Annotated in this window: 96 protein-coding genes and 4 pseudogenes (2 of these 100 only partly in view); 55 read left to right on the top strand and 45 right to left on the bottom strand. The window is 62.0% G+C overall.

Going from position 1 to position 114,705, the window contains the following annotated elements:
• From PSH80_RS17390 to PSH80_RS17345, 10 genes are all read left to right on the top strand, one after another.
• A protein-coding gene (locus tag PSH80_RS17390) for an efflux transporter outer membrane subunit (protein WP_128593349.1) crosses the window boundary here: on the top strand, positions 1-1,232 show its 3' portion. It extends 220 nt beyond the left edge of the window; the window shows 1,232 of its 1,452 coding nt (coding positions 221-1,452); its start codon lies beyond the left edge, outside the window; its stop codon occupies positions 1,230-1,232.
• A gap of 107 nt (positions 1,233-1,339) precedes the next feature.
• Positions 1,340-2,170, top strand: coding sequence for a hypothetical protein (locus PSH80_RS17385; RefSeq protein ID WP_289142024.1), 831 nt, complete (start codon positions 1,340-1,342; stop codon positions 2,168-2,170).
• 188 nt (positions 2,171-2,358) lie between these two features.
• The gene (locus PSH80_RS17380) at positions 2,359-3,354 is read left to right on the top strand and encodes an HOASN domain-containing protein (protein ID WP_305417696.1); all 996 of its coding nucleotides are present in this window, start codon (positions 2,359-2,361) and stop codon (positions 3,352-3,354) included.
• A gap of 39 nt (positions 3,355-3,393) precedes the next feature.
• Complete coding sequence (locus PSH80_RS17375) at positions 3,394-4,380, top strand: HOASN domain-containing protein (protein WP_057441693.1); 987 nt, start codon at positions 3,394-3,396, stop codon at positions 4,378-4,380.
• 29 nt (positions 4,381-4,409) lie between these two features.
• Positions 4,410-5,843, top strand: coding sequence for an adenylosuccinate lyase (purB, locus tag PSH80_RS17370; RefSeq protein WP_057441691.1), 1,434 nt, complete (start codon positions 4,410-4,412; stop codon positions 5,841-5,843).
• Positions 5,843-7,291 carry an adenylosuccinate lyase family protein gene (locus PSH80_RS17365; protein ID WP_216312260.1) on the top strand — a complete coding sequence of 483 codons (1,449 nt, stop codon included), beginning with the start codon at positions 5,843-5,845 and terminating at the stop codon, positions 7,289-7,291. The genes purB and PSH80_RS17365 overlap by 1 nt, the downstream gene beginning before the upstream one ends.
• A 45-nt stretch (positions 7,292-7,336) precedes the next feature.
• Complete coding sequence (locus tag PSH80_RS17360; protein WP_057444279.1) at positions 7,337-8,410, top strand: methyltransferase domain-containing protein; 1,074 nt, start codon at positions 7,337-7,339, stop codon at positions 8,408-8,410.
• 118 nt (positions 8,411-8,528) lie between these two features.
• On the top strand, positions 8,529-8,867 hold the full coding sequence (locus PSH80_RS17355; protein ID WP_057960135.1) for a DUF2388 domain-containing protein: 339 nt from the start codon (positions 8,529-8,531) through the stop codon (positions 8,865-8,867).
• 95 nt (positions 8,868-8,962) lie between these two features.
• A complete protein-coding gene (locus tag PSH80_RS17350; RefSeq protein ID WP_162947739.1) occupies positions 8,963-9,124 on the top strand; it encodes a hypothetical protein in 162 nt (53 codons plus the stop codon).
• Positions 9,125-9,129: 5 nt separating this feature from the next.
• On the top strand, positions 9,130-9,447 hold the full coding sequence (locus tag PSH80_RS17345) for a hypothetical protein (RefSeq protein ID WP_057441684.1): 318 nt from the start codon (positions 9,130-9,132) through the stop codon (positions 9,445-9,447).
• A gap of 243 nt (positions 9,448-9,690) precedes the next feature.
• Here the strand turns inward: PSH80_RS17345 and PSH80_RS17340 are convergent, their stop codons facing one another.
• From PSH80_RS17340 to PSH80_RS17330, 3 genes are all read right to left on the bottom strand, one after another.
• On the bottom strand, positions 9,691-10,284 hold the full coding sequence (locus PSH80_RS17340) for a hypothetical protein (RefSeq protein ID WP_305417690.1): 594 nt from the start codon (positions 10,282-10,284) through the stop codon (positions 9,691-9,693).
• Positions 10,217-11,317, bottom strand: coding sequence for a hypothetical protein (locus PSH80_RS17335; RefSeq protein WP_305417688.1), 1,101 nt, complete (start codon positions 11,315-11,317; stop codon positions 10,217-10,219). Before PSH80_RS17335 ends, PSH80_RS17340 begins: the two co-directional genes overlap by 68 nt.
• A 344-nt stretch (positions 11,318-11,661) precedes the next feature.
• A complete protein-coding gene (locus PSH80_RS17330) occupies positions 11,662-12,735 on the bottom strand; it encodes an L-dopachrome tautomerase-related protein (RefSeq protein WP_200656525.1) in 1,074 nt (357 codons plus the stop codon).
• Positions 12,736-13,037: 302 nt separating this feature from the next.
• Here PSH80_RS17330 and PSH80_RS17325 point away from each other — a divergent pair, with 302 nt between their 5' ends.
• Positions 13,038-13,178, top strand: coding sequence for a hypothetical protein (locus PSH80_RS17325; RefSeq protein ID WP_164844833.1), 141 nt, complete (start codon positions 13,038-13,040; stop codon positions 13,176-13,178).
• On the opposite strand, the gene PSH80_RS17320 is transcribed toward PSH80_RS17325, so the two are convergent.
• Positions 13,175-14,410 carry a DUF1835 domain-containing protein gene (locus PSH80_RS17320; RefSeq protein WP_128593341.1) on the bottom strand — a complete coding sequence of 412 codons (1,236 nt, stop codon included), beginning with the start codon at positions 14,408-14,410 and terminating at the stop codon, positions 13,175-13,177. The two genes, PSH80_RS17325 and PSH80_RS17320, sit on opposite strands and share 4 nt — an antisense overlap.
• A gap of 244 nt (positions 14,411-14,654) precedes the next feature.
• Between PSH80_RS17320 and PSH80_RS17315 the strand changes: the two genes are divergently transcribed.
• Positions 14,655-15,056, top strand: a complete 402-nt coding sequence (locus PSH80_RS17315; protein WP_057441680.1) for a RidA family protein — start codon at positions 14,655-14,657, stop codon at positions 15,054-15,056.
• Here PSH80_RS17315 and PSH80_RS17310 read toward each other — a convergent pair whose 3' ends face one another.
• Both PSH80_RS17310 and PSH80_RS17305 read right to left on the bottom strand, forming a co-directional pair.
• Complete coding sequence (locus tag PSH80_RS17310; RefSeq protein ID WP_198799556.1) at positions 15,057-16,544, bottom strand: aldehyde dehydrogenase family protein; 1,488 nt, start codon at positions 16,542-16,544, stop codon at positions 15,057-15,059.
• 226 nt (positions 16,545-16,770) lie between these two features.
• Positions 16,771-18,099, bottom strand: a complete 1,329-nt coding sequence (locus PSH80_RS17305; RefSeq protein ID WP_057960129.1) for a hypothetical protein — start codon at positions 18,097-18,099, stop codon at positions 16,771-16,773.
• Positions 18,100-18,315: 216 nt separating this feature from the next.
• Between PSH80_RS17305 and PSH80_RS17300 the strand changes: the two genes are divergently transcribed.
• The 3 genes from PSH80_RS17300 (at position 18,316) to feaR (ending at position 21,442) form a co-directional block, all read left to right on the top strand.
• Complete coding sequence (locus PSH80_RS17300) at positions 18,316-19,815, top strand: APC family permease (protein WP_057441676.1); 1,500 nt, start codon at positions 18,316-18,318, stop codon at positions 19,813-19,815.
• Positions 19,760-20,380 (top strand): DUF3156 family protein, encoded by a 621-nt coding sequence (locus tag PSH80_RS17295; protein ID WP_057960127.1) that lies wholly within the window; start codon positions 19,760-19,762, stop codon positions 20,378-20,380. Before PSH80_RS17300 ends, PSH80_RS17295 begins: the two co-directional genes overlap by 56 nt.
• A 108-nt stretch (positions 20,381-20,488) precedes the next feature.
• Complete coding sequence (gene feaR / locus PSH80_RS17290; protein ID WP_169990037.1) at positions 20,489-21,442, top strand: transcriptional regulator FeaR; 954 nt, start codon at positions 20,489-20,491, stop codon at positions 21,440-21,442.
• A 148-nt stretch (positions 21,443-21,590) separates the two neighbouring features.
• Here feaR and PSH80_RS17285 read toward each other — a convergent pair whose 3' ends face one another.
• Complete coding sequence (locus PSH80_RS17285) at positions 21,591-21,956, bottom strand: cupin domain-containing protein (protein ID WP_057441665.1); 366 nt, start codon at positions 21,954-21,956, stop codon at positions 21,591-21,593.
• Positions 21,957-21,985: 29 nt separating this feature from the next.
• On the bottom strand, positions 21,986-23,284 hold the full coding sequence (locus tag PSH80_RS17280; protein WP_057441663.1) for an FAD-binding oxidoreductase: 1,299 nt from the start codon (positions 23,282-23,284) through the stop codon (positions 21,986-21,988).
• A gap of 206 nt (positions 23,285-23,490) precedes the next feature.
• Here PSH80_RS17280 and hpaR (PSH80_RS17275) point away from each other — a divergent pair, with 206 nt between their 5' ends.
• A complete protein-coding gene (gene hpaR, locus PSH80_RS17275; protein ID WP_305417674.1) occupies positions 23,491-23,913 on the top strand; it encodes a homoprotocatechuate degradation operon regulator HpaR in 423 nt (140 codons plus the stop codon).
• Between the two features lie 148 nt (positions 23,914-24,061).
• Here the strand turns inward: hpaR (PSH80_RS17275) and hpaI are convergent, their stop codons facing one another.
• The 8 genes from hpaI to PSH80_RS17235 all read right to left on the bottom strand — a co-directional run bounded on the left by hpaI (position 24,062) and on the right by PSH80_RS17235 (position 31,345).
• Entirely contained in the window at positions 24,062-24,862 is an 801-nt protein-coding gene (hpaI, locus tag PSH80_RS17270; RefSeq protein WP_057960124.1) for a 4-hydroxy-2-oxoheptanedioate aldolase, read from the bottom strand.
• An 18-nt stretch (positions 24,863-24,880) separates the two neighbouring features.
• On the bottom strand, positions 24,881-25,684 hold the full coding sequence (hpaH, locus tag PSH80_RS17265) for a 2-oxo-hept-4-ene-1,7-dioate hydratase (RefSeq protein WP_057441657.1): 804 nt from the start codon (positions 25,682-25,684) through the stop codon (positions 24,881-24,883).
• A gap of 12 nt (positions 25,685-25,696) precedes the next feature.
• Positions 25,697-27,001 carry an MFS transporter gene (locus PSH80_RS17260; protein WP_057960122.1) on the bottom strand — a complete coding sequence of 435 codons (1,305 nt, stop codon included), beginning with the start codon at positions 26,999-27,001 and terminating at the stop codon, positions 25,697-25,699.
• A gap of 45 nt (positions 27,002-27,046) precedes the next feature.
• A complete protein-coding gene (locus PSH80_RS17255) occupies positions 27,047-27,439 on the bottom strand; it encodes a 5-carboxymethyl-2-hydroxymuconate Delta-isomerase (protein ID WP_057960121.1) in 393 nt (130 codons plus the stop codon).
• A gap of 81 nt (positions 27,440-27,520) precedes the next feature.
• A complete protein-coding gene (hpaD, locus tag PSH80_RS17250; RefSeq protein ID WP_057441719.1) occupies positions 27,521-28,378 on the bottom strand; it encodes a 3,4-dihydroxyphenylacetate 2,3-dioxygenase in 858 nt (285 codons plus the stop codon).
• A 68-nt stretch (positions 28,379-28,446) separates the two neighbouring features.
• A complete protein-coding gene (gene hpaE / locus PSH80_RS17245) occupies positions 28,447-29,907 on the bottom strand; it encodes a 5-carboxymethyl-2-hydroxymuconate semialdehyde dehydrogenase (RefSeq protein WP_057441651.1) in 1,461 nt (486 codons plus the stop codon).
• Between the two features lie 5 nt (positions 29,908-29,912).
• Complete coding sequence (locus PSH80_RS17240) at positions 29,913-30,683, bottom strand: fumarylacetoacetate hydrolase family protein (protein ID WP_057441649.1); 771 nt, start codon at positions 30,681-30,683, stop codon at positions 29,913-29,915.
• On the bottom strand, positions 30,680-31,345 hold the full coding sequence (locus PSH80_RS17235; protein ID WP_057441647.1) for a fumarylacetoacetate hydrolase family protein: 666 nt from the start codon (positions 31,343-31,345) through the stop codon (positions 30,680-30,682). Before PSH80_RS17235 ends, PSH80_RS17240 begins: the two co-directional genes overlap by 4 nt.
• A gap of 127 nt (positions 31,346-31,472) precedes the next feature.
• Here PSH80_RS17235 and hpaA point away from each other — a divergent pair, with 127 nt between their 5' ends.
• Positions 31,473-32,366, top strand: coding sequence for a 4-hydroxyphenylacetate catabolism regulatory protein HpaA (hpaA, locus tag PSH80_RS17230; protein WP_057441645.1), 894 nt, complete (start codon positions 31,473-31,475; stop codon positions 32,364-32,366).
• Here the strand turns inward: hpaA and PSH80_RS17225 are convergent, their stop codons facing one another.
• A complete protein-coding gene (locus PSH80_RS17225; protein WP_305417667.1) occupies positions 32,367-33,623 on the bottom strand; it encodes an OprD family porin in 1,257 nt (418 codons plus the stop codon).
• Between the two features lie 213 nt (positions 33,624-33,836).
• On the opposite strand from PSH80_RS17225, the gene hpaR (PSH80_RS17220) reads away from it, so the two are divergent.
• Positions 33,837-34,259: a homoprotocatechuate degradation operon regulator HpaR gene (gene hpaR, locus PSH80_RS17220; protein WP_057441641.1), complete on the top strand. Its 423-nt coding sequence runs from the start codon at positions 33,837-33,839 to the stop codon at positions 34,257-34,259.
• Positions 34,260-34,311: 52 nt separating this feature from the next.
• Positions 34,312-35,322 (top strand): GlxA family transcriptional regulator, encoded by a 1,011-nt coding sequence (locus PSH80_RS17215; protein ID WP_081044276.1) that lies wholly within the window; start codon positions 34,312-34,314, stop codon positions 35,320-35,322.
• 10 nt (positions 35,323-35,332) lie between these two features.
• Here the strand turns inward: PSH80_RS17215 and PSH80_RS17210 are convergent, their stop codons facing one another.
• The gene (locus PSH80_RS17210) at positions 35,333-36,571 is read right to left on the bottom strand and encodes a methionine gamma-lyase (RefSeq protein WP_115128595.1); all 1,239 of its coding nucleotides are present in this window, start codon (positions 36,569-36,571) and stop codon (positions 35,333-35,335) included.
• Positions 36,572-36,694: 123 nt separating this feature from the next.
• On the opposite strand from PSH80_RS17210, the gene PSH80_RS17205 reads away from it, so the two are divergent.
• Together PSH80_RS17205 and PSH80_RS17200 are read left to right on the top strand one after the other, a co-directional pair.
• The gene (locus PSH80_RS17205) at positions 36,695-37,165 is read left to right on the top strand and encodes an Lrp/AsnC family transcriptional regulator (RefSeq protein WP_032863716.1); all 471 of its coding nucleotides are present in this window, start codon (positions 36,695-36,697) and stop codon (positions 37,163-37,165) included.
• 166 nt (positions 37,166-37,331) lie between these two features.
• The gene (locus PSH80_RS17200; RefSeq protein WP_305417663.1) at positions 37,332-38,168 is read left to right on the top strand and encodes a M10 family metallopeptidase C-terminal domain-containing protein; all 837 of its coding nucleotides are present in this window, start codon (positions 37,332-37,334) and stop codon (positions 38,166-38,168) included.
• Between the two features lie 3 nt (positions 38,169-38,171).
• On the opposite strand, the gene PSH80_RS17195 is transcribed toward PSH80_RS17200, so the two are convergent.
• Positions 38,172-38,831 carry a histidine phosphatase family protein gene (locus PSH80_RS17195; protein WP_239688434.1) on the bottom strand — a complete coding sequence of 220 codons (660 nt, stop codon included), beginning with the start codon at positions 38,829-38,831 and terminating at the stop codon, positions 38,172-38,174.
• A 283-nt stretch (positions 38,832-39,114) separates the two neighbouring features.
• Here PSH80_RS17195 and PSH80_RS17190 point away from each other — a divergent pair, with 283 nt between their 5' ends.
• Positions 39,115-40,578 carry a hypothetical protein gene (locus tag PSH80_RS17190; protein WP_120733579.1) on the top strand — a complete coding sequence of 488 codons (1,464 nt, stop codon included), beginning with the start codon at positions 39,115-39,117 and terminating at the stop codon, positions 40,576-40,578.
• 39 nt (positions 40,579-40,617) lie between these two features.
• On the opposite strand, the pseudogene PSH80_RS17185 reads toward PSH80_RS17190, so the two are convergent.
• Positions 40,618-41,701 (bottom strand): annotated as a pseudogene (locus PSH80_RS17185) (SMP-30/gluconolactonase/LRE family protein).
• Positions 41,698-42,385, bottom strand: a pseudogene (locus tag PSH80_RS17180) (sterol desaturase family protein). Before PSH80_RS17180 ends, PSH80_RS17185 begins: the two co-directional pseudogenes overlap by 4 nt.
• Before the next feature lie 286 nt (positions 42,386-42,671).
• Between PSH80_RS17180 and PSH80_RS17175 the strand changes: the two are divergent.
• The 6 genes from PSH80_RS17175 to PSH80_RS17150 all read left to right on the top strand — a co-directional run bounded on the left by PSH80_RS17175 (position 42,672) and on the right by PSH80_RS17150 (position 49,606).
• Positions 42,672-43,586: a substrate-binding domain-containing protein gene (locus PSH80_RS17175; protein WP_057444288.1), complete on the top strand. Its 915-nt coding sequence runs from the start codon at positions 42,672-42,674 to the stop codon at positions 43,584-43,586.
• A gap of 63 nt (positions 43,587-43,649) precedes the next feature.
• Complete coding sequence (locus PSH80_RS17170; RefSeq protein ID WP_057960112.1) at positions 43,650-45,158, top strand: sugar ABC transporter ATP-binding protein; 1,509 nt, start codon at positions 43,650-43,652, stop codon at positions 45,156-45,158.
• On the top strand, positions 45,124-46,116 hold the full coding sequence (locus tag PSH80_RS17165) for an ABC transporter permease (RefSeq protein ID WP_057960111.1): 993 nt from the start codon (positions 45,124-45,126) through the stop codon (positions 46,114-46,116). Before PSH80_RS17170 ends, PSH80_RS17165 begins: the two co-directional genes overlap by 35 nt.
• A gap of 72 nt (positions 46,117-46,188) precedes the next feature.
• Positions 46,189-47,268, top strand: coding sequence for an alcohol dehydrogenase catalytic domain-containing protein (locus tag PSH80_RS17160; protein ID WP_057441625.1), 1,080 nt, complete (start codon positions 46,189-46,191; stop codon positions 47,266-47,268).
• A gap of 2 nt (positions 47,269-47,270) precedes the next feature.
• Positions 47,271-48,803 (top strand): FGGY-family carbohydrate kinase, encoded by a 1,533-nt coding sequence (locus PSH80_RS17155; protein WP_057441624.1) that lies wholly within the window; start codon positions 47,271-47,273, stop codon positions 48,801-48,803.
• 77 nt (positions 48,804-48,880) lie between these two features.
• Positions 48,881-49,606, top strand: a complete 726-nt coding sequence (locus tag PSH80_RS17150) for an SDR family oxidoreductase (protein ID WP_305417656.1) — start codon at positions 48,881-48,883, stop codon at positions 49,604-49,606.
• On the opposite strand, the gene PSH80_RS17145 is transcribed toward PSH80_RS17150, so the two are convergent.
• Positions 49,603-50,607: a LacI family DNA-binding transcriptional regulator gene (locus tag PSH80_RS17145; protein WP_057441621.1), complete on the bottom strand. Its 1,005-nt coding sequence runs from the start codon at positions 50,605-50,607 to the stop codon at positions 49,603-49,605. The two genes, PSH80_RS17150 and PSH80_RS17145, sit on opposite strands and share 4 nt — an antisense overlap.
• 50 nt (positions 50,608-50,657) lie before the next feature.
• Positions 50,658-51,521: a LysR family transcriptional regulator gene (locus PSH80_RS17140; RefSeq protein WP_057960108.1), complete on the bottom strand. Its 864-nt coding sequence runs from the start codon at positions 51,519-51,521 to the stop codon at positions 50,658-50,660.
• A gap of 232 nt (positions 51,522-51,753) precedes the next feature.
• On the opposite strand from PSH80_RS17140, the gene PSH80_RS17135 reads away from it, so the two are divergent.
• Complete coding sequence (locus PSH80_RS17135; protein WP_057960107.1) at positions 51,754-53,262, top strand: M10 family metallopeptidase C-terminal domain-containing protein; 1,509 nt, start codon at positions 51,754-51,756, stop codon at positions 53,260-53,262.
• A 56-nt stretch (positions 53,263-53,318) separates the two neighbouring features.
• Here PSH80_RS17135 and PSH80_RS17130 read toward each other — a convergent pair whose 3' ends face one another.
• From PSH80_RS17130 to PSH80_RS17095, 8 genes and pseudogenes are all read right to left on the bottom strand, one after another.
• Positions 53,319-54,722, bottom strand: a complete 1,404-nt coding sequence (locus tag PSH80_RS17130) for an amidase (protein ID WP_305417652.1) — start codon at positions 54,720-54,722, stop codon at positions 53,319-53,321.
• On the bottom strand, positions 54,719-55,993 hold the full coding sequence (locus tag PSH80_RS17125; protein WP_305417650.1) for a Zn-dependent hydrolase: 1,275 nt from the start codon (positions 55,991-55,993) through the stop codon (positions 54,719-54,721). The genes PSH80_RS17130 and PSH80_RS17125 overlap by 4 nt, the downstream gene beginning before the upstream one ends.
• 13 nt (positions 55,994-56,006) lie before the next feature.
• A complete protein-coding gene (locus PSH80_RS17120; protein ID WP_029293283.1) occupies positions 56,007-56,702 on the bottom strand; it encodes an ABC transporter ATP-binding protein in 696 nt (231 codons plus the stop codon).
• Between the two features lie 12 nt (positions 56,703-56,714).
• A pseudogene (locus PSH80_RS17115) lies at positions 56,715-57,452 on the bottom strand (ABC transporter ATP-binding protein); the annotation flags it as partial.
• Positions 57,449-58,459 carry a branched-chain amino acid ABC transporter permease gene (locus tag PSH80_RS17110; RefSeq protein ID WP_120733573.1) on the bottom strand — a complete coding sequence of 337 codons (1,011 nt, stop codon included), beginning with the start codon at positions 58,457-58,459 and terminating at the stop codon, positions 57,449-57,451. The pseudogene PSH80_RS17115 and the gene PSH80_RS17110, both read right to left, overlap by 4 nt.
• Before the next feature lies 1 nt (position 58,460).
• Complete coding sequence (locus PSH80_RS17105; protein WP_057960104.1) at positions 58,461-59,321, bottom strand: branched-chain amino acid ABC transporter permease; 861 nt, start codon at positions 59,319-59,321, stop codon at positions 58,461-58,463.
• 68 nt (positions 59,322-59,389) lie between these two features.
• A complete protein-coding gene (locus tag PSH80_RS17100) occupies positions 59,390-60,592 on the bottom strand; it encodes an ABC transporter substrate-binding protein (protein ID WP_186625944.1) in 1,203 nt (400 codons plus the stop codon).
• Positions 60,593-60,741: 149 nt separating this feature from the next.
• Positions 60,742-61,509, bottom strand: a complete 768-nt coding sequence (locus tag PSH80_RS17095) for a FadR/GntR family transcriptional regulator (protein WP_057441603.1) — start codon at positions 61,507-61,509, stop codon at positions 60,742-60,744.
• A gap of 293 nt (positions 61,510-61,802) precedes the next feature.
• Here PSH80_RS17095 and PSH80_RS17090 point away from each other — a divergent pair, with 293 nt between their 5' ends.
• Positions 61,803-62,708, top strand: coding sequence for a LysR family transcriptional regulator (locus PSH80_RS17090; protein WP_057960102.1), 906 nt, complete (start codon positions 61,803-61,805; stop codon positions 62,706-62,708).
• A 4-nt stretch (positions 62,709-62,712) separates the two neighbouring features.
• Here the strand turns inward: PSH80_RS17090 and PSH80_RS17085 are convergent, their stop codons facing one another.
• From PSH80_RS17085 to PSH80_RS17065, 5 genes are all read right to left on the bottom strand, one after another.
• Positions 62,713-63,420: an alpha/beta hydrolase gene (locus tag PSH80_RS17085; RefSeq protein WP_120733572.1), complete on the bottom strand. Its 708-nt coding sequence runs from the start codon at positions 63,418-63,420 to the stop codon at positions 62,713-62,715.
• A 187-nt stretch (positions 63,421-63,607) separates the two neighbouring features.
• Positions 63,608-64,954: an OprD family outer membrane porin gene (locus tag PSH80_RS17080; RefSeq protein WP_305417646.1), complete on the bottom strand. Its 1,347-nt coding sequence runs from the start codon at positions 64,952-64,954 to the stop codon at positions 63,608-63,610.
• Positions 64,955-65,046: 92 nt separating this feature from the next.
• Positions 65,047-66,399, bottom strand: a complete 1,353-nt coding sequence (locus PSH80_RS17075; protein WP_057960099.1) for a citrate-proton symporter — start codon at positions 66,397-66,399, stop codon at positions 65,047-65,049.
• A gap of 95 nt (positions 66,400-66,494) precedes the next feature.
• On the bottom strand, positions 66,495-67,883 hold the full coding sequence (locus PSH80_RS17070; RefSeq protein WP_057444291.1) for an amidase: 1,389 nt from the start codon (positions 67,881-67,883) through the stop codon (positions 66,495-66,497).
• Between the two features lie 281 nt (positions 67,884-68,164).
• Positions 68,165-69,559 (bottom strand): PLP-dependent aminotransferase family protein, encoded by a 1,395-nt coding sequence (locus PSH80_RS17065; protein WP_169990069.1) that lies wholly within the window; start codon positions 69,557-69,559, stop codon positions 68,165-68,167.
• A 131-nt stretch (positions 69,560-69,690) separates the two neighbouring features.
• On the opposite strand from PSH80_RS17065, the gene PSH80_RS17060 reads away from it, so the two are divergent.
• Together PSH80_RS17060 and PSH80_RS17055 are read left to right on the top strand one after the other, a co-directional pair.
• Entirely contained in the window at positions 69,691-70,326 is a 636-nt protein-coding gene (locus PSH80_RS17060; protein WP_057441594.1) for a LysE family translocator, read from the top strand.
• A 118-nt stretch (positions 70,327-70,444) separates the two neighbouring features.
• Entirely contained in the window at positions 70,445-71,503 is a 1,059-nt protein-coding gene (locus tag PSH80_RS17055; protein WP_169990048.1) for a diguanylate cyclase, read from the top strand.
• Between the two features lie 196 nt (positions 71,504-71,699).
• On the opposite strand, the gene PSH80_RS17050 is transcribed toward PSH80_RS17055, so the two are convergent.
• Together PSH80_RS17050 and PSH80_RS17045 are read right to left on the bottom strand one after the other, a co-directional pair.
• A complete protein-coding gene (locus tag PSH80_RS17050; protein WP_305417638.1) occupies positions 71,700-72,083 on the bottom strand; it encodes a hypothetical protein in 384 nt (127 codons plus the stop codon).
• Between the two features lie 3 nt (positions 72,084-72,086).
• Entirely contained in the window at positions 72,087-76,808 is a 4,722-nt protein-coding gene (locus PSH80_RS17045) for an RHS repeat-associated core domain-containing protein (protein ID WP_305420617.1), read from the bottom strand.
• Between the two features lie 278 nt (positions 76,809-77,086).
• Between PSH80_RS17045 and PSH80_RS17040 the strand changes: the two genes are divergently transcribed.
• The gene (locus PSH80_RS17040; protein ID WP_220172395.1) at positions 77,087-78,322 is read left to right on the top strand and encodes a M20/M25/M40 family metallo-hydrolase; all 1,236 of its coding nucleotides are present in this window, start codon (positions 77,087-77,089) and stop codon (positions 78,320-78,322) included.
• 142 nt (positions 78,323-78,464) lie between these two features.
• Here the strand turns inward: PSH80_RS17040 and PSH80_RS17035 are convergent, their stop codons facing one another.
• Both PSH80_RS17035 and PSH80_RS17030 read right to left on the bottom strand, forming a co-directional pair.
• On the bottom strand, positions 78,465-81,530 hold the full coding sequence (locus PSH80_RS17035) for an efflux RND transporter permease subunit (RefSeq protein WP_305417636.1): 3,066 nt from the start codon (positions 81,528-81,530) through the stop codon (positions 78,465-78,467).
• 2 nt (positions 81,531-81,532) lie between these two features.
• Positions 81,533-82,645 carry an efflux RND transporter periplasmic adaptor subunit gene (locus PSH80_RS17030; protein WP_169961234.1) on the bottom strand — a complete coding sequence of 371 codons (1,113 nt, stop codon included), beginning with the start codon at positions 82,643-82,645 and terminating at the stop codon, positions 81,533-81,535.
• Positions 82,646-82,964: 319 nt separating this feature from the next.
• Between PSH80_RS17030 and PSH80_RS17025 the strand changes: the two genes are divergently transcribed.
• From PSH80_RS17025 to PSH80_RS17015, 3 genes are all read left to right on the top strand, one after another.
• Positions 82,965-83,840, top strand: coding sequence for a pirin family protein (locus tag PSH80_RS17025; RefSeq protein WP_115128575.1), 876 nt, complete (start codon positions 82,965-82,967; stop codon positions 83,838-83,840).
• Between the two features lie 70 nt (positions 83,841-83,910).
• A complete protein-coding gene (locus PSH80_RS17020; protein ID WP_305417632.1) occupies positions 83,911-85,353 on the top strand; it encodes a mechanosensitive ion channel domain-containing protein in 1,443 nt (480 codons plus the stop codon).
• Between the two features lie 104 nt (positions 85,354-85,457).
• On the top strand, positions 85,458-85,895 hold the full coding sequence (locus tag PSH80_RS17015) for a carboxymuconolactone decarboxylase family protein (protein ID WP_170060508.1): 438 nt from the start codon (positions 85,458-85,460) through the stop codon (positions 85,893-85,895).
• 91 nt (positions 85,896-85,986) lie between these two features.
• Here the strand turns inward: PSH80_RS17015 and PSH80_RS17010 are convergent, their stop codons facing one another.
• The gene (locus PSH80_RS17010; RefSeq protein ID WP_305417630.1) at positions 85,987-88,149 is read right to left on the bottom strand and encodes a TonB-dependent siderophore receptor; all 2,163 of its coding nucleotides are present in this window, start codon (positions 88,147-88,149) and stop codon (positions 85,987-85,989) included.
• 191 nt (positions 88,150-88,340) lie between these two features.
• Here PSH80_RS17010 and PSH80_RS17005 point away from each other — a divergent pair, with 191 nt between their 5' ends.
• Entirely contained in the window at positions 88,341-89,120 is a 780-nt protein-coding gene (locus tag PSH80_RS17005) for an acetoin reductase (protein ID WP_198830960.1), read from the top strand.
• Between the two features lie 129 nt (positions 89,121-89,249).
• Here PSH80_RS17005 and PSH80_RS17000 read toward each other — a convergent pair whose 3' ends face one another.
• Positions 89,250-91,112, bottom strand: a complete 1,863-nt coding sequence (locus tag PSH80_RS17000) for a sigma-54-dependent Fis family transcriptional regulator (protein ID WP_198830961.1) — start codon at positions 91,110-91,112, stop codon at positions 89,250-89,252.
• Positions 91,113-91,421: 309 nt separating this feature from the next.
• On the opposite strand from PSH80_RS17000, the gene PSH80_RS16995 reads away from it, so the two are divergent.
• From PSH80_RS16995 to PSH80_RS16985, 3 genes are read left to right on the top strand one after another with little or no spacing between them, the layout of a single operon-like run.
• The gene (locus tag PSH80_RS16995; protein WP_057445001.1) at positions 91,422-92,402 is read left to right on the top strand and encodes a thiamine pyrophosphate-dependent dehydrogenase E1 component subunit alpha; all 981 of its coding nucleotides are present in this window, start codon (positions 91,422-91,424) and stop codon (positions 92,400-92,402) included.
• Positions 92,403-92,425: 23 nt separating this feature from the next.
• Positions 92,426-93,445 (top strand): alpha-ketoacid dehydrogenase subunit beta, encoded by a 1,020-nt coding sequence (locus tag PSH80_RS16990; RefSeq protein WP_057959071.1) that lies wholly within the window; start codon positions 92,426-92,428, stop codon positions 93,443-93,445.
• Positions 93,442-94,545 (top strand): acetoin dehydrogenase dihydrolipoyllysine-residue acetyltransferase subunit, encoded by a 1,104-nt coding sequence (locus PSH80_RS16985; RefSeq protein ID WP_169961230.1) that lies wholly within the window; start codon positions 93,442-93,444, stop codon positions 94,543-94,545. Before PSH80_RS16990 ends, PSH80_RS16985 begins: the two co-directional genes overlap by 4 nt.
• 114 nt (positions 94,546-94,659) lie before the next feature.
• Here the strand turns inward: PSH80_RS16985 and PSH80_RS16980 are convergent, their stop codons facing one another.
• The gene (locus PSH80_RS16980) at positions 94,660-95,556 is read right to left on the bottom strand and encodes a helix-turn-helix domain-containing protein (RefSeq protein WP_128593789.1); all 897 of its coding nucleotides are present in this window, start codon (positions 95,554-95,556) and stop codon (positions 94,660-94,662) included.
• A 138-nt stretch (positions 95,557-95,694) separates the two neighbouring features.
• On the opposite strand from PSH80_RS16980, the pseudogene PSH80_RS16975 reads away from it, so the two are divergent.
• The 13 genes and pseudogenes from PSH80_RS16975 to PSH80_RS16915 all read left to right on the top strand — a co-directional run bounded on the left by PSH80_RS16975 (position 95,695) and on the right by PSH80_RS16915 (position 110,654).
• Positions 95,695-97,055: pseudogene (locus tag PSH80_RS16975) on the top strand (glutamine synthetase family protein).
• Between the two features lie 32 nt (positions 97,056-97,087).
• Positions 97,088-98,176: a polyamine ABC transporter substrate-binding protein gene (locus tag PSH80_RS16970; protein WP_057438494.1), complete on the top strand. Its 1,089-nt coding sequence runs from the start codon at positions 97,088-97,090 to the stop codon at positions 98,174-98,176.
• The gene (locus PSH80_RS16965; RefSeq protein WP_057959074.1) at positions 98,173-99,468 is read left to right on the top strand and encodes an FAD-binding oxidoreductase; all 1,296 of its coding nucleotides are present in this window, start codon (positions 98,173-98,175) and stop codon (positions 99,466-99,468) included. The genes PSH80_RS16970 and PSH80_RS16965 overlap by 4 nt, the downstream gene beginning before the upstream one ends.
• 86 nt (positions 99,469-99,554) lie before the next feature.
• Positions 99,555-100,910, top strand: coding sequence for an MATE family efflux transporter (locus PSH80_RS16960; RefSeq protein WP_057959075.1), 1,356 nt, complete (start codon positions 99,555-99,557; stop codon positions 100,908-100,910).
• Between the two features lie 51 nt (positions 100,911-100,961).
• Positions 100,962-102,674, top strand: a complete 1,713-nt coding sequence (locus PSH80_RS16955; RefSeq protein ID WP_305417623.1) for a caspase family protein — start codon at positions 100,962-100,964, stop codon at positions 102,672-102,674.
• Positions 102,671-103,537, top strand: a complete 867-nt coding sequence (locus PSH80_RS16950) for an alpha/beta hydrolase (RefSeq protein ID WP_057959077.1) — start codon at positions 102,671-102,673, stop codon at positions 103,535-103,537. The genes PSH80_RS16955 and PSH80_RS16950 overlap by 4 nt, the downstream gene beginning before the upstream one ends.
• Before the next feature lie 276 nt (positions 103,538-103,813).
• Positions 103,814-104,314, top strand: coding sequence for a sigma-70 family RNA polymerase sigma factor (locus tag PSH80_RS16945; protein ID WP_057438495.1), 501 nt, complete (start codon positions 103,814-103,816; stop codon positions 104,312-104,314).
• Between the two features lie 32 nt (positions 104,315-104,346).
• Entirely contained in the window at positions 104,347-105,315 is a 969-nt protein-coding gene (locus PSH80_RS16940; RefSeq protein ID WP_305420615.1) for a FecR family protein, read from the top strand.
• A gap of 84 nt (positions 105,316-105,399) precedes the next feature.
• Complete coding sequence (locus PSH80_RS16935; RefSeq protein ID WP_128593787.1) at positions 105,400-107,796, top strand: TonB-dependent receptor; 2,397 nt, start codon at positions 105,400-105,402, stop codon at positions 107,794-107,796.
• 307 nt (positions 107,797-108,103) lie between these two features.
• Complete coding sequence (locus PSH80_RS16930; RefSeq protein ID WP_233092104.1) at positions 108,104-108,946, top strand: hypothetical protein; 843 nt, start codon at positions 108,104-108,106, stop codon at positions 108,944-108,946.
• Positions 108,947-109,293: 347 nt separating this feature from the next.
• The gene (locus PSH80_RS16925; RefSeq protein WP_128593786.1) at positions 109,294-109,530 is read left to right on the top strand and encodes a hypothetical protein; all 237 of its coding nucleotides are present in this window, start codon (positions 109,294-109,296) and stop codon (positions 109,528-109,530) included.
• A 145-nt stretch (positions 109,531-109,675) separates the two neighbouring features.
• Complete coding sequence (locus tag PSH80_RS16920; RefSeq protein WP_152987925.1) at positions 109,676-110,050, top strand: hypothetical protein; 375 nt, start codon at positions 109,676-109,678, stop codon at positions 110,048-110,050.
• Positions 110,040-110,654 carry a type III secretion effector protein gene (locus PSH80_RS16915; protein WP_169990056.1) on the top strand — a complete coding sequence of 205 codons (615 nt, stop codon included), beginning with the start codon at positions 110,040-110,042 and terminating at the stop codon, positions 110,652-110,654. The genes PSH80_RS16920 and PSH80_RS16915 overlap by 11 nt, the downstream gene beginning before the upstream one ends.
• Before the next feature lie 12 nt (positions 110,655-110,666).
• Here the strand turns inward: PSH80_RS16915 and PSH80_RS16910 are convergent, their stop codons facing one another.
• Entirely contained in the window at positions 110,667-111,818 is a 1,152-nt protein-coding gene (locus PSH80_RS16910; protein ID WP_198799575.1) for an MFS transporter, read from the bottom strand.
• A 259-nt stretch (positions 111,819-112,077) separates the two neighbouring features.
• The gene (locus PSH80_RS16905; RefSeq protein ID WP_305417614.1) at positions 112,078-112,740 is read right to left on the bottom strand and encodes a carboxymuconolactone decarboxylase family protein; all 663 of its coding nucleotides are present in this window, start codon (positions 112,738-112,740) and stop codon (positions 112,078-112,080) included.
• 217 nt (positions 112,741-112,957) lie between these two features.
• Between PSH80_RS16905 and PSH80_RS16900 the strand changes: the two genes are divergently transcribed.
• Complete coding sequence (locus PSH80_RS16900) at positions 112,958-113,929, top strand: diaminopimelate epimerase (protein ID WP_305417613.1); 972 nt, start codon at positions 112,958-112,960, stop codon at positions 113,927-113,929.
• Between the two features lie 290 nt (positions 113,930-114,219).
• Positions 114,220-114,705 carry the 5' portion of a type VI secretion system tip protein VgrG gene (locus PSH80_RS16895; RefSeq protein WP_198799576.1) on the top strand. It continues 1,536 nt past the right edge of the window, so 486 of the gene's 2,022 nt are visible here — the first part of the coding sequence; it begins with the start codon at positions 114,220-114,222; its stop codon lies off the right edge, out of view.

The raw sequence follows: 114,705 nt of genomic DNA, 5'->3' as shown, positions 1-114,705 counted from the left end.
CCAACCACGATATCGGCATCGCGGCCGCGCGGCTCGACGAAGCCAAGGCGATGTTGCGCGAGAGCCGCCAGGGCTTCTTGCCCAGCGGCGGTACCGCGTTAGGGTATGAGCACCGACAGCGCAGCGAAGTCGAGACCCCCCTCGGCCAGCAGCGCTCCCTTGAAACCACGCGCGCGGCGCTGGATGCCGCCTGGGAAATCGACTTGTTCGGCCGCGTCCGGCGCTCGGTGGAGGCGGCGCAGGCTCAGGCGGGATCGCGCCAGGCGTTGCTGCGCAGTGTGCAGGCGAGCGTCGCCGCTACCGTCGCGGCAACCTGGTTCGAGCTGCAAGGGGTCGAAGCCGAGCAGGCGGTGGTGGCGGACATCAGTCAAAGCCAGCGCGACAGCCTGGGCCTGGTGGAGCACTTGGTCAGCGTAGGCGCCGCCACCGAATTCGATCGGCTGCGTGCCGAGGCCTTGCTGCGCAATGTCGAGGCGGTAGCGCCTGGCCTGGAGCGACGTCGGGCAACCACCACCAACGCGTTGGCGGTATTACTGGGGCAGGCGCCACAAGGGTTCAAGCCACCGCAGGCCCGGCCCGGCCGTGAGACCTTGAACCTGCGCACCCTGCAGGTGGGCGACCCGGCCGGCTTGCTGGCCCGGCGCGCCGATATCGCCGCAGCCGAACGGGTGCTGGCAGCCGAGACCGCGCAGATCGGCGTGGCAACAGCCGGTTTGTATCCGGATATCCAGGTGCAGGGTTCCATCGGTCTGCTGGCCGGAAGCCTCGGCGCCTTGGGCGACTCGGGCATGCAGTCGAACTTTATCGCACCGGTCATTCGCTGGTCGCTGCTGGACACTGGGCGCGTACGTGCGCGGATCGCCGCCAGCGAGGCGCGCACCCAGGCGGCATTGATCAGCTACGACCAGACCGTATTGCGCGCCCTGCAAGAAACCGATGACGCGTTCCAGGCCAACAGTGCTGCAGGCAGCACCTTGGGCTTGCGGCTGCTGGAAGCGGCGGCCAACCGTGAGGCGGCGAGGTTGGCCCGCACGCGTTTCACGGAAGGTGAGGGGGTGTATCTGGACGTCCTGGAGGCCGAGCGCGCGGACTTCAGCAGCCGCCGCGCACTGACTGTGGCGCGCACCGAGCAGCGCTTGGCGGTGGTCGGCATCTACAAGGCATTGGGCGGTGGCTGGCAGATCTGCGAGCAGGCGGGGCAGGTGTGCAGCGGTGCTGCGGCACTGCGTTAGACACCGTTGTTGTACGCAAGCGCGCTGCTTGCGGTGTTCGGCGAAGAACGGCCTGGCGGCAGATTTCCTGTCGCAAGCCACCATTTATCGAATGAGGAGTCACCCAGATGGATACCAAGCAGGTTCTAACCGTTGGCCTGGCAGTGCTAGGCGCGGCGACAATGCCGTCGATGGCAGCCCAGGAAAGCATCAAAGGCACGTTCGCGCTGCCCGGCGAGAGCGAAAAGGCTGTTGGCGCGCTGATCGTCAAAGAAACCGGCCCACTGACACGTGAGTTGTCGATTGCCTTTACCGACAAGGCCACCGGGCAACCGATCGTGCAGTTTGACGAAGAACTGACTCAACGCCTTCATGTGCTGGCGATCGACAGCCATTTCACCAGTTTTATCCATGAGCACGCGGCCAAGCTGGGCGCTGATGGTCGCTTCAAGGTCGCGATGAAGTTTCCCCGGTCGGGCACCTATTACGTCTATGCCGATGCCGTGCCGAGCGGGCTTGGCCAGCAGGTGGTGCGCTTCGAGGTGCCAGTACAGGGCGGCAGCGATGCGGTGGCCCAGGCGCCGTCTAAACCGGAGCAAGGTAGCGATGGCCCGTACACGGTCAAGTTGGACACGTCCGCCCTGCGTGCCGGCAGCGAAAGCATGATGTCGCTGACCGTGCTCAAGGATGGCAAGCCGGCCCAGGACCTGGACACCTACCTGGGTGTGGCGGCCCATGCGGTTTTCGTCAGTACCGATGAGCTGGACTATGTGCATGCGCACGCCATGGCGGCGCAGGCCGCCCACGGTGACCATGGCGACCCAGGCGCAGTCTCGGCGCAGTTGATGCTGCATGCCAAGCCCGCGCATGCGGGGCCTTATGCCTTGTGGATTCAATTCAAGGGTGGCGACAAAATTCGTACCGTGCCTTTCCTCGTGACAGTTCCCGCCGCGTCCTGAAGCCTCCCCCCCGGCATCCTCGCCTCGCCGTTGGTCAGCCATCGGCGGGGCGAACAGCCCTGGTTACGGGCTGTTTCAACTCAATGAAAAGAATTTTCCTACAGGTGTTGACCTTGCCACTGGAGGAACCTTTAGGATTTTTTTCGAGTACGCAACCATCATAAAAATAAGGATCAAAGGGGTTATCAATGGATACTGCTGCCCTGCAACAACGCCCGGACGCCCATCAGTGCACCATCGCTTCGGCGCTGATGGCTGATGCTTTGAAGCCCGGCGCGCCATACACCCAGGTCACCAGCGCGCTGGAAGCGCTGCTCGCGCTGACCCGGCAAGGCCTGTCGGGAGACGCCTACGCCTACGCCCACTACCAGTCAGCACTGCTGCAACTGCACATTCCCGGCGAGCCGCGCACCGAGCCGACCCGTCGCTGGATGGCCAGTGAGGTTTACCGCGTCGAAGATGAGTTCGCCGCCGACCTGCCGAGTTTCACCGCACTGCCGGCGGATGAGTTCCGCAAGCAGGTCGATGCTGAAATCGCCGCACGCAGCCGGGTCAATCATCCCATGTCGGTGCACCTGTTCCAGGGCACGCCGCCGGTGCAAGACGTGCGCTTCTTCCTGGAACACCACTGGACCCGCTCTTACAACTTCTACAGCCTGCTGGCCGAACTGGCCTTTCGCTTCGAAGCCATTGAGGACGCGTCGGTGTTCTACCGCAACCTTTACGGCGAGGCAGGGGCGGAGACACCGGAGCGTTCCCACCCGGCGATGCTGGCCCACCTCATGGAGTATTTCGATATTCCGCTGGCGATTGACTTCCCGGCACTGCATCCCCTGGAAAAGGCCTACCTGAACAATCGCATTCGTTGTGTGCGGCACACCGATGTGGCGTGGGGCCTGGCGTTGCTGTACGCCGTCGAGTCGGTCAGTTGCGTCAACCATCGGCGCATCTACGAGTTGTTGCAGCGCCTTGAGGTGCCAGAGGGGCCCAGTGAGTTCCACCGCCTGCATGGCACCCAGGATGAGATCGACACCGAGGAAATGTGGGCACTGATCGCCAAGTTCGCCAGTGATGAAGGCTTCCAGCGCATGTTCATGCGGGCGCTCAAGCGTCACTTCGAAATCAACAAGGCCTACTTCGACAGCCTGTGGCAGCAGATGCAGGAACAACGCCTGCCCGCCTGATCCTCCCAGCGACCCTAGAACAAAAAAATGGAGCACATGATGAGCCCACGTAATTTTTCGCTGCCGCAATTACAGAGCATTCACACCGCTGAAGCCCGCCTGCTGGCTGAGGCGCTCAAACCTGACACGACATTCAACCGTATCGAAATTGCCGCCAATATGCTGCGCGCCTTGTGCGAATCGGGCCACCGGGGCGATGCCGCGAACGCGGCGCAGTGTCAGCAATTGTTGTACATCCTGTCGCTGAGCGATGACGTCGCCACTGCCTCGACCCGGCGCTGGCTGGCCAATGCGATCTATGGCGTGCAAGAGCGTTTCATGCCGTCTGCGGACCTGGCATCGCCCTTGTCCGAAGCTGGCTTCCAACAGCGCCTGGAAGAGGAAATCGCCGCGCAGTCGCGCGAAAACCATCCGATGTCGCAGTACATATTTGAAGGCAAGGCCTCCCGTGAGCAACTGCAGGTGTTCCTGCATCACCAGTGGTTCCGCACCTTCCGCCTGTACCGCGACGCCGCGGACCTGCTGGTCAACCTCACCGACGTGGACGAGGCAGCCGCGCTTGGCCGTTACCTCTACGGCGAGCTGGGCGAAGAGGACGAGCAGCGCTCCCACCCACGGCTGTTGGCCAAGCTCCTCGGCGCCGTGGGCCTGCCTGCCGATTTCGACGCCATCTCGACCATGCCCGAAGAGATCGCCTACCTGAACAACCGGGCCCGGTGCTTTCGCAACCCGGATGTCGGCTGGGGCCTGGCGGTGTTCTACATCACCGAACTGGTGGTTCCCGGCAACCACGGCAAGTTGTACAACGCCTTGCGCAACGCTGGCCTGAGCCAGGACGACGCGGAGTACTACGAAGTGCATATCAGCCTTGTCCCGCCGCGGGCCAAGCGTGAATGGGCGCTGATCTCACGGCGTATTCCGGACCTCGCGTTCCAGAATTCATTCCTGACGTCCCTGGCCCAGCACTTCCGGCTGGAGAGGGCTTATTACGACGCTGTCTGGGAAGAAGTGCAGCGCGTGAAGTAGCCCTCCCTGGACAACGCGAGTAACCCGACATGCCGAGTCATATATCAGAATCCCGTATCCACGGGGGCGCTTACTCGTCCCCGGAATTTGCCGCGATCTTCTCTGATGCCAATCAGGTGCAGAAGTGGCTCGATGTTGAAACAGCGCTGGCGGCGACCCAGGCGCAGATGGGCATCATCCCCCATGAAGCTGCGCGGGAAATCGCCCGGGTGGCCAGTGTGGAGCTGCTCGACCTCGACGCACTGGGGCGCGAGAGCATGGAAACCGGGCACATCCTGGTGCCGACCATTCGCGCACTGGAGGCCTTGTGCGCCGATGGGTTGGGTGAATACGTGCATTACGGCGTGACCACCCAGGACATCCTCGACACCGGGCTCATCTTGCAGGTTCGCGATGCCTGGGGCCTGGTCTTGCAGCGTTTGCGGGGGATTCGTGGGCATTTGCTCACGCTCGCCCTGCAGCATAAGCACACGCCGATGGTCGCCAGGACCCACGGGCAGCAAGCGCTGCCCACCACGTTTGGCTACAAGGTCGCGGTGTGGGTCGATGAAATTGATCGACACCTTGAGCGCTTTGATGAGGCGTATGCCCGGGTAATGGTGGGCAACCTGACCGGCGCCGTGGGCACCTTGGCGGCCTTGGGCACACAGGGCCTGGAGGTACAGCGCCGGACCCTGGAAAGCCTTGGCCTGGCGGCACCGTTGAGCAGTTGGCACAGCGCCCGCGACCGGGTGCTGGAGGCGGCCTGGCTGCTGGTCCAGGCCTCGGCGACCTTGGGCCGGGTCGCCAATGAGATCTACCACCTGCAACGCACCGAGATAGATGAAGTGCGTGAAGGCCGCCGGGCAGGGCAGGTGGGGAGCAGCACCATGCCCCACAAGCAAAACCCGTCGACGGTGGATCTGATCAGCGCGCTTTCGCGGCTGGTACGCGCACAAATGCTCGCGCTGACCGATGCGGCGTTCCAGTTGCACGAGCGTGACGGCACCACCTGGCGCATCGAATGGGCGGCCTTGCCGGAGCTGTTCATCTACGCCGGTGCCTTGCTTGCACGGATGGAGGGTGTGCTGCTGGCCGGGTTGGACGTGCGCGAAGCGCGCATGCGCAGCAACCTGGATTTGCTGGACGGGCTGATCCTGTCGGAGCGGGTCATGCTCGCGCTGGCGCCTCGCCTGGGCAAGCAGACGGCCCATCAGTTGGTTCACGAAATAGCTCTGCAAGCCCAAGGCGCGGGTGTTTCTTTTCGCGAAGCCCTGCTCAACGATCAGCGTTTGCACGGCTGTTTCACCCGCCAAGCGCTCGACGACCTGCTTGACCCGACCACCTACACGGGGCTTGCGGCACAGATGGTCGAGTTGGTGGCGAACAAAGCGATACCCCGGTCTTCAAGCGATGGCCTTGAAGCGGTGATGGCAACCCCAGGAAATGTCGGTCAGTCCCAGTACGCGATGGAGGGTATGTGATGGATTCGCAAATGTTGGAAAAGGTAGCCCGTGCATCTTGCACAGCTCGTTCGGAACACCTCGGCCTGGGTCATGACGGCGAGCAGTGCCGGCACGAACACAGCCACATCCTCGACTCGAAAACCCACGGTTCAGGCTATGCCGGCCCGCAGAGCCGCAAGATCTTCTGCAGTCACTGCCGCCTGCAGCGCTGGCTGGATGTGGAAGCTGCGCTGGCCATGGCCCAGGCCGATGTCAATATCATCCCGCTCGAGGCCGCCCTGGAGATCGAAAAAGCCGCCTTGCTGTCGGGCATCAATGTGCGCCAGTTGGCCGAAGGCGTGGCTGCCACCGGTCATTCGCTGATGCCCTTGCTGAGCGCCCTGCAAAAAAACTGCAGCCCGAGTGCCCGTGAATTCGTGCACTACGGCGCCACCACCCAGGACATACAGGACACCGCCCAGTCCATGGAAATGCGCGACGTCCTCGACGCGATGGACCTGGCCCTGGAGACCTTGCTGGGCAAACTGTCGACGCTGGCCGATGCGCACCGTGATTCGCTGATGGTCGCCAGGACCCATTCGATCCCAGCCTTGCCAACCACCTTCGGGCTGAAGGTCGCCGGCTGGATTGATGAACTGCTGCGCCACCGCCAGCGCCTGGCTGAGGCCCGCCAGCGAGTGCTGGTGGTGCAGCTGTTTGGCGGGGTCGGCACGATGGCGGCGTTCGGTCCGGACGCGATGCCCATGCTGGAGCGTTTTGCGCAGCGCTTGTCGCTGCAAGTGCCCCTGACCGGATGGCACGTGTCCCGTGACCGTGTCGCAGAGTTCGTCAGTACCTTGGCCATGGTCACGGCATCGCTGGCCCGTGTGGCCGACGAAATCCGCACGCTCAATCGCTGGGAAATCGGCGAGGTGGAAGTGGGCTGGAGCGATCAACAGATCGGCAGCAGCACCATGCCCCACAAGCGCAACCCCGAGGGCTGCGAGCAGGTCGTGGTCCTGGCGCGGTTGGCCAAGGCCCAGGTCGTGCTCGCGCTGGACGCGATGATCCTCGAGCACGAGCGCGATTACCGTGGCACGCGCCTGGAGTGGTGTGCGGTGGCGGACGTTTCGCACTATGCGCTGATGGCGCTCTCGATCCTGACCGAGACCATCGACGGGCTGACCGTTAACGTCAAGAAGATGGAATGCACCGCCCAGGGCTATGGCGATGCGATCTGCACCGAAGCCGTGGTGTTCGAAATGGCACGCAAGCTCGGCAAGAGCAGCGCCTACCAAATCATCTTCGAAGTGTCCCAGGCGAGCCAGCGCGATCACGTGTCGATCCGCACGGCGATCGAGGCCGATACCCGGGTGGTCGCTGTCATGGATGCAGGCGTCCTGGCGCGGCTGTTCGAGCCCAGAAGCCATCTGGGCATGTCCGAACGCATTGTCGATAACGTGCTGTCCAAACTGACGGACCGCTGACCCTTGCTCAATGAGCAGGCTTGCAAACTTATCAAGGAGAGACAGATGTCTAAGGTTATGGAAGTTGATAAAACCAAGGTTCAGCAGTTTTCCGCGCGGATCATGGAGGATTACGGCAACACACTGCGCGGTGCGATGCTCTACATCGGTGACCAGCTTGGCCTGTTCAAGGCACTGGCCGACGGTGAGGCCGTGACCCTGGAACAGCTGGCGCAGAAGACCGGCTACAACGCACGCTATCTGCGCGAATGGCTGGGCAGCATGGTCACCGGCAGCTATGTGACCTATGACGCGCAAACCCGTAGCTACCAGATGCCCGCTGAATTTGTGCCGGTTCTCGCCGATGAAGACTCGCCCTATTTTGCCGGTGGGATCATTCAGCTGAGTGTGCCGTTCGTGAGCATGGCGCCCAAGGTCATCGAAGCTTTTCGCCACGGTGGTGGTTGCGCCGAAGAGGCGTTTCCGCTGGAAACCTGGAAAGGCATGGAGCGCATGACCATGCCTTGGTACAAGCACTACTTGGTCCAGCACTGGATTCCTTCCCTGGACGGCGTCGAAGAGAAGCTCAAGACCGGCGGCAGTGTCCTGGATTTCGGTTGCGGCGCCGGCCTTGCGGCGATCACCATGGCCAAGGCGTACCCTGAGGCCCGGATTGTCGGCTGCGACTTTCACCTGCCTTCCATCGAGCTGGCACGGGCCAATGCCGAGGCAGCCGGGGTCGGTGACCGGGTGCAATTCGAGGTGAACGATTCGGATGCCTTGCGAGGCCAGCAATTCGACTTCGTGACCACCTTCGTGGTGATCCACGATGCCACCGATCCTCAGCAGATGCTCAAGGACCTGCGCGCCGCGACGGCCGAAGACGGCACCTACCTGATGGTCGAGCTCAACCTGTCCGAAGAGCTTCACGAGAACATGAACCTGTTCGGTCGTGTGATGTATCCGCAGAGCACCCTGTATTGCATGACCTGCTCGCTGTCCCACGGTGGGGCAGGGCTGGGGGCGTTCATGGGCGAGAAGCGCGCACGGCAGATGGCGCAAGCCGCCGGGTTCAGCCACTTCCGCAAGGTACCTTCCGAATGGCCGCCAATGCCGGCCTTGTTTGAACTCAAGCCGTGACCTAGCGTGCCCGGGGCGTGTGCTACACGCTCCCGGGCACGCTCCTGCGACACCTGCGTGATGGACCGCCCAACTCTGTTATCGTGGCGCCCCTCTGAACGCACGGAAGCAATCACCCATGGATTTCTGCAAACCCCTGGCAATCGTCCTCCTGGTGTCGATTGGCAACCCCGCTGTGGCCGCCGAAAACAATAACCCGTTCCAGGGGGCGCTCATGCTCACCTCGGTAGCGCCCTTTGTGATTACCTCGGGAGCTACCGCCGGTACTTCCTACATTCCAGAGCTTTTCAAATCCTCCAAAAGTGACGCGCTGGCGTTCATTGGCTCCGATGGCGAGATCCGGGGTGCACAGTTCGAGCAGGCAAGCAGGTTTTATCGCTCGACCTACACGCCGCCGCTGATGTCTGACGCACAGCTGGCCCTGGCGATCGCGGCCTCATCTATACCGGCACTCTAGTGTTGGTTGTTCACGCTGCTCAACGGAACGTATGATCTGAGCCAGCCCTCCTTAGTTGGGGCTGCGCCGACTCACACCCGTTGAAGGACATGAGCATGCAAAAGCACTTCGGTAATTCAGGCCTGTTCAAGGCTGCTTCGTATCACTGCAACAACTCCCTGGTGAGCGGCATCGCGCGCTGGGAGCTGAAAAACATTGCGCTGAATACGAAGGAGTTTTTGATATGTCCAAAGAACTACTCGGAGTTTTTGCTCTAGGGTTGATGGTGATCGGTGAGTTTTGTGCAATCTACAGCGAGGTAGTCACCGCCAGGCTGGCCCATGCCGGCGACGGTTCATGGCAGGCATTCATCATGCCTGTAGTGCTGATGTGCTTTGCCGGGCTTTGCCTGCTGGGCGCCTATTGGCTGGGGTATGTGGCGGTCGGTGATATCTGGATCGTCACCGTGGTCTCGGTCACGTCCTTGCTGCTACTGGAGCCTGTGGTGGTCTGGGCGCTGTTCCATGAGGCACCTGGGCGCGGCGCATTGATCGGCTTTTGCCTGGGGGCGCTGGGGATGCTGGCTACGGTATTGCTGTAAGGCGTGATGGTCCACCTGTAGGAGCTGTCGAGCCCCAGCGAGGCTGCGATGGCGGCGGTACTGCCAGCATGATGTTGGCTGACCCGCCGCCATCGCAGGCTCGCTGGGGCTCGACAGCTCCTACCGTTGATTTTCGTCACCGCTTACGCCTCGACCCTTGCGCTTGGTAGTGTTCATCAACGGTCAGGCGCCCCAGTCGTACCTAGTGAATGGGGCTGGGATGTCCGGGGTCTTTTCGTGATGTTATATCTGCTCTATCACAACGAATTTAAATGGGAAGCCAACTTTTTTTGCTATCAGTATGTCGCCCTCCACAAATACATTTATTGTTTCATTGCTGGTCGAAATGTCGACAATTTTTCGTGTTGTTTTGTCTGGAAACTGAACAGTGCTTCCGATTTTGAATGACGCTAAGTTTTCTGGAGTGTTGTGCAGGTAAAATCCTGCCCACTTTCTTGCAATGCCTTTTATCCAGTTAGAGTCGGTGACATAAAATGAGATGTCTTCCGAGGCGCACTCAATTTTGTTGGTTGCGGCGGATACCTTGTCTTTAGGGATTGTCGCGAACCAGCCTGCTGGGTATAACGAAACAGATACGTTGCCCTCAGTATCTGCTGGCTGTCGTGAGGCCGAGCAGAGTTGATCTTGGAAAGTTAAAGTTCCAGCGAACTGCATCCTCGCGGCTTCCCCTTCAAACAACCAGGCGACATTGGCTGCATACAGCGCAGTGAAAGAGACCAGCGTTACTGTACCTGCAATGCGAGCCGTCCTACTTGCCCGCAAAGCTGAGCCAGCGAGCACCAGGAGCGAGAAGATAACAATAACGTTCAGCCCCATAAAGTACCGGTCGGGAAATGTACCGGCGTACCCACCTAGAACCTCTGTCAGGCTTTTTCGCATATATACCGTAAAGAATACGTATATGAAATAAGCTATTGCACACATTGATATAAGCGTTTTGACTTCTCTCGATTTTTCCTTTGCCAGTAGTGCCCCGAGTAAAGTGATGGAGCGCTAGGGAGAGGGTTACAACAATGGTGTCGGAGAGTTGGTTGTAAAAAGGAAAGGCCAGCGGGTAGATGAAGGCCCTCGCGAGGCTAACTTCGATTAGGCTTTCGAGTCTGAAACTACCAATAACGCCTTTGGCTGGGGAGGCAGTTATCCTGAAAAAAATCAGTGCGCCAATGACGAGGCAGCCAAATAAGACAGCTCCGTATTTTTTAACGAATTTTTTGAAATCGCGATCAAGCAAAGTGAAAGTGGAGAGCGCGAGAGTCAGTATCAAACACACTGGATTTGTAGCAGCACATAGCAGCAATATCGTATCGATGAGTGGCGTTGCAGCGGCCTTCCTGCTTTTTACGAATATCAGCAAGGTGGTAATGAGGACGAAGTAGTAGCCGATATTGGATATTTTTCCAAATATCTCGCCCGAAGAGTCCCCCAGTGGAATCAGCAGAGTGGCTAGAAAAACAATCCATCGAACGACTTCTGGAATTAGACCCTTGGTTACGTAATAGCAAAGGACACTTACTGACGAGTAAAAAAAATACGACCAAAAAGAAAGTGCTTCAGGGTAACAAACCAGCTTGTCGCCACAGAAAATATCAGAGGCTAATGTCGCCAAATAAATGAACAGTAGGTTTCCCCACACGAAGTAGTCTGTCTTGGCGTTAACTATGGCGTACCACCAGCCTTTACTCATTGCATGTCCCAACCAAACGCCGTCCTCGGTGTAGGTAAAGGAGTTGGTGAGGGGCTCGAGGTTCCTGAGCGTTAGAATCGCTCCTGCAAGAATGAGCATGGCAATCACCCCAAGGACCAACCCCGCCCGGGTGTTGGAAAAGAACTCTCTGTAGCGGACGTGCATTCGCGGCTCCATGTTATAAGCATTTTCCTGTGTTCATTTGAACAGGGTGTCAAAATGACATCGCGCGAGATTCTACTAGCGAATGCTGGTATGTGTCAGGGTGTAAATGGAGATTTGGCGGGGTATTTGTTCAGCTGGGCGCTGAAGCGAGGAACTTTTTGGAAGAAAGTCTGTCGCGGCTGTGCGAAGGGGGAGGCTTTGGAGGCGAGGGGGCAAATCCCAGACAAAGAAAAGCCCGCGATGGGGAGTGCGGGCTTAAAGGTTTTCACTAGGAGCTGGGATCACCTTAGGCGCCCGACTGTGAAAGGGATGTGAAAGCGTTAAGCAATCTGCAGTCGCGCTGATCAGCGCTGTATCGGTAAGCGATAAACCCCCACCGGCCACTGCACCAGGGATTTACCCTTGTTGAACAGGGCTACGCGGTCCATTTGTGGAGTGGGCAGCCACAACGTCCCGTCCTTGTCCAGGAAGGGCGCGTCAACCCAGTGCAGGCGCTTGTCCACGATCAGGGTTTCGATCTGTCCGTCAGGGCGGCGCACGCGCATGGCGTCGTGGGCCAGATCGGAAAAGTACAGGTTGCCCTGTGCATCCATGACCGAACCTCCCGTTGCCGGTATATCGGCAAAGAATTCTACCCGCGCGGCCAGTTGTTCCGGGGGCAGGGCCGGGTTCGCAAGGTCCTGGATCCGCACCTTGAACCACGGGCCTTGCAGCGCGCCATAGTACAGCCAGACGCCGTCAATGCTGACTTCCAGCGGGTCGGCGTTGACGCGCAGGGGTTGGCCGTTGGGGGCCTTGACCACCTGGTTGCTGAGGATCAAGTCCCGGTCGGGCCGGGCGACCACTGAGGCATGCTGGTTCAGCACGCGCCGGGCTTCGCCGGTCTCCAGGTCGACGACAATAATGCCGGCATTTCCCGCATCGGTGAGGAAGGCCTTGCCGGCGCTGAAGCGGACGTCGTCCACGTAGCTGCCGGCCATGGCGATATCCGGCCCGAAGAAGTAGGTGCGAACCACCTGGTTTGTAGGCAGGTCGATACACACCAGCTTTGCGCCTTGGCTGACAGGGTTGCCGCCGAATTCGGGCGATCCGGTATCCACCACCCACAGTTTGTCGCCCTCCAGGCGCAGGGCATTGATATTCACGAAGACGTTGGCAGCATCCCGCCCTGGTGCCCAGCTGTTCCAGGCACCGCTTGGATAGGCAGCGCGCTGGCCATTTTGGTCGATTGCCGTCAGTTGTGGCCCCTGGGTCCCGGTCCAGCGTGGCCCAGAGAGAAACGTGCGGCCGCTGTAGTGCGCTACGGCGTTCCAGATCTGCCCGGAGCTTTGGACCGCGACGTCCAGCTCGGGCTGTTTGACAGTGGCACACCCGGCAAGCAGTGCCAGCATGGCGGCGCCCAGCAGCAAACGGGTCATGAGCGTGCTCCCCCAGCGCGGGCACAGGTATCCCACAACTCGGTGAGGCGTTGATGGAGGGTGTGCATGAACTGGCTGACGGTGGCTTTCGACATGATGATTCTCCTGCATCTGGTGACGTGACCTAACGAGGAGATAGCTTGATTGCTGGCGTTTAACTGAAAAAGCCCAGGTTCGATGCAATCAGTTTCTTCAAAATATTGATAATCCGCGTTCACACAGCCCAATACGCCACGTTCGTTGCGCAATGTTTCCCCGGGTGAGAAGTTGGCCTAATTGTGACCGGTTATCATCTGCTGCCTATGTCATCTCCTTCCGCACGCATCCTGGTCATCGAGGATGACCTCGAGCTGTGCACCTTGCATAAACACGCCGGCAAGCCCTTGTCCAAGCGGCGCAAGCTCGTGGCGATGAACCTGCAGATGCTCAGCCAGGGGCGTTAGGTCCGCCAGGCTGGCACGCCCTTGTCGTCGATCGTCCAGTGCGGCTGCCCCGCTACGATCTGCACGCCACCGACCCAGCGCTCGTGGCTTGCATGATCGGGCCAGTACTCGCTGCCACTCAACACCTGGTGGCCCAGGGGCGTCAGCGCCAGTGTGCGGCCAGGCCAGGGTAGGTGGCTGTCGGACTCAGTCAGCAAAGGAGAGGCCCCGTCGATCAGCGGCCGCATCAGGGCATGGAACATCATGTCGCCGAGGTAGGGCAGGGGTTCACGCTTGGCCATCAGCTCGGCGAACACCCGGGCAAACGGCGTGGGGCCGACTTCTACCAGATACTGCAGGGCCAGGCGCTCGGTCAGCGACAAGCCATCGCGAGCGCCGGGCAACTCCTGCAACTGTCGGCGCAGTGCCGGGGCCAGCAAGGGCAAGGCGGGGAGGGGGTTGCGGGCCAACTGTGCCAGGGCCACGGGCGAGCTGTCGCAATAGGCCGCCCACGCCTGCCGCGCCAATTGGCGCATGGGCTCGTCAACTGGCCGGCGCTGGGGCCACAGCCAGGCCAACACCTGCGGGGCCAATTGCCCGATGCCGATAAAGCGCTGCACGCCGGGAATGCGGTCGACCGCGATCAACTCCAGCCTGGCCGGCGTGTGCTGAAGACCTGCCAGGGCACGGATCAGGAACAGTTGGTCATAGGCATCCGCTTCGCACCACAACACGCTGTGGTCGGCGCTGCCCAGCTCTTCAAGATGGCTGTACTCATCGTCCAGGCGGCGTGCGGCATCTGCCACATCCAGGGTAAACGCCTGGCCGATGAAGCGCGCCCGCATCGCCCGGTAGGCCTCGCCAGGCAAGGTCTGGACCGGGCCCATGCACAGCGGGTCGCTGAGCATCCGAAACCGCCCCTTGAACCCCGCCACGCCGAGGCTGTGGGCAATATCATTGCCGCAGCGCCAATGGGTGGTGCGCGCTTCATCGCTGGCTTCGAAACCGGGGTGGTTGGCGGCGAAATCCACTGCATCCACATGGGCCTTGAGCTTGGGCCAACTGCTGAAACCCAGTTGCCGGGCAATCAGCCATTGGGCATCGGAAAGCGTCGGGTGCGGGTTGGCAAGCAGCGCCAGTTCGGTTGGCGCGGTGCCATGTTTCAGGCGCTGCAACAGTTCCTTGGCGCGCTTGCGCTGCTGCTCAAGGTTGATACGGCCGTCAGTGGCTGATGAGGCGGGGCGTTGCGACATACGATCTCCTTGCACAAACCTTGTCCGCTTTAAGGTTGGGAGTCGTAGTGATGAGGTCTGCAGTCATGTCCTGGGCGCAGCCCTTTCCGCGGAAGGTGGCGTAGATGGCGCCTGGCGCGAATATAGGTAGGGGGAGGGTGGATTGCAAGGTGTTCTGTTTCTGGATGTTGAAATCGGCAACTTCTCCAAGAGCCGAAAAAACACTTGAGGTAGCCTTATTTCCTACAGACAACAAGGAGTCGTCATGCAACGAAAAACCATCAATCCCCCGACAGTCTTCAACTCCCTGCAATACGGTTTCAGCCAGGCCATGGAGGTGCGCGAGGGCCGGCGCATTCTCTTGTCCGGCCAGGTGGGGGTGGATGCAGACGAGCGCACCGTCGGCCCCGGCATCGCCGAGCAGACCGCCACCGCCCTGGACAATATTGAAAAGGTCCTGGCCGCGGCCGAGGGCGATCTGTCCCATGTGATCATGCTGCGCCTGTATATCGTCGAGTCCGCCCGCGATCAGCAGGAGCCTATCGCTGCCGCGCTGCGCGAGCGTTTCCCCGACAATCCGCCGCCGTCGTCATGGATCATCGTCAGCGGCCTGTCGCTGCCCGAGTGGTTGATCGAGATCGAGGCGGAGGCGCTGATCCCGGGGTGATCAATAGCGCATCATCACCGACTTGAGTTCGGTGTAGTCCTCGATAAACGCGCTGCCAAACTCCCGGCCAATCCCCGAGGATTTGTTGCCACCGAACGGCACGGCCGGGTCGAGCAGGGTGTGCATATTCACCCATACCGTGCCGGCGTTGATCGCCGGGACCATGCGCAGCGCCTTGCCCAGGTCGTTGGTCCACAGGCTGGCGCTGAGGCCGCCAGCGGTGTGGTTTATCAACGCCAGCAACTCATCCTCGTCGTCGTAGGGCAGGAACGTGGCGATGGGGCCGAAGGTCTCTTCGGTGAGCAGCGTGTCGTTGATGCTGTTGGCGAGAATGATCGTGGGCTCGACATAGCAACCCGGCCGATCCATTGGCTGGCCGCCATGGATGATTGTGTTGTTTTCGGCGCGGGCGGTGGCAAAAAAACCTTCCAGCTTCAGCTGGTGCTGACGGTGGGTGACCGGGCCGAACTCGGTGCGCTCATCCAGTGGCGAGCCGATATTCAGTCGGCTCAAACGCTGGGCCAGGGCTTGCATGACCGGGTTGATCTGCGAGCGGTGGACGAAGAACCGCTCGGCCGCCGCGCAGATTTGCCCGGAGTGCAGGAACCCGGCTTCGATAATGCCGTTGACGGCGGTTTCCAGCTTCACATCGGGCAGGAACGCCGCGGCGTTTTTGCCACCCAGTTCCAGGGTCGCGCGGGTCAGGCCGGCACCCATGGCCGCGCTGCCCACCGCAAGGCCGGTGGGCACCGAACCGGTGAATGACACCTTGTCGGTGCCGGGGTGTTCGATCAGCCCCTTACCCACCTGGCCGCCGCCGGTCAGCACATTCAGCACGCCAGCGGGCAGGCCGGCTTCCACCGCCAGTTCGGCAATGCGCAGCAGGGTCAGCGGCGTGAACTCGCTGGGCTTGATGATGATGCTGCACCCGGTCACCAGGGCCGAGGCGAGTTTCCAGATGGCGATCATGGTCGAGAAATTCCACGGCACGATGCCTACCACCACGCCCACCGGTTCGCGCAGGGTGAAGGCGGTGTAGCGCTCGCCGGCAAACGAAGGCAGTGACGGGGTGAGGGTCTGGCCGCTGATCTTGGTCGCCCAGCCTGCGTAATAACGCAGGAAATGCGCGGCCTGGTCCACCTCGAACGCCCGGGAAATCTGGATGATCTTGCCCGACTGACAGGTCTCGATCTGTGCCAGCTCCTCACGGTGGCGTTCCAGCAGGTCGGCGAGTTTGAGCAGCACGTTACCGCGCACCGCCGGGGCGGTCTGGGACCATTGTTTAAAGCCGTGCCTGGCGGAGGCCACGGCCAGCTCGATATCACTGGCTTGCGCGTCGGCGACCGTGGCGATGACCTGGCCGGTGGCGGGGTTGATCACTGCCAGGGTCTGGCTGGACTGGCTGGGGACATAGCCGCCGTCGATAAACAGGCCGTGGTCTCGACGCAAGAAGGCTTCGACGGTGGGCAGCAGCGCGATATCGCTCATGGGGAGGTTCCTGATCAAAAGGGAAACCCCGAGGCTAACCAACGCTGCAGGCGACAGCTTGACTGTGCCTGCCGGGGCGTATGTCTGTGGCTGCCATGCCCCTGTGGGAGCGGGCTTGCCCGCGATGGCTGAGTGTCAGTCGATACATTCGGCGGATGAACTACCGCTATCGCGGGCAAGCCCGTTCCTACAGGGGAAGTGCGGTGGCTCAGGCGCAACCCACGGCTTAGAACGGCACCGCCACCACCAACTGGCTATACACGTTGGTGCCGTTGCCACCGACCTGGTTGCCGCCCGTCTCCTGGTCCTTGTCCGGTTGGTACAGGCCAATCAACGGCGTGATGATCAGGTGTTCGTTCACCGCCCATTCGACATACAGGTCCAGCTCGCGGCCATCCAGGTCGAGCATGTTGCGCTTGCTGACAGTCTGGTAGTCGAAGAACAGTGCGCCGAGGGTCAGGTTGTCCAGCGGCTTGACCTTGAGTGCCACGTGCTGCACCGAGGTGTTGCTGTTGTAGGGCCCGGAGTAGTTGCCCGCCACTTCGCCCTGGACCCAGGTACCCAACCCTCGATTGAAGCCAGCGAATAGCGCATCCCAGTTTTTCGAGTAGCGCGCATAGCGGTAGGTCAGGTCCGGCGACCAGGGCAGGTCGGCGAAGGTGTAGCCGGCCTCGGCGTACCAGGCTTTTTCCGGGCCGGGGTCTTTGTCCTGCCAGGCGTATTCAAACGAGAAGTGCGCGTTGTCGATCCCGGCATTCCCGGTGCCGCGCAGGCTGTAGAGGTTCATGCCCTTGCGTTGACGTTGCAGGTCGTTGGCAAACCGCTCGTCCACGTCGATGCCATGCAGGTAGGTCAAGCCCAGGGTGCCTGGCGCTGCGCTGTATTCCAGGGTGCCGATGGCCATTTCGGTCAGGGCCTGGGCGCGGTTGTCGGACTCGATCCACATCAGGCTGCCATGCAGGCCGTCCTTGCCGCCCAGGCGCATCACTGCCGCCTTGTCGAACGCATGCCGCGCCGCGATGTAATAGGCGCCGCCGCGGTCGAACTCACCGTCGGCCACGCCATTGCCCAGGTTCGGGCCATCGTCGTTGATGATAAAGCCGTCGCCCACGGTGATGATCTGGCGCCCGTACGACAGGTCCAGGCCATCCTTGCCCAGGGCCGGCAACAGGTCCCCCGAGCGCCAGCCGGCAAAGGCTTCGTCGAACTTGGTGGTGCGCTCGCTGCCGTCAGTCACGCGGGAGGCATCGCCATCGCCCCAGGTGCCGGAACTCACCAGGTTGGCGGTGCCATACACACTGGCGTTGCTGCCCAGGGTCTGCTCGACGCTCAAGCCGTACTTGATAAAGCCTTCACGCCAGGTCGAACCGCCCTGGCTGCCCTCGTAGTTCTTGCGACTGTTGAACATGCCGTACACGGCCAGGAAGTTGCCGGTGACGGTGGTGTCGTCGTCGGCATACAGTTCGATTGCCTGGGCTGAAGGTTGGCCAATCAACAGCGCCAGACCCAGGCCGACAGCCGGGCGCAGGTGGCGGGTTTTGCGTGTGTGCTCCATTGTTATAGTCCCCCAAGGGTTAAGTTGAGGGCGCATTAGGGCGAGCGTCGGCGGCGCAAGTCTTTCACCTGCGTGCCAGGTAATTGATCCTGGCCGCCAGGCTGCAAACCCTGGCAGGGAGCAACAAAACCGGCGGCAGCCAGGGGCAAGACGATCAGGTTGGGCGGGGCGCACAGTGCAAACACTTCTAAAAAATCCCTTTCGAGGATCTGCACCATGTCGAGCAATGACAGACTTACTGCGCACCTGAACCGGGGCACGGTGGGTTTCCCCACCGCGTTGGCCAGCACCATTGGCCTGATCATGGCCAGCCCGGTGATTCTCACCGCGACCATGGGCTTTGGCATCGGCGGCAGCGCGTTTGCGCTGGCCATGCTGCTGGCCGTGGTGATGATGCTGGCCCAGGCCACGACCTTCGCCGAGGCCGCCTCGATACTGCCCACCACCGGCTCGGTGTACGACTACATCAATTGCGGCATGGGCCGTTTCTTTGCGATCACCGGCACCTTGTCGGCGTATTTGATCGTGCATGTGTTTGCCGGCACCGCCGAGACCATCCTCGCCGGGGTCATGGCGCTGGTGAACTTCGAACACCTCAACACCCTGGCCGAATCCGCCGGTGGCTCGTGGCTGCTGGGTGTCGGTTTTGTGCTGGTGTTCGGCGTGCTCAATGTGTTTGGCGTCAGTGCCTTTGGCCGCGCCGAGATCATCCTCACCTTCGGAATGTGGACCACCTTGATGGTGTTTGGCGTGCTGGGCCTGATCGCCGCGCCGGCAGTGCAGCTGGACGGCTGGTTTGGTGAGTCCCTGGTGGGCACCGACCTGGTGACAGTGCTGTCGTTGGTGGGCATGGCGATGTTTATGTTTGTCGGCTGTGAATTCGTCACCCCGCTGGCGCCGGACTTGCGCCAGTCGGCCAAGGTCATGCCCCGGGCAATGATGCTCGGCCTGATGGGCGTGGCAACGTGCATGTTCATCTATGGCGCAGCGATGAAGCGCCAGGTGGAAAACGTGGTGCTGGACGCGACCAGCGGCGTGCATCTGCTGGACACACCCATGGCCATTCCACGCTTTGCCGAACAGGTGATGGGGCAGATCGGGCCGCTGTGGCTGGGCATTGGCTTTCTGTTTGCCGGCGCCGCCACCATCAACACCCTGATGGCCGGTGTGCCACGCATTCTGTATGGCATGGCGGTGGATGGCGCGTTGCCCAAGGTCTTCACCTACCTGCACCCACGCTTCAAGACTCCGGTGCTGTGCATCCTGGTGGCGATGCTGATTCCGTGCCTGCATGCGCTGTACCTGGGCGGCAACACCGACAACATCATGCACCTGGTGCTGGCGGCGGTGTGTGCGTGGAGTTTCGCCTACCTGTTGGTCACGGTGTCGGTGGTGATCCTGCGCATTCGTCGCCCCGATTTGCCACGGGCTTATCGCTCGCCGTGGTTCCCGCTGCCGCAGTTGCTGTCCAGCGCCGGCATTCTGTTGGGCATGTGGTTTATCACGCCGCCAGGGATGAACCCGGCGGATATCTATGTCCCGTTCGGCGTGATGCTGGGCGGCACTGCGGTGTATGCGCTGTTCTGGACCCTGGTGGTGCAGAAGGTCAATCCATTCACGCCGGCGTCGGTGGAAGACGTGCTGGCCAAGGAGTTTGCCAATGAACCGGGTCACGCTCATCACGGCTATGTCAGCACTGCGGCAAAAGCTGTCTGAACTGTTCAGTGCGCAACGGGCGCCCGCCGGCTATCAGCCTGGGCGCACCCTGGGGCAGTTGCAGCGCAACCTCGGGCTGGCGCGTTTCGAGCAGGTATCGCCGACTTTGGCGCACGCCCTCCTGGACGACGACAGCCTGCACCTGGAGATCCGCGAGCGCACCGAATCGCAGTTGTTGATGCACCTGGTCATGACCGAATTCAGCCTGCGCCTACCCGCCTCGGCAGAGGGCGCGGCACGCTTTGAATTGCACCATGGCGGGGCCATTCGACGAACTGGAATCTGCTGCCGGCAGCGCGCGGGCGAGGGGGCATTGCTGGGGCAATTGCAGGCGCGCTTGCAACAGGACAGCGCCCTGCACGAGGCATTGATGCCCCTGGATTTCAAGCGCCTGCACATCGAGCTGCATGCCCAGCAATGGCACGTACGCCTGGAGCACATGGGCGGCAGCGAGGTGGTCAACCGCATGCCGGCCTTCCGACGCTACATTGCCCTGAGCCGTGAACAGCGGGATGTACTGCTGGCTGCGCTGCTCGGCTTGCAGCGCGTATTGCGCACGCTCTGATTGGCATCATTAGTGCTAACACAATGGTGGACAGGTACTTGTTGCGCGCATATAGATAACATGTTAACTATTGCCCGACAAAAACAATAAGCCATTGTGGAGACACCCATGGGTATCCAACAGAGTGCACAACAGGGGCTCGACACCTGGAACCGCGACTTGCGTGCCATGTGCGGCCACTTCGACACCGAACTGGCCTTCAACCGCTCGCTGTTTATCGGCGAGTTCTCCATGCTCGCCAGCGGCGGCCTGTCGTTGGCCAGCCTGCGTACCAATGCCGGGTTGATCAAGCGCCAGGCGACCAACCCCGACCGCGATAACGATCAGGATTGCTTTTTGGTCAGCCAGCGCAGCGGCTATTCGCAGATCGTGCAGAACGGCCAGCGGGTGCAACTGGCTCCTGGCGAACTGCTGCTGATGGACTCGGTGGGCTCTATTGAAATCACCCCATTCGGCTTGATCGAGCATATCTCGCTGTCGTTGCCGCGCACCCAGGTGTGCAAGCAGATGGGCAGCCAATCAAAGACCTTTGGCAAGATCTCCTCCAGCAAAGCCTGCGGGCGCATGTTGCATGTGTTGATGGACCAGTTGTGCAAGGGCAGCGAGGGTGCCGAGGACGAGGTTGAGGCGCTGCAGTGTGCCTTTGTGTCACTGCTGGGCTCGGCCCTGGAGCAGGACGATGACGCGCGCGAGGACGTGGCCGCGTTGCAGGGCAACAACCTGCGCAGCTACGTGCAGAAAATCATTGATGAGTCTCTGAGCCAGCCTGGCTTGAGCCCGGTGGGCCTGGCCAGCCGCTTGAACATCTCGGTGCGCCATTTGTACCGGCTGTTCGAAGAACAGGACGACAGCGTCTGCCGCTACATCCAGCGCGCGCGGCTCAAGCGCAGCGCCGATGACTTGATCAACCCGTTCCTGCGCAGCGAGTCGATCACCTCGATTGCCTACAAATGGGGCTTCACCGATTCTGCGCATTTCAGCCGTTCGTTCAAGAAGCAGTTTGAGCAGTCGCCCAAGGCGTTTCGCAGTAGCCGGTTGCAGCAGGTGGTAGGAATGGCCTGACCGCGACTTATCAATCAGCCCACCCCCAATGTGGGAGTGGGCTTGGTGTGGGAGCGGGCTTGCCCGCGATTGCTGAGTGTCAGATTAGAAGTACTTAACTGATCCACCGCCATCGCGGGCAAGCCCGCTCCCACACCAAGCAACGCAGTTATGCGACCGCGAAGTAGTGCTTGACGAAACTCTCGCTGACCACTTCCCACAGCACGGGTGTGCCCTGGGTCACGAACCAGCTGTCACCGGCCTGGTAGCGGGTGGTTTGGCCGGTGTTTTCGTCGGTCAGGCGCACCTCGCCGGTGACCACTGTGGCTTGTTCATGAAACGGGTAGACCATGCGGAATTTGCCCTGGGTGGTGCCGAAGTAGGCGCTGCTGACTTTGTCGGTGGGCGCACCAAAAGTCATTTTGCCGAAAGCCTTGAGCTCGCCGGCGAGGATCTCGGAGCCGAGATCGGCAACGGTGCCCCAGGCGTCGAGTTCAGACAGCTGGATATCTTTCTTGAGGGTAACGAGGGCCATACAGTTGCTCCTGAGGGATAAAAATGGAGTTAGCGGCGACCATTCCAGTAACCGGACAGTTGGTGCCAGGATTTGCCGGCGGTCAGCAGCAAGGGGCGGATTGCGTCCTTGCCGATAATCGTCGGGCGGTGGATTGAGCTGACCAGGTCATAGCGCGCCGAGCCTTCGCTCATGCCTTCGGCCAGGACCTTGCAGATGATGTGGCTGGGGGTGACGCCAAAGCCCGAGTAACCCTGGACGAAGAACGCATTGCTGCGCCCCGGCAGGGTGCCGATCTGGGGGAACAGGTTGGGGCTGCAGGCCATCGGGCCGCCCCAGGCCAGGTCGATTTTCACGTCCTTGAGGTAGGGGAAGATCTTCAGCATCAACTTGCGGTTCCAGGCTTTCAAATCGCCGGGAATGTGCTCTACCAGCGGCGTGGCGGCGCCGAACAGCAGGCGGTTTTCGTTGGTCACGCGGTAGTAGTCGATCACCGGGCGGATGTCGCTGTAGGCCCCGCGAATCGGGCTTATCCGCTGGATCAGTTCTTCGCTCAACGGCTCGGTCATCATCTGGAACGCGTAGGTGTTGATGGTCGAGCGATGCAGCTCCGGCTCCAGCTTGTTGAGAAAACTGTCACAGGCCCACAACAGCTTGCTGGCCTTGACCGAGCCGCGCCCGGTGCGCACGGTGATGCGCTCGCCATAGCTGACTTCCAGCGCCGGGCTGTTCTCGAAGATCCGCACGCCAAGGCCGGCCAGGGCGGTGGCTTCGCCCAGCAGCAGGTTCAGCGAATGCACATGCCCGCCGCCCATATGCAACAGGGCGCTGCTGTAGGCGTCGGAGCCGATGATCTGCTGGACGTCGGAGCCGCCGAGAAAGCGGATTTCATGCTTGCTGTTGATCGACTTGAAGTCTTTTTCCCAGGCCCGCAGGGTCTTTTCCTGACGGGCGTTGAAGCCCATATAGCCGTAGCCATGGCAGAAATCGGCGTCGATGTTGTACTTGGCGATCCGGTCTTTGATGATGTCGGCGCCCAGGTCACTGATCTCGAACACTTGGCGCAGGCCGTCTTCGCCGACGTCTTGCTTGATTTTCTCCAGGTCGTGGCCGATGCCGGCCATGATCTGCCCGCCATTGCGCCCGGTGCCGCCAAAGCCCAGGTAGCGCGCCTCCAGCACGACAATATTGGTGATGCCCTTTTCTGCCAGTTCCAGCGCCGTGTTGATCCCGGAAAAGCCGCCGCCGATCACGACGACGTCGGCCTCGATGTCCTGCTCCAGGGTGGGAAAGCTCAGGTTGTACTTCTTGGTCGCGGTGTAATACGTGGGGGTTTCAATAGTGATCATGGCGCAGCCTGAAAAGTGAAGGAAGGCTCTAAAGCAGATGTCTTCATTAGGGGCTTTGGCGGCAGCAATGTCTTGATCCTGCGTGCCGGGGCTTTTGATTCAGCGCGCCATGGACGTGCGCGACCATTAAGTTATAGCGCTTGCGCGGGGTGGGGATGTTAGAGTTTCGTTAAAACATTAACTAAATATCACGTGACCCTGACTCTATGCTCAAACCCCGGCAGTCCCTGACCCTCACTTTGCTACAGGCCCGCGAAGCGGCCATGAGTTTTTTCCGTCCCTCGCTGAACGAGCACGGCCTCACCGAGCAGCAATGGCGGGTGATCCGCATCCTCAATGAACACGATGAACTGGAGATTTACCAACTGGCGGAACTGGCCTGCATCCTCAAACCGAGCATGACTGGCGTGCTGGTGCGCATGGAAGCGGCGGGGATGATCCATCGGCGCAAGGCCGAGCAGGATCAGCGGCGGGTATTGGTGACCCTGGCGGACAAGGGGCGGGCGAGTTTTGCCTCCATGAGCCAGTGCATGGAGGCCAACTACCAGCGCTTGCAGGAGCAACTGGGGGAGGAGAAGTTGCAGACGTTGCTGGGGCTGTTGGATGAGCTGAAAAACATCAAGCGCTGAAACACGATCTCTCAAACACCACGCATCCAAAATGTGGGAGCGGGCTTGCTCGCGAAAGCAGTGGTTCAGTCACTGAATATATTGACTGACACACCGCTTTCGCGAGCAAGCCCGCTCCCACATTGGGTCCTGCGGCGTTTGAAGGTGATTAGTAGACGCCGCCAGTGCTCGCTGGCGCGGGTTTGTCTTTGAACTTGCCCACCAACCCCTGCAACCCACGCATCAGCACCGTGGTATCCACCCCCACCGCGACAAACCCCGCGCCCAGTTCGATGTAACGCCGTGCCAGTTTCTCATCGGCACTGAGAATCCCCGCCGCCTTGCCCGCCTGGCGGATCCGCGCAATGGCATCTTCGATTGCCGCTTGCACGTCTGGGTGCCCCGGATTGCCTCGGTGGCCCATGGAGGCACTCAAGTCCGCCGGGCCGATAAACACGCCGTCCACCCCCTCGACGGCGGCAATCGCGTCGAGGTTGGCCAGGCCTTGCAGGCTTTCGATCTGCACCAGCAGGCACATCTGTGCATCGGCCTGGTCCAGGTAGCCGTCGATGCTGTTCCAGCGCGAAGCCCGCGCCAGCGCACTGCCCACACCGCGTATGCCCTGGGGCGGATAGCGCATGGCGCGCACCAGCTCCCGGGCCTGGGCGGCGCTTTCGACCATCGGCACCAGCAGGGTCTGCGCGCCGATATCCAACACCTGCTTGATCAGCGCGGTATCGCCGATCACCGGGCGAATCACCGCCGCGCTGGGGTAGGGCGCCACGGCCTGCAATTGGCCGAGCATGCCGCGCACGTCGTTGGGGGCGTGTTCGCCGTCGATCAGCAGCCAGTCGAAACCGGCATTGGCCGCCAGTTCCGCGCAGTACGCGTCCGCCAGGCCCAGCCACAGGCCGATCTGCGCTTCACCGCTGGCGAGCCGCTGTTTGAAACGGTTGACAGGCATGTCCATGAATCAGTCCTCCAGGGGTCAGACGAAGCGGCAGGAAATCGAACCGAGCATGTCGTAGTCGACATGGAAGGTATCGCCCGGGCTCGCCGCCACCGGCCGGGTAAACGAGCCGCCGAGGATGATTTGCCCCGGCAGCAAGGTGACGTCGTAGGGCGCCAGCTTGTTTGCCAGCCAGGCCACACCCTTGGCCGGGTGGTTGAGCACGGCGGCCGAGACCCCGGACTCTTCGATCACGCCGTTGCGGTACAGCACCGCCGGCACTTTGCGCAGGTCGATTTCGGTTGGCCGCACCGCGCGGCCGCCCATGACAACGCCGGCATTTGCGGCGTTGTCGGAGATGGTGTCGAACACTTTGCGCGTGGCCTTGGTGTGCGGGTCGATCTGCTGGATACGCGCGTCGATGATTTCCAGGGCCGGGATCACCCACTCGGTGGCGTCGAGCACATCGAAAATCGTGCAGTTGGGGCCCTTGAGCGGTTTGCCGAGGATGAAGGCCAGTTCGACCTCGACCCGCGGCACGATAAAGCGCTCGAACGGAATGTCGGTGCCTTCCTCAAACAGCATGTCATCGAGCAGCGCACCGTAGTCCGGTTCGGTGATGTTCGACGACACCTGCATCGCCCGCGAGGTCAGGCCGATCTTGTGCCCGACCAGCTTGCGGCCGCCCTTGATCTTCTGGGCGACCCAGGCGCGCTGGATGGCGTAGGCGTCCTCGATCGTGATCGCCGGATGCTCAAGGGAAAACTGGCGTACCTGTTCGCGGCTGCGTTCGGCATGGTCCAGCTGGGCGGCGGCTTGCAGGATGAGCTGTGGATCAAGCATGACAAGGGTCTCTTACTGAGGGTTGACGATGGCAGCGTTGGTGCGCAGCACCAGCAGGCCGCCAAGGGCGATAAACAGCGCCAGCACGTACAGGGCGAGGCTGGCGCTCTGGGTGGTGTCGCGCATCCAGCCGATCAGGTAGGGCGCGAGGAACGAGGCAATGCTGCCAAACGAGCTGATCATGGCGATCCCGGCCGCCTGGGTGCAGTTGGACAGGAAGGCCGGCGGCAGTTGCCAGAACATCGGCAGCGCGGCGCTGGCGCCCATGCCGGCGACGATCAGGCCGCCCATCACCACCAGCGAGTTGCCCGGTGCCAGGCCGGCCACCGCGATCCCCGCCGCCGCCATCAGCAATGGCACACACAAGTGCCAGCGGCGTTCGCGGTTGCGGTCCGAGGAGCGTCCGCAGCCGATCATGAAGAAGCAGCCGGCCAGGTACGGCACGGCGCTCAGCAGGCCGACCTGGCTGTCGCGGCCGATGCCGGCGCCATGGATCAGGGTGGGCATCCAGAACGCCAGGGTGTTGACCGCCAGCATCACCGCAAAATAGATCGCTACCAGCAGCCACACTTGCGGGTCGCGCAGGATGCCGCCAAAGGAGGTGATGGATTTGCGCTTTTCCTCGGTGCTCAACTGTTCGCGCAATTGTTGTTTCTGCGCAGGCTCCAGCCATTTCACTGTTTCAAAACTGTCCGGCAGGTACTTGAGCACCACCAGGCCCAGCAGCACCACGGGTGCGCCTTCGATCAGGAACATCCACTGCCAGCCGCGCATCCCGCCGAAGTCGTGGAAGTTCTCCAGGATCGCCCCCGAGAGCGGCCCGCCAATCACCCCGGCCATGGGCACGGCGATGGCGAACAGGGCGGTGATCTGCGCACGTCGGCGCGCCGGGTACCAGCGGTTGAGAAACACCAGGATCCCGGGGAAGAAACCCGCTTCGGCCACGCCCAGCAAAAAACGCAGGACGTAGAAGCCGGTGGAGCTTTCGATCCACAGCATGCTGGTGGACAGGATGCCCCACACCACCATCAGGCAGGCGATCCAGCGCCGTGGCCCAACGCGGTCCAGGGCCATGTTGCTGGGCACGCCGAACAGCGCGTAGGCGATAAAAAACAGACCGGCCCCGAAGCCATACACCGTGTCGCTGAAATGCAGATCGTTGCTCATCTGCATCTTGGCGAACCCGATGTTGATCCGGTCCAAGTGGGCAAACAGGTAACAGATCAGCAACAACGGCATCAGGCGCCAGGTGACAGTGCTGTGGGTGCGATCATGCTCGGCAAGGGTGACGCTGTGGGCGGTATTGGCTGTGCTCATGATGTTGTACTTTTTGTCTGAGAGGCCGTTGGGGGAGGCGGGGGGTCAACCCGCCTGGTTGCTTAAAAACGCGTGGACGTTGTTCTGTTTGAAATTCAACTGCGGGTGCAGCTCGACCATCTCGAAGGACAGCGCCAGCAGCCGTTGTGCCTGCAGGGCGGCGAAGTGCTCGGTGATCACCATGAACAGGGTTTCAGCCACCGCCTGACGGGTAGGCAGGTCGCGACCGTGGCCGACCTTGAGGGTCATATGGACGAAGGCGTAGTCGTGTTTGCCATCGGCCATGCGCCAGGTGTCCAGGCGCACCGCGCGGCTGCGGATGCCGCCGAGGGGGAACACGCCACTGTCTCCCAGCACCTGGTGGACCTTTTCAAACAGCCCTGCCAGGTCGGCCTGGGGTTCGAGGTTGTCGGTGTATTCGGCGATGAAATGCGGCATGCAAAGCCTCCTTCTGTAGGCGATTTAATGTGGGCGCTGTGTCGCCGGGCGAGGCTGCGCCCACATCTGCGGGTGTTGTATTCAGAGCGGGAAAATGGCGTTGATCTGGCCGGTGCCGGAGCTGCCGAACGGCTCGGTGATGATCTCGGCCGGGCGGTTGTACTCAGGCCCGCCGAGCAAGCCCAGGAGCATCGCGGTGTCGTGCATCTTGCCCTCGCCAAAGCAGTGTTCGGCATAGTCCGGGAGCATCGCGCAGAACTCCTTGAAGCGGCCTTCGCGCCACATCTGCACCACGTGCATATCCACTTGCTTGTCGAACTCGCGGGTCCAGTTGTGGATATTGGCTTCGGCTTCGCGGTCGTCGGAGAAGCGGTGCGACAGTGACCCGGAAGCCAGCACCAGCACCTTGCGATCACTCTTCTCGATGGCGCGGCGCACGGCGGCACCGAAGGCGAAGCTGTCTGCCAGGCGATGCCAGGCGCACCAGGCGGCGATGGAGATCACCTTGAATTTCTGCTCTTGGGGCACGTCCATGTGCATGTAGCGCATGGGCACCAGGGTGCCGTATTCCAGCTCCAGGCTCGGGATGTTGTGGTTCATGGTGCGCACCCCGGCCAGGTTGGCTTCGGCGGCAATCAGTTCACCCAGTTCCGGGCAGCCGGGGTAGGCGTACTCCATGTTCTTGATGAAGTGCGGCAGCTCATTGCTGGTGTAGGTGCCCTGGAAGCGCTCGCCACCGTTGACGTGATAACCGCTGTTGACCAGCCAGTGCACATCGAATACCACAGCGGTGTCGGCCCCCAGTTCACGGGCGCGGCGCCCGATCTCCTTGTGCCCGGCAATCGCCGCCTCGCGGCAACCGTGGTGCTTGCCCGGCAGTTCCGACAGGTACATGGAAGGCACGTGGCAGATTTTCGCCGCCAGGACTACTTCACCCATGATCATTCTCCTGATTTCATTATTCTTGTTGGTGCGCTACGGACCCTGTAGGAGCCAGCCCCGGCGGGTTACACGCCCCAGCGCGGGATGTGGTGGCTGCCCATGGAAATGCACACGTTCTTGATCTCGGCGAACACTTCGAAGCTGTACTGGCCGCCTTCACGACCGGTCCCCGAGCCCTTGACCCCGCCGAACGGCTGACGCAGGTCGCGCACGTTCTGGCTGTTGATAAACACCATGCCGGCCTCGATGCCACGGGCCAGGCGATGAGCCTTGCCGATGTCCTGGGTCCAGATATAGGACGCCAGGCCATACTCGGTCTCGTTGGCCAGTTGCAGGGCCTCGGCTTCGTCCTTGAAGGGAATCAGGCACACCACCGGACCGAAGATTTCTTCCTGGGCGATGCGCATGTTGTTGTTGACATCGGCGAACACGGTTGGCTGGATAAACTGCCCGCGTGCCAGGTGCGCCGGCAGGTTGGCCGGCCGCTCCAGGCCGCCTGCAACCAGGTTGGCGCCTTCTTCGAGGCCAATCTTGATGTAGCCGGTGACTTTGTCATAGTGGGCTTGCGTGATCATCGAGCCCACCTGGGTGTTCGGGTCTTGCGGGTCACCGACAATCAGGCGTTTGGCGCGGGCGGCGAACTCGGCGACGAACTGCGGGTACACGCTCTCCTGGATAAACACCCGGCTGCCGGCGGTGCAGCGCTCGCCGTTGAGCGAGAAGATGGTGAACAGCGCGGCATCCAGGGCCCGTTCGAGGTCGGCGTCTTCAAAAATCAGCACCGGCGACTTGCCACCCAGCTCCATGGAGTACTTTTTCAGGCCGGCGGTCTGCATGATCTTCTTGCCGGTGGCGGTGCCGCCGGTAAAGGAAATCGCCCGCACATCCGGGTGACGCACCAGGGCATCACCGGCGGTGGCGCCGTAGCCCTGGATCACGTTGAGCACGCCCTTGGGGATCCCCGCTTCCAACGCCAGGCGTCCCAGTTCGTTGGCGGTCAGCGGCGACAGCTCGGACATCTTCAGTACCGCCGTGTTGCCCAGGGCCAGGCACGGGGCGGTCTTCCAGGTGGCGGTCATGAACGGTACGTTCCATGGCGACACCAGCGCGCACACACCCACCGGTTGGTACAGGGTGTAGTTGAGCATCTGGTCGTCCACCGGGTAGCTGTGGCCGTCCATGCGCGTGCAGACTTCGGCGAAGAAATCAAAGTTGTGCGACGCCCGAGGGATCAGCACGTTCTTGGTCTGGTGGATCGGCAGGCCGGTGTCCAGGGTTTCCAGTTCGGCCAGGTGCGGTACGTTCTGCTCGATCAGTTCGCCGAGCTTGCGCATCAGGCGCGCGCGCTCCTTGGCCGGGGTGTTGGCCCACTTCGGGAAGGCTTCCTTGGCCGCAGCCACGGCCTGGGCGACTTCTTCGGCGCCACCGCTGGCCACTTCACCAATCGCCTCGCCGGTGGCGGGGTTGTAGTTGATGAAGGTGTCTTTGCTTTCGACCTCACGGCCGTTGATCCAGTGTTTGATCATGGGGTTCAAGCCTCTTTCCGGGCGGCGAAAAAGTCCGCCTCGCTGACAATTCGGTTGACCAGGCGGCCGACGCCTTGCACTTCCACCACCACTTCATCCCCTGGCACCACATCGGCCAGGCCTTCGGGGGTGCCGGTGGCGATCATGTCGCCGGGTTGCAGGGTCATGAAGCTGGACAGGTATTCGATCAGGTAGGGGATATCGAAAATCATGTCGCGGGTGCTGCCTTCCTGGCGCAACTCACCGTTGATCCAGGTGCGCAGGGTCAGGTTGCCTGGGTCCGGCACATCGGCCACGTCGACCATCCATGGGCCGACCGGGGTGGTGGCGTCGCGGTTTTTCACGCGCAGGTTGGGGCGGTAGTAGTTTTCCAGGTAGTCGCGGATCGCGTAGTCGTTGCACACGGTGTAGCCGGCCAGGTACTCCAGGGCGTCCTCGCGCTTGACGTTGCGCGCCGGCTTGCCGATCACCGCCACCAGCTCGCACTCGTAGTGCATATAGGCGATGTTGTCCGGGCGCCAGGTGATCTGGTTGTGCCCGGTGTAGGTGCCTGGCGACTTGATAAAGGCCAGCGGCTCGGTCGGCGGGGCGAAGGCCAGCTCGGCGGCATGGTCGGCGTAGTTCAGGCCCAGGGCGAACATATTGCCGGTGGCCGGTGGCAGCCACTCGACCTGGTCTTCGGCCAGCAGCCGGCCATCGGCCAGGCGCACAGCGTTATCGGCTTCGACGTGGACCTGATGGACCTGGCCTGCATAGCGGATACGGGCGTGTTTCATGGGTGCTCCTCGGCCTGGATGTGGTTGACCAGGCGGCCCAGGCCGCTGATCTCGACTTCGACGGTGTCGCCGGGCTGCACATCCACCCGGCCTTCAGGCGTGCCGGTGATCAGCACATCGCCCGCATGCAGGGTCATGAACTCGCTGATTTCGGCGATCAAGCGGGGAATGTCGCGCACAAAATTGGCCGTGGTGTTCTGCTGGCGCAGCTCGCCATTGACGAACAGCTTGAGGCTCAACTGATGGGGGTTGGCGATCTGCTCGCGGGCCACCAGTTCAGGGCCCAGGGCGCAGAACCCGTCGCGGCACTTGGCTTTGACGGCGGGGCGGTAGTAGCTGTCTTCCGGCAGGCTGAACTCATTGACGATGACGTAGCCCGCCACGTGCTCCAGGGCATTTTCCACGCTGACGCGGCTGGCGCTTTTGCCAATCACCACGCCCAGGGCAGGGCCCGGTTGCAGGCGTTCGCCGTGGGGCTGGAGCACGATGCCGTCATGGCTGTTGCGGGTGTTGGGGGTCTTGATAAACAGCACCGGCTTGACCGGCGGCTTCTGGTACGGCGGCTGCTCGAATTCGGCGAGACGCTGGTTCAGCAAGCCCTGGTAGTTCAGCGCGACGCCGAACAGGGTGCCGCTGGCAACATCATGCAGGGTACGGCTCATGGATTTCTCCTGGCGATGGCGACTGCTCTGGAGGCAGTTCGTTAATGTGTTAACGTTATAATTAATATGTTAACTACCGTCAAGCGTGGCAAAATCATCGGGTGCAAAAAACAATAAAGAGGCGCCTGTGAAACCGATCCCCAACATCAACATCGGCCAGGTCTACGACCAGCGCTACAGCGATGCCGACGTGCATTACGACCGGCTCGGCAACCTGGCGGGGTTTTTCGGGCGCAATATGCCCGTGCATCGGCATGACCGGTTTTTCCAGGTGCATTACGTCAAGAGTGGCGCCGTGCGGGTCTACCTCGACGATCAGCAGTACCTGGAATCCGGGCCGATGTTTTTTCTCACGCCGCCCACGGTAGCCCATGCCTTTGTCACCGAAGCCGATGCCGACGGCCATGTCCTGACCGTGCGCCAGCAACTGGTACGGGCGCTGATTGATGCCGACCCGAGCCTTGCGCCCGGCCCGCAGATACCGCCCGCCTGCGTCGCGCTGGCACGCCTGGCACCCACGTTTGAGCCCGAGATCAAGCGGCTGGAGTGGCTGTTCGACGAGCTGTGCAACGAGGTCAACAGCACGGGCGCCGGGCGGGCGACAGCCCTGGAAAGCCTGACCCGCCTGATCATGATCAGCCTGCTGCGCCTGTGCGCCAATTCCCTGGAAGCGCGCCCGGCGCGCCACGAAGACTTGCGCATCTTCCATCGCTTCAATGAACTGATCGAAGACCACTATTTGCTGCATTGGCCGCTGTCGGCGTACGCCGAGCACATTGGCGTGACCGAGGCGCGGCTCAACGACGTATGCCGGCGTATTGCCGACCTGCCGTCCAAGCGCCTGGTGCTGGAACGGCTGATGCAGGAAGCCCGGCGCCTGCTGCTGTTTACCGGCAGTTCCGCGAATGAAATCTGCTACCAGTTGGGGTTCAAGGACCCGGCCTATTTCAGCCGGTTCTTCCAGCGTTATGCACAGATGACGCCGGGGGAGTACCGCCTGCGTCAATCGGGCCTGCGTTGATCACCACAGCGCCAGGCTGTAGCCGACGATGATGCGGTTTTCGTCGATATCACTGGTCAGGCCGTTGCTCGACCGCAGGGTCGCGTTGCGCAGCCTGACGTTGACGTTTTTCAGCGGCCCGCTCTGCACGGTGTAGGTCAGGTCGGTATCGCGCTCCCATTCGCGGCCATTGTGCACGCTGGCGGTCTGCACATGGCCGCCGTCCACATAGCGCGTCATAAAGGTCAGCCCCGGCAGGCCGAGGGCGGCGAAGTTGTAGTCATAGCGCGCTTGCCAGGCATCGGTCTCGGCCTTGGTGAACACATTGATGGTTACCAGGTTGACCGAGTAGGGGTCCATGCCGGGGTAGGCGAAATCGCCATGGCCTGACAGGTTCTGGTAGCCCAGGCCGAACTTGTGCGCCCCTGTCGACAGGCTCAGCATGCCGTTGAAGAACCGGTTGTCGATGCGCCCGCCATCCACCCGCGAAGCGCCGCGCAATTCATGGCTGCCCTGTTCGCGGGTATCGAAGTAGCGCAGGTCGCTGCGCAGGCTCATGCCGTTGCTCAGCGGCAGGTCATGCACCAGGCCGATGAAGTGCTGGCGGTAGATATCCTGCATCTGTGCGTAGTAGTAAGTCGTCGCCAGCTGTGGGGTGATTGCATAGGTGCCGCCGGCCAGGTCCAGGTGGTTGCTGTCGACGCCGGCATAGCTCATCGCATCGTTGCTGGAAGAGTCGCGCAGGTTCTGTTTTTCCAGGCGGCCCAGGTTCAGGGTCAGGCCGGCGATGTCCTGGGAGGTGAGCAACTCGCCGCTATAGGTCGAAGGCAGGAGCCGGGTGTCGTTGTAGGCGGCCACCGGCAGTTGCGGCTGCAGGGTGCCGGCCTTGAGCACGGTTTTCGAGACCCGCACCTTGGCCGTCAGGCCCAGTTCACTGTAATTGTCGACGGGCTGCTGGCTGGCGCCATACGGCAGCAGCCCGGTGCCACGGCGGTCGCGGCTGGAGTCGAGCTTGACCCCCAGCTCACCCAGGGCATCCACGCCAAAGCCCATCCGGCCTTCGGTGTAGCCCGACTCCAGGCGCAGCACAAAGCCCTGGGCCCACTCATCGGCCTTGTTCTGCGGCGCGTGGGTTTGGCGAAAGTCGCGGTTCATATAGAAGTTGCGCAGGTCGAGGCTGGCCTTGCTGTCCTGGATAAACTCGGCGTAGGCGCTCAAAGGGCTGAACGTAGCGCACAGGCCAGCGCTGGCCGCCAGGGGAAGGAGGCGCAAATGCATGACAGATTCCTTTTGTTGTTTTTGTAGGTATCGCCCTTCGGATCGCTGAAGGGAGTGGCATATTGTTAACATGTTATATTTATTATGGGTAGACAATTTGCGCTGCTTTAAAATAATTCGTGTCGAGGTTAACGAGTTTGTGTGGCGGCCGGCTTGCATGCCCGTGGAGCCGACCCTAAGCTTCGACGCTTCGATCTCTTTTGTGCGTGAGCCATGTCCACTCCCAGACCTTCCCTGACGCTGACCCTGCTGCAGGCCCGCGAAGCCGCCATGGCGTTTTTCCGGCCGTTGCTCAATGAACATCAATTGACCGAGCAGCAGTGGCGGGTGATTCGGATCCTGCGCCAGCAGGGCGAACTGGAGAGTCATCAGTTGGCGCACCTGGCCTGCATCCTCAAACCGAGCATGACCGGCGTGTTGGCGCGCCTGGAACGCGACGGCATCGTGCGTCGGCGCAAGTCCAGCGAAGACCAGCGCCGGGTGTTCGTGACCCTCACCGAGCAGGGGCAACAGTGCTTCGTCGAGATGAGCGCGGGGATGGAAAGCAACTACCAGAAGATCCAGGAACAGTTCGGCGAAGAGCAATTGCAGCAACTGCTCGACTTGCTCAACCAGTTGAAAAACATCAAGCCCTAAGCTGTTGCCGGCGATGGCGCCTCATACCGCGCCGCACACAGGTTGAACACTCATGGAAAGACGGCAATTCAGCGGCGGGATGAAAGGCAAGAACCTGCGCTACCTGAACGAAACCCCGGGCCAGGCCCAACGCCAGGTGCGTGCAGGGTTTGTGTTGCTGGAACACTTTTCCCTGCCGGCCTTCACCCAGGCGCTGGACACCCTGATCACCGCCAACCTGCTGCGCCCGGGGTTGTTCACTTCACGCACGTTCGGCCTGGACGAGCAGGAGGTGATCAGCGACCTGGGCCTGGTGATTCGCCCGGACGCGCGCCTCGACCACAACGCCCTGGGCGACCTTGATCTGTTGGTGATTTGCGGCGGCTATCGCACCCAGCTCAAGGCCGGTGAAAGCTTTATCGAACTGCTCAAGGCTGCAGCGCAACAGGGTGTGATCCTCGCCGGCCTATGGAACGGCGCGTGGTTTCTGGGCAAGGCCGGGGTGTTGGACGGCTATCGCTGCGCCATTCACCCGGAACATCGTCCGGCCCTGACGGAAATCGCCAAGGCCACCCAGGTCAGCAGCGAGCCCTATGTGATTGATCGCGACCGACTGAGCGCGTCCAGCCCTTCGGGCGCGTTCCATATGGCCCTGGACTGGATCAAGAGCCTGCACGACAAGGCGCTGGTGGAGGGCATTGAAGATATCCTGGCGTTTGAGGAGTCGCGTTACCGGCGGATCAAGCCCGCCGAAAATATCTGCGTGAGTGCGCCGCTGCGCGAGGTGGTGCGCCTGATGGATGCCAACCTCGAAGAACCCCTGGCCCTGGAGCAACTGGCGGTGTATGCCGGGCGCTCGCGGCGCCAACTGGAGCGTTTGTTCCGCGAGCAGTTGGGCACCACACCGCAGCGCTACTACATGGAGCTGCGCATCACCGAGGCCCGGCGCCTGCTGCAGCACACCGAACTGTCCCAGGTCGAAGTGCTGGTGGCCTGCGGGTTTGTGTCGCCCAGCCACTTCAGCAAATGCTACAGCGCCTACTTCGGCTACCGGCCTTCAAAGGAAACCCGGCTGGTGAAGTAACCCCCCATTTCTACGCGGAATGCGTCGCCGGTTTGCTCGCCGGTGCGCGCTTGACGCAATGCGCCAGCGCCTGCTCGATATCCGCCAGCAGGTCTGCGATATCCTCCAGCCCCACCGATAAGCGCACCAGTCCTTCGGCAATCCCGTGCTGGGCACGTTCCTCCGGGGTGTAGGTGGAGTGGGTCATGCTGGCCGGGTGCTGGGCCAGGGATTCGGCGTCGCCCAGGCTGACTGCGCGGCTGAACAGCTTGAGCGCGTTCATGAAGCGTTTGCCGGTGGCGATGCCGCCCTTGAGTTCAAAGGCAATCATGCCGCCCGACAGTTTCATCTGACGTGCTGCCAACTCGTATTGCGGGAAGGAGCGCAGGCCGGGGTAGGTCACCGACTCGACTGCCGGGTGGGCCTGCAAGGCCTCGGCCACGGCCTGGGCATTGCTGCAATGGCGATCCATGCGCAGGGCCAGGGTCTTGAGGCCGCGCATCAATAGAAAGGCGTCCTGGGGCGACAGTACGGCCCCGGTCAGGTCCTTCAAGCCCTGCAGGCGAATGCGCTGCGCCAGGTCATGGCGGCTGACGGCGATCCCGGCAGTGATATCGCCATGCCCGCTGAGGTACTTGGTGGCCGAATGCACCACCACATCCGCGCCCAGTTCCAGCGGGCGTTGCAGGTACGGAGTGCAGTAGGTGTTATCAACCACCATGGTCACGTTGGCTTGCTGGTGAGCGATCTTCGCCACGGCGGCAATGTCGATCAATTGCAGGTTGGGGTTGGCCGGGGTTTCGCAGTAGATCATGCGGGTCGCGGGGGAGAGTGCGGCACGCAGGGCGTCGAGGTCTGCCAGGTCGACATGGCGCACCTTGATGCCGAATTCACCAATGCCATGGTGCAGCAGGGCGAAAGTACAGCCGTACAGGGTCTGGCTGACGATCACCTCATCGCCGGGGCGTAATAGGGTCCAGAAGGTCGCCGCAATCGCGCCCATGCCGGAACTGAACGCCACTGCGGCCTCGCCGCCCTCCAGGGTGGCCATGCGTGATTCCAGCAGCGCCAGGGTCGGGTTGGAAATGCGCGTGTAGAAGTGCCCGCTTTCTTCACCGGCAAAACACCCTGCGCCGTATTCGGCTGTCGGGAAGGCAAAGGTCGCCGACAGATAGATCGGCGGCACCAGGGCACCGTGATGGTCTTGCGCATCGTAGCCGTAGTGAATGGCACGGGTAGAAAAGCCGAATGTGTTGTGTTTATTGTGCATGTCGGACACTCCTTATTTCCTACAATGCTATGCTCATAACCGAGGCAGAACGTTGCCTACTTTGCCGAGAAAAGCCTGTGGCGAAGGATGAAATCCCATAAAAATAACAACTTGAGGCAAGACATGCCCAGCAGCCTGGACCGTACCGACAAAGCCCTGCTCAACGCCCTGCAAGGCAACGCTCGCCTGACCGTCGCCGAACTGGCCGAGCGCGTGTCCCTGACCACCTCGCCCTGCTGGCGAAGGGTCAAGAACCTGGAAGACAGCGGCGTGATCAGCGGCTACCAGGCGATCCTCTCGCCCAAAGCCCTGGGCTACGGGGTTACGGCCTTCGTCAGCATCATGATGGATACCCATTCCAAGGAAATCGCCCGGGCGTTTGAACAGCGGTTGCTGGACATCCCGGAAATCGTCGCCTGCCATAACGTGTCCGGCCGCTATGATTTTTTACTGGAAGTGGTGGCCAGGGACCTGGAGTCCTTCGGCGAATTTGCCCGTGAGGTGTTGCAGACATTGCCGTGTGTGAAGGAAATCTACTCGAGCTTTTCCTACAAGTCGGTCAGGCCGTTGCGGGTGATTCCGTTGCCGGGATGACGAGGCACTCGTGGGCATTGCGCAAGGCCGTGGTGCTTTCCTGCCGGCTTAAGAGATAAATCGTATTTCTTGCTCCGCTGTGACCCTTCAAGCCCATACGGTACTGCCGGATGCTAAAGGGCAGGGGGGCGATGTCTGGTTTGTAAGCAATGATAAAGATATGTCCGTGCCCAAAGCCCAGCCTGGTGATGCCGGTCGCCATACGCTCATCCATGAACTGGGCCACGCAATGGGGCTTACGCACCCCGGCAACTACAACGGCATTCTCGATCGTTCGAAGATCGACTCCCATGAAGACTCTCAAAGCCATAGCGTCATGAGCTATCGGGGCGAATGCACGACCTATGCCAATCATGGGGGCTTTCGGGCATCGGCTCCCCAGCTCGACGATATTTACGCTTACCAATCCAAATATGGCGTCAATCACCAGACCCGCAAAGACGACACCACGTATGGCTTCAATTCCAATACCGGTCGTGACTTCCTGAGCGTCAATACCAAGCACGACAAAATGGTCGCCGCCATTTGGGACGGTGGCGGCAATGACACGCTTGACTTCTCGGGCTACAGCCAAGACCAGAAAATCAGTCTTGAAGAGGGTACGTTTTCCGATGTGGATGGCCTAAAAGGCAACGTTTCCATTGCTTATGGCGCCACTATCGAGAATGCCAAGGGTGGGACAGGCAACGATTGGCTGGTGGGCAACGCCGCGAATAACGAACTGCGCGGTGGCGATGGCAACGACTCCAGCGCCACGGCACCGGACCGGATCCAGGACTTTGTCAGCGGCGAGGACAAGGTTGACGTGTCAGGTATCAGGGCGCAGCTGGGTGATAAACCGTTGCAGTTGGTCAGCCGTTTTACCGGGGTGAGCGGTGAAGCCATCGTCGCCTATGACCGACAGTCGAACATGAGCACGTTGCAGATTTCGGGAAAACCCAACCAGCCGGCCTTTGTCCTGGAGGTGCAGGGAGAACTGCAGCGCAGCGATATCGTGAGCTGATCGCTAAAGGTGTCCAAGGACGGTGGGCCAGTCCTGGCTATTCAGTACACCCAGCACCTTGAGCTTGCCATGCGCATTGATTTGAACGAACAGTGAGCTGCCATATTCGGCGCCATCAGCGTGGGGGTAACCCAGCACCCGCTCCAGGTCACCGATGCATTCGCTGTGGGTGACCAGCAACAGGTTGCGCCCAGGGCGTTTGCGTACCGGCAGATCGTGGGCGAGGGCCGTGCCACATAAGGTCAAGCGGTCGGGCAATATCTGGGCATCGCCGAACATGAGTCGCGAGGTTTGCACGGTACGCGTGGTCGGGCTGCTCACCACATCGCTGTGGGACATGCCCAGGGTGTGGAACGCGCTACCCACGGCGACGGCCGAGACACCGCCGGGGCGGCTCAAGCCATCCGCAGGGCCCAGGCAGGGGTTGCCAGAGCGGTCGCAGCGTTCTTCATGGCGTACCAGCACGATCAGGTCGCCACTGCGCCAGGCCGCCAAGGCTCCCGAGGTGACCAGGCGATTGTCGATTCCCAGGTTCGGTGGCGTGGTTGGCCAGAGCATTGCGCCCATCACCACCAGGCACAGGGCGATGAGCGCAACGAAACGCAGCCATAACTGCTTGAAGGTTTTCGCCCGGCCCTCATCCGGGCAATTTATGTCAACCACACTCTTCACCCTGACACCTGAGATACAGCCGTTTGTGTTGCTGGGCAATTTAGGGGGCGGGGCGTGGTCGGCCAGTGAAAGCGATGTGAAAAAATTGCCTGGGTGGCTAGGGATAAGTCCCTCGCAACAAGGTCAGTTTCTCCTACAGCACTGATCACATCCTCCTTGCATCTATTTGAAAAAATACTGTACATGCATACAGCATTATCCTACAGTCCATCCCAGGTGAACGGATTTCACCGCGCACCGACGCCACAATTTTTTAACTATGGATGGATAAAAAATGAAATCGAAAAAAGCCTTTATGCTGGGCGCGGCCATGGCGGCCTCCTGCTTCGTTTCGGCCTTTGCCCTGGCCGAACAATACCCTTCGCAAGCCCCAGCCAAACTCTCCGCTCAGGCAGTCAAGCAAGCGGTCGATCAAGTGCTTAAAGTGGGGGGCAAGGTCCAGTCGTCGAAATTGTCGGTCGAACTCAAGCAAAAACTCAAGGCGGCCAAGGCAGCCAAGCCCAAGGCCCTGGCGAGCAAAGCCGCAGCCAGCGCTGCGCCCTTTGAGGCGGTGATCGGCGAGTTGCAAAAGCCGCAGCAGGATCAACTGCAAGGCGCAGCGATCGCGGCTTTTACCCCACAGTTTCCGACCCTGGATATCAACACCCTGTACACCCTCACCGGGGTAGAGACCGGGGCCGAAATCGCCTATCACTTCAACCTGCCGAAAAACGCTCGCATCCAGGTCCAACTGCTGAACCAGAGCGCCGGTACCGATATGTCGTTGAGCCTGTTCCATGACGATGGCCAGGGCAACCTGACGCTGCTGGGCACCTCTGATAACGCAGACAGCGCTGATGAATACCTCAACGGCGTGATGCCTGCCGGCGATTACTACTGGTACATGGTGGCCAAAGCCGCGAGCAATTCGCAGTTCAGTTTTGGCGTGGCGGTGGACAGCAATATCGACGCCTTCGAGCCCAACGACACCGCGCAAACCGCGTTCGCCCTGCCGGATGCCCTGAACCAGGTGACCGGCAACCTCGACAGCGTCAACGATGTCGATTACTTCGACTTCACCGCGCTGCGCGGCCAGGGTGTGGGCATGTTCCTTGGCGATGACGGCGAGGGCACCCGCGACCAGTGGATCTTCGAGCGCTTCGATGGCAACAATTGGGTGGTGATCCAGCCAAACAACACCTCCACCTACCCCAACCTCACGCCTGGCTACACCGTCAAGGTTCGGGTGCGGGCCAACCCGGCAGTGGCGCTCAACCCGCAGGCGCGATACCTCTTGTCTTTTGGCTCGGCGCCGCGACTGAACCAGAGCAATGTGAATGGCGATAACGTGGTGCGCATTCCCAGTTCGATCATGCAACTGGCCACCCAGGCTGCCCGTAGCCTGAGCTGGAGCACCCAATGGTCGGACAGCACCGGTGAGCCGTTGCGGGGTGTGACCCCGGTGCTGCGGGTCGACAAGCGCTTCGATAACACCATCAACTACCACTGGGTCAATTACGAGGCCAAGACCGGTATCACCGGCGCGGCCTCCGGCAATGTCGACCTGGGCACCTGCTCCGGCGATCTCAATGCGGTCTACCCGGACAGCTCGTCCGGCCAGACCTACAACTGGCGGACCTGGTTCAACATGGGCGGCTGGCGCATCGAGCTCAAAGAGTTCCCCGGTGTTGGTGTGGGCGGCAACATCACGCAGTACGTAAGCCTGGGGCATATCTGCAGCCAGACCATCGTGCGCTAACCGAAAACGGCTTGCCGGCGATCGCCGGCAAGTCGGCTTCTACAGCGCCAGTTTCAGTGGCAAGCGGGCCATGCTGGTGTTCTTCAGCGAGCCCAGGTACAGCCAGTCGCCATGCTCGCGCGCCGTGGTCACCGGCGAATAGTTGCCGGCACTGCCATCCTGCAAATTAGCGATCACCTGGCCATGCACGTCCAACCCCAGTACAAAGGCTTTGCGCTCAACGGGCTTGGGCAGCACCAGCAGCGCACGTACCACCATCTTGCGGATCGCCGGGTAACCGGCCAAGCCATCAAGCAGCGGGTTACGCGGTGAATACAGGGCTACCCAGAACCGATCCCGGCCGTTGAAGGTGAGGTTGTCCGGCAACCCTGGCAGGTTGTCGATAAACAGGTCATGGGTGCCCGCCTTGTCGCCCTTGAGCCAATAGCGACTGATGCGATAGGCCCCGGTCTCATTGACCAGCACATAGGCCTCATCCGGCCCCAGCGCCACGCCGTTGGCAAATTGCAGTTGATCGAGCAACACCTCGGTCTGGCCGTTGCTGAAGTCATAGCGCAACAAGCGGCCATCGCCACCATGCTCGATCACCGCTTCACCATCCTGGCCATAGCCCCAGCGGCTCGACGCGTCGCTGAAGTAGGCGTAGCGCCCGGCCGCATCCACCGTCACATCATCGGTAAAGCCGAAGGGCAGGCCATTGGCGCTGGTCGTCAGGCTGGTCAGTTTGCGCTGGTCGTCCAGTGCCAGCAGGCCCTTGACCCCGTCGGCAATGATCAGCCGCCCGTCCGGGTGTTGCGCCAGGCCCAGCGGCCGCCCCCCCGGTATGGGCCAGCACCTCCAGGGTCTGGCTGTCGGGTGCGGTGCGGATGATCCGCCCGTCATGCAGGCCGGTGATCAGAAAACCCTCAGCATCCACCAGCAACGCTTCAGGCCCGTCGATGCCCAGGGCACCGATACGCTGGACGTCCTTCAGGCGCTGGTTTTCGCTGTAGGGCCCATCCTTCAGCGAGGGTGCCTTGGGTGGTGTCCAGTTGACCGGTTGCACCTGGGTGGGCATCAGCAGCAGGAAGGCCACGACGACGATCAATACCAGGAGCAGCAAGTGACGGATTTTTTGATTCATGGTGTGTCCCGAGGGGCTTTGGAGGGGGGCGTGACCGGCTCCCAGTGCAACGTGCCGAACAGATAGTCCATCAGCGGCAGCACAATGTTGAAGTTGCGCCCTTGCATCAACTCACGGCGGTGGTGCAACGCGTGGAGCTGGTTGCATGTGCCGGATCCACGGCAGGCGTGCCAGGGGATGGTCGGAGGGCAGATGTTCACAGGCATGGAAGGTTTCGTAGAGCAGGTAACCGAGGATCATACACCCGGCGAACAACCCCGCCACGTTGGGGTTTAACTGCTTGAGCAGCCACCAGGCGGGGAGGGTGATGGCAAGGCTATGGACAACGATCAGCCAGGCGGGAAACAGGATCACCCGCCAGTCCCTGGTGCTGTCGTAGGTCATATGGCCAGGGGTGAAAAAACTGTGGTGATCGCCGGTGTGGCGTGCATAGAACAGCTTGGCGACAGCGTGTTTGTGATGGCCCAGGTGGCGGTGGACGAGGTAGATGCACAGGTTGAAGAACACCTGGGTCAGGGGGATGGTCAGCCATTCCCAGACCTGAATGTGCTGGGTGCTGCCCCAGGCCAGGAGGATGCAGGACAAACCGTAGAGCAGTACAAAACCGGCATGCAGCCACGGGTTATAGCGTGGGTGGACAGCGGCACGGTAGCGTTCGCGAAAGGCCTCGGTGGGATGGGTCATGGCGTCGCTCGTTGTATTTTTTGTTGGTGAGTGAGCTTAGTCCGGCCTGAGGATTTTGCGAGCTGAGCTTGCCCCTGTGGGCGCTGGTTTGTCGGGTCGCCACATCGCTGCGATCGCGCCAGTAAGAACACCCCGGGTGTGCGCCTTAACGACCCACGCGAGCATGCCCACACCCACAAGGGATATCGCAAGGGGCTTGCACCCACCTCATTTCCTTGCTAGCTTCTGGCAAAATGTTAACGATAACATTTGCTCTAAAAATAAAAACAAAACAGAGAACCACGCCATGAAAATGCTTCGCAAAACCCTGTGTTTGTTGGCTTTAAGCATCTCCACCGTCGCCCTGGCCGACACCAAGCCTGCCCCCATGCGCATCGGCGCTTCCTTCCAGGAAATCAACAACCCGTACTTCGTCACCATGAAAGACGCCCTGCAAGAAGCGGCGGCGACCATCGGTGCGCAATTGATCATCACCGATGCCCGCCACGACGTGTCCAAGCAGGTCAGTGACGTGGAAGACATGCTGCAAAAGGGCATCGACATCCTGCTGATCAACCCCACGGATTCGGTCGGCGTGCAGTCCGCCGTCAAATCGGCCCACGCCGCGGGTGTGGTGGTGGTTGCAGTGGATGCCCAGGCCGAGGGGCCTCTGGATTCCTTCGTCGGCTCGAAAAACTTCGACGCCGGCTTCCAGGCCTGTGAATACCTGGCCAAGAGCATCGGCGACCAAGGCAATATCGCGATCCTCGACGGCATCGCCGTGGTACCGATCCTCGAGCGCGTGCGCGGTTGCAAGGAAGCCGTGGCCAAGCACCCGCAGATCAAGATCGTCAGCATCCAGAACGGCAAGCAGGAACGTGACCAGGCGCTGAGCGTGACCGAAAACATGCTCCAGGCCCAACCCACCCTCAAGGGCATTTTCAGCGTCAATGACAACGGCTCCCTCGGCGCACTGTCGGCCATCGAGGCCAGCGGCATGGACGTCAAGCTGGTCAGCGTCGATGGCGCACCGGAAGCGATCAAGGCCATCCTCAAGCCAGGCAGCAAGTTTATTGCCACCTCGGCGCAGTACCCCCGCGACCAGATCCGCCTGGCCTTGGGCATCGCCCTGGCGAAGAAGTGGGGCTCCCATGTCCCCGCCAGTATCCCGGTGGACATCGCCCTGATCGACCAGGCCAAGGCCAAGGATTTCAGCTGGTAAACCGTCCATGCCCCACGTCAATCGTGGGGCACAGGGCATCCTTCTGAACGAGAGGTCGGCGGTATGAGCAGTCTTTTGCAACTGGAAAATATCTGTAAGCGCTACCCCGGGGTGCAAGCCCTCAAGTCCATCAACCTGCAGGTGGAACGCGGCGAAATTCATGCCTTGCTCGGGGAAAATGGCGCGGGCAAATCGACCCTGATGAAAATCCTCGGCGGCGTCGAGCACCAGGATGAAGGGCGCATTCTGATTGACGGGCAGGCCCGGCACTTTGCGACGTATCGCGATGCGATTGCCGCCGGTATCGGCATTGTCTTCCAGGAGTTCAGCCTGATTCCCGACCTCACGGCCGTGGAGAACATTTTCCTCGGCCATGAGTTGAACAACCGCTTCGGCCTGCTGCGCAAGCGCGATATGCATGAGGCGTCCCAGGCATTGTTTCAGCGCCTGGGGGTGAGCATCGACCTGCAATGCCCGGTGCGGCGCCTGAGCGTGGCCGAGCAGCAGTTCGTCGAAATCGCCAAGGCCCTGGCCCTGGAGGCGCGGCTGCTGGTGCTCGATGAACCCACCGCGACCCTGACGCCGAGCGAGGCCGAACTGCTGTTCGAGATCATGCGCGAACTCAAGCGCCAGGGTGTGGCGGTGATTTTTATCTCGCACCATCTGGAGGAGATCTTCCAGGTTTGCGACCGCATCAGCGTGTTGCGCGACGGCGGCAATGCTGGCGTCACCGACGTGGCCGACAGCGATATTGACCGCCTGGTGGAGATGATGGTGGGCCGCAAGCTGGAATGCAGTTTTCCCGCCAAACCCACCGCCGCGCGCGGGCCGCTGCTGCTGGAGGTCAGGGATATCCAGTTGCAGCGCAATGGCCCCCACAACCAGTTCCACCTGCACCAGGGCGAAATCCTCGGCTTTGCCGGGCTGGTCGGTTCGGGCCGTACCGAGCTGGCACTGGGGATGATGGGCGCACTGCCGTCGGTGACCAAGGATGTGTGGTTGCGCGGCGCCAAAATCAGCCTCGACGACCCGGCCCAGGCGTTGGCCCACGGCATCGGCCTGTTGCCGGAAAGTCGCAAGAGCGAAGGCCTGATCACCGATTTCAGCATTCGCGAAAACATCTCCATCAACAACCTGCACAAGTACCAGGGCGCCAGCGGCCTGATCGACAAGGGCAAGGAGTGCGCCAGCGTCGAAGCGTTGATGCAGCAACTGTCGATCAAGGCGCCGAGTGGCGAAAGCCGGGTGTTCAACCTGAGCGGCGGCAACCAGCAGAAAGTGGTGATTGCTCGTTGGATCAACCATCACTGCGATGTGCTGGTGTTCGATGAACCAACCCGTGGCATCGACGTCGGCGCCAAGGCACAGATCTACGCGCTGATGCGCAAGCTCACCGAGCAAGGCTACGCAATCATCATGATTTCCTCCGAACTGCCGGAAATCATCGGCATGTGCGACCGCGTCGCCGTGTTCCACAAGGGCGCCATCGTCAAGGTACTGGAAGCGTCCGCCGTCAACCCACAAGAGGTCATGCGCCATGCAACAGGGGGCTCAAGTGAATACGTCCATTAACCGCGCAGGTACCCAGGGGTTACGGCTGAACCTGGCACGACTGGTGCGCTCGCCGGCGTTCTATCCGTTTATCGGGCTGCTGGTGGTCACGGCGGTGATGATCGTGGCCAGCGACAACTTCCTCACCGCCAGCAACCTGTCCAATATCGGCCGCCAGGTGTCGATCAACGCGATCATCGCGGTGGGCATGACCTGCGTGATCCTCACCGGTGGTATCGACTTGTCGGTGGGGCCGGTGATGGCCTTGTCCGGCACCCTGACCGCCGGGCTGATGGTCGCGGGCCTGCCGCCGGGCCTGGCGATTGGCGCGGGCCTGTTGATCGGCGTGGCCTTTGGTATCGGTAACGGGCTGTTCGTGGCGTACCTGCATATGCCGCCGATCATCGTCACCCTGGCGACCATGGGCATCGCCCGGGGTTTCGGCCTGATGTACACCGATGGCTATCCGATTTCCGGGCTGCCGGAGTGGTTTGGTTTCTTTGGCCGCCAAAGCCTGCTGGGCATCCAGGTGCCGATCCTGATCATGCTGGTCACCTACCTGGTGGCCTACGTGCTGCTGCAACACACACGCATCGGCCGCTACATCTACGCCATCGGTGGCAACGAAGAGGCGGTGCGCCTGTCCGGGGTGCGCGCGGCGCGCTTCAAGTTGCTGGTGTATGGCATCAGCGGCCTGACCGCAGCGATTGCCGGGCTGGTGTTGACCTCGCGCCTGATGAGTGGCCAACCCAACGCCGGCATCGGTTTCGAGCTGGATGCGATTGCCGCGGTGGTCCTGGGCGGCGCCTCGATTGCCGGTGGGCGCGGGGTGATTGTCGGCACCTTGCTCGGCGCCATGCTGTTGGGCGTGTTGAACAACGGCCTGAACATGCTCGGGGTCTCGCCCTATGTGCAGAGCGTGATCAAGGGCGCAATTATTCTGCTGGCGATCTTTATCAGCCGTCAGCGCCACAAGTAAAAAAACCAGCACCTCAACGCGGCCGCCGTGGCCGCGACGGGCTCTCTCATCTTCAATAAAGGTCAGTACATCATGGAAAAGCACAGCCAAATGCAAGCCGTCGTCTGCCACGGCCCGAAAGACTACCGCCTGGAGCGCATCAGCAAACCCCTGGCGCGGCCCAATGAACTGGTGATCCGCATTGCCGCCTGCGGGATCTGCGCCAGTGACTGCAAATGCCACTCGGGCGCGGCGATGTTCTGGGGTGGCGACAACCCGTGGGTCAAGGCGCCGGTGGTGCCGGGGCACGAGTTTTTCGGTTACGTGGAGCAAGTGGGCGAGGGTGCCGAGGAGCACTTTGAGGTCAAGGTCGGCGACAAGGTCATCGCCGAGCAGATCGTGCCCTGTGGCAAGTGCCGCTTCTGCAAGTCCGGCAAGTACTGGATGTGCGAAGTGCACAACATTTTCGGCTTCCAGCGCGAAGTGGCCGAAGGCGGCATGGCCCAGTACATGCGCATCCCCAAGACCGCCATCGTGCACAAGATTCCCGAGTCGGTGTCCCTGGAGGATTCGGCGTTGATCGAGCCCATGGCCTGCGCGATCCATACGGTCAACCGTGGCGACCTGCAACTCGATGACGTGGTGGTGATTGCCGGTGCCGGCACCCTGGGCCTGTGCATGGTCCAGGTGGCTGCGCTGAAGACCCCGAAAAAGCTGGTGGTGATCGACATGGTCGACGAGCGCCTGGAGCTGGCGAAAAAATACGGCGCCGATGTGGTGATCAACCCGGCCCGTGACAACGCCCGCGCGATCATCAATGGCCTGACCGACAACTACGGCTGCGACGTGTATATCGAGACCACTGGCGTGCCGGCCGGCGTGACCCAGGGCCTGGATTTAATCCGCAAGCTGGGGCGGTTTGTCGAGTTCAGCGTGTTCGGCGCCGAGACCAGTGCCGACTGGTCAATCATCGGTGACCGCAAGGAACTGGACGTACGTGGCGCACACCTGGGGCCGTATTGCTACCCGGTGGCCATCGACCTGTTCGAGCGCGGCCTGGTGACGTCCAAGGGCATCGTCACCCACGACTTCCCCCTGGATAACTGGGCCGAAGCGTTCGACCTGGCCAACTCGGTGAAGTCGATCAAGGTGCTGCTCAAGCCGGGGCAATAAGTATGAAATACGTGATTGGCGTGGACATTGGCACCCAAAGCACCAAGGCGCTGTTGGTGGATGGTGAGGGTCGGATCATTGCCCAGCACAGCCAGGGCTATCGCGTGGACACGCCAAAAGTGCGCTGGGCCGAGCAGTGGCCGCAGGTCTGGCTGGACGCGGTGGAGGCCTGTGTAGCCGGGTGCATGGGCAAGGCCGGGGTCGTCAAAGAGCAGGTCAAGGCGCTGTGCATCAGCAGCCTGTACGGCGGCTCGGGGATAGCCGTGGATGCGCAGATCAAGCCGCTGCACCCATGCCTGATCTGGATGGACCGCCGCGCCGGCGAGCAGGTGGCCTGGGTCCGCGAGCAGGTTGACCTGGAGCGCCTGTTCGCGGTCACCGGCAACTCCCTGGACAGCTACTACGGCTTCACCAAGATGCTCTGGCTCAAGCAGCACCAGCCTGAAGTCTGGGCCAACACCCGCTACCTGCTGCCGCCCAACAGCTATATCAATTACTGCCTGACCGGTGAGGTGGCGGTGGATCACAGCAGCGCCGGCAATATCGGCGGGGTCTATGATGTGGCCGCGCGCGGCTGGTCCGTCGAGATGCTGGCGGCGCTGGATATCCCGTTGGCAATGATGCCCGAGCGCTTGCTGTATTCGGGCGAAGTGGTGGGCGGTTTGCTGCCGGAATGGGCTAGGCGCCTGGGCCTGGCGCCGGGCATGCCGGTGCTGGCCGGTGGCGTCGATGCGGCGATGGCGACCCTGGCGGCCGGCGTCACCCGGCCGGGCAACCACGTGGCGATGATCGGCACCAGCATGTGCTGGGGCTACCTCAACCAGCAGGTGGATGCCCGCCATGGCCTGGTGAGCATGCCCCATGTCTATAACGGCCAGCAGGACCTGTACATCTTTGGCGGCGCGATTACTGCCGGTGCCTCGGTAAGCTGGTTTCGCGAGCAGTTCTGCCAGGCCGAGGAGCAACAGGCCCAGGCCACCGGCCAAGACAGCCTGTGGCTGCTGGAACAGCGCGCGCGCGAGATCCCGGCGGGCAGTGAAGGGCTGTTGTTTTTGCCCTACCTGATGGGCGAGCGCAGCCCGGTGTGGGATGACCAGGCCAGCGGCAGTTTTGTCGGCCTGAACCTGTATCACAGCCGCATCCACCTGTACCGCGCGGTGCTCGAAGGCGTGAGTTTTGCCCTGCGGCACAATATCGAGGCGGGCATGCGCGGTGCCCATTCCCTGGACCCACGGTTGATCGTGGTGGGCGGCGCGAGCCATTCGGATTTGTGGATGCAGATTATCGCGGATGTCACCCGCTACCCGGTGTACACCATCGTCCAGGAAGTGGAGGCGGCGCTGGGCGCAGCGTTGTTGGCGGCGCACACGGTGGGGCTGGTGGATAAGGCGCAAATGGACAAAGGCTGGGTGCAGTTGCAGCTGCGGGCCGAGCCTGGGGCTGAAAATGTGCAGGCATACGACCGCGCTTTTGCCGACTACCTGAAGCTGTATCCGGCACTCAAACCGATCATGCACAGCCTGCAAATGAGTTAAGTGAACACAGACCAAGATTTGGGAGCAGGCAAGCCAGCTCCCACAGGGGTTCTCCATTGCATTCGAGACCGTCATCCATGACCACCACCTTCGACTTCAGCCACCAGCGCATCCTTGTTACCGGCGCCACCAGCGGTATTGGCCGGGAAATCGCCCTGCAACTGATCGCCAGCGGCGCCCAGGTCTTTGCCATCGGCCGCGATGCCCACGCCCTGTCCCAATTGGGTTGTGCAACCCTGTGCCTGGACATCGCCAACAGCGCCGCCCTGGACCTGGCCCTCAAGGACTTGCCGCCCATGCACGGTCTGGTCAATTGCGCCGGGATCTCGCGCCTGGAACCGGCAGCGGCGATCAGCAGCGCCGCCTTCGACCACGTGATGAACGTCAACGCCCGCGCCGCCGCGCAAGTCGCCAGCCGGGTGGCGGCGGCGATGATCGCGGCAGGTATCGCCGGCAGTATCGTCAACGTTTCCAGCCAGGCCTCGTTGGTGGCGCTGGAGGATCACCTCGGTTATTGCGCGTCCAAGGCTGCCCTGGATGCGATCACCCGTGTGCAATGTGCCGAATGGGGACGTTTCGGGATCCGCGTCAACAGCGTCAACCCCACCGTGACCCTCACGCCGATGGCGCAACAGGCCTGGTCCGACCCGGCCAAGCGCGACCCGGCCCTGGCGGCGATTCCCCTGGGGCGTTTTGCGCAGCCCCGGGAAGTGGCGTTGCCGGTGCTGTTCCTGTTGAGTGAGGCTGCGAGCATGATCAGTGGGGTCAGCCTGCCGATTGATGGCGGCTACACCAGCCTCTAGCCGTTCTCCAGCTTGCCGGCGATCACCACCTTGTCCCGGGGTTTGTGCGGGTCTTGCAGGCGGTCGAGCAACAGGCGCACCGCACTGCTGCCGGCCAGCGACGCATCATGGGCCACGCAGGCAATCGGCACGCCGAAGATATCGGCAAACGGCAGGCGGTCGATGCCGCAGATGGTCAGGCTGTCGTGGGGGATATTGTGCATGCGCAAGGCGCGCAGGGCGCCGAGGGTGATCAACTGGTTGAAACCCATGATCGCCTCCGGCGCGGGGTGCGCGGCCAGGTAGTCGAGGGTGTGCAGGTAGGAGGGCATCAAGGTGTAGTCGCCGGCGCACACCTCGACCTGCACCTGGGGGTGCTCGGCGAGCACTTCGCGCAGGCCCTTGAGGCGCTCCACGGTGATGCGTGAATGCTGCGGCCCGGTCAGTACCAGCAGGCGCTTGAGCGCCGGGTTCTGGCGCAACAGGTACTGCGCGGCCTCGATCCCGCTGTGGTAGTTGTCCAGCACCACGCGGCTGAACGGGCTGTCGTGGATCGTGCGGTCGAGCAGCACCACCGGGGTCTTGCCGTTGCCCAGGCGCTCCAGGTAATCGGGCTGGTAGTCGGGCTCGTCGGAGACCGGCGACAGGATAATCCCCGCCACGCGATAACCCAGCAGGGTATCCACGGCCTTGCTTTCCAATTCTTCCAGCTCGTCGGTGTCCACCAGCATGATGGTGTAGCCGTGCTTTTTCGCCTCGCGGGAAATCGCCTTGATCATTTCGCTGTAGAACGGGTTGTCCACCGACGCAGTGATCACCCCGATGATCAGGCTTTCGCTGCGCTTGAGCCCGCGAGCAAAGGCGTTGGGCACATAGTCCAGCTCGCGCGCCACCTCAAGGATCCGCGCCAGGGTGGCGGGCTTGACCAGGTCAGGTTTGCTCAACGCCCGCGACACCGTGATGGTGGTCATATTGACGCGTTTGGCGATGTCGCTGATGGTGACGGATTTTTTCTTGTTCATCGGCAGGTGGGACCAGGAGAAAACATCAGGAGGCTACCATGGGCATCGGTTCAAAGCACCGGATCCCAACGCTGTGACCAATCGCTCTCGGCCTTGACCACCCCGCGCAGCAGCACCAGGGCCTGCTGCAGGATCGCCGAATCACGCTCACGCGAGTACACCAGGTAGGTCGGGAAACTGAACTCCGGGGCCTTGGGCACGCGCTCCATCACGCCGCTTTCGAGATAGCTCTGCACCACCCGCGTGCGGAAATAGCCGCTGCCACCGTTCTCCAGGATGTACTGCAAGGCCAACGGCCCCAGGTTGAAACTCACAGCCGCGCGGGCCTTGTCCGGCAGGGCGGCGTCGTGTTGCTGGCGAAAGCCCGCGCCCCAGTCGATATACACATAGGGATCGGGGCGGGCGGCCAGACGCACCAGGATCAGTTTTTCCTCCAGTACCTGCTCCACCTGCAACCCCGGCCAGTACTGCGGCTGGAACACCAGCGCCGCATCCAGCACCCCCAGTTCCAGCTGGCGCAACAGGTACTCCCCGTCACGCACTTCGGTGCGCAGCGCATGGCTGGGGATGTGTTCGCGCAGGGCCTTGGCCCAACCGAGGATCAGCGGGTTGCACAGGCTGACTTCGCCGCCGATATGCAACACATTGCGATAGCCCTCGGGTAACGGCAGGTCGCGGCGTGCGGCTTCCCAGGTTTGCACCAGTTGATTGGCATACACCACGAATGCCTCGCCATCGGCCGTCAACCGCGCCCCGGCGCGGTTGCGCACAAACAGGGTGCTGTCGAGCTGGCTTTCGAGCTTTTGCACCCGGGCGGTGATGGCGGTCTGGGTAACGTGCAGTTTCTCGGCGGCTGCGGCCAGGCTGCCGCAGCGGGTGATTTCCAGGAAAGTGCGTGCCAGTTCGATGTCCATGTCGGCTCCGAGGCAGGAGCGAGCGTGCTCGCGAAAAGTGTCAACGATACCACGCGCCTCTTCGATGAGTGCGTTGCTCCAGGGCTCAGCGCGTGCGCGTGGGCTCACGCTTTCCTTAAGGAAAGGCCTATGTCTGCTCGCTGTGTGCAGGGCTAGTTTGGGATGTGCCCAGGCGGGCTCGTCCCCCGGCATTTCTCACCACTTCACTGCACCAGTGAAAAGGAGACGCAACATGTCGACTTCAACAACGTTTAACCTTTCTCCCTTTGCCAGCAATACCGTGACTCACTTGGATCGTGTCCTTCACCACGATCAACGCGGTGGCGAACGCACAATCAACGGCAAACCTTCATATACCGTCGAGCAGGCCGCCGATGAGATAACCCGTGACAACTCCCGTTGGCACGATACCAATGGTGATGGAAAAACTGATGTCACCTACCAGTTTCGAACGACGGCCGGGCCGTTTTTTCGGGCATTGGGCCTGAGTGGGTTCAGTGAATTCAATCAGGCCCAGAAGGATTCAGCGCGGCAGGCCATGGACCAATGGTCGGATGTGGCGAATGTGCGCTTCACCGAACAGGGTCAGGGAGCGGTGAGTGAGGGCAATATCAACTTTGGAAACTTCAATGAAAGCGCTGACGGCAAAAACGCTTTCGCGACGACGCTGCCTTCTGAAGCGACACAGCGATATCTGGCGGCAAACCCGCGTCTTCCACGGTTCGGTGCAGCCTCTGAAATATGGCTGGCCGGATCGGATGAGGTCCATACAGCCCCCAGCCATTCCAACGACGGGCACAGAACCACCGCCCACGAACTGGGGCATGCCCTGGGGTTGTCGCACCCGTTCAGAAGCCTTCCTACAGGTTCGAGTTACGCGACGGCTACCTACGCGGAGGACACCAGCGGGCATAGCATCATGAGCTACTGGAGTGAGCAGCATACTGGCCAGTCCTTCGTAAAAAACGGCATCAACTACCAGCCCTCTACACCGATGGTGGATGACATGGCCGCCATCCAGAAACTCTACGGGGCGAACCACGAAACCCGGACGGGCGATACCACCTATGGCTTCAACTCCAATGCCGACCGTGAGGCTTATCGTTTGAGTTCATCCAGAGACGCTCCGGTGTTTACAGTCTGGGACGGTGGTGGTGTAGACACGCTGGATTTTTCTGGGTTTAGCGATAATCAGGTGATCAATCTCAACGAGGGCGCACCGTCGGATGTCGGCGGGATGAAAAAGAATGTATTCATTGCCAAGGGCACGACCATCGAAAACGCCAAGGGTGGGGCGGGAAACGATATTTTTATCAGCAACCTTACCCAGAACATATTGACTGGCGGCGGTGGCAGGAACTCCTACCTGTTCTTGAATGCGCAGCAATCGACACCGCAGAGTCCTGATCGAATCACCGACTTCGTGTCGGGCAAGGACAAGATCGACGTGTCCAACCTGCGGGCGACGGGGCCAGAGGCTACTTATGTGGATGAGCGTGACGTTTCAGTGGTTGATGAAGCGCTGCATGGAGTTGAATCAGCGCCGAGGCGTGACATTGCGGAAAAACCCATGAGGTTCGTCAGCCGGTTTACCGGTGAAGGTCGACAGGCCATTTTGGAGTACGACGCTCAAGCCCATCAGTCCACGCTGCAGATTGACCTGAACGGTGATCGTCGCGCCGACTTCCTGCTCAAGATTGATAGTGAGCAGCCTTTGAAGGGCTCCGATATCAAAGCCTAATCCCGCAGCAACCTGTAGTCGGAGCCGGTCAGCCGGCTCCTGCAGGTGATCGCGTTTCAGGTGGGCGTATGCGGTGCTTGCAAATGCTGGGTCGGGAACGCCCTGGCATACGCCTGGCATACCCGCAGCACCTGTTCATCGGCAAACCGCGCACCCACCACATGCAAGCCCACCGGCAAACCATTGGCCGCCAGCCCGCACGGCACCGAGGCCGCCGGTTGCTGGGTGAGGTTGAACGGATAGCTGAAAGGCGTCCACTCCATCCACTCGCCCAGCCCGGAGCCCGGTGGCACGTTATGCCCGGCGTCAAAGGCGGTGATTGGCAGCATCGGCGAGACCAGTAGGTCGTAGTGCTCATGGAACGCCGCCATGCGCGCCACCAATGCCGCCCGGGCCTCCAGGGCGGCGCTGAAGTCGGCCAGGCCGAGGCGTTCGCCCTGTTGCGCAATGCGCAGCAGGCCGGGGTCGAGCAGCTCGCACTGGGCGTCGGTCAACTGCCCGGTCAGGCGCGCCGCGCCGGCACACCACAGGGTACTGAACACCTCCAGCGGATCGCTGAAGCCCGGGTCGATCTGTTCGACATGCGCCCCCAGTTGCACCAGGCCCGCGACCGCTTGGGCGACCACCTCGGCCACCTGCGGATCGACGTCCACGTAACCAAAATCCGGGCTGTAGGCGATGCGCAGGCCCTTGAGGTCCGTGCCCGGCGTGAGCCATGGCGTGTTGCGCGGCGCGCCGATCAGGCCGTCCCGGGCATCCGGTTGGGCCACGGTTTGCAGCATCAGCACTGCATCTTCCACGGTGCGGGTCATCGGCCCCAGGTGCGAGAGGATCGTCATCGAGCTGGCCGGCCATTGCGGCACGTAGCCAAAGGTCGGCTTGATCCCGAAGGTGCCGGTAAAGGCGCAGGGAATGCGGATCGAGCCGCCAGCATCGCTGCCCTGGTGCAACACGCCAAGGTTCAGCGCCGCTGCCGCACCCGCGCCGCCGGACGAACCACCGGCTGTGGTGCGCGTGTCCCAGGGGTTGCGGGTGATGCCGTACAGCGGGTTGTCGGTGACGCCTTTCCAGCCGAATTCCGGGGTAGTGGTCTTGCCCAGCAACACCGCGCCGGCCTTGCGCATAAACGCCGAAAACGGCGCGTCAACGTCCCACGGCCCGGTGGCGGAGGAGGTGCGTGAGCCCTTGCGCGTGGGCATGCCTGCCGTCAGGGTCAAGTCCTTGATCGACGCCGGCACCCCGTCCAATGCCCCGCAGGGCGCGCCCTTGAACCAGCGTTGCTCCGAAGCCCGTGCGGCGTTCAAGGCGCCCTCGGGGTCGACATGGCAGTACGCGTTGACCACCGGGTTGTAGCGCTCGATGCGCAGCAGAGTGTCTTCGGTCACTTCCACCGGCGACAGGCTCTTATCCCGGTAGCGTGCCAGCAGTTCTACAGCCGTCAGGTTGGCGATCTGCGTCATGCTGCTTCACCTCCCTGTTGCGCGGCATTGACCATGGCCCGCAGCAGCACCGCGCAGCCGGCGGCCAAATCATCCGGCGCGGCGTTTTCGATTTCGTTGTGGCTGATACCGCCTTCGCACGGCACAAAAATCATCCCGGCCGGGCCCAGTTCAGCGACAAAAATTGCGTCGTGCCCGGCGCCGCTGACAATGTCCATGTGGCTCAGGCCCAGCACCTGGGCAGCATCGCGCACGGCGTTGACGCAGGTCGGATGAAAGTCCAGCGGCGGGAAGTCGGCGGTGGGCGTCAACTCATAGCTCAAGCCATGCTGCTTGGCTGTGGTTTCGATCACTTCACGCACTTCATCGACCATGGCCTGCAGCTTGTCGGCATGCAGGTGGCGCAGGTCGATGGTCATCTGCACTTGGCCGGGAATCACGTTGCGCGAGCCCGGATGCAGGGTCAGGCAGCCGACCGTGCCGCAGGCGTGGGGTTGCTGTTGATGAGCAATGCGGTTGACCGCACTGACCACCTGCGCGGCACCCACCAGGGCGTCCTTGCGCAGGCGCATGGGCGTGGGGCCGGCGTGGGCCTCGACGCCGGTGAAGGTCAGGTCGAACCACTTCTGGCCCAGGCAGCCCATGACCACGCCGAGGGTGATGGCCTGATCTTCGAGGACCGGGCCCTGTTCGATATGCGCCTCGAAGTAGGCGCCCACCGGGTGCCCGAGCACCGCACGCGGGCCGGCGTAGCCGATGCGCTGCAGCTCGGCGCCCACCGACAGACCTTGCTCATCCTGCTTGTCGAGGGTTTCCTGCAGGTCGAATTTGCCGGCAAACACTCCCGAGCCCATCATGCACGGCGGGAAGCGTGAGCCTTCCTCGTTGGTCCATACCACCACTTCAATCGGTGCTTCGGTTTCCACGCCCAAGTCATTCAAGGTGCGGATCACTTCCAGGCCGGCCATCACCCCATAGCACCCATCGAACTTGCCGCCGGTGGGCTGGGTATCGATATGGCTGCCGGTCATCACCGGTGGCAGGTTGGGGTTGCGCCCGGCGCGGCGGGCAAAGATATTGCCGATCGCATCCACGCTGACGCTGCACCCGGCCGCTGTGCACCACTGCACAAACAGGTCGCGGGCCTGGCGGTCGAGGTCGGTCAGGGCCAGGCGGCATACGCCGCCCTTGGCCGTGGCGCCGAGTTGGGCCAGGTCCATCAAGGATTGCCACAGGCGGTCGCGGTTGATCAGCGGGGCGTTGCTCTGGAGCGGTTGCGCAAAACTATTCATCAGCAGTCTCCGGTCAGGCACTCAGGGCCAGGTAGCGGTTCTTGATCGTCGGGTCGGCGCGAAACGCCTCGGCGCTGCCTTCGTAGACCACGCGGCCCTGTTCGAGTACGTAGTGGCGGTCGGCGAGCTTGTCGCAGACCAACAGGTTCTGCTCCACCAGCAGCACTGGCAGGCCGTCGTCCTTGATCTTGCGCAGGATCTTCACCAGTTCGTCGACGATCACCGGAGCCAGGCCCTCGGTGGGTTCATCGAGGATCAGCAGCTTGGGATCGTTGAGCAGGGCGCGGGCGATGGCGAGCATCTGCTGCTCGCCACCGGACAACGCATGCCCGGCGTTTTTGCGCCGCTCCTTGAGGCGCGGGAACATCGCGTACACGTCCTCCATCTGCCAACGGCTGGTCTTGCGCACGGCGATGCGCAGGTTTTCCTCGACCGTAAGCAGGCGGAAAATCCCGCGGTTCTCCGGCACCAGCGCTAATCCCTGTCGGGCAATTTCAAAGATTTTCTGCCCCACCAGCGGTTTGCCGTTGAAGTGAATCTGCCCCTGGCGCGGGCAGATAATCCCCAGGATGCTGCGCAGGGTGGTGGTCTTGCCGGCGCCGTTACGGCCGAGCAGGGTCACCAGTTCGCCGGGATTGACAGTCAGGGACACGCCCTCGAGGACGTGGCTCTTGTCGTAGTAGGAATGGATATTGTCGACGGTCAGCATCAGGCGGCCTCCCCCCAGGTAAGCACTGCGCACGCGCTCGTCGGCGCGCACGAATTCCGGTGTGCCCTCGACCAGGATCTGCCCGTGGCTCATCACAGTGATGCGTTGGCTGATGGACATGACGATGCTCATGTTGTGCTCGATCAGCAGCACCGTATGGTCGCGGCCCAGGTCGCTGATCAGTTGGGTCATGATTGGGATGTCGTCGATGCCCATGCCCGACGTGGGCTCGTCGAGCATCAACAGCTTGGGCTTGGAGCAAATCGACATGCCCACCTCCAGCACACGCTGCTGGCCGTGGGACAGCTCGCCGGCCAGGGTCTCGGCGCGGGCGGTGAGTTGCAGACGCTCCAGGACCTGGTCGGCCATCTCCAGGTGTTCACGCTTACTGTCCACGCGGCGCCAGAAGTTCAGGGCGCGTGCGCCGTCACGGCCCTGGGCGGCCAGGCGCAGGTTTTCGCGCACGCTGAGGTTCTGGAACAGGCTGGTGAGCTGGAACGAACGCGCCATGCCCAGGCCGACGCGGCTGTGGGCCGGCTTGCGCATCAGGTTCTGGCCGTCGAAATGAATCGCCCCGGCGGTGGCCTGGCGTTCGCCGGTCAGGCAGTGAAACAGGCTGGTCTTGCCGGCGCCGTTGGGGCCGATAATGGTGTGGATGGTGCCGGCTTCGACCTTGAGGTTGACGCCGTTGACGGCATGGAAGGCGCCGTAGGCCAGTTCCAGGTCTTTGGTTTCCAACAGGATGCTCATAGCAGATCCTCCTTGGTCACGGCGGCGGCCTTGCGGCTGCCACGCACACGTTCGAACAGCGCCGACAGGCCGCCCCACAAGCCTCCGCGCATAAAGATCACCACCAGGATCAGGATCACCCCCAGCAGCATCAGCCAGCGCGGCCACAGGTCGGAGAGAAAGTCCCCCAGCAGCACGATGGAACCGGCCCCCAGCAACGAGCCGAACAGCGAGCCGGTGCCGCCGACGATGGTCATGATCAGGATGTTTTCCGACATCACCAGGTCGATGTTGGACAGCGGCACAAAGTGCAGGAGCATGGCGTACAGCGCCCCGGCGATCCCGGTGACCGCGCCAGACAGCACAAACACCAGGATCTTGAAGTGGCGCGTGTCGTAGCCGATGGCCGAGGCGCGGGTTTCGTTTTCGCGGATCGCCATCAGCGTGCTGCCGAACGGCGAGGCGATCACCCGGCGCGCGCCGATAAAGATCAGCAGGAACAGCACCGCGACAAAGCCATAGAACACCCGGGCGTCGGCCAGGGACAGCAGCACTGTGTCACCGATACGGATTTCCGGGCGCGGCACACTGAGCAGGCCGTTGTCGCCACCGGTCCAGTCGCTCAGGGTGTAGGCCAGGAAGTAGGCCATCTGGCTGAAAGCCAAGGTCAGCATCACGAAATAGATGCCGGTGCGGCGGATCGCCAGGGCGCCCACCAGGAAGGCCAGGACCCCGCCGACCAGGGCCGCGCCGAGTAGCGCGCTGAACAGGCCCAGTTGCAAGTGGATCATCAGCAAGGCGGCGCAATAGGCACCGGCGCCGAAGAAGATGCCTTGGCCGAACGACAGCAGCCCGGTGTAGCCCAGCAACAGGTTGCAGGCCAGGGCGGCGAGGGCAAAGATCAGGATCTCGGTGGCCAGGGTTGCCGAGGGCAGGATCAACGGCAGGCCGATCAGTACCGCCAGCACCCACAGCAACATGGCCTTGGATTGAGTTTTAGCAAACGGCAGGGGATTTTTCTCGCTCATGTCAGGCTCTCCCGAACAGGCCGTAAGGGCGTACCAGAATCACCACGGCCATGGCGCCGTAGATCATCAGGCTCGCGCCTTGGGGCCACAGGGTGGTCATCAGGCTCTGCACCACGCCCACCAGCAGGCCGCCCACCAGGGCGCCGCCGAACGAGCCCATGCCACCGATCACCACCACCACAAAGGCGATGCCGAGGATCTCCGGGCCGACAAAGGGCTGGGCGCCACGCAACGGGGCAAACAGCACCCCGGCGATCCCGGCCAGGGCCACGCCGAGGGCGAAGGTCATGGAGAACAGGCGGAAAATATTGGTGCCCAGCAGCGACACGGTCTCGGTACTTTCACTGCCGGCCCGCACCAGGGCGCCAAAGCGCGTGCGCTCCAGCAGCAGCCACAGGCCCAGGCCCACCAGCCCCGAGAACACAATCAAAAACAGGCGGTAGTAGGGGTACACGAAGTCGCCGACCACCAGCACCCCGCGCAGCAGTTCCGGCACGGCGACGCTTTTGCCCACCGGGCCCCAGATCATCACGCTGGCTTCCTGGATGATCAGCGCGATACCCAGGGTCACGAGGATCTGGAACATGTGCGGCAGGTGGTAGATCCGCTGGATCAATAATCGCTCGATCAGCCACGCCAGCGCGGCCACCACCAGCGGCGCGATCAGCAGGGCCAGCCAGAAGCTTTCGGTGAGGCTGACGGCGGTGTAGCAGATGTACGCCCCCAGCAAAAAAAACGCGCCGTGGGCGAAGTTGACGAAGTTCAGCAGGCCGAAAATGATCGTCAGCCCGACCGCAATCAGGAAGTAGATCATCCCCAGGCCCAGGCCATTGAGAATCTGGAACAGGTAAAGATTGAGCATGCAGGAATCCTCCAACAGGCGGCCGCGGTCAACGGCCCTGTCGTGTGTTACCGGTGAAAGTGGGCGGATCAGCCGAGCTTGCAGCCCGTGGCTTCTACCGGTGGGAACGACTGGCCGGAGCTGAGGACTTTGGCCAGGTCATCCTTGTCGGCCATGTCGCCCGTGGCCTTGCCCACCAGCAGGTAGTAATCCTTGATCACCTGGTGGTCGCCGGCGCGGATCGTTTCCTTGCCGGTCGGGCCGTCGTAGCTCAGGCCCTGCATGGCCTTGGCCACGGTGGGGCCGTCGAAGCTGCCGGTGGCCTTGATGGTGTCGAGCATGACTTTGGTGCTGATGTAGTCAGCGGCCAGCGGGTAGGTGGGGTTGATCCCGTATTTGGCCTGGGTCAGCTTGACCAGCTCACGGTTGAGCGGGGTATCGACCTGGTGCCAATACTGCGCGCCGAGGTACACGCCTTCGAGTACATCACTGCCCAGCTCCTGGAACTGGTCGAGGCCGGCGGACCACACCAGCAGCACTTTCATGCGCTCCTTGATACCGAAGTTGACGGCCTGGCGCAGGGTGTTGGAGGACTGGCTGCCGAAATTCAGCAACACCAGCACGTCGGGCCGGGCGGCGATGGCGTTGGTCAGGTAGCCGGAGAATTCCTGTTCCTGCAATGAGTGATAGCTGTTGCCCACATGCTCCAGGCCGTTTTCGGCCAGCACGCTCTTGGCGCCTTCGAGCAAGGCTTCGCCGAACACGTATTGCGGGGTGATGGTGTACCAGCGCTTGGCCTCGGGCAGCAGCTTGATCAGCGGCACCAGGGTTTCGCGGATCGCGCCATAGGTGGGCACCGACCAGCGGAAGGTCGCACTGTTGCAGTCCTTGCCGGTGACCTCGTCAGCGCCCACCGGGGTCATGAACACACCGCCAACCTTGTCCACTTCCTTGGCCACTGCCAGTGCCGAGGACGACAGGGTGCAGCCCTGGAAGAACCGCGCGCCGTCCTGGCCGATCGCCTCCTGGACCTTGCGCACCGCCTTGCCGGCGTTGCCTTCGGTGTCGATCACCTTGTAGTTCAGTGGGCGCCCGAGAAGTTCGGGGTACTGGGCCACCGCCAAGCGTGAACCCATGTCGGCAAACTTGCCATAGCTGGCAAAGGCGCCAGACATGGACTTGAGGCCGTAAAAGGTAAACGGTTCGGCGGCGAATGCACTGCGCACGCTCAGCGGAAGGCTGAGCGCGGCGGCGGCGGTGAGGCTGGCTTTCAACAACGTACGACGCTGCATGGGGTGACTCCCTGGTTTAGTTATTGGCAGGAGTGGCAATGGCGATACGGTGGAGCACGGCCTGTGGGCAGGCCTTTTTTATTGAGGTGAAACACGGTCAAAACTGTAGGCGCAGGCAAGCCAGCTCCTACAGGGGATTTGGGGTGTTTTCAGGAGTGGTCGAACTCCAGCAAAAAGTGTGGGCTGACCTGGCCTTCCAGCGCGGTCATGTGGTGTTCGGCGTCGCACATGTGTTCATGCATCAGGCTGCGCACGGCCGCTTCATCGTTGGCGCGAAACGCGCTCAGCAGTTGCTTGTGATAGTCCAGGTTGGCCGCGTCGAATTGCTTGCGCTTGGGCTTGTAGGCTTTTTTCAGCACCACCAGGTCGCGCAGCAGGTCGTTGAGGAACTGCGCCATAAAACTCAGCAACGGATTGGGGCAGGCCCTGGCCAGCAGGTTGTGGAACTCCAGCTCCGCCAGGCGCTGCTCGCGCTGGCCGGCCTCGCTGTCTTCCGGCGCGCTGCAAAAGTCCACGTTGTCTTGCAGGGCGCGATAGTCGTCTTCGCTCAAGCGGCCCAGCACTGACACTGCCAGTTCCACCTCGATTACCTTGCGCAGTTGGTACACCTGCTCGCCATCCAGGTGCTGGAAGTGCAGGTAGTTGCGCAAGGCGCGGCTGGCCGGCTCCGTGCCGGCCTGGTTCAGGTACGCGCCACCGGTAGGGCCGGTGCGGGTGCTGACCAGGCCTTCGACCTCCAGGGCCTTGAGCGCTTCGCGGGCCGAGCCCTTGGAGCATTGGAAGCTCTCCATCAATTCGCGCTCGGTGGGCAAGCGGTCGCCGGGCTTCAAGGCATCGGTGACGATCGAGCGCTTGACCGACTCGACAATCACATCGGAAAGCTTCTGGCGTTTGCGTCGCAGGGGGCGGCTGAGCATGGTTTTCTATTTATCGTATTAATGCGGATAAATAGCACTTAATAGGGGTTGGGGCGGGGCGTCAACGGCAGGGGTCGTTTTCAGTTAAAACAGGTCGTAAACCACGTCCATGCCCCCATGTGGGAGCGGGCTTGCTCGCGAATGCGGTGTATCAGCCGACATATCCATCACTGACCCACTGCATTCGCGAGCAAGCTCGCTCCCACAGTTGATGTGTCGTGCTCATAAAATTTGAGCCTGGCGCAGTAATTGCCTGCCATAGCGCTCCAGTCTTTGTGCAGGAGCACCCGAGCATGCAATTACGAGCCTTGCGGTATTTTCACGAGGTGGCGCGCTGCGCCTCGTTGCGTAAGGCGGCCGAGCGTTTGTACGTCACGCCCACTGCCGTCAGCCGGCAGATTGAACACCTCGAACACTTCTTTGGCGCCGCCCTGATTGAGCGCGGCCCGCGCGGTATCCGCCTGACGGTGGAGGGTGAGTGCCTGGCCGAGCAGGTCACCAGCACCCTGCGCGGCCTCGATCAGGTGCGCGATGTGATCGCCAGCCGGCAGAGTCAGGTGGCGGGTAACATCAGCATCCATGTGTCAGAAAGTATCGTTTCCACAGTGCTGGCGCCGGTGCTTGCGGCGTTTTACCGGGCGCACCCCAAGGTCACCTTCAATATCGTGATCGCCAGCGCCTCGGCCACCCTCGACGCCCTGTGCAGTGGCGAGGCCGACCTGGGCCTGGCGTTCTATCTGCAGGAACGGGCCGACGTGGAAGTCACCGCACAATGCGAGTTGTGGCACCGGGTGCTGGTCAGTGCCGAGCACCCCTTTGCCCAGCGCGACAGCATCGAACTGCGCGAACTTGAAGGCCAGCCCCTGGCCATTCCTGACTCGGCGTACGGCGTGCGCCAGGCCCTGGAGATGGCAGCAAAAAAACGAGGGGTGACGATCCAGCCGGTGTTTACCACCAGCTCCCTGGAAGTGCAGAAAAGCCTGGCCCGGCAACGGGCGGCGGTGTTGATCCTGCCCCAGGTGGATGCCGACGCCCGCGACCTGGGCGATGGCCTGGTGGCGGTGCCGATTGCCGATGAGCACCTGGGGCGAATCCGCATCGACCTGTGCGGGTACCGCAACCGGCCGCGCTCGGTGGCGGTGCTCAAGTGCCAGGAAATGCTGGCCAGCGCGATGCAGCGTTGTGCGCTGGTGGACTGAAGCCTCAGTTGCCCAGGCAGTCGCTTGCCGGCGGTGGCTGCCTGCCGTGTGCCAGGTAGACACCCGCCCAACGATTTACGCAGCGGCTGGCATCGACGACGGAACTGCCCTGTAGATAAGGCCCCTTGAGCCGCAATGTGGCGGGCAGGGATTCGAACGCCGGGGTGGCAGCCTCATCGGGCTCTACCAGCACCATGCGTTCGATGCGATCGGCAAACAGCCCGGCGTACCCGGCACCGAGCACGTTGCCTTGGGCGATGCCCAGGAAGCTGATCCGTTGCTCACCCAGTTGCTGGCGTACGAAATCCATGTCCCAGGCCGATTGCTCGTTGTCGGCTGCTGTGCGGGCGTTGCGCGGGCTCAACTCGATGACATCGTAGAACTGGGTCAGCGTGCGGTACGCCTCGGTGTTGTAGTACTTCCAGACTGTGGCCAGGTGCACCGCGAACACCCCGCGCAAATCCGCTTGTGCGGTAGCCGGGCGGGTGAAGATCACACCCCGACGCTCCAGAGGCTGACGGGCACCGACCCGGGTGAGGGTCAGGCGCAACGTGCGTGCGTCCGCGGCCTGATGGTTTTGCGGCACGGTGACGATGCCGCACTGGGTGCGTGCCATCACCTCCTGGTCAAGGGCCCGCCCGGGCAGGCGCGGGCAATCCACCAGCCACTCGATACCCGGCGGTGCGGCATGGCCAGGGGAACTCAAGAGCATTAACCATCCACTGATGATGCAAAGCGCTGCTGCTTTCAAAGGTTTCATCCGCGTTCCTGGGTAACCGTCCGTAGGGGACAGGCTTTTTACCAAGCGCGGCGGCGAGCCAATGCCGGAGCAGTCTCATGCAGGGTGTAAGAATTCTGAATATTACCCGTCGGCATTGACTGGTGCCGACGGGCGGGTGTCAGAACAGGTTGATGGGGAAGTTGCCGACGATCCGGAACTCGTCGTAGCTGCCGTCAATTTGACCGCCGCTGGCGCGGTGGTTGTAGACGATGGTGCGCAGTACGGTGTTCTTCAATTTCCCCGATTGCACCACGTAGGCCAGCATCAAGCCGTTTTCATTGTGCTTGGCGTTATCCAGGCCGCGCACGTTATAGCCGGTGTTGTGGCCGTTGCGATCCCCCTCGTAGTGTGTGCCGTCGATGCCCCAACCCTTGGCGTGCCACAGGCTGGCGGTCAGGCCGGGCACGCCGTAGGCGGCCAGGTCGAGGTCGTAGCGCAGTTGCCAGGATTTTTCGTTGGGGCCGTTGTAGTCCGAGTACAGCGAGTTGGCCATGTAGTTGCCGGTGGACTCCCACACATAGTCGAAGTACTCGTTGCCGAACACCTGTTGCCAGGCCAGGGTCAGGCTGTGGGCCTGGTGGTTGGCGGTCACGGCCAGGCTGGCGGCGTCGTTGTCGATATAACCCAGGCGCTGCTGGCCGGAATCCTGGGTGTGGTAGTAGTGCAGGGCGGTCTTGAGCGCCACCGCGTTTTTGTCGCCGATACGGTGGGTCAGCCCCAGGTAGTACTGGTCCCACATGTCCTGGAAGCGCGAGCCGTAGAGGCTGGCTTCCAGGCCGTAGCCCGGCTTGAGCGTGGCCCCCAGGTAGCTGATGCGCGCGCCGCTGTAGGCGCGGTTGCCAAAGGTGGTGGTCAGGCGTTCGGCGCCGGTGCCGGTGCGCGGGATGGCCCGGTCGAAGCTGCCGCCCTGCACCGACAGCCAGTCCCGTTCGTTGCTGTACAGGCCCACGCCCTGGAAGCTGGAGGGCAGGGCGCGGTTGTCCTTGTAGCGCAGGATCGGGTTATCGGTCATCAAACGCCCGGCCTTGAGCTCGGTGTTGGACAGGCGAAACCGCACATCGCCCACCCCCAGCCGGCTCCAGGTCGGGATCGCATCGCCGTCGCTGTCCACCAGCACGCGGTCACCGCCATTGGCCACCTTGCCATGCCCGCGCTGCAGGTTGACCGCGCTGAATACGCCGATATCGACCCCCACGCCAATCACGCCCTGGGTGTAGCCGGAGCTGTACTTGAGCATGGCGGTCTGCACCCAGGTTTCACGCACGCGGGTGCGTTCGATGCCGGCGGGTTTCTGGATGCTCAGGTAGGTGCTGCGCTGGGTGTGCTGGTTGGAGTAGTAGTGACGCAGGTTCAGGTCCAGGCTGCTGCCGTCGATAAAGCCGGGGGCGCTGGCCTGGGCGTTTTCTTGAGCAAAAGCCTGGGTACCGGACGCCAGGGCGGCGGCCAGGAAAAGACGTGGATACATGGTGAATCCCCACACAAAGAAGAGTAAGGCGACCGCTGAGGCCGGGCACAGTACCTGTGGCAAGTGGTCTTGCCACAGTAGGGATAAAGCGATCAGCGAACCGGGGCTTCTCTGAGCCGGGTTTCGCGGGCCGGGGTGCCGGGCAGCACAGGCCGGGTTTCCTTGGCGAACCAGGCGGCGGTGAGGCACACCAGGTTGGCGATCAGCAGGTACCACACCGGTGACATCGGGTCGCCCGTGGTGCCGATCAGCCAGGTGATGATGATCTGTGCGGTGCCGCCAAACGCCGCCACACCGAAGGCGTAGACGATGGAGAAACCGGTGGAACGCACGGATTTGGGGAAGCTTTCCACCAGCAACACGATCAACGCCGCGCCGCTCATGCCATGCAGGCCGGACAGCAGCGCCAGGGTCAGGAGGAAGGTCGACGGGCTGGGGTGTTCGGTCATCAATTGCAAGGCCGGGAACAGGATCAGCAACAGCACCACCCGGGGCGTCATCAGGATCACCCGGCGCCCGAAACGGTCGCACAACATGCCGCCAGCCACTGCGCACACCGCCATGGCCGCACCGGCCACCAGGGTTGAGAGCATGGAAATACTGGTGGGCAGCTTCAGCTCAGTCAGGGCAAAGGTGGTCATGTAGTTGAGGAAGTACTGGGTGATGGTGCTGCCCGAAAGGATCAGCAGGCCCAGGACCAGCGCGCGTCGATGCTTGCCGCAGACTTCGCGCACCAGGTCGCCGGTGCTGGTGGTTTCGCCCTGGCCGTGGAAGGTCTCGGCCAGGTTGCGGCGGATATAGATACCAATCGGCAACACCAGCAGGCCAAACACGAACGGCACGCGCCAGCCCCAGCTGTTGAGGTCTTCGGGGGACATGACTTTGGTCAGGGTGTAACCCACCAGCCCGGCGGCCATGGCGGCGACGCCCTGGGCGACCACTTGCCAGCAGGCATAGGTGCCGCGTTTGTGCGGCGGCGCGGCTTCCAGGATATAGGTGGTGGCGGGGCCGGCTTCACCGCCCCAGGCCAGGCCCTGAATCATGCGGGTGACCACCAGCAGGATCGGCGCGGCAATCCCGATGGTCTCGTAGCCGGGCAATATCGCAATACTGCCGGTGCCCACCGCCATCATCACCAGGGTCAACAACATCGCCGGCTTGCGCCCCACGCGGTCGGCGTAGGCGCCAATCAGCACCGCGCCCAGGGGCCGTACGATAAAGCCGATGCCAAAGGCTGTGACCGAGAGCATCAAGCTGACGAAGGCGCTGTCGGACGGGAAAAACGTATGGCCGATCATCACCGCGAAGGTCGCATAGACCCCAAAGTCGAAAAACTCCACGGCATTACCCAACACCACAGCGAAGATGCTCTTGCGACCGGCGTCCGGCGATGGCGTTTCGGGTGTGTGCTCGGGACCCTCGCGAGTCAATTGTTCAGTGTGCATACCAGCCCCTCGATTTTAGTTATAGGTCGTCCAGACCCCGGCCTTGTGGCCAGGGAACGGGCGTGTGGGTGGGCAGTTCAGTTACAGCGTCAAGGTCAGTTCGGGTTCGGCCATTGGTGGATTGCGCCACGCCAGCTCTCATAGGTTTTTGCGATTTGCAGCAGCCAGATATCGGCAAAACGCGGTGCGATCATCTGCAGGCCGATGGGCATGCCATCGGCGGCGAAACCACAGTTGATCGACAGCGCCGGTTGCTCGCCCATGTTCCAGGGCACGGTGAACACGATGTGTTCGAACGGTAATTGCGGGTCATTGCTCGGTGACGGCCATTCGGCGGGGAACGCGTTGACCTGGTTGGTGGGCGACAGGATCAGGTCCAGGTCGCTGAAGGCCTGGGCGGCGCGGCGGCGCATCTCGAAGGTCTGGTTGAACCCCTGCACCGCCTGCACGCCGCTGATGTCGGCACCGGGCGCGGCCCAGTCGCGGATGTACGGCAAGACCTTATCGAATTGCTCGCTGCTCAACGCCGACAGGTCGCCCCATTGCCGGGCGCGCCAGAATTGGTCGAGGCCGTCGAGCTGGGCGCGGTCCATGATCGGGGGGATCAGCGTGACCTTGGCGCCATGGGCTTCGAACAGGCGCGCGGCGTGTTCCACCGCCTCACACACGAAACCTTCCGGTTGCAGGCCGGCGCCGGGTTCCAGCATCAGGCCGACGCGCAGGCCCTTGACCGACAGCGGCTGGTTGCTCCACTCGCTGGTGAGCGGCGGCAGGCTGGTGGCGTCGCGGGCATCGGGGCGGGCCAGGTGCTGCATCATCAGCACGCAGTCGTCCACCGTACGGGTCATGGGCCCGGCGGTGCGCCCGGTGTAGTACGGGTCAATCGGGATACGCCCCAGAGTTGGCTTGAACCCCACCAGGCCGCACCAGGCGGCGGGCAAACGCACCGAGCCGCCGATGTCGGTGCCGATATGCAGTGGCCCGTAACCGGCGGCGGCCGCAGCGGCAGCCCCCGAGCTGGAACCGCCGGTGTTGTTGGCAGTGTTCCACGGGTTGCGGGTGATGCCATGGAAGCTCGACAGGCCGGAGGAGAGCATGCCGAAATCCGGGACAGTGGTCTTGGCCAGCACAATCGCCCCGGCTTCCCGCATCCGCGCGGCGGGCGGGGCGTCCCTGAGGGCCGGGGTCAGGCGGGTGGCGGCGCTGCCGAGGGGGATCGGTGTGCCTTCGGTAGCCACCAATTCCTTGATGGTCACGGGCACGCCATCGAGCACCCCATTGGGCTGGCCTTTGTTCCAGCGCTCGGTGGAGGCCTGGGCTTCCCGGCGCACCTGCTCGGGATCGAAGGCATACAGGGCGCGGATCTGCGGCTCCCAGCGGTCGATATGGCCCAGCAGGTGATCGTAGTAGTCGATGGGGGAGAGCTGGCGACTGGCGAAATGCGCCAGCAATTGCGCGGCCGTGAGGTCGTGAAGGTCGGTCATTGAGCGCTTCCTGGTGATGGGCCCTGGGGCTCATGGCGGGTGGCTGTTGGACCCGACTATATAAACCCTGGGGGGCAGCGACCATCACATTCGAAGCGGTGCAGTGTTGCGTTTTTGTGTGCACTCAATTGTCACGACTGTGGGAGCCGGCAAGCCCTAATGCCCGTCAGTTAAGCGCAGATCCCCTGTGGGAGCGGGCTTGCTCGCGAAAGCAGTAGGTCAGTCAACATCAATGTTTGCTGGGCCGACGTCTTCGCGAGCAAGCCCGCTCCCACACTGGATCAGCGCAACAATGGCTCGATCGCTTGCCGGACCCGTGGATCGTCACAGTGCGCCACATTGAAACGCATAAACTCGCCCATCCCCGACTCATACCCAAACAACGCCCCCGGCGCCAACACCATGCCGCGCTTGAGCCCGGCCTCGGCCAATTGTTCAGCGTTAACCCCGGCCGGCAGACGCGCCCAGAGAAACATCCCGGCCTCATACCCCATGGGCAGCTCACAGCCACAGCGGCGCAACCACTGTTCCACCCGCGCACCGGCTTCCAGTAGGCGCTGGACCATGCGCTTGCGGTGCCGCGCATAGCTGCCCTCGCTGAGCAGGCGGTAGACCAGTTGCTCGAACAGCTCCGAGGTCACGCCGCCGCTCATCAACTTCATATTGGTCAGGTTGGCCGCCAGTTGCGGTGCGGCCACCACATAGCTCATCCGGGTATTGGCGCTGAGGGTTTTCGAGAAGCCCGACAGGTAGGTCACCTGCTCCAACCCGGCAAGTGCTGCCAGGCGGGGCGGCGGGTTGGGGTGCAGGTCGCCGTAGAGGTCGTCTTCGATGATATGGCAGTGATACTGACGCATCAGTTGCAGCAAGCCAAAGGCCTGGGCTGCACTGAAGGAATGGCCGGTGGGGTTGTGCAGGATGCTGGTGGTCACATACAGGCTGGGCCGGGCCTCGGCGAGCAACTGCTCCAGGGCCGCCAGGTCGAGCCCGTCCGGGCCGCGCGGTAGTGTCAGCACCTTGACCCCGTGCAGTGCCAGGTTGGCGTGGAAGTTGAAATAGCACGGCGCATCCAGCAGCACTGTGTCACCGGGGCGCGCCAGCAGGCGCATCAACATGTCCAGGCCTTGCAGGGTGCTGGGCGTGGTGATGATCTGTTCCACCGGCACTGCCAGGCCATCGCCCTGCAGTTTTTGTTGCAGGGCCTGGCGCAGGGGCAGGAAACCCGCTGGCGTGCCCATGCCGGCAACCCGCAGGGAAGGGGCCCGCACCACACTGCGCAGGGCCTGGCGCATGGCCTCGGAGTCGAGCCAGTCTTCGGGCAGATGCCCGCCACCGGGGCGTAGTTCGCCCTGGCCGGTCAGCATGGGGCGGCGCAGCACACTGAGCAAATCCTGGGGCAGCAGGTCCACCCAGTTGCTCGACGACGGCTGCGTCTGGCGCTGGGCCACAAAGTGCCCACGGCCTTGGCGCGAGGTCAGCAGATGTTGGCCGCGCAGACGGTCCAGGGCTTCATTGATGGTGAATTTTCCGACACCAAACTGCGCTCCCAGCTCACGCACCGACGGCAGTTTGCTGCCAGCGGCCAATTCGCCTTGTTCGATGGCACGGGCGAATGCCTCGACGATCTGCTGGACCTTGGGGGCGTGCTCATGAAAGTGGATCTGCGGAAGGGCCATCGCGACGTCCTGAAGTTTGCCGGTCACTTTGCCGGTAAAGCCTGCGTGAATAACCGCCGAGTTTACCTGCCCGACACGGAATTCGCGCCCTAGACTGCGCAACATTCCTCCCCGCCGCGAAATTACCCACCATGGTCACCGCCCTTACGCTGTCTTCCTTTCTGTATTTCCTGGTGTTGTGCAGCACCCTGGCGTTCAGCCCCGGCCCGATGACCTTGCTGCTGCTGAGCCTGGGTCTCAAGGACGGCCTGCGGCACTCCTTGCCGGCCCAGTTCGGCGCCAGCGTGTCGTACCTGATTTCGATCCTGGTCTTTGCCGTGGGCTTTTCCGAGCTGATCAAGGGCTACCCGCTGATTACCCAGGGCATCCAACTGGTGGGCGTGGCCTATATTTTGTACCTGGCCTACAAGCAGTGGACCAGCAGCGGCGTGCAGATCACCGCCGCCGGGCACGGGCCGGAGACGCCCCGCGGCCTGTTCGGCAAGGGCTTGCTGACCGGCCTGTCCAACCCCAAGGCAATCATCCTGTTCAGCGCCGTGTTCCCGCAGTTTGCCGCCGTCGGGCAGGACAGCGCCGCCGGTGACATCGCCATCCTCGGCCTGACATTCCTGATCCTGCAATTCGCCAGCGGCTGCCTGTATTGCTACTTCGGCCAACGCATCAAGCATGTGCTCGAGTCGCCGCGCAAACGCGTGCTGTTGCAGAAGGTCACGGCAGTATTGCTGCTGGCGGTGGCGATGTTGTTGGCCCGGGGTTTCTCCAGCTAGTCCGCTGGCGTCAAGGGTTTGGCAAGGCGATTGGCGTCTGCAGTAACTGTCTGAGCGGTACTGGCTATTTGCCTTTGCCCTGATAGACTTTCAGCATTCATCCAGGATCAGCCAGATCATGTCAGCCGCAGGAGGAAAAGGACTTCCGCTCGCCAAACGCCTGTACAAATCTCGGACCCTGGGGCTGACGCTCGGCTTTGTCTGTGTATCGGCCGGCATGTACCCACTGGACCCGCCTGGCTGGGTCTGGGCCTGGATGCTGATCAACGCCTTCGCCTGGCCGCACCTGGCCTACCAAATGGCGCGCCGCGCCGAAAACTCCCTGCGCGCCGAGCGCCGCCACCTGTTGGTGGACTCGTTTTGTGGCGGCTTCTGGGTCGCTGCCATGCACTTCAACCCGCTGCCCAGCGTCACCACCCTGTCGATGATGACCATGAACAACGTCGCCATCGGTGGCCTCCGATTTATGGTGATGGGGTGGGTGGCCCAAGCACTGGGCATCGGGGTGGCGCTGCTGCTGTTCGCCCCGGCCTATATCGCCCTGACCACGCCCGCCCAACTCTACGCCTGCTTGCCGATCCTGATGCTCTATCCGCTGGTCCTGGGCTGGATCTGTTATCGCCAGGCCATCACCCTGGCCCGGCATAAACGCGAACTCCTGGCCCTGAGCCGCACCGACAGCCTGTCCGGGTTGCTTAACCACGGCGCGTGGAAAGACCAGCTGGAAATCGAATTCGCCCGCTGCCGGGGCGGCCAGCAGGGGGCCGCCATTGCGTTGATTGATATCGACCATTTCAAGACCATCAACGACACCTACGGCCACGTCACCGGCGATATCGTGCTACGCCAGTTGAGCAAGATCCTGCGTCAGAACCTGCGCGCCACTGACCTGGCCGGGCGTTACGGCGGCGATGAATTTTGCGTGATCCTGCCGGACATGCCCCTGGGCCACGCCACCGAAGTAATGGACGCCCTGCGCGACCGCTTCAGCTCCCTGGGATACGCCCAGGACCCCACCCTGCGCGCCAGCCTGAGCATCGGCCTGGCACCGTACCAAGCCTCCCACGACGACGCGACCAGTTGGCTGAATGACGCCGACCAGGCGTTGTATGAGGCCAAAAGCGGCGGGCGCAATCGGGTGCGGTCGATGCAGGGAGGGTGGGTGCGGTCGGTTTGAAGGGCCTTGGGGAATCTTGGTACTGCTTTTTTGTGGGAAGTCCGCTCGCCACAGGGATCGTGTTTGCCTCAGTTGCTGCGGTGTTAAATCCATCACCCTCCCCGGTAAGGGCATATCGACTTTATCAATGAGCATCAATAGTGGTTATTAGTTGGTTTTTTGTAATATTTTGGACTCCTAAATAGATCTGTTCTGATTATCTTAGCGAGTCTCCCCAGCGCACGCGAAATTCAATTTGTTCCTCGATATCGTTAGTCAGGTCATGTTCTTCGTAATCGAATATACGCACCATCTCTGGTTCAGGCTCACCTAACTTCATTTCATAGGCTACGAGGCCACTAGACATCGAAGATGACATAGCAGAAGGGAAAACATTGATTTTTGAGCCTTTGCACAAAAATTTTACTTCGCTAAATTCCTTTCGCAACAAACCAAATGAGCGAAAAACATCCAGTCCGGAGTACGTTTTTTTTGTTTGGTCGGAAAAGCTTATAAAAAGCGCACATGTGTTTCGATCGTATTCTATTTTTGCTTTTTCAATGTTGCCTCGATTGAGTATGCTTATTTCTATATTTTTCATGATTTACTTTCTATAAGGGTTTATTAGGCTGTAGTTTGCGGATGTGCCATCTTCGTTTATTGGGGTTGCACCTAATATGTCTTTTCGATGAATACGGTCGGGGATGGCTATTTCTTTTTCCCTTTTGTAGTCGGATAGTATTCCTAGTTCTTTGTTGACGTCTCGGCCGGGTATCTTTTTTAAAGTGTACAAAAAGCCATCTTCTAATCCGTAACGTGTTGCAAATATTATACCTACGTCCCTTGAAGTCGAGGTGGGTACAAAATTGCTTGGTGGATCCATATTGTCTCTCGAGTGCAAGAGTAGGTCCGTGCTTTTTCCTCTGCTCTTAAACCCCTCTTTGAAGATTTTACGTGGATGCCTGGAGTCTCCCCGGTAAAGATATTGCTTTTTCGTTGCGGGGGCTGGAAGGGAAGGAGCGCTCTCGTCGGTCTTCGTATCGGCGGACGGGTTTTGGACTTCAGATCCGGGCTCACATTTTTTTTCGCCCGGACACGCATTCAACCCCAACGGATCCACCCACCCCGTAGGATTGGGCACATACAAATACCCGTTCACCCCACCCGCCAACTTCATCGGGTCGGGCGTCAGGTAGCGTCCGTTATCCGGATTGTAGTAGCGATGCCGGTTGTAGTGCAGCCCGCTTTCCCGGTCGAAATACTGCCCCTGAAAACGCAGCGGGTTATCGACGGTGCTCACGTCCAGCCGGGTGATTTTTCCGTAGGCTTGGTAATGGGCTGACCAGACGATTTTGCCGTCCGTGTTCGTTAGCTCCTGGGGCGTACCCAGGTGGTCCAGTTGGTAGTGGAACGCCTGGGTATTGGCCGGACCAAACCCTTCCAGCAAGGCCAGCGGCCTGAAGCTATCAGGCTCGTAGAGATAGCTGCGATGCTGCCCCGCCGTGTGCTCGGCGATGACTTTGTCGCCTTGCCAGAAAAACTCAGTGGTTTTGCCCGCCACGGTTTTGCTGATGCGCCGCCCAAATGGGTCATAGCGATAACTGGCCTGGCTGCCGTCCGGTTGCGTCACGCCGATCAGGCGGTGCTGGCAGTCGTAGCGGTATTCGGTGACTAACTGCTGCGCGCGGCCACGGCGTTCGCGTATGAGGTTTCCGAAGGCGTCGTAGTCGTAATGCCGGTCGCCTTGCAGTAACAGGCGGTTGCCGACGACGATGCCGGGGCCTGGGCGGTCTTGCATCAGCAGGTTGTTCGCCGGGTCGTGGGCGAAGCGTTCGGTGGGATCCTGGGAATGGTCGGCGCGGGTCAGGCGGTCGAGGGGGTCGTAGTGGTAGTCGTGCTGGCCCTTGCGGGTGTCGAGCAGGCGGGTGAGGTTGCCGCTGTTGTCGTAGGTGTAGCGGCGAAGGCCGTGGCGGTGTTCGTGTTGGGCCAGGCGGCCCTGGTCGTCGTAGTGGTAGTGGCTCAGCAGTTGGCCCTGCTGGCGCTGGTGTTCGCGGCCTGCTTTGAACAGGTGCGAGCTGAGTGTCCGGCCATTCAGGTCGACAGTGGCAAGGTGGCCGCCCTTGTCGTGGTTGAAGGTCAGGCGGTTGTTGTCTGGCAGGCGCAGGGTTTCGAGTTGGCCGCAGTGGTCGTAGCCATAACGCAGGGTGCCCCAGCCTTGGTGCTCGGCGGTCAGGCGGCTTTGCGCGTCGTATTCGTACTGCAGCGGCCAGTGGCCGTCGTCGACGCTAAGCAGATTGCCGAGGCGGTCGTAGGTGTAATCCACCGTGCTGCCATCGGGCAGGTTTTTTCGGACGAGGCGGCCGGTGTTATCGCGCTGGTAGGTGGTAACCAACTGACGGTCATCGTCGCCAAACTCGGTTTTTTCCTGCAGGTGGCCGTTGAGGTCGTAGACGTAGGCGGTGCGTTGGCCGTCGAAGCCGGTTTCCTGCTGGATCAGGCCGTTGGCGTGGTACTCCAGTTGATAGCGCTCACCTGCCTCGTTTTCGATCTCGGTCAGCAGCAGGCGAGTGTTGTCGTAGCGATAGCGCAGGGCCGTGCCATCGGGGTTGATCCGGCGACTGATCAGGTGCAAGCCATCGGCATATTCATACCGGGTCACACGCCCCAGTTCATCGCGCTCGGCGGTGATTTTTCCGTAGGGGTTGTAGCTCAATTCGCGGGTGGCGCCGCCCGGCATTACCACCTTGATCAGCCGACCCACCGCGTCCCAGTGATACTGGGTCAGGGCGCCATGTTCATCCTCGCGGGCAATCTGCCGGCCCAGGTCGTCATAGCGATAACGGCGCACGCCGCCATTGGGCAGTTGCTCCCCAATCAACTGGCCAAGATCGTTCCACGTCAGGCGCTGGCAGCTGTGGTCCGGGTACCAAACCGCTAAAAGCTGGCCACGCTTGTCATAGCTGTACTCGGTGACATTGCCGGCTGGATCAGTCTGGCGCGTGATCGCGCCCTGATCATTACGCTGGTACTTCCAGACCGCCTCACCCCGGCGCATAACCCGTACGAAGCCATTCTCATACTCGTAGGTCGTGGGCTCGTCATCCCCGGGAAACAGCGCCACCAAGCGCCCAGCCTCGTCGTACTGATAGGCCGTGATCGCGCCCAGGGGATCCTGTTCAACCGTCAGCCGCCCCTGTGCGTCGTAGGACCTGAAATGCTCGCCGCCATCCGGATCAACCCGCTGCACCAGGCGTGCCCGCGGGTCATGCACGTAGACTTCCTGGCTGCCATCGGCGTTAAGCAGGGTGACGCGGCCGTCGTCCCAGCTATAGCGCGTATCCATCTGCGCAAAACTGGCCCAATGCCGCACACAGCGCGCCGCCTTGCCAGACCGTTCCCACTCCCAGAAAAAACTCGCCCCTCCGGCCAACTGCCGCTCAGTAATTACCGCAAGGCTGTCGTACTGATAGCGCTCGCTTTCGCCGACGGCATTGATCGCCTCAAGCAGTCGCCACTGTTCGTCATAGCGGTAGGAAACAACGTTCTGCTCAGTAACCCAGGCGTCATCCGATTCGCTTTCCACGCGAAACACCTGGTAGTCCAGCGCCACGATATGCCCGCGGTCATAACGCAACAGCAAGGCGCGACCGGCACCGTTATCCAGGCGCAGAATCCGCCCCAAGCCATCGCGGGAAATACCCAGGCGGTTGTCATACCCATCGCTGATCGCCGTCAGCACACCGTCGTGAAAGTGGTAGAAGCGTGCCCCCTGCGCCAGCACCAGCTCATCCGGCGTCGCCCCCAGATAAATCGCCGCTTCAGCCAGGCTATTGCTGATCGCCGGGCGGGCAACGGAGGGCAGGGGAAAGGTGGTGCTGCGGTTCTCATGGTCCGTCCACACCACCGACCCGCCGACCACCTCCAGCCGCTGCGCCAACGAGTGGCTCCAGCCAAAGCCCAACCCGCAATCCACCTCCACGGCACTGGTGCGATACAGGCGTGTCCAGGCAAATGGCAGCACGCCATCCAGTTCGCCATCGGTCAGGGTCAGCAGTTCTTCGCCGGTGACCATGGACACCGGGCAACCGTGGGTCGCGGTTTTATCAGCGCTGGCGCTTGCCTCACCGTTGGGGTTTTTCGCGGAGGAGGGTGCGTCGTCGACCGCCTCATGCTTGACCAAGGCCGTCTTGGGCGCGGATTTTTCCCGCACCAGGGGCACCGGATTGGTTACTTCCATTGCGCCGGCTTTCAGCGGCACGCTGGGCACCGTCTTGATCGGCGTTGCAGGGCTACCCAGCAATAACGGCCTGAGCGCCTCGGCATGGGGCTCCATGCCGGTCTTCGCAAATGGCCGGGCCATCTGCTCGAGCCATTGGCGGACCCGATCCGACTTGATCTTGCCCAGCACTTGCGCGCCCAGGCGCACCGTCACGCCCATGCCGGCGGTGACCCACACCAGCAACAGGTTGATCAGCACTTCGGCGGTGATTTGCCCCAGCAGTTCGTTCAAGTACGGCGGCGGCAGCATGCGCATCCAGCTGACCAGCGCCGACAGGTAGATAAACAACAGCGGCTCGTCGCTGAGCATCAGCAGGCCATTGGCGATGGCTTCCTGGCTCAACGCCAGTAGGGCATCAAGTTCGGCCTGGGAGAGGTAGTGCAGGAGTTTTTCGCTGTTGGGCTTGAGGTCCGCTAGCCATTGATACAGCTGTTGGATGTTGTCCCACAGCTCATGCAGTGCGTTGCCAAATCCCTGCGCATAGCCTTGGTCCAGCAGGCGGTAGCGCTGCACAAAGTTGGCTTCGGAGTAGCCCTGCCACAAAGGTTCGAATGTACTGCTCCAGTCTTTGCGCAACTGGCTTTCCAGCGGCGCAATGATGGCCTGGTAAGACGCGTACAACGCCTGGACGTGGGCTTTGGAAACATTGGGGTAGAAGGTGATCCGATACGGCTGGTCGCGGGTGCAGTCGGTGACTTCGAGAATGCCGCTGGGGCCGATGGTTTTGTAAAGGGGGTCGCCCAGCGGGCCACCGTTCTTGGGGATGGCTTGCAGCATCACCGGGGTGTTGCCGATGGGCACAAAACGTGTGCTCTCGAACATATGCACCAGGGTCAACGAGCCACTGGCCTTGCACATCGCGACGGTGCTGCTGGGGGCTTTGGACGCAATGGGCGCCACCAGCGCCACCTCATCGCCCACCTTGAAGACCTGCTCGACCTCCAGCGCCGAAAAGCTCCAGAAACTCTCGGCCCAGGCGTCATAGGTGTTCAGGCATTGCCGGAAGTCGGCGAGAACCGCTTCGACGTCCCGCGTTTTGAAGTCCATGGCCGCCAGGACCATAAAACCAATGGCGGCATTCAAGAGGTTGCCCCCAGGACCGGGGCATCAATTGGAAAGTACATCGGCGGTCCCTTGCGCTGTGTGATCAGGCGAGGGACTTTGCAGCGGTTTTTAACGCTTGGAAGTAGAGATTATCCGGCAGTCGGGTGGGATATTTCGGGGGGGCCTGACGAAGAGTCTCCTGTCGGTTTGCGGATGAACAATGTGGCCATTGTCAGGTAGGGTGTGAGAGACCCTCTCCAATAAAAAACAAGGATCTGTTCATGACTCTCAACGTCCCCCGTACGCTGTTGTCCGCTGCCCTGGGGTTGTCCCTGGGGATCGCCATGCCGGCTTTCAGCGCCCAGCCTCACCCGCAGATCCAGGCCGATGCCGAGCAGTACAAGGCCCCGGCCTTGAAGCTGTTGGAGCGTCTGGTGAATATCGACTCGGGTTCCGGCTACGAGCCGGGCCTGACCCAGGTGCGCGAGATCGCCGTCGATGAATTGAAACAACTGGGTTTCAGCATCGAACAGGTGCCGGACGCGGCAGCCAATAACAGCCATGTAATCGCCACGCTCAAAGGCACGGGCAAGGCGAAAATCCTGCTGATGGCGCATATGGACACGGTGTTCAAGGAAGGCTCGGCGGCCGAGCGGCCGTTTCATATCAAGGACGGCCGTGCCTATGGCCCCGGGGTGATGGACGACAAGGGCGGGATCGTCGCCGGGATCTATGCCTTGAAAGTGCTGAAAAACCAGCACTTCACGGACTACGCGCAAATCACCTTTCTGCTCGATGCCAGCGAAGAAACCGGCTCCGAGGCCGTCTCCGAACTGATCCGCAAAACCGCCAAGGCCCACGATGTCACCTTGAACCTGGAGCCCGGTCGTCCGGCCGATGGCCTGGTGGTCTGGCGCAAGGGCAGTGCCACAGCGGTGGTTGAGGTCAAGGGCAAGGCCGCTCACGCCGGGGTTGCCCCGGAGTTGGGGCGTAACGCGGCGATGGAGGCGGCCCACCAGATCCTGCAACTGGGCAAGCTTGGGGATGACGAGAAAAAAACCACCATCAACTTCACCGTGCTCAAGGCTGGCGATCGCACCAACGTGATCCCCGACCAGGCCACGGCCAAGGCGGATGTGCGGGCGGCGCTGCCGGAAGAGTTTGATCGGATCGAGAAGGATCTGGCGCGGGTTTCCGCCAATAAGCTGATTCCTGAAACACAGGTCACCACTAGCCTGCAACGGGGTTTGCCGCCGATGCCGCAGACGCCTGAGTCTGACAAGTTGGTGGCTATCGCCCAAGGCATCTACGCCGAACTTGGGCGCAAGCTGACCATTGAAGGCAGTGGCGGGGCGGCGGATGCCAGCCTGTCGGCGGGCGTCGGCACCCCGACGCTGGACGGGTTCGGGATTGTCGGCGGCAATATCCATACAGCGCAGGAGTACGCCGAGGTGGAGAGTGTGGCGCCGCGGATTTATCTGTTGAGTCGGATGATTATGGAGCTGGCCAAGCGCTGATCTGAAAGCACCATCAATCGCTCGGTAGACACCGGGTTGATGTGGGAGCGGGCTTGCCCGCGATAGCGGTGTGTCAGGCGGCATCTTGGTTGACTGATTCGCCGCCATCGCGGGCAAGCCCGCTCCCACACAAACCGACACATTAGGAGATTGCCGCCCGCACCTTGTCCCGGCCCAGCACCAAACTGCACAACGCTGGCAAGAACAGCAGCGTCAACAATGTCCCCACCAACACCCCGCCGATCAGCACATACGCCAGGGACGACCAGAACACCGACAAGGTCAGCGGAATAAACGCCAACGCCGCCGCCAGCGCAGTCAGTATCACCGGCCGTGCGCGGCGTACGGTGGCTTCGACAATCGCCTCGGTGGTGGCCAGGCCCTGTTCCTGGTTCTGGCGGATCTGGTCGGTGAAGATCAGGGTGTTGCGCATCAGGATCCCGCCAATCCCGATCAACCCCAGGATCGCGTTGAAGCCAAACGGTTGGTTGAACAGCAGCAAGGTCGGCACTGCGCCGATCAAGCCCAGCGGGGCGGTGGCGAAGACCATGAACATCACGCCGAACGAGCGCACCTGGAACATGATCACCGTGAGGGTCAGCAGGATCATGATCGGGAACAGTGCCGCCAGGGCCACGTTGGCCTTGGCGCTTTCTTCCACCGGGCCGCCGATGTCCAGGCGGTAGCCGGCCGGCAATCGTGCAATCAGCGCTTGCAGGTCTTTGTAGACAGCCATCTCCACGTCGGGCGGTTGCACGCCGTCGATGATGTCGGCGCGCACTTCAACCGTGGTCGTACGGTCGCGGCGCTTGAGGATAGGTTCCTCCATCACGGCCTGGAAATGCCCGACCTGGGCCAGGGGCAGCGACACGCCGGCGCTGTTGGTCAGGGTCATATTGTCGAGGTTGCCGAGGTCTTCACGCTGGCTGCCCTGGGCACGGACCACCACCGACACCGTGCGGTTGCCTTCGCGTACTTCGGTGATCGGGTTCCCGCTGAGCAGGGCGTTGAGTTGGGATTTCACCTCGTCGGGGGTGAAGCCCAGCAGGCGCAGGCGATCCTGGTCCAGCACCAGGCGATAAGCGCTGCTGCGTTCGCCCCAATCGAGGAACGCGTCCTTGGTCAGAGGGTTGGCGGCAACCACCTGGCGCACCTCTTCGGACAGGCTGCGCAACAGGCTCAAGTCGGGGCCGGACACGCGAAACACCACCGGGAAGGGCACCGGCGGGCCGAACAGCAATTGCGTGACCCGTACCCGCGCGGCGGGGAATTCGCCGTCGGCGATGCGCTCGCGCATGCGCCGTTTCAAGGCATCGCGGGCATGGGCGTCGGCGGTTTGCACGATCAGTTTGGCGAACGCCGGGTCAGGCAACTCAGGGTTAAGCGACAGGAAAAACCGTGGCGCACCGCCGCCTACATAGGTGTCGACCATGCGCGTCTGCGGCTCTTGCAGCAGCGCCTTTTCCAACTGCGCCGCCACCGCCTCGGTGCTTTTGAAGGCACTGCCCGGCGGCATATACACCTCCAGGATCAATTCGGAACGGTCGGAGTTGGGGAAGAACTGCTTCTTCACCACACCCATACCCAACCCGCACAGCACAAACGCCGACACCACCAGCCCGGTCACCTGCCAGCGCCGGCGCACGCAGGTTTGCACCAGGTGGCGCAGTTTCTGGTACCAGGGGCCGGCATAGATCGCGTCGTGGCCGCCGGGCACCGGCTTGATATTGGGCAGCAGCTTGACCCCCAGGTACGGGGTAAACACCACCGCCACCAACCACGAAGCGATTAGGGCAAAGCCAACGATCCAGAAGATATTGCCGGCATATTCGCCCGCACCCGAACGGGCAAAACCCACCGGCAGAAAGCCGATGATCGTCACCAGGGTGCCGGTCAGCATCGGCGCCGCAGTGGCGCTCCAGGCAAAGGTCGCGGCGTGGATGCGGTCGAAGCCTTCTTCGAGTTTCACCACCATCATCTCAATGGCGATGATTGCGTCGTCCACCAGCAGGCCCAGGGAAATGATCAGCGCGCCGAGGGTGATGCGGTCAAATTCGCGGCCGGTCAGCAGCATGATCACAAACACTATGGACAAGGTCAGCGGCACCGCCGCCGCTACTACCAAACCGACGCGAAAACCCAGGGCCAACAGGCTGATGACCATCACCACGGCCAGGGCGACGAAGAATTTGAGCATGAACTCATCCACCGCCAGGCTGATGTTTTTCGCCTGGTCGGAGACTTTTGCGAAGTTGACGCCCAGGGGCAGGTCCGCCTGGATTTTAGCCTCCTGGGCCTTGAGGCTCTGGTCCAGGTCCAGGCCGTTCCAGTGTTTTTCCATGATGATGCCCAGCATCAAGGCCGGGTCGCCCTGGTGGCGGATACGGTAGCTGGGCGGGTCTTCATAGCCACGGCTGACGGTGGCGACATCGGCGATGCGCAGCACTTTGCCGTCCACCGGCAGCGGCACGTTTTCGATCAGCGCCAGGCTGTCAACGGCGCCGTCGATACGGATATAAGCGCGGGCGCCGGCGGTTTCGACAAACCCCGACGGCGCCACGGCGTTTTGCGCGGCGAGGGCGGCGAAGATCTGCTCGGGCTTGATCCCCAGGGTCGCCAGGCGCTCATAGGAGAACTCGACAAATACCCGCTGCGCCTGTTCGCCGAGGATATTGACCTTCTTCACCCCCGGCAGCCTGAGGAAGTCCTGGCGCATTGCTTCGGCCATCTGCACCTGTTGGCGATGGGGCAGGTGTTCGGCTTCCAGGGCGTATAGGGCGAAGTACACATCGGAATATTCATCATTGAAGAACGGCCCGATCACGCCCTTGGGCAGTTTGGCGGCTTCGTCACTGAGTTTTTTGCGGGTCTGGTAGAACAGGTCCTGGATTTCATTGGGGCGCGTGGACTCGAGGAAGGTCATGCGCATCGACACAAACCCCGGTTGGGCGATGGTTTCGACGCGGTCGTAGTCGTCCAGCTCCTGCAGGCGCTTTTCCAGGCGGTCGGCCACTTGCTCCTGCATCTCCTGGGCCGTGGCGCCGGGCCAGGCGGCGGTGATGGTCATGACTTTGACGGTGAACAGCGGGTCTTCGGCGCGCCCCAGTTTACCGAAGGAAAAAATCCCGGCAGCGAGGATTGCGAGGATCAGGAACAGGGTGACGGCACGGTGCTTGACCGCCAATGCCGAGAGATTCAGGCCATGCATGCTCAAGGTTCCTGGCGGCGGTTGAGGGGCTGTGCCTGGGCGGGCAGCACGCGCACGCTGTCACCCTGATGCAGCAGGTGCGCGCCGAGGGCGACCACCCGTTGGCCGGGGCTGACGCCGCTGGAAAGCAGGGCTTCTTCCTGGCCCAGGCTGGCCACCGTGACCGCAGCGAAGCTGACTTTGTCATCCGCGCCAATCAGCCAGACCCCGCTGCCGTTGCCGGTATCCTGCAAGGCGCCAATCGGCACGCGGGTGTGTGGCGGTTGGTCGTTGCCTTGCAGGCGCAGGGTGATGGTGGAACCGAGGGCGACACGCTCGACCGTGCCGTGCAGCACATAGCGCGCGCGGTAGGTGCGGGTGACGGGATCGGCGCTGGCCGAGAGTTCACGTAATGTCGCGGTGACCGCCTGGTCCGGCGCACCGAACGGCAAGGCCAGGGCTTTTTGCGAGGCGCGGTCACGCTGGTTTTCCGGCAGGTGGATGATGGCTTCCCGCGCGCCGTCGTGGGCCAGGCGCGCGACGATCTGCCCTTCGGCCACCACCTGCCCGCGCTCCACCCGCACATCGGTGATCACCCCGTCGCCATCGGCCCGCAGCACCGAGTAGGTGCGACGGTTTTCAATCTGGCTGGCGTCCGACTGGGCGGCGGCGAGTTCTGCTTCGGCGACCCGCAGGTTAGTCGCGGACTGGTCGAAAATCTGCCGTGACACCGCGCCGGTGCTGGCCAGGCGTTGGTAGCGATTGGCATCATCACGGCGCTGACGCAGTTGCGCCTGGGCGGCATTGACGCGGTTTTTTGCCGAGCGCAGTGCCAGCTCGAAGTCGCCGATATCCAGGACCAGCAGGATGTCGCCCCGGGAAACGTGCTGGCCGGGATCGACTTTGCGTTCGATCACCTTGCCACTGACTCGAAAACCCAGGTCGCTTTCGGTGCGTGCCGCCACCACCCCGGTATAGGCATTCTGCTGGCTGGCAGCGGCTTCGACGTTGGCCGCCAGCACCGGGCGCGGTGGGGCGGTGTTGGCGGTGGGGTCGGCCTGGCTGTTGCAACCGCTGAGCAGGATTAACAGCGCCAGGGGCGAAAAAAGGCGGTGAAGAGGAGGGCGTGGGCTCATTTCAGGCTCCTGGTGGCGTTGGCGTAGTAAAAATTACAAACGTAATATTTGGCCAAATATTACGACCGAAATATAATTTAATCCACCCTTTGCTTTGGATCGCGTTGTCCAGGTTGTTCGGGCGTAGATGATTAAGATGCCTGCTTTGCGTTTTGCGGGTGGCCTGTAGTCTCAACGCCCACGCCAATGAAACCGGATGGGCTATGACTGCGAAGCGCCGCGGTTAAGTCGTCCCATCCATGGAACGATGCGAGCCAAATCCGCTGTCTAGTGCCTTATTGGTATTGGATTTAAGGTGGATGCACTTTGGAGGTCCATCATGAAAAACATCATTGGTATCTACACCAGCCCACGCGGCCATTGGGTCGGCGACGGTTTTCCGGTTCGTACGCTGTTTTCCTACGACACCATGGGCAAGCACATCAGCCCGTTCCTGCTGCTGGACCACGCCGGCCCGGCGGATTTCACCCCCACCACGCAGCGACGTGGCGTGGGCCAGCATCCCCATCGCGGCTTTGAAACCGTGACCATCGTCTACGACGGCGAAGTCGAGCACCGCGATTCCACGGGTGCCGGCGGCACCATCGGCCCGGGCGATGTGCAGTGGATGACTGCGGCCAAAGGGATCCTGCATGAAGAGTTCCATTCCGAAGCCTTCGCCAAACGGGGCGGCGCCCTGGAAATGGTGCAACTGTGGGTCAACCTGCCGGCCAAGGACAAAATGAGCGAAGCCGGCTACCAGACCATTCTCGACGGCGATATTCCGTCGTTGCCCCTGGCCAACGGTGCCGGCAGCCTGCGCCTGATTGCCGGTGAGTTCGCTGGCCGCACCGGGCCGGCACGCACCTTCACGCCGATTGACGTGTGGGACCTGCGCCTCAAGGGCGGCAAGGCCGTGACCCTGGACCTGCATGCCGGGCGCAATACCGCGCTGGTGGTGCTCAAAGGCACCGTGCAAGTCAACGGCCAGGAACTGGCACGCGAAGGGCAACTGGTGCTGTTTGAGCGCGAGGGCGATCAGCTCAGCCTGGAGTCCAACGCCGACGCCATGGTGCTGCTGCTCAGTGGTGAGCCCATCGACGAGCCCATCGTCGGTCACGGTCCGTTTGTGATGAACACCGAGCAAGAGATTCACCAGGCCTTCGCCGACTTCCAGTCCGGCCAGTTCGGCCAAATGCACGGCGCCTCCCGCTGATTGGCGGCGCCCTATACCCGCCAACTGCATTTCATGCGATCTTCAGGGCATTCGCCCTGGAGTCGCCTGGATGCTGTCTTTTCTCTCCGATCACCCGATGCTGTGCGCCCTGGCGCTGATCCTTATCGATATCGTCGTCTGGCGTCTGTTTTCGGCCAGCCCCGGCAACTGGAAGCTGATTGCGCGGCTGGGGATTTTCGCGGTGTTCAGCGCCGTGCTGTTCAACGACGGCATGAACCCCATGCAACTGGCGCCGTATGCCGACAACACCCCGCTGCACCTGGCTGCCACGGCCTTGCAGATCGCCTGGTGGTTGTTTGCCGCGCGCACCCTGACGGTGTTGCTCGGCGCGCTGATGATGCAGCGGGTCGGCCACACCGGGCGGTTGCTGCAAGACCTGATGGGCGCGGTGATTTTCCTGATCGCGATCATCGCGGCCATGGCCTACGTGCTCGACCTGCCGGTCAAGGGCGTACTGGCCACCTCCGGCGCGGTGGCGATCATCGTCGGCCTGGCGCTGCAAAGCACCTTGAGCGACGTGTTCTCCGGAATCGTGCTCAACACCACCAAGCCCTACCAACTGGATGACTGGATCTCCATCGACGGCACCGAAGGCCGGGTGACGGATATCGACTGGCGCGCCACGCGCCTGCAAACCTCCCAGGGCAGCATGGCGGTGATCCCCAATTCACTGGCGGCCAAGGCCAAGATCATCAATTTCTCACGCCCGGCGGATATGTTCGGCCTGGCGGTGAGCCTGCAAGTCAGCCCCCATGCGCGCCCGCAAACAGTATTGGAAGCCCTGGAACGGGCCATGCAAGGTTGCCGGCAATTGCTGGCCAAGCCGGCGCCGAGCGTGGCCTTCAAAACCTCTACCGGTGGTGGCGTGGAGTATGAAATCAGCGGCTTCGTGCCGGCCATGGCCCTCAAGCGCGAGGTGCGCAACCAGCTTTATGACCTGGCCTACCGGCACTTGCAGGCGGCCGGTGTGAGCCTGTTGTCGAGCGCCGAAAGCCCGACCTCGCCGGCCACTACACCCGCACGGGCACTGCTGGAAAGCTCGAGTATCTTCTCGACCCTGCGCCAAGAAGAGAAGGAAACCTTCAGCCAGAACATGACCCTGCACACCTTCCGCGCCGGTGAGATGATCCTGCCGAGGGGGGAGGTCAGCGATCACCTGTTTATCATCGAGTCCGGGGTGGTTTCGGTGATGCTGGTCAAGGCCGGGCACGCGTTCGAAGCCGGGCGCATGGGGCCAGGAGAAGTGATTGGCGAAGCCGGGATTCTGGGGGCGCAAAGCGTGCCGGCGGACTTTGTGGCCAAGACCTACTGCACCCTCTACCGCATCGAAAAGGAATACCTCAAGCCGTGCCTGGATGCGCGTCACGATATCAGTGAAGCCATGCAGAACCTCCTGGATTTCCGCCTGCACACCGCCCAGCACCTGACCCAGGACGCACCGATCATGCCGGTGAAAAAGGGCTTTTTACAGTGGCTGCGCCGCCGGGCCTGAAGCGCCTGGCATTGGCTACCTGTTCTTCGTCAGGATTGGCTATTTGTGCGAGGCAGTGGGGTGATTAAGCTGGGCGCCAATTCCCACTGTCCTGGAGTAACACCATGTCTGCTCGCATTGATTTCTACACCGCGTCCCCCGATGCGATGAAAGCCATGCTCGCCCTGGAAGCCGCCGTCGGCAAACTGTCCATTGAACTGCCGCTGCTGGAGCTGGTGCGCCTGCGTGTCTCCCAGATCAACGGCTGCGCCTTCTGCCTGGATATGCACACTGCCGATGCCCGCAAGGGCGGCGAGACCGAGCGCCGCTTGTGCACCCTGTCGGCCTGGCGCGAAACGCCGTTCTTCACCCCGCGCGAACGCGCCGCCCTGGCCTGGGCCGAAAGCCTGACGCTGATCAGCCAGACCCACGCCTCGGACGAAGACTATGCGTTGCTCAATGCCGAGTTCAGCGCCGCCGAACAGGTTGACCTGAGTCTGGCCATTGCCACCATCAACAGTTGGAACCGCCTGGCGGTGGGCTTTCGCAAGATGCCTAAGTAAAGACATTCAAGGGTAGGCGCTGGCCATTGTGGGAGCTGGCTTATGTGGGAGCTGGCTCCCACATAAGCCAGGTTTCACATTGGGGCGGGGGTCAGAAGTTGATGGAAGCACTCAGGCGTGCTGTCAATGGCGCACCCTGGAACAGGTAGTCATCGCCCATGTATTCGCCCGCATCACGCCAGTAGCGTTTGTCGAACAGGTTGTCGACGCTCAGGCGGAACACCGTTTCATAGCCGTCGACCTGGGTGGTGTAGCGGCTGCCGATGTTGACCAGCGCATAATCCCCCACTTCCACATTGCCGGTACGGTTGGCGTTCTTGCTGGCGCTGTATTGCACGCCGCCGAGTACCGCCAGGCCGTTGACCCATGGCAGGGCGTAGTCGGCGTATACACTGGCGCGCAGCTTGGGCACGTTGATCGTCTGGTGGCCTTCGTATTGCGGCGTGCCGCTGCCGCTCACCCGGGCGCGAATCGCCGCCACGCTGGTCGCAATCTGCAGACGCTCGGTGGCCCAGCCATTGGCTGACAGCTCCAGGCCGGTGTTTTTCTGCTGGCCCTGCTGCACGTAGGTGAAGCCTCCGGCGTTGTCGGGCTTGGCGTACTGGTAGGCCTGGCGTGTCTGGAACACCGCGGCGGCGAAGCTGATGCGGCGCCAGTCGTATTTCACCCCGGCTTCGATCTGCCGGGAGACGGTCGGCGCAAGGATTTCCCCATCATTGTTCGCATACCACGGTGCCTCACCGCCCAGTGACAGGCCCTTGCTGTAGCTGGTGTACAACGAGATGTTTTCCACTGGCTTGTAGATCAGCGCAGCGTTGGGCAGGAACTCGTACTGCTGGGTGTGACGCTCCTGCACGCCATGTTGATCGAAGGATTTTTCATCCAGGCGCACTTCGCGGCCACCGAGCACGGTTTGCCATTGCTCGTTGAAGCTGATGCGGTCGGTGACGAACAGCCCGTACTGGCGGCTGTCGAGACGCCGGTGACTGTCGTTCAGGGGCTTGTCGGTGGGCGGGAAGGTTTCCGGGTCCTGATTGATATTGCCGCTGCCGACGTATTCATTGACCGACTTGCGCTTGTCGATCACCCGGCGGAAGGCGCTGGTGCCGAAGGTCAGTTCATGGCTCAGGCCGGCCGTGCTGAACAGGCCGGTCATGGCCGCCTGGATTTCATCATTGCGCCGGGTGTCGTCAGGGCTGCGGTAGTCAGCGATGTCGTAGTTGCCTTCCGGGCTGAAGTAGTTCGGCACTTTGACGCCGGCGCAACTGGGGGAGCCGTAGCAACCCCAGGCAAACGAACTGTAGTCATCAATCACCACCTTGCTGCGGGCCGCGCTGACGCTGCCTTTCCACTGGTCACTGAAGCGGTACTCGAACTTGCCGTTGAGGTTCAGCGAGTCGATCCCCACCTGCTTGGAGCCGCTCTGGTGGCCGAGCAGTTTTTTCGGCGAGGCGTCATGGGGCACTTCGGTGCCGCCGAGCAACTGGTAGCCGGGCACCGAGCGCTGTTGTTTGTCCTGGTATTCGGCATCCAGTTGCAGCACGGCGTCGGGGCTGATGTTCCAGTCGAAGGCCAGGGATACAAAGTCCCGCTGGCCATTGGCATGTTCGACATAGGAATTGAGGTCTTCATGGGCGACGTTGGCGCGCAAGCCAAATTGCTGCTCGCTGCCAAACCAGCCGCCGACATCGGTGGCGATATAGCCGCTGCCGCGATCATCGGTGGACACCGTGACCGAGCGCACGTCTTCCGGGCGTTTGGTCACGTAGTTGATCACGCCGCTGGGCTCGGAAATCCCGCTTTGCAGGCCCGCCAGGCCCTTGAGCAACTCCACCCGCTGCTTGTTTTCCAGGGCTACATTCTGCTCGCCGGTGATGGTGCGCCCGTTGATCTTGTAGCTGCTGGCGGCATTCAGGGAAAAACCCCGGACCACGAAATTTTCGTAGTAGCCAATCGGCGCGTAGCTTTCGCCCACCGAGGCGTCGTTGCGCAGCACTTCACTGAGCAGGCGTGCCTGCTGGTCCTTGATCAGCGCGGCGTTGATCACGGTGATCGAGGCCGGGGTGTCGAGCAGCGGTGCTTCATTGAAGCCGCCGACCGACGCGCTTTGCGCACGATAACCGGACTCATCCTGGCCCTGGATGTTCAGCGCCGGCAGTTCCAGCTCAGCCGCCAGGCTGTTGCCGGTGCCGCCGCTGAGCAGCAGGCCGAGGGCCAAATGTGAGGTGACGACGGGGCGAAAACGCAAAAGCATGGGGGCAAGGCCTTAAAGCGCGGGGCGGGGCGCATAAGCTAGGCATAAGTGCGCGTCTTTACAAGTACTCGCCTCAGCCCGGCTGCTTGAGACGTTGCGTCTCAAACCCTGCGCCAATTCATCCGGGCCTCGACAGCGTGACCCCGCACCTGCGATAGACAAGGCTTCGCTTATCGTTGCAGGAGATCATCATGGGTATCGCTGGAAAAGTTGCACTGGTGACCGGCGCCGGGCAGGGCATTGGCCGGGCCATTGCCCTGCGCCTGGCGCGGGACGGGGCGGATATCGCCCTGGTCGACATCAATAGCGCCAAGCTCGAAGCCGTGGCGGCCGAGGTCGTGGCACTCGGGCGCAAGGCCTCGGTGTTTACCGCCGACGTGTCCAAGCGCGAGCAGGTGGTCGCGGCGGTCGAGCATGCGCACCAGACCCTGGGCGGCTTTGACATCATCGTCAATAACGCCGGGGTGGCGCAGATTGACTCGCTGCTGGACGTGACCCCGGAACAGGTCGAACGCACCCTGGGCATCAACGTACAGGGCGTGTTGTGGGGCATCCAGGCGGCGGGCAATAAATTCAAGGCGCTCAAACAGAATGGCAAGATCATCAATGCCTGCTCGATTGCCGGGCACGAAGGCTTTGCACTGCTGGGGGTGTATTCGGCGACCAAGTTTGCCGTGCGTGCCCTGACTCAGGCAGCGGCCAAGGAACTGGCAAGCGCCGGGGTGACGGTGAATGCCTATTGCCCAGGCGTGGTGGGCACCGATATGTGGGTCGAGATCGACAAGCGCATGGCCGAGATTACCGGCGCGCAAGTGGGGGCAACGTACAAGAAGTACGTGGATGGCATTGCCCTGGGCCGTGCAGAAACACCGGAGGATGTGGCGGGCCTGGTGGCCTACCTGGCCGGCCCGGATTCGGACTACATGACCGGCCAGGCGCCGCTGATCGACGGTGGCCTCGTCTACCGCTAAACCCCAGAGTCGACTCGGTAAAAATGTGGGAGCAGGCTTGCTCGCGAAAGCGGTGTATCAGTAACAAGCAAGCTACCTGACACACCGCTTTCGCGAGCAAGCCCGCTCCCACATTTGGATTGCATTGTGTCAGGGGTGTTTACCGGGCATATCAATGCCCAGCTGCTTGACCCGGCGATACAGGGTCGCGCGGGAAATCCCCAGCGCCTGCGCCGCCGGCAATGGCTTCCAGCGATGGCGTACCAGCGCATCCAGCAGCACCTGCCGCTCCGGGCTCATACTGTGCTCGAGCTCGACCTCCAGCCGTTCACCACGCACCTCCAGCGGCAAGTCCGCCAACTGGATCGTGCCGCCGTCACACACCGCACAGGCATACGCCAGCACATGGCGCAGTTGCCGCACATTACCCGGCCAGGCGTAGCCCAGCAGCCGCTCCAGCGCAGCCTGGCCGATGCCGACCGTGACCCCGCTGCTGCGCGCTTCCTGCTCCAGCAGCCGGTTGATCAAGGCCAGTTTGTCGGTGCGCTCGCGCAGGGGCGGCAGGGTGACGCGGGCGCAGCCCAGGCGAAAGTACAGGTCTTCACGGAAACGCCCCTCACTGACCAGGCTCGCCAGGTCACGGTGGCTGGCGCAGATCACCTGAATATCCACCGCGCGGGTTTTCGCCGCACCCAGCGGCGCCACTTCACCTTCGGCCATCACCCGCAGCAAGCGGGTCTGCAGGGCCAGGGGCATATCGCCGATTTCATCGAGGAACAGCGTGCCGCCATGGGCCTGCTGCAACAGCCCGGTCATGCCCTTGCTGGACGCGCCGGTAAAGGCCCCGGCGACGTAGCCGAACAGCTCGCTTTCGATCAGGTTTTCCGGGATCGCCGCACAGTTCACCGCCACGAATGGTGCGTCGCGGCGTGCGCTGCGGGCGTGCAGTTGGCGGGCAAAGACTTCCTTGCCAGCCCCGGTTTCACCCTGCACCAGCACCGGCAGGTTGCGGTCCTTGACGCGCACCGCCAGGCGCAGGTGTTCTTCCACCCGGGGGTCGACCTGGGGGTTGGGCGCCACCCGCGCCGGTTGGCGTTGCGGCGTGTTGAGTCGCACATGGAGCACCCCGGCTTCGCCGCGCCACTGCAGTTGCTGGACCGATTGATCGGTCACCGCGCGTAGGGCATCGAGGTCGAACACCTCGCCGATATGCACCGGCACCTGGCCAAAACGCCGGCGCAGTGCCTGGCGCGCCTTGCTGTTCAAGGCTTGCAGGCGTCCGTCCTGGTCCCAGGCCAGCAGCAGGTCGGGTTGGCTGTCGACATAACCCGGGGTGCTGTGGGCCTGCAGTACCCAGTGCCGCGCAGCGCTGTGCATGAAGAAGGCGTTTTCGATGGCCTGGGCGCTCTGCGCCACCATCTGCCGCACCAGGTGCTGGCTGCGGCGGTCATCCGGCGATTGCAGTGCCGAGGCGTCCATCACCCCCAGCAGGTTGCCCTGGGGGTCGAAGATCGGCGCGGCGGAGCAGGTCAGGTTGATAAAGGCGGCGCGGAAGTGATCGCGCTTGTGCACCGTCACCGCCGCCTGGCTGGTCAGCACCGTGGCCACGCCGCAGGTGCCTTCTTCGGCCTCTGACCAGCAAGTGCCCAGGTACAGGCCGGCCTTGCGACAGTCGCTGCGGATGGCCGCGTCTACCCGGTGGTCGATGGTCTGGCCCTGGGCATCGGTGAGCATCACGCAGTAGTCGGCGTGGCGCACGCGGTGGTGCAACTGGCTGACTTGCTCGCTGGCAATGCGCATGAACAGTTCGGCACGTTCGCGGCATTCCTTGAGCAGCGGCTCGGTGAGGATCCGTGGCCCCTGCAGCGAGCCGGGATCGAGGTGGTGCTGCTCCATGGAGCGGCGCCATGAATCGAAAATCAGCGACGGCACCGGCGCCTGGGGCAGGCGCTCGGCATTGCGGACCACGCGACTGACGCAGTCGACGTGCTCTCTGGAGTTCGCGGCGAGCATAAGGCCTCCGGTTCTCGATCTTTGTTGTTATGCCCGCCATTAAGCGCCCAGGGGCGCAGGGGGACAAGGGCGGCCTGACCAACTGCCCGCCTTGAGACGCAGCGTCTCATCCTGCCTGAGACGCAACCTGCACGCTGCAATGCGCCGTCTCATTGTGCGGTGGCATGCCGCACCGGCACAACCGCACGGCACTGCTCTGGGTCAAGGCTTTGCCAGGTTTTAGCGGGCCTTGGCACAGGCTGTGCTGAACAGGTTGCAGCTGGCCACAGCCAGCCTTTTGTGTGTCGAGACAACCTGGAGAACAACAAGATGTCCACTCACCTGTCCACCGATCAACTGCTGCATGCCTACACCGTGATGCGCACCATCCGTGATTTCGAAGAGCGCCTGCATGTGGAATTCGCCACCGGCGAGATCCCCGGGTTCGTGCACCTGTATGCCGGCCAGGAGGCCTGCGCCGCCGGGGTCATGGCCCACCTCAACGATGAAGATTGCATCGCCTCCAACCACCGTGGCCACGGCCATTGCATCGCCAAGGGCGTGGATGTGTTCGGCATGATGGCCGAGATCTACGGCAAGAAAACCGGGGTATGCGGTGGCAAGGGGGGCTCCATGCACATTGCCGACCAGGAGAAGGGCATGCTCGGCGCCAACGGCATTGTCGGCGCCGGTGCGCCGCTGGCGGCCGGCGCGGCCCTGGCGTCCAAGCTCAAGGGCAGCCAGGGCGTGGCCGTGGCGTTTTTTGGCGACGGCGGTTCCAACGAGGGCGCGGTGTTCGAGGCGATGAACCTGGCCGCGATCATGAAACTGCCGTGCCTGTTCGTCGCCGAAAACAATGGTTATGCCGAAGCCACCGGTTCCGGCTGGTCGGTGGCGTGTAAGGACATTGCCGAGCGCGCCGTGGGTTTTGGCATGCCGGGGGTGATTGTCGATGGCAATGATTTCTTTGCCGTCCACGCAGCGCTGGGCGTGGCGGTGGCGCGGGCGCGCCAGGGCGAGGGGCCGACCCTGGTCGAGGTCAAGCTGCACCGCTTCTACGGCCACTTTGAGGGCGATGCGCAAACCTATCGCGGCCGCGATGAAGTGAAAAACCTGCGCGAAACCCAGGATTGCCTGGCGCTGTTTCGCCAGCGCTGCAGTGCCGAAGGCTGGTTGCAGGCGGCGCAGTTCGAGCGCATCGACGCCGAAGTCGCGCAGTTGATCGACGACGCCGTGCGCCTGGCCAAGTCCGATCCCAAGCCCCAGGCCGCCGACCTGCTCAGCGATGTCTACGTCGCCTACCGCTCATAACAACAAGACCCGGAGAGAATTTCATGGCTCGTAAAATCAGTTATCAGCAGGCAATCAACGAAGCCCTGGCCCAGGAAATGCACCGCGACCAGAGCGTCTTTATCATCGGCCAGGATGTATCCGGCGGCACCGGCGCCCCTGGCGAGCAGGATGCCTGGGGCGGCGTGCTGGGCGTCACCAAGGGCCTGTACCCGGAGTTCCCTGACCGCGTGCTGGATGCGCCGCTGTCCGAAGTCGGTTACGTGGGCATGGCCGTCGGCGCCGCCACCCGGGGCATGCGCCCGGTGTGCGAGTTGATGTTCGTCGACTTTATCGGCTGCTGCCTCGACCAGTTGCTCAACCAGGCCGCCAAGTTTCGCTACATGTTCGGTGGCAAGACCACCACGCCCCTAGTGGTGCGCGCCATGTACGGCGCCGGCCTGCGCGCTGCGGCCCAGCATTCGCAGATGCTCACCTCGATGTGGACGCACATCCCCGGCCTGAAGGTGGTGTGCCCGGCCACGCCCTATGACGCCAAGGGCATGCTGATCCAGGCGATCCGCGACAACGACCCGGTGATTTTCCTTGAGCACAAGATGCTCTATAGCCTGCAAGGCGAAGTACCGGAGGAGCTGTATACCGTGCCCTTCGGCGAGGCCAACTTTGTGCGCGAAGGCAACGACGTGACCCTGGTGACCTACGGGCGCATGGTGCATGTGGCCCTGGAAGCTGCGGCCAACCTGGCGCGCCAGGGTATCGACTGCGAAGTGCTGGACCTGCGCACCACCAGCCCGCTGGATGAAGACAGCATCCTTGAAAGCGTGGAAAAAACCGGGCGCCTGGTGGTGATCGACGAGTCCAACCCACGCTGCTCGATTGCCACGGATATCAGCGCCCTGGTGGCCCAGCGTGGGTTTTCCTTCCTGCGTGCGCCGATTGAGATGGTCACCGCGCCGCATACGCCGGTGCCGTTTTCCGATGCCCTGGAAGACCTGTACATCCCCGACGCGGCGAAGATCGAGGCCGCGGTGCGCAAGATCGCTGACAAGAGGACTGCGGCATGATCCATACCTTGACCATGCCCAAGTGGGGGCTGTCGATGACTGAAGGCCGGGTCGATGTCTGGCTCAAGCAGCCGGGCGACCGGGTAGAGAAGGGCGAGGAAGTGCTCGACGTGGAGACCGACAAGATCTCCAGCAGTGTCGAGGCGCCGTTCAGTGGGGTGTTACGCCGAGTGCTGGCGCAGAGCGACGAGACCTTACCGGTGGGGGCATTACTGGGGATTGTGGTGGAGGGTGACGCCACCGAGGCTGAAATCGACGGCGTGATCGACAGCTTCAATGCCGGCTTTGTCTCCAGCAGCGCCGAGGCGCAGGCGTCGGGGCCGAGTGCGCAGAAAGTCGAGCTGGGCGGGCGCCTGCTGCGCTACCTCGACCTTGGCGAGGGTGGCCTACCGCTGGTGCTGATCCACGGGTTTGGCGGCGACTTGAACAACTGGCTGTTCAACCATCCGGCCCTGGCCGCCGAGCGCCGAGTGATCGCCCTCGACTTGCCGGGGCATGGCGAGTCGGGCAAGCACTTGCACAGTGGCGATGCCGAGGAATTGAGCCAGGCGGTGCTGGCCTTGCTCGATCACCTCAAGCTCGACCGGGTGCACCTGGCCGGGCATTCCATGGGCGGATTGGTTTCGCTGACGGTGGCGCGCCAGGCACCGCAGCGGGTCGCCTCCCTGGTATTGATCGCCAGCGCCGGCCTGGGGGCGGATATCAACGGTGATTACCTGCAGGGATTCACCGAGGCCAATAACCGCAACGCGCTCAAGCCGCAGCTGGTGCAACTGTTCAGCGACCCGGCGCTGGTCACACGGCAGATGCTGGAGGACATGCTCAAGTTCAAGCGCCTGGAGGGGGTTGATCAGGCGTTGCGTCAACTCAATGCCAAGCTGTTCGACGGCGGGCGACAGATGCTTGATCTGCGTTCGGTGGTGGGGCAGCAGCCGAGCCTGGTGATCTGGGGCAGTGACGACGCCATTATCCCGGTACGGCATGCCCAGGGGTTGCAGGCCCAAGTGGAGGTCTTGCCGGGGCAGGGGCATATGGTGCAGTTGGAGGCGGCGGAGCAAGTGAATCAGTTGCTGAGTCTCTTCCTCAAATCTCAAGCCTGATAGCAATCAAATGTGGGAGCGGGCTTGCTCGCGAATACGGTGGGTCAGTCAGACATTTATTGCCTGACACACCGCTTTCGCGAGCAAGCCCGCTCCCACAGGGTTGACCGTGTATCAACCATGACGCTTGAGGGTTTCGCTGGGCAGTTCCTTGAACAACGCGCGGTAGCTATTGGAAAACCGCCCCAGATGCCAGAACGACCAATTCATCGCCACCTCGGCCACCGTGGTCTGGTCGCAGCTCAACAACTCGCGCCGTGCGCCGTTCAACCGGCGCAGGCGCAACCACTGCGCCGGGCTCATCCCGGTGTAGGTCTTGAAGCCCTGTTGCAACTGGCGCAACGGCACGCCGGCAATCTGCGCCAGTTGCAGCAGGTTGACGGTCTCATCCGGCGCATCCGCCGCCCACGCGCCGATGCGCGCCATCAGCCGGCGTTCTTCACTGCGGCGCTGCAATGAGTAGCGGTCCAGGCACACGCAAGCGTTGTCGAGGATAAACAGGCAATCGTCGAGCAGTTGCAGGGTGAGGGCGTCGCGGCTGATCGGGTCGATCTCACTGGACAAGCGCGTCAGGGTGCCACTGAGCCAGCGGCTGAACAGCGCGTTCTGTTGGCAGGTCAACGGCGCCATGAACAGGCCTTCGAGTCTGGCCACATCCAGGCCATGGCGTTGCACGAACTGCGGGCCGAACACCACGGCCACTTCCCGGTAGTTTTCCGGGGTGATCCAGGTGTTGCGGCTTTCGCCATTGAGCAGGTACAGCGCGTTGTCGCTGCCGTCGAAACAGAACGCCAGGGCGCCTGGCGGCGCGTTGAAGTGCTGCTCGACGCGGGTGTTCATGCACTCTTCGTACACCTGCACCCCCTGCAGGTCGAGGTAGCGGATCTGCCCGGCAAAATGCCCCGGGGACATCTGCTGGTACTGCTGTACCCAACCGGGTGTCGCACTGCATTGGGCGGCCACATCACCGGTGGTGAAGGCCTGTACGCGCAAAGCTGTTGCCTGTGTCATGGGTGATCCGTGCGCACTCTATTGGTGCGTTGTGGGTCGTGCAAAGTGGATAGATGCCTGGGTAAGGCTGGCCCAAGATAGACCTCAATGCGCCGGGAGTACAAGTCGGCGCAGCACCCAACCCATGCCGAGGTCTTTATGAATGCCCCTTTCGATCAGCTGTCCACCTGGCTGAAAGAACACAAGATTACCGAAGTCGAATGCGTGATCAGCGACCTGACGGGCATTGCCCGCGGCAAGATTGCGCCCACCAACAAGTTCCTGCATGAGCGCGGCATGCGCCTGCCGGAAAGTGTGTTGCTGCAAACGGTAACCGGGGATTTTGTCGACGACGATATCTACTACGACCTGCTGGACCCGGCCGATATCGACATGATCTGCCGCCCGGTGGCCAACGCCACCTACGTGGTGCCGTGGGCCATCGAGCCCACCGCCATTGTGATCCACGACACTTTCGACAAGCAGGGCAACCCCATTGAGTTGTCGCCGCGCAATGTGTTGAAAAAAGTCCTGCAGCTGTATACCGACCAGGGCTGGCAGCCGATTGTCGCGCCGGAAATGGAGTTTTACCTGACCCAGCGCTGCGAAGACCCGGACCTGCCGCTGAAAACCCCGGTGGGCCGGTCCGGGCGTGCCGAGACCGGGCGCCAGTCGTTTTCCATCGACGCGGCCAACGAGTTCGACCCGTTGTTTGAAGATGTCTATGACTGGTGCGAAGCCCAGGGCCTGGACCTCGACACGCTGATCCATGAAGACGGCCCGGCGCAGATGGAAATCAACTTCCGCCACGGCGACGCCCTCGACCTGGCCGACCAGATCACCGTATTCAAACGCACCCTGCGCGAAGCGGCGCTCAAGCACAATGTGGCCGCGACCTTTATGGCCAAGCCGGTGGCCGACGAGCCGGGCAGCGCCATGCACCTGCACCAGAGCGTGGTGGAGATCGCCACCGGCAAGCCGGTATTTGTCGACGCCGATGGGCAGATGAGCCCGCTGTTCTTGCAGCACATTGGCGGCTTGCAGAAATACATCCCGATGCTGCTGCCGATGTTTGCGCCCAACGTCAACTCGTTCCGCCGCTTCCTGCCCGACACCTCGGCCCCGGTCAACGTGGAGTGGGGCGAAGAAAACCGCACCGTCGGCCTGCGCGTGCCGACCTCCAGCCCCGACGCGATGCGCGTCGAAAACCGTCTGCCTGGGGCCGATGCCAACCCCTACCTGGCCATCGCCGCCAGCCTGTTGTGCGGCTACCTGGGGATGATCGAGAAGATCGAACCGAGCGCTCCGGTGGAAGGCCGTGCCTATGAGCGGCGCAACCCTGCGCCTGCCGATCACCATCGAAGATGCCCTGGCGCGCATGGAGGCCTGCGACACGGTCAAGCAGTACCTGGGGGACAAGTTCGTGCGCGGGTATGTCGCGGTGAAACGCGCCCGAGCATGAGAATTTCAAGCGGGTGATCAGCTCCTGGGAGCGTGAGTTCCTGTTGCTGAGTGTCTGACTCCACCATCAACCATAAAAAAAGGTGTCGATATGCGTCTCGTCAAACAGCTCCTCCCACTGGCCCTCGCCGCAGTGTTCAGCAGCGCCAGCCATGCCGCGCCGACGGTCAGTGTCTACAACTGGACTGACTACATCGGCGAGACCACCCTGGCCGACTTCCAGGCCAAGACGGGAATCAAGGTGGTCTACGACGTGTTCGACTCCAATGAAACCCTGGAGGGCAAGCTGCTGGCGGGGCGTACCGGGTATGACGTGGTGGTGCCGTCCAATCACTTCCTGGGGCGCCAGGTAAAGGCCGGGGCGTTCCTTGAATTGGACCGTGCGCAACTGCCCAACTACCCGAACCTGGACCCCAAGTTGCTCAAGCTGCTGGAGCAGAACGATCCCGGCAATGCCCATGCGGTGCCGTACCTGTGGGGCACCAATGGCATCGGCTATAACGTCGACAAGGTCAAGCAAGTACTGGGCATCGACCACATTGATTCGTGGGCGGTGATGTTCGAGCCCGAGAACCTGAAGAAACTGCAGCAATGCGGGGTGGCGTTCCTCGATTCGGCAGATGAAGCATTCCCGGCGATCCTCAACTATATGGGCATGGACCCGCGCAGCGAGACGGTCGGCGATTATGCCAAGGCCGAGGCCAAGCTGCTGACCCTGCGTCCGTACATCACCTATTTCCATTCCTCCAAATACATCTCGGACCTGGCCAACGGCGATATCTGCGTGGCCTTCGGTTACTCCGGCGATGTGTTCCAGGCCGCCAACCGCGCCAAGGAAGCCAAGAATGGCGTGAACATCGCCTATGCAATTCCCAAGGAGGGCAGCAACCTGTGGTTCGACTTGCTGGCGATTCCCGCAGACGCCACCAACCCGAAACAGGCCCACGCGTTTATCAACGACCTGCTGGACCCCGAAGTCATCGCCAAGATCAGCACCTATGTCGGCTACGCCAACGCCAACCTGGCGGCGAAGACTTTCATGGCGCCGGAACTGGTGAATAACCCCGAGGTGTACCCGCCCCAGGACGTGCTCGACAAACTGTACATTTCCACCACCCCCAGCCCGGCCATCATGCGTGTGATGACCCGGGCCTGGAGCAAAGTGAAGTCCAACCGATGAATCAGTCCCAAGACCATGCCCGTTCCTATTACCTGGCGTCGGCCAATGCCATGCCCCAGCGCGCGGCGCTGGCCGAGGACCTGAGCGCCGATGTGTGTGTGATCGGCGGCGGCTTTACCGGCGTCAACACCGCGATTGAACTGGCCCAGCGCGGCCTGTCGGTGATCCTCCTGGAAGCCCGGCGCATCGGCTGGGGCGCCAGCGGGCGCAATGGCGGGCAGTTGATCCGGGGGATCGGCCATGACGTCTCGGGTTTTGCCCGGCATGTGGGCGAGGAGGGCGTGCGTTACCTGCAACGGGCCGGGATCGACTCGGTAGCGTTGGTCGGTGAGCGCATCCGGGAGCATGGGATCGACTGCGACCTGCGCTGGGGCTTTTGCGAGTTGGCCAATACACCGGCGCAATTTGCTGCGTTCAAGGGGGAGCAGGAAAGCCTCGCGGCCCTGGGGTACCTGCCTGAAACCCGCCTGGTGGCGGCGCAGGATATGGCGCAGGTGGTCGGCTCTCAACTGTACGCCGGGGGCCTGGTGGACATGGGCTCGGGCCACTTGCATCCGCTGAACCTGGTATTGGGCGAGGCCCGTGTGGCCGAGGCGCTGGGTGTGCGGATTTTCGAGCACAGCGCGGTGCTGCAATTGATCCATGGCGACACCGTGCAGGTGCGCTGCGCCGGCGGCAGCGTGCGGGCTGGTAGCCTGGTGTTGGCGTGCAATGCGCACCTCGACGAACTGGAGCCGCGCCTGAGTGGCAAGGTGCTGCCGGCCGGCAGCTATATCATCGCCACCGAACCGTTGCCGGCTGCGCTCGCCGACGAACTGATCCCGCAGAACCTGGCGCTGTGCGACCAGAAAGTCGGCCTGGACTACTACCGGCTTTCCGCCGACCGTCGGCTGTTGTTCGGTGGCGCCTGTCATTATTCGGGACGTGACCCGGTCGATATCGCCGCGTACATGCGGCCGAAGATGCTCAAGGTATTCCCGCAACTGGCCAACACCGCCATCGACTTCCAATGGGGCGGCAAGATCGGGATTACCGCCAATCGCTTTCCCCAGGTCGGGCGGTTGCAGCAGTACCCCAACGTGTTTTACGCCCAGGGCTATTCCGGGCATGGGCTTAACGTCACGCACTGGTGCGCACGGCTGCTGGCCGAGGGGATCCACGCAGGTGTCAGCCAGGGCCTGGACACCTTCAGCCGGGTGCCGCACATGACCTTTCCCGGCGGCAAGGCTTTACGCTCGCCGTTACTGGCGCTGGGCATGGTGTGGTACCGGCTTCGGGAAATGCTGGGATAGGTGGGTAGCGGTTTAAAACACTGCATGATCGGATCCAATACGCTATAACCCCTCGGTCGCTGTGTCATTCCGAGGCCCCGCTTTTCATGCAGAACCCTTTGCAACGCCCGTTGTGGCAGGTGTACCTGTTCTTTCTTGCGCCGATGGTGCTGTCCAACTTCCTCCAGAGTTTTTCCGGCACCCTCAATGGCATTTATGTCGGGCAGATGCTCGGCACCCAGGCGCTGGCGGCGGTGTCGGGGATGTTTCCCATCGTGTTCTTTTTTATCGCCCTGGTGATTGGCCTGGGGGCGGGCGCCTCGGTGCTGATCGGCCAGGCCTGGGGCGCGGGGGAAACCGCACTGGTCAAGGTCATCACCGGCGCGACCCTGACCCTGGGGGCGTTGATCGGGATTCTCGCCGCCGTGCTCGGCAGCCTGTTCGCCCGCCCGGCCATGCACGCGCTGGGCACGCCGCTGGATGTGCTGGACGACGCCGTCGGCTATGCCCAGGTGATGATGCTGATCATGCCGTTACTGCTGGTGTTCATCCTCTACACCCAATTGCTGCGAGGCGTGAGCGATACGGTGTCGCCGTTGCTGGCGCTGATGGTTTCAACGGTGGTCGGCCTGTTGCTGACCCCGGCCCTGATCCGCGGCTGGCTGGGGCTGGCGCCCATGGGCATCCAGAGCGCGGCCTATGCTGGCCTGGTGGCCAACGCCGTGGCCATGCTGTTTCTGGTGCTGCGCCTGCGCCATAAAAACCATGTGATGGCGCCGGACCGCGCATTATTGGCGGCCTTGCGCCTGGACCGGGCGATCCTCGGCAAAGTCCTGCGCATCGGCCTGCCCACCGGCTTGCAGATGGTGGTGCTGTCGTTGTCGGAGCTGGTGATCCTGGCGCTGGTCAACGGCCACGGCTCCCAGGCCACGGCGGCGTATGGCGCGGTGACGCAGATCGTCAACTATGTGCAGTTCCCGGCGCTGTCGATCGCCATCACCGCCTCGATCCTCGGCGCCCAGGCCATTGGCGCCGGGCGCCTGGAACGCATCGGGCCGATCCTGCGCACCGGGCTTGCGATCAACCTGTGCCTGACCGGAGGCCTGATCGTGCTGGGCTACGCCTTGTCCCACTGGCTACTGGGCCTGTTCATCACCGATGATCAGGCGCGGGTCCAGGCCGAACACCTGCTGCACATCATGCTCTGGAGCATTCTGGTGTTCGGCTTCCAGGCAGTGATTGGCGGCATCATGCGCGCCAGTGGCGTGGTGTTGATGCCGGTGGCGATCTCGATCTTCTGCGTGCTGGGCGTGGAACTGCCGGTGGCGTACCTGCTCAATGCACGCTTTGGCCTGGAAGGGGTGTGGATGGCGTTTCCGGTGACTTACCTGGTGATGCTGGGGTTGCAGACGGCGTATTACCGGTTGGTGTGGCGGCATAAGCAGATTAAGCGGTTGGTGTGAGTTGAGGCTGCGAGGGGCTGGATGGCATAGTGTCATCATGGAGAGAGACCTATGAAAAAAGCATTAATCGCAATCGGCGTCGACCGCGCCGGCCATTTCCCTGCACTGCGTGGCGCGGCCTCTGGGGCTGAGCAGGTGGGGGAATGGGGTAGGGAGCAAGGTTTCGAGACCACTGTTTTTTCCGATGCTGACGGCAAGGTCGTGGGGCCTGAGGAGATATTCGAGGCGATCAGTAAGATCGTGGAGAGCAGGACGTACTCTCAACTGGTGGTGTTCTTTTCCGGCCATGGTGTATTGAGAGCCCCGGATTGTGAGTTGTGGCTATTGTCCGAGGTGGGCAGGAATCCCAACCATGCCATCAACGTCAATGGCTCGATCAGCCTGGCGCGTCAGTGTGGTATCGAACACGTTGTGATCATTTCGGATGCATGCCGGTCGCTGGCGGGAACCCTTCAGGTGAGCATGGTCGACGGCTACCGGATATTTCCTGCTTATCGCTCTAACAACACGGCCCCGGAAGTGGATGTGTTTTATGCAGCGTTGCCTGGTGACCCCGCGCTGGAGGTACCGGCGGATGATGCCAATGAGCGTCACTGTGGGCTGTTGACCGAATGCATGCTCACTGCTTTGCGCGGCGACGTTCAAACGGTTATCGAAACTGTGATGACCGAGGGCGGTGCGCCGCAGCAAGTGGTTGCTTCGCGTCCACTCAAACAGCATCTGGCACACGCCATTCCCCAAGCAGCGCAAAGAGTTTCCATCGCTCTTTCCCAACGGCCGGAGTCGCGGGTGGAGTCGGCGTTGCCCAAGTTTCTGGCCACGATTGAGCATGGTGCCGGGGGGGCTGCAGCAGAGGGACCTCACTCACCACCCGACTTGACTGAACCTGCCGCTGCGCGGGGAAGCCTGGAGTGGCGTCAGGAGCATTTGATGCGTCCCAGATGGGGCAAGCCTCTTCCCAAGCGGGTATTGAATACCGAGATGCGGCGCCTTGTGGCAGCCATGGATAACCGTGAGACGGGTATGCAGACAGGGTTCCACGTGATTGGCGGCGAGATCGCTCTGATTTGCGAGATTGGGCGGGACCAGAAGACATGGCGCGGGATCGATGGGCCGAGCATTGAGATCCGTGGCGAGGCGGCGCGCACGTTGTACCTGCGCTTTAAGAACGGTACGAGCACTTTGGTGGCCGCCATGCCCGGTTTTGTTGGCACATTGATTGTTGAGGGCGGCCGCATCGTCACGATCAACTACACCCCGTCGGCCATGCGAGACCCCCATAACGACTATGAATATCTGGGAGAGGAACTGGAGATGCGTCGCGCCTATGTGGCCGTAGCCGCGCGCCAGGGCAGCTTTCGTTTGCCCCAGGCAACGCTGGCTTGGGACTCTGCCCGATATCTGCGCCTGCTCAAACGCATGGACCCGACCTTGGGCATTTATGCGGCCTATGCCTACCACCAGGCGGGAGATTTGAACGGCATCAGGAGTATTTACCGCTTTATGCAGGCCGACCGTCAGCTGATTCCTTTTGATGTGGCCATGCTCGCCATGGCGGGCGGCCGGAGGGAGCAGGTTATCTTGGACTACCTGCCCGGCGTGCCAATGCTGTCGCAGGGGTGGTCATTGCTGGGGGAGATGAAGCAATTGATGCCCTCTTTCCTCCTGGAGGCCGGACGCCATCTTGAACCTTCACTGTGGACGACCTTTTCCAAGAAGGGCTCGGCGATACTGGAACGACATTTTTCGGGGTATTTTCTGTGAAGCTGGTATTTATCCACGGGCGTGACCAACAGGGAAGCACCCGGGAAACCCTGGAAAAATTGTGGCTGGACTCGCTGTATATCGGCTGGGGGGAGGCAGGTCTTCCACGCCCCGAAGGGCTGTCTGTGACGATGGCGTTTTACGCCGATGAACTGGATGAACTGACGCGCGCCCTCAGCACCCCGCTGGCGCGTGGGGTGCGCCTGCGGGGCGATGAACAGGCGCAGGATGATTTTCGTGGCAGATTTTTGCAGGACATCGCGACCGCCAATGGCATGACCGACGCGCAGATCCAGGCGTTTCTCGATGAGCACAGCACCGAGAAGGGCCTTGGCAGTTCACCCTGGGTCCAGGCGCTGTTACGTGCAGTGGATCAGCGTACCGCCCTGGGTGAAGCCGCTCTTGATCGGTTCACGCGCGATGTCTATCTCTATCTGACTTACCCCGCCGTGTCGGATCGCATTACCGCCATCGTAAAGGCTGCCATTGCAGATGAGCCTTGTGTGGTGGTGGCACACTCCTTGGGGTCGATTGTTGCGTACCGGGCATTGCAGGAGCTTGGGCGTCGCGCCAATGTGCTGGGGTTGGTGACGGTGGGCTCGCCCCTGGGCCTGAACACCGTGCGCGAAATGCTCACCCCCCCTGCATTGTCGATGCCTGCGGGTGTGCAGCAGTGGTTCAATGCCTATGATCCGGGCGATGCGGTGGCGTTGTATCCACTGGACTCTACCCGCTGGAACATCACACCCGGTATCGAGAACTTCAAGGGCGTGAGTAACCATATGGCCAATCGGCATGGTATTGCGGGCTACCTTGATGATGTAACCGTCGCAACGTGGATGCATCAACGGTTAGTTAAGTGAGCGCAATGTCAACGTTCGTGAAAATCAAAGGTGGGAGCTGTCGAGCCCCTGCGAGGCTGCGATAGCGGTGGATCAGCCAACATCAATGTAAGCAGTGCCGACGCCATCGCAGCCTCGCAGGGGCTCGACAGCTCCCACCGGGTTTACCGGTGTTTGTTGGATTCTCACCATAACTGATCGGCGTTGGCGGCAATCGCAGCCAGGGCGACGGTCAGTAATTGCTCTCGTTAATAGGAAGCATTACTATTCACGCCCCGCCTACCCAGTGCACCGTCGATGACTCCCCAGCCGCCCCGCAGACCAGGCTTTTTCGCGTACTACGAAGAGTTGGTCGGGACCTGGACGCGTCGCTTGCGCAATCGCCAGCAGGCCGAGGACCTGGCCCACGATACGTTTGTGCGGGTATTGGAGTCCAAGTCGGCGCGGGTCGAGCAGCCGCGTGCCTATTTGCACCAGACGGCGCGCAATATCGCGGTGGATGCCTATCGGCGTGCAGACCGGCGCGAAGCACTGGAACTGCAAGGCCTTGACCAGAGTGCGCCGCACAGTGGCGACCCGGAGCATTTCATGCACGCCGTCCAGTTGGCGGACTCCATCGAGCGGGCCCTGGCCGAATTGCCCCTCAATTGCCGCAGGATTTTCATCTGGCAAAAAATCGAAGGCATGACCCAACAGGAAATCGCCGAGCGCCTGGGGCTTTCTAAAAACATGGTGGAAAAGTATATGATCCGCACCCTGCGGCATCTGCGCGAGCGCCTGGATGCGCTGGCCCCATGACCAATGCCCGCTTTGAAACAGGACCTTCCATGATGGATACCCGCGAGTGTGCCTGTGGCAGCGCAACGGTGCGCGACGAGGCGGCGCAGTGGTTTGTGCGTCTGCAGGACCCGCCCCTGAGCGTTGAGGACCAGGGTCTTTTTGACAGTTGGTGTAGGGAGCATCCCGCGCACCAGTATGAGTTCGAGGTGCTGCAGGGGCTGTGGAGCGCCGCCGACCTGCTGCCCAAGGTGCGTTTGCAGGCCCTGCTCGATACGCCTGTGCCGCGCAAGCGTCGCGGGGCCGTGGGCTATGCCATGGCGGCCAGCGTGTTGGCGGTGGCCGTCGGCCTTGGGTTGTTCAGTGGCCTGGACCACCCGCGCGGCTATGAGGCGCAATTCAGCACCGGGTTGGGCGAGCGTCGACAGGTGGCGCTGCCGGATGGCTCGCTGATGGACCTCAACAGCCGTAGCGTGGTGGCGGTGCATTACGAAAAGGGCCGGCGTGGGATCGAACTCAAGCAGGGTGAAGCGCTGTTCAGCGTTGAGCACGACACCCACCGGCCTTTTGTGGTGCAGGCCGGGGCAGGGCAGGTGACGGTCACCGGGACCCGGTTTGACGTGCGCCGCGACGATGACCAGACCCGCGTGGTGGTCGAGGCCGGAACGGTCAAGGTGCAAGGGCAGGCTGCCCAGCCAGCGGTCACCCTGACCGCCGGCCTCGGTACCTCGATCGACCTTCAGGGCGCGGTCGCGGCGGCCCGCCCGGTCAACGCCCAGGCACTGCTGGCCTGGCAGACCGGCAAGCTGGTGTTCAACGATGCCAGCCTGGCCGAGGTGGCCCGGGAAGTCTCGCGCTACCGCGAAAAACCCTTGCGGGTCAGCGCTGCCGCCAGCGAGTTGCGCCTGACCAGCGTGTTCAAATCCGATGACACCGATGCCTTGCTCAAGGCCCTGCCGCACATTCTGCCGGTGGCTCTGCGCACGCTGCCCGACGGTAGCCAGGAAATAATTTCACGCTAGGTTCAGGTTTTTTCCGAGTTCTTCGTCTTCTTGTCCAACTGCAACTGGTTTGCATTAACAGCCGCGCTTTCTTGGGATTACGACGTGACAAAACTCGCTGCGAACAACAATAAAACTGCCCGCTGGGCGCCATTGGCCCTGGCCCTGGCGATCAGTACTGCGGCCTATGCCGACGATGCCATCCACATCAAGGCCCAGCCACTGGGGGCGGCACTGAGCCAATTGGGCCAGCAAACCTCACTGCAAGTGTTTTTCAGCCCGCCGATGGTGGCCGGCAAACAAGCCCCGGCCGTCGATGGCAACCTGTCGCCGGAGCAGGCCCTGCGCCAGTTGCTGCAAGGCAGCGGCCTGGACTACCAGATCGACTCGGGCTCGGTGACATTGCATCCCCTCGCCACTGGCACCGGTGAAGCCGGTTCACCCCTGGAACTTGGCACGACCGCGATCCAGGTGGTGGGCGACTGGCTGGGCGATGCCAACGCCGAAGTGGTGCAGAACCATCCCGGCGCGCGTACCGTGATCCGGCGCGAGGCTATGGTAGAGCAGGGCGCGATGAACGTCGGTGACGTGCTGCGCCGGGTGCCTGGGGTGCAGGTGCAGGAATCCAACGGTACCGGTGGCAGCGATATTTCCCTCAACGTCGGCGTACGCGGTCTGACATCGCGCTTGTCGCCGCGCTCCACAGTGTTGATCGACGGCATTCCTGCGGCGTTCGCACCCTATGGCCAGCCCCAGTTGTCGATGGCACCGATTTCCGCCGGTAACCTGGAGAGCATCGACGTGGTACGCGGCGCCGGTTCCGTGCGGTATGGCCCACAGAACGTCGGCGGCGTGATCAACTTCGTGACCCGGGCGATCCCCGAGACCTTTTCCGGTGAGGTCGGCACCACCCTGCAGACCTCGTCCCATGGCGGCTGGAAACATGTCGACAACGCATTTATCGGCGGCACCGCAGACAACGGCATTGGCATGGCGCTCCTGTATTCCGGGGTCAATGGCAACGGTTATCGCGACAGCAACAACGGGAACGACATTGACGATGTGATCCTCAAGACCCACTGGGCGCCGACCGATCAAGACGATTTCACCCTCAATTTCCATTACTACGACGCCAGCGCCGACATGCCCGGCGGCCTGACCCAGAAGCAGTTCGACGCCAACCCTTACCAGTCGGTGCGCGACTGGGACAACTTCAGCGGCCGGCGCAAGGATGTGTCCTTCAAGTACATCCGCCAGATCGACGACCGCACCCAGGCCGAAGTGCTGACCTATTATTCCGACAGTTTCCGGGGCAGCAACATCGCCAACCGTGACCTGAAAACCCTCAGCTCCTACCCGCGGACCTACCACACGTTCGGCATCGAGCCACGGGTGTCCCATGTGTTCGAGCTGGGCCCGACCACCCAGGAAGCCAGTATCGGCTATCGCTACTTGAAAGAAGGCATGCACGAGCAGGCCACCAGTCTCAACCTGATCAACAACGTGCCGACGCCGGGTGGCCAGAGTGACGGCCATGTGTACCAGGACCGCACCGGTGGCACCGAGGCCAACGCGTTCTATATTGATGACAAGATCGACGTGGGCAAGTGGACGATTACCCCCGGTATCCGCTTTGAAAGCATCCGCACCCAATGGCATGACCGCCCGGTGGTGGCGCTCAATGGTTCCCGCACCCAGGAGAAGCACCGCGCGATCAAGAACAACGAACCGTTGCCGGCGCTGAGCGTGATGTACCACGTGTCCGATGCCTGGAAGCTGTTCGCCAACTATGAAACATCCTTCGGCAGCCTGCAGTATTTCCAGCTGGGCCAGGGCGGAAATGGCGACCAGACGGCCAACGGCCTGCAACCGGAAAAGGCCAAGACCTACGAGATCGGCACCCGCTACAACGACAACGTCTGGGGCGGCGAAGTGACGCTGTTTTACATCGACTTCTCCGATGAGTTGCAATACGTCAGCAATGACGTGGGCTGGACCAACCTGGGCGCGACCAAACACACGGGTATCGAAGCTTCGGCCCATTACGACCTGGCCGACCTCGACCCACGTCTGGAGGGCCTGAGTGCCAATGCCGGCTTTACCTACACCAAGGCGACCGCTGAAGGTGATGTGGCGTTCAAGGGCCGTGACCTGCCGTTGTACTCCCGGCAAGTGGCGACCCTGGGGCTGCGTTATGCCGTCAATCACTGGACCCATAACCTGGACGCGTATGCCCAGTCCGGCCAGCGCGCGCCAGGCACCACCAACACCTATATCACCGAACCGACCGCCGACGGCCAGTACGGGGATATCCCGGGGTATGTTTCCGTCAATGTGCGCAGTGGCTATGACTTCGGCCCGCAACTGTCGAACCTGAAGTTGGGTGTCGGGGTGAAAAACGTGTTTGACCAGCAGCACTTCACCCGTTCCAGCGACAACAACGCCGGGATTTACCTGGGTGAGCCACGCACCTTCTTTGTACAGGCGAGCGTGGGGTTCTGACGGGGAATCGTCGCCTGCCGGCGACGATTTTTCTATTGATGGGGGGCGTCGCTGCTGACGCCCTTCCACGCGCTTTTCCTCTTGGCCTTTCTCTTGCTCCTTACGATCCTTCAGCCGAGGTTGAAGGGGACGTTGGCGGGCTTCCTACCTTTTTTAGGCGATTTTCGTCGCTTTCCGGAACCGAACTCCCCCAGTCCGCCACATACACAATTAGCCCACTGTGCACAGACATCCGGTGATCAATTTATCGCCTGGGTGCTTCGGACGGTGAGGTACATCGTGTCAACAAGCCGCACTGGAGAACATTATGTCGGTACCTGCGTTCAATCAGCCTGTCGTCAATCTACCGAATGACGCCATGCGTCACGAGGCCGAGGCCAACACCACGGGCGCTGCGGCGTCGGCCGCCGGGCCAGCCGCCAAGGGGCCTAGTTTCAGCGGGCCAGAGAGCAAATCTGGGCCGGTGTTTGCGGCTGCGCAGCCGATGGCACAAGGCGCCGCCGGCGTACAGGCCGATGCCGCCCGGGGGGGCAGGCCCCCGCTCCCTGGGAGCCCGCCGCCAAGGCCCTTCCCGCAGCAACCCGATCCGATCTATTCAAAGCGCAGCCATGATCAGTTGGCCCAGCAACTTCTGGATAATTTCAAGGCGTTCAACGATCCGAAAAACCCGGACTACATTACGCCGCAGGGGTTGAAAGCAAAGGCTGAAACACCCCTGACAAAGTACCCGCACAAGAATCAGGACATCCGGCTGGCCAGGGAAATCATGAAGCGTCCGGACCTGCTCAAAGCGCTTGACCGTGATGGTCGTACGGGGGGGCTGGATGCTCAGATCAGCCGTCAAAACATCTATGACGTCATCCGCTCTGATAACCCCTTGAAGTACAAGGACGATGAACAACTCGCCAAGGACATGCTGAAGAATTTCAATCAGCTCAAAGGCAGTTTCTGGAGCAAAGACATCAAGGTCGCCGATCTCAATGCCAGGGCCCAGCGCCCGTTGACAGGTAACCCTCATCGGGACCAACTCACCCACCTGGCGAGGGAGGTCTTCAACCGCTCCAACTTGCTGCAACAAATGGACAACGTTGCTAGCCCCGACTATGACGGCAGGATCAGCAAGCGTGGGTTGAAGAAGTTGTCCCATTAAACCGCCGGTATTGCACTGGGAGCACACAACCGGGAAGCGCCGCGAGTCTTTCGCGGTATTTCCCGGTTCGACCAGGGTTGCCAGTCTTGCGGATGACCGCTCTGGCTGGGGCTGCACGTGTCCACTTATCGCCTGCCACTTCGCTGATCAGGAACTGTTTTCAGCGGTTTGCCACATAACGTGTATCTGACGGCCTTTATGACGCCGGCAGTTTCACTCAAAGAGAGGGTGTTGACATGACTTCAACGTCGTTTGGAACTCAAACTCCCGGCCTGCCGCAATCCCTTCTTGCTCCACCTTGCGAAAACACGACGCAGAGACAACTTTTCGATGCCCAGAATCAGGCTGTGCCGGGAGGGGAAGGCACCGAAGCCCAACGGGTAAGGAATTTTTCCGGCCAGTACACCTTCAAGGCCCCGGCGGCGGATGACTTCGCCAAAGGCATGCAGTCCTACCGCGCCACTGCCGTCCCAACCACCACCATGCAGACGCCTGCGGGTACGACGAGCGGGTTGATCAATGCCATAAAAGCCTTGCTGGGCGGTTCTCGATCAGGAGCATTGTCGCCCCGAGAACCTGACTGAGGGCCGCGCCCAGGACTGACCATTGTTTACATACAGACATCGAAATTGATCGGGTGCCCCGGAACCATTGCCGGTGGTTGGCCACATACTTTGCGCTTGCTGGAAACCCACCCTTGCACTGACGGTGGTGGCAGCCGGTCTGAGTATGGATCTAGAAAAGGTGGATATGAACATGGCAATTGACGGTGGGGTACCTCTCCTGCGGCCCGATGTTACGAGCCGCCATGAAGCGATACCGGATGACGCACAACAGAAAGCTCATGCTGCTTCAAGCGAGACCACGCCGCGTGGCTGGCAGGCCGATAATCAACCTTTGCCCAGCACTATCCGCTCTTCGGGATTCCGCCGCCCGTTGCGGTGGGCCACGCCCGATGAGGTCATGCTGCATCATCAGGAGCTGAGAAACGCGCCCTCGACGCGTACCCCCAATGTGAACCCCTACACCCAATTGCCGGACCGCCAGTTAGTCAAGGCGCTGGGTGACCATTTTTCCGTGCTGGAAAATTTTCATGAAAAATGAAGGACTGAAACTGTCGTCGCTGCGGCGAATTGCCAGTGCAAAAATGACTGACACACCGGCGCTCAACAACGCCATTCTGCTGGCCAGGGCACTGGTCCAGCGCCCGCGGTTGATCGAAGCGATCCTTGACGAAGAGGGGTTTATAACGCGGCAAAGTCTGGAGCGGGCGGTACAGGGTGTGTTTGGTAACAGCGACCCCAATGCCTTCAGTCCGGATCCTTTTCACGCCAAGACCAATGTCGAGTTGGTGCTGGCGTTCAGGGCCGCTTTTGATGAACTGCGTGACAGATCCCGGGACCGCACGGGCTTTTTTGAGAGTGTCGGCTACGTCCAGATCGAACGGCTTGTGTCAATCAGTAAGGATCCGGATGAAACGGACCAGAACGGTGCCGTTATCCGAGACCCTGCCACGGGGTTACCGAAAAAAATGTACAGCGAACAACTGGTGTATATGTCAAAAAACTTGGTGGACCGTCCCAGGCTTTTGAGTTCCCTGGAACGCATCCATTCTGGCTGGCGACGTATTTACGGTAGTCATTACCAGAAGGGATGGCTGAGCAACAAAGACCTTGACGGCTGGCTTGAAAACACTAGAGACCTGTAGCGCCTGGGGGCCTTACACCCGCAGTATTTTGCCGCTGATCGCCACCGCCAACAGCAGCACGGCGATCAACACAAAGGCCACGCTCAGGCTGCTGCCGTGGGCGATAAAACCAATCAGCGCGGGGCCTGCGAGAATACCGGCATATCCCAGGGTGGTAATGGCGGGCACCGCAATGTGCTCCGGCATGACCGTTTGCTTGCCCACCGCGGTGTACAGCACCGGCACGATATTCGAACAGCCGGCACCGACCAGGGCATAACCCAGCAGGGCGGTTTCCCATGCCGGGAGCAGGGTGGCCAGCAGCATGCCGGCGGTGGCCAGCAAACCACCGATCACGATCACCCGTTTGGCACCCAGGCGGCGCACAATGGCATCGCCGGTCAGGCGGCCGAGGGTCATGGTCAAGGCAAACGCCGCATAACCCAGGCCCGCGTAGGCTTCGTCGAGGCCGCGTTCGTCACTGAGAAACACCGCGCTCCAATCGAGCACGGCACCCTCTGCCAGGAATACGATAAAACACAGGCAGCCGATAAACAGCACCACCCCATGGGGGATGGCGAAGGGCGGGCCGGAGCTTTCGCTGCCGTAGGGCAACAAGTGCGGGGCCGCCTTGAGCAAGGCGCCCAGGGTAATCACAATAACCACCAGGGTGGCCGAAAGCGGTGACAGCCCCAGGCCGAGCAGCGCACTGACACCTGCCGCCCCCACAATCCCCCCCAGGCTGAACAGCCCATGGAAGCCCGACATCATGGTTTTGCCACTGGCCCGCTCAACAATCACTGCCTGCAGGTTGACGGTGGAGTCCACCGTGCCCAGGCCTGCACCAAACAGAAACAATCCGGCCATCAGCAAGGGTATCGAGCTGACCGTGGCCAGCATCGGCAAGGCCACGCAGAGCAGCAGCGTCCCGGCGCTCAACACCCGGCGGCAGCCGAAGCGTGACGCCAGCGCGCCGGCCATTGGCATGGCAATGATCGACCCCACTCCCAGGCACAACAGCAACAGGCCCAGGGTGCCTTCGTTGAGCTGCGCGCGGGCCTTGGCATAGGGGACCAACGGTGCCCAGGCCGCGATGCCGAAGCCGGCAATAAAAAACGCGATACGGGTCGACATTTGTTCCAGGCGTCCCGGAACCACAGGCGCCTGGGGGGGGATGGCAGTCATGAATATCCTTGGTTTTGCGTTCAGCGAACGATGTCCAGCGCGACATCCTTGCACATCAGGCCCTATCGAGCGAGCCAGGTTCCCTTGCGGGCCGCGAAGTTTTTACTGACAACACGGAACACTTTTACCGTGGATCACCACACAGAGGTTATCGGGCCTGCTTGAGGTGGCCTGGAGGGTGCGTAATCCCTGTGAGTAGCGTTGAACCCCAGGCTGCTTGCACAGGATTACCACCTTCCAGGCCACTTCTGCGCGTGGGTCAGTTGGGGGTTGGGAGATATGCCCTGACTTGCACCACGTCGGCGCCAGCGACCCGCACCAGGAGGGTGCCACGGGGCGTGGTTTCCTGGCCGATGTAACTCTCCACCAGCACCCGATCCGCAGCCGTGGCGTGCAGCGATAGCTTATGGGGTTTGCGCAGCAGCTTTCGAGCCTGGGCGTCCACCGGGAATGACGGCTGGCCCCGGCGCACACTGTCGCAAAACGCTAGTGCCACGGCCCGTGGCGGCGGTGGCGGCGGCGAGGGCAGGTTGGCTGCGGTGAACAGCAGGTTGAGCTGCTCGGCGGTGGCGACGGCACGGGGGAAACCGGTAAAGGCCGAGGCCACCAGCAGCAGTTCAGTCAGCTCCCCAGGCGCCAGGCCTTGGGCCAGGCTGGTCTTGAAATGCACGCTCAACGGCGGGCCGACCATACCGGCGGCGACGATCGCGGCAAAGATCGCTGCTTCCTGCAAGCGCGGATCAAGGCCCGGGCGCTCGTGCAGATAGCCGTACACCACACCGACCGCCAATTCGCCCAGGGCCGGCGCGGTATGGAACAACGCATCCAGGCGTGCGCCGCCATCCGGTACCCGCTCAATGAATGTTTTGCGGCCGGCGCGGTAAAGCGTTTCAACGGGGCTCTGCGGGGTAAGTGTCTTCATGGTGCATCCTCCAGGAAAATGAGGACGGCGTTTGCTCGACTGCGCACGGACTTCGGCCTGATGAAAACGTCCATCCAGCGACACAGGAGTGTAGGGCGCGCTGGTTTTTTTGCCACGCTCGGCGCGCTCGCTGTTGGTGTCCTACGCTGAGATCGCCCACAATCGCCAGGCACTTTTCCCATGGCTGACCATCGGCGGATGCTGAGGTGATCTCACAATGACCCTGTTCTACGACGCTCGCGGCAATATCTACGGTGTGGCCAGCCCGGCCCTGTTGCGCAGCCGGGGCATTTCCGTGCCCGATAACGCCGCCCTGGCCGCCAGCACTCGCCAGGCGTGGACGGGGCTGGCGATAGCGTCCGAATGTGGCTGGGGGACGTCGCTGCGCCCAGCCGAGGCCAAGGCCTATCGCTGCGACGGTTTGCTGGTCGGGCCGTTCCAGGCTGCACCGCCGTATGACCTGCTGATCGTCAATACCGACGGTTCCCTGGCCGAGCGCAGCGGCAATGGCTTGACGATCTTTGCCCAGGCCCTGACGGACGCGGGGCTGATGACCCAGGCCTGCGAGCTACGGGTACACCACGATCAACCTGATGGGGTGACGCCGCTGGTGACCGGGGTTGAACCGGCGGTCTATGGGGAGCTCCATGGGTTCTGGCTGGCACTGGGGCAGCCAGCATTCGGGCCGCAGGCAGTGGCAGCGATGGGGCCGGAAAGCGCCGAGCCTGGCCCAGTGAATGAGCTGGCTGCGATCAACCCGCAATGGACCCGCAGCCAATTTGTGCGTATCGGCAACCCCCATTGCGTGACCTTGGTCGAACACGTATCGGCCTTGCCGGACAATCGGCAGATGCACCAACCTGATCTGTTCGAGCCGTTGAAAGCGATTGCCTTCGCTCCTCCCGCAGGTGATGGCCGGCCCTGTGCGGCCGGGGTCAACCTGCAATGGGCAGCGCGAGACTCTGCCAATCGGCTGATTGCCCGGGTGTTCGAGCGCGGTGAGGGGCCCACGGCATCCTCCGGGACCAGTGCCAGCGCAGTGGCCTGTGCGGCATGGCGGGCGGGTTGGGTCGAGGCGGGAGAGGTGGCCGTGGTGATGCCGGGCGGTACGGCGCCAGTACGCTTGCACGTTCAGGCAGATGCGCTGCTGGGTGTCAGCCTGTTCGGGACCGCGATGCTTCAAGGCTGAGGTACGTGATGGCTTAACTAAGTGTCAGTTGTTTCTTTATTGTTTAGTTATTGTTTGAAGCGTCGCGTAAGGAAGTTCCTGCTGTTAGGGCTTGCTTTGTTTTGAGGATTTCTCATCTTGTAAAAGAGACTTCCATTGTGTCCGTACGAAACTTCTTTTTTATTTTCAAAGCGCCGAATTCTCGTGGATCTCGCTAATCTTTAGAGCGTTCAGGCACTTCTTTGGCCGCAGGTTTTTTGTTTGGCGGGAGGGAGTATTTCAGTCAGATAGTGGATGGCGGGTAACAACGGATGGTGAGTGCGTTTGTTTCGTCACGTTTCAACTTTATTGTTCAAGGCATGGAGACAGACTTCCAAGTACTGGCATTCAAAGGCCGCGAAGCCCTTGACCAGCCCTACTTCATCGAAGTGCAACTGGTCAGCGAAAACCCCGGCCTTGACCTAGAAGCATTGCTGCACCAGCCGGCCTATCTAGGCTTCGGTGAAATGGGCGAAGGTTTGCACGGGCAGGTGTATGCCGTCGGTCGCGATGACCCCGGGGGCCGGCTCACTCGTTATCGCCTGACCCTGGCGCCGCGCCTGGCGTGGCTGGAGCATCGGCGCGACCAGCGCATCTTTCAACAACGCAGCGTGCCGCAGATCATCGCGGCCGTGCTCGAGCACCACGGCATCCTGGCCGACGCGTATGCCTTCGAGTTGGGTCCGGTGGTCTATCCGCCCCGCACGTTCTGTGTGCAATACGCGGAAACCGACCTGCACTTCCTCCAGAGGCTGTGT

Source organism: Pseudomonas sp. FP818, from assembly GCF_030687335.1.
Lineage (GTDB): Bacteria > Pseudomonadota > Gammaproteobacteria > Pseudomonadales > Pseudomonadaceae > Aquipseudomonas > Aquipseudomonas shahriarae.
The sequence above is the reverse complement of the archived record's forward strand: the minus strand, read 5'-3'. Positions and strand labels throughout refer to the sequence as shown.

Excerpts from the sequence above, each read along its gene's own strand:
- PSH80_RS17385 (WP_289142024.1), top strand. The coding sequence starts at position 1,340 with ATGGATACCAAGCAGGTTCTAACCGTTGGCCTGGCAGTGCTAGGCGCG.
- PSH80_RS17380 (WP_305417696.1), top strand. The coding sequence starts at position 2,359 with ATGGATACTGCTGCCCTGCAACAACGCCCGGACGCCCATCAGTGCACC.
- PSH80_RS17375 (WP_057441693.1), top strand. The coding sequence starts at position 3,394 with ATGAGCCCACGTAATTTTTCGCTGCCGCAATTACAGAGCATTCACACC.
- purB (WP_057441691.1), top strand. The coding sequence starts at position 4,410 with ATGCCGAGTCATATATCAGAATCCCGTATCCACGGGGGCGCTTACTCG.
- PSH80_RS17365 (WP_216312260.1), top strand. The coding sequence starts at position 5,843 with ATGGATTCGCAAATGTTGGAAAAGGTAGCCCGTGCATCTTGCACAGCT.
- PSH80_RS17360 (WP_057444279.1), top strand. The coding sequence starts at position 7,337 with ATGTCTAAGGTTATGGAAGTTGATAAAACCAAGGTTCAGCAGTTTTCC.
- PSH80_RS17355 (WP_057960135.1), top strand. The coding sequence starts at position 8,529 with ATGGATTTCTGCAAACCCCTGGCAATCGTCCTCCTGGTGTCGATTGGC.
- PSH80_RS17350 (WP_162947739.1), top strand. The coding sequence starts at position 8,963 with ATGCAAAAGCACTTCGGTAATTCAGGCCTGTTCAAGGCTGCTTCGTAT.
- PSH80_RS17345 (WP_057441684.1), top strand. The coding sequence starts at position 9,130 with ATGGTGATCGGTGAGTTTTGTGCAATCTACAGCGAGGTAGTCACCGCC.
- PSH80_RS17340 (WP_305417690.1), bottom strand. The coding sequence starts at position 10,284 with ATGGGGCTGAACGTTATTGTTATCTTCTCGCTCCTGGTGCTCGCTGGC.
- PSH80_RS17335 (WP_305417688.1), bottom strand. The coding sequence starts at position 11,317 with ATGCACGTCCGCTACAGAGAGTTCTTTTCCAACACCCGGGCGGGGTTG.
- PSH80_RS17330 (WP_200656525.1), bottom strand. The coding sequence starts at position 12,735 with ATGACCCGTTTGCTGCTGGGCGCCGCCATGCTGGCACTGCTTGCCGGG.
- PSH80_RS17325 (WP_164844833.1), top strand. The coding sequence starts at position 13,038 with ATGTCATCTCCTTCCGCACGCATCCTGGTCATCGAGGATGACCTCGAG.
- PSH80_RS17320 (WP_128593341.1), bottom strand. The coding sequence starts at position 14,410 with ATGTCGCAACGCCCCGCCTCATCAGCCACTGACGGCCGTATCAACCTT.
- PSH80_RS17315 (WP_057441680.1), top strand. The coding sequence starts at position 14,655 with ATGCAACGAAAAACCATCAATCCCCCGACAGTCTTCAACTCCCTGCAA.
- PSH80_RS17310 (WP_198799556.1), bottom strand. The coding sequence starts at position 16,544 with ATGAGCGATATCGCGCTGCTGCCCACCGTCGAAGCCTTCTTGCGTCGA.
- PSH80_RS17305 (WP_057960129.1), bottom strand. The coding sequence starts at position 18,099 with ATGGAGCACACACGCAAAACCCGCCACCTGCGCCCGGCTGTCGGCCTG.
- PSH80_RS17300 (WP_057441676.1), top strand. The coding sequence starts at position 18,316 with ATGTCGAGCAATGACAGACTTACTGCGCACCTGAACCGGGGCACGGTG.
- PSH80_RS17295 (WP_057960127.1), top strand. The coding sequence starts at position 19,760 with ATGAACCGGGTCACGCTCATCACGGCTATGTCAGCACTGCGGCAAAAG.
- feaR (WP_169990037.1), top strand. The coding sequence starts at position 20,489 with ATGGGTATCCAACAGAGTGCACAACAGGGGCTCGACACCTGGAACCGC.
- PSH80_RS17285 (WP_057441665.1), bottom strand. The coding sequence starts at position 21,956 with ATGGCCCTCGTTACCCTCAAGAAAGATATCCAGCTGTCTGAACTCGAC.
- PSH80_RS17280 (WP_057441663.1), bottom strand. The coding sequence starts at position 23,284 with ATGATCACTATTGAAACCCCCACGTATTACACCGCGACCAAGAAGTAC.
- hpaR (WP_305417674.1), top strand. The coding sequence starts at position 23,491 with ATGCTCAAACCCCGGCAGTCCCTGACCCTCACTTTGCTACAGGCCCGC.
- hpaI (WP_057960124.1), bottom strand. The coding sequence starts at position 24,862 with ATGGACATGCCTGTCAACCGTTTCAAACAGCGGCTCGCCAGCGGTGAA.
- hpaH (WP_057441657.1), bottom strand. The coding sequence starts at position 25,684 with ATGCTTGATCCACAGCTCATCCTGCAAGCCGCCGCCCAGCTGGACCAT.
- PSH80_RS17260 (WP_057960122.1), bottom strand. The coding sequence starts at position 27,001 with ATGAGCACAGCCAATACCGCCCACAGCGTCACCCTTGCCGAGCATGAT.
- PSH80_RS17255 (WP_057960121.1), bottom strand. The coding sequence starts at position 27,439 with ATGCCGCATTTCATCGCCGAATACACCGACAACCTCGAACCCCAGGCC.
- hpaD (WP_057441719.1), bottom strand. The coding sequence starts at position 28,378 with ATGGGTGAAGTAGTCCTGGCGGCGAAAATCTGCCACGTGCCTTCCATG.
- hpaE (WP_057441651.1), bottom strand. The coding sequence starts at position 29,907 with ATGATCAAACACTGGATCAACGGCCGTGAGGTCGAAAGCAAAGACACC.
- PSH80_RS17240 (WP_057441649.1), bottom strand. The coding sequence starts at position 30,683 with ATGAAACACGCCCGTATCCGCTATGCAGGCCAGGTCCATCAGGTCCAC.
- PSH80_RS17235 (WP_057441647.1), bottom strand. The coding sequence starts at position 31,345 with ATGAGCCGTACCCTGCATGATGTTGCCAGCGGCACCCTGTTCGGCGTC.
- PSH80_RS17225 (WP_305417667.1), bottom strand. The coding sequence starts at position 33,623 with ATGCATTTGCGCCTCCTTCCCCTGGCGGCCAGCGCTGGCCTGTGCGCT.
- hpaR (WP_057441641.1), top strand. The coding sequence starts at position 33,837 with ATGTCCACTCCCAGACCTTCCCTGACGCTGACCCTGCTGCAGGCCCGC.
- PSH80_RS17215 (WP_081044276.1), top strand. The coding sequence starts at position 34,312 with ATGGAAAGACGGCAATTCAGCGGCGGGATGAAAGGCAAGAACCTGCGC.
- PSH80_RS17210 (WP_115128595.1), bottom strand. The coding sequence starts at position 36,571 with ATGCACAATAAACACAACACATTCGGCTTTTCTACCCGTGCCATTCAC.
- PSH80_RS17205 (WP_032863716.1), top strand. The coding sequence starts at position 36,695 with ATGCCCAGCAGCCTGGACCGTACCGACAAAGCCCTGCTCAACGCCCTG.
- PSH80_RS17190 (WP_120733579.1), top strand. The coding sequence starts at position 39,115 with ATGAAATCGAAAAAAGCCTTTATGCTGGGCGCGGCCATGGCGGCCTCC.
- PSH80_RS17175 (WP_057444288.1), top strand. The coding sequence starts at position 42,672 with ATGAAAATGCTTCGCAAAACCCTGTGTTTGTTGGCTTTAAGCATCTCC.
- PSH80_RS17170 (WP_057960112.1), top strand. The coding sequence starts at position 43,650 with ATGAGCAGTCTTTTGCAACTGGAAAATATCTGTAAGCGCTACCCCGGG.
- PSH80_RS17165 (WP_057960111.1), top strand. The coding sequence starts at position 45,124 with ATGCAACAGGGGGCTCAAGTGAATACGTCCATTAACCGCGCAGGTACC.
- PSH80_RS17160 (WP_057441625.1), top strand. The coding sequence starts at position 46,189 with ATGGAAAAGCACAGCCAAATGCAAGCCGTCGTCTGCCACGGCCCGAAA.
- PSH80_RS17155 (WP_057441624.1), top strand. The coding sequence starts at position 47,271 with ATGAAATACGTGATTGGCGTGGACATTGGCACCCAAAGCACCAAGGCG.
- PSH80_RS17150 (WP_305417656.1), top strand. The coding sequence starts at position 48,881 with ATGACCACCACCTTCGACTTCAGCCACCAGCGCATCCTTGTTACCGGC.
- PSH80_RS17145 (WP_057441621.1), bottom strand. The coding sequence starts at position 50,607 with ATGAACAAGAAAAAATCCGTCACCATCAGCGACATCGCCAAACGCGTC.
- PSH80_RS17140 (WP_057960108.1), bottom strand. The coding sequence starts at position 51,521 with ATGGACATCGAACTGGCACGCACTTTCCTGGAAATCACCCGCTGCGGC.
- PSH80_RS17135 (WP_057960107.1), top strand. The coding sequence starts at position 51,754 with ATGTCGACTTCAACAACGTTTAACCTTTCTCCCTTTGCCAGCAATACC.
- PSH80_RS17130 (WP_305417652.1), bottom strand. The coding sequence starts at position 54,722 with ATGACGCAGATCGCCAACCTGACGGCTGTAGAACTGCTGGCACGCTAC.
- PSH80_RS17125 (WP_305417650.1), bottom strand. The coding sequence starts at position 55,993 with ATGAATAGTTTTGCGCAACCGCTCCAGAGCAACGCCCCGCTGATCAAC.
- PSH80_RS17120 (WP_029293283.1), bottom strand. The coding sequence starts at position 56,702 with ATGCTGACCGTCGACAATATCCATTCCTACTACGACAAGAGCCACGTC.
- PSH80_RS17110 (WP_120733573.1), bottom strand. The coding sequence starts at position 58,459 with ATGAGCGAGAAAAATCCCCTGCCGTTTGCTAAAACTCAATCCAAGGCC.
- PSH80_RS17105 (WP_057960104.1), bottom strand. The coding sequence starts at position 59,321 with ATGCTCAATCTTTACCTGTTCCAGATTCTCAATGGCCTGGGCCTGGGG.
- PSH80_RS17100 (WP_186625944.1), bottom strand. The coding sequence starts at position 60,592 with ATGCAGCGTCGTACGTTGTTGAAAGCCAGCCTCACCGCCGCCGCCGCG.
- PSH80_RS17095 (WP_057441603.1), bottom strand. The coding sequence starts at position 61,509 with ATGCTCAGCCGCCCCCTGCGACGCAAACGCCAGAAGCTTTCCGATGTG.
- PSH80_RS17090 (WP_057960102.1), top strand. The coding sequence starts at position 61,803 with ATGCAATTACGAGCCTTGCGGTATTTTCACGAGGTGGCGCGCTGCGCC.
- PSH80_RS17085 (WP_120733572.1), bottom strand. The coding sequence starts at position 63,420 with ATGCTCTTGAGTTCCCCTGGCCATGCCGCACCGCCGGGTATCGAGTGG.
- PSH80_RS17080 (WP_305417646.1), bottom strand. The coding sequence starts at position 64,954 with ATGTATCCACGTCTTTTCCTGGCCGCCGCCCTGGCGTCCGGTACCCAG.
- PSH80_RS17075 (WP_057960099.1), bottom strand. The coding sequence starts at position 66,399 with ATGCACACTGAACAATTGACTCGCGAGGGTCCCGAGCACACACCCGAA.
- PSH80_RS17070 (WP_057444291.1), bottom strand. The coding sequence starts at position 67,883 with ATGACCGACCTTCACGACCTCACGGCCGCGCAATTGCTGGCGCATTTC.
- PSH80_RS17065 (WP_169990069.1), bottom strand. The coding sequence starts at position 69,559 with ATGGCCCTTCCGCAGATCCACTTTCATGAGCACGCCCCCAAGGTCCAG.
- PSH80_RS17060 (WP_057441594.1), top strand. The coding sequence starts at position 69,691 with ATGGTCACCGCCCTTACGCTGTCTTCCTTTCTGTATTTCCTGGTGTTG.
- PSH80_RS17055 (WP_169990048.1), top strand. The coding sequence starts at position 70,445 with ATGTCAGCCGCAGGAGGAAAAGGACTTCCGCTCGCCAAACGCCTGTAC.
- PSH80_RS17050 (WP_305417638.1), bottom strand. The coding sequence starts at position 72,083 with ATGAAAAATATAGAAATAAGCATACTCAATCGAGGCAACATTGAAAAA.
- PSH80_RS17045 (WP_305420617.1), bottom strand. The coding sequence starts at position 76,808 with ATGGACTTCAAAACGCGGGACGTCGAAGCGGTTCTCGCCGACTTCCGG.
- PSH80_RS17040 (WP_220172395.1), top strand. The coding sequence starts at position 77,087 with ATGACTCTCAACGTCCCCCGTACGCTGTTGTCCGCTGCCCTGGGGTTG.
- PSH80_RS17035 (WP_305417636.1), bottom strand. The coding sequence starts at position 81,530 with ATGCATGGCCTGAATCTCTCGGCATTGGCGGTCAAGCACCGTGCCGTC.
- PSH80_RS17030 (WP_169961234.1), bottom strand. The coding sequence starts at position 82,645 with ATGAGCCCACGCCCTCCTCTTCACCGCCTTTTTTCGCCCCTGGCGCTG.
- PSH80_RS17025 (WP_115128575.1), top strand. The coding sequence starts at position 82,965 with ATGAAAAACATCATTGGTATCTACACCAGCCCACGCGGCCATTGGGTC.
- PSH80_RS17020 (WP_305417632.1), top strand. The coding sequence starts at position 83,911 with ATGCTGTCTTTTCTCTCCGATCACCCGATGCTGTGCGCCCTGGCGCTG.
- PSH80_RS17015 (WP_170060508.1), top strand. The coding sequence starts at position 85,458 with ATGTCTGCTCGCATTGATTTCTACACCGCGTCCCCCGATGCGATGAAA.
- PSH80_RS17010 (WP_305417630.1), bottom strand. The coding sequence starts at position 88,149 with ATGCTTTTGCGTTTTCGCCCCGTCGTCACCTCACATTTGGCCCTCGGC.
- PSH80_RS17005 (WP_198830960.1), top strand. The coding sequence starts at position 88,341 with ATGGGTATCGCTGGAAAAGTTGCACTGGTGACCGGCGCCGGGCAGGGC.
- PSH80_RS17000 (WP_198830961.1), bottom strand. The coding sequence starts at position 91,112 with ATGCTCGCCGCGAACTCCAGAGAGCACGTCGACTGCGTCAGTCGCGTG.
- PSH80_RS16995 (WP_057445001.1), top strand. The coding sequence starts at position 91,422 with ATGTCCACTCACCTGTCCACCGATCAACTGCTGCATGCCTACACCGTG.
- PSH80_RS16990 (WP_057959071.1), top strand. The coding sequence starts at position 92,426 with ATGGCTCGTAAAATCAGTTATCAGCAGGCAATCAACGAAGCCCTGGCC.
- PSH80_RS16985 (WP_169961230.1), top strand. The coding sequence starts at position 93,442 with ATGATCCATACCTTGACCATGCCCAAGTGGGGGCTGTCGATGACTGAA.
- PSH80_RS16980 (WP_128593789.1), bottom strand. The coding sequence starts at position 95,556 with ATGACACAGGCAACAGCTTTGCGCGTACAGGCCTTCACCACCGGTGAT.
- PSH80_RS16970 (WP_057438494.1), top strand. The coding sequence starts at position 97,088 with ATGCGTCTCGTCAAACAGCTCCTCCCACTGGCCCTCGCCGCAGTGTTC.
- PSH80_RS16965 (WP_057959074.1), top strand. The coding sequence starts at position 98,173 with ATGAATCAGTCCCAAGACCATGCCCGTTCCTATTACCTGGCGTCGGCC.
- PSH80_RS16960 (WP_057959075.1), top strand. The coding sequence starts at position 99,555 with ATGCAGAACCCTTTGCAACGCCCGTTGTGGCAGGTGTACCTGTTCTTT.
- PSH80_RS16955 (WP_305417623.1), top strand. The coding sequence starts at position 100,962 with ATGAAAAAAGCATTAATCGCAATCGGCGTCGACCGCGCCGGCCATTTC.
- PSH80_RS16945 (WP_057438495.1), top strand. The coding sequence starts at position 103,814 with ATGACTCCCCAGCCGCCCCGCAGACCAGGCTTTTTCGCGTACTACGAA.
- PSH80_RS16940 (WP_305420615.1), top strand. The coding sequence starts at position 104,347 with ATGGATACCCGCGAGTGTGCCTGTGGCAGCGCAACGGTGCGCGACGAG.
- PSH80_RS16930 (WP_233092104.1), top strand. The coding sequence starts at position 108,104 with ATGTCGGTACCTGCGTTCAATCAGCCTGTCGTCAATCTACCGAATGAC.
- PSH80_RS16920 (WP_152987925.1), top strand. The coding sequence starts at position 109,676 with ATGGATCTAGAAAAGGTGGATATGAACATGGCAATTGACGGTGGGGTA.
- PSH80_RS16915 (WP_169990056.1), top strand. The coding sequence starts at position 110,040 with ATGAAAAATGAAGGACTGAAACTGTCGTCGCTGCGGCGAATTGCCAGT.
- PSH80_RS16910 (WP_198799575.1), bottom strand. The coding sequence starts at position 111,818 with ATGACTGCCATCCCCCCCCAGGCGCCTGTGGTTCCGGGACGCCTGGAA.
- PSH80_RS16905 (WP_305417614.1), bottom strand. The coding sequence starts at position 112,740 with ATGAAGACACTTACCCCGCAGAGCCCCGTTGAAACGCTTTACCGCGCC.
- PSH80_RS16900 (WP_305417613.1), top strand. The coding sequence starts at position 112,958 with ATGACCCTGTTCTACGACGCTCGCGGCAATATCTACGGTGTGGCCAGC.